98 protein-coding genes and 1 tRNA gene (1 of these 99 cut by a window edge) are annotated in these 113,623 nt (G+C 65.3%); 50 read left to right on the top strand and 49 right to left on the bottom strand.

The features are described from left to right. The 5 genes from ACF8C6_RS13130 to ACF8C6_RS13110 all read right to left on the bottom strand — a co-directional run. Positions 1–271: the 5' end (the start) of an HlyD family secretion protein gene (locus tag ACF8C6_RS13130; RefSeq protein ID WP_392499702.1), read on the bottom strand. The gene continues 764 nt to the left of window position 1, outside the view; the window shows 271 of its 1,035 coding nt (coding positions 1–271); the start codon lies at positions 269–271; the stop codon falls past the left edge of the window. A 7-nt stretch (positions 272–278) separates the two neighbouring features. Then, a complete protein-coding gene (locus tag ACF8C6_RS13125) occupies positions 279–2,339 on the bottom strand; it encodes a TolC family protein (RefSeq protein WP_392499701.1) in 2,061 nt (686 codons plus the stop codon). Beyond that, positions 2,340–3,668 (bottom strand): glycosyltransferase, encoded by a 1,329-nt coding sequence (locus ACF8C6_RS13120; protein ID WP_277689660.1) that lies wholly within the window; start codon positions 3,666–3,668, stop codon positions 2,340–2,342. A gap of 4 nt (positions 3,669–3,672) precedes the next feature. Next, positions 3,673–5,067 carry a diguanylate cyclase domain-containing protein gene (locus ACF8C6_RS13115; protein WP_392499700.1) on the bottom strand — a complete coding sequence of 465 codons (1,395 nt, stop codon included), beginning with the start codon at positions 5,065–5,067 and terminating at the stop codon, positions 3,673–3,675. Between the two features lie 107 nt (positions 5,068–5,174). Then, the gene (locus ACF8C6_RS13110) at positions 5,175–5,840 is read right to left on the bottom strand and encodes a TetR/AcrR family transcriptional regulator (protein WP_392499699.1); all 666 of its coding nucleotides are present in this window, start codon (positions 5,838–5,840) and stop codon (positions 5,175–5,177) included. A 143-nt stretch (positions 5,841–5,983) separates the two neighbouring features. On the opposite strand from ACF8C6_RS13110, the gene ACF8C6_RS13105 reads away from it, so the two are divergent. From ACF8C6_RS13105 to ggt, 7 genes are all read left to right on the top strand, one after another. Further along, on the top strand, positions 5,984–7,414 hold the full coding sequence (locus ACF8C6_RS13105) for a coniferyl aldehyde dehydrogenase (protein WP_392499698.1): 1,431 nt from the start codon (positions 5,984–5,986) through the stop codon (positions 7,412–7,414). 24 nt (positions 7,415–7,438) lie between these two features. After that, a complete protein-coding gene (locus ACF8C6_RS13100; protein ID WP_392499697.1) occupies positions 7,439–7,984 on the top strand; it encodes a twin-arginine translocation pathway signal protein in 546 nt (181 codons plus the stop codon). 40 nt (positions 7,985–8,024) lie between these two features. Continuing rightward, positions 8,025–9,617: a GMC family oxidoreductase N-terminal domain-containing protein gene (locus ACF8C6_RS13095; protein ID WP_392499696.1), complete on the top strand. Its 1,593-nt coding sequence runs from the start codon at positions 8,025–8,027 to the stop codon at positions 9,615–9,617. Continuing rightward, positions 9,614–9,985: a phosphopantetheine adenylyltransferase gene (locus ACF8C6_RS13090; protein ID WP_392499694.1), complete on the top strand. Its 372-nt coding sequence runs from the start codon at positions 9,614–9,616 to the stop codon at positions 9,983–9,985. The genes ACF8C6_RS13095 and ACF8C6_RS13090 overlap by 4 nt, the downstream gene beginning before the upstream one ends. A gap of 67 nt (positions 9,986–10,052) precedes the next feature. Next, the gene (gene coaD / locus ACF8C6_RS13085) at positions 10,053–10,532 is read left to right on the top strand and encodes a pantetheine-phosphate adenylyltransferase (protein ID WP_392499692.1); all 480 of its coding nucleotides are present in this window, start codon (positions 10,053–10,055) and stop codon (positions 10,530–10,532) included. A 93-nt stretch (positions 10,533–10,625) separates the two neighbouring features. Then, the gene (locus tag ACF8C6_RS13080; protein ID WP_068827545.1) at positions 10,626–10,877 is read left to right on the top strand and encodes a YfhL family 4Fe-4S dicluster ferredoxin; all 252 of its coding nucleotides are present in this window, start codon (positions 10,626–10,628) and stop codon (positions 10,875–10,877) included. Positions 10,878–10,940: 63 nt separating this feature from the next. Continuing rightward, complete coding sequence (gene ggt / locus ACF8C6_RS13075; RefSeq protein WP_392499691.1) at positions 10,941–12,635, top strand: gamma-glutamyltransferase; 1,695 nt, start codon at positions 10,941–10,943, stop codon at positions 12,633–12,635. Positions 12,636–12,666: 31 nt separating this feature from the next. On the opposite strand, the gene ACF8C6_RS13070 is transcribed toward ggt, so the two are convergent. From ACF8C6_RS13070 to ACF8C6_RS13055, 4 genes are all read right to left on the bottom strand, one after another. Further along, positions 12,667–13,005: a multidrug transporter gene (locus ACF8C6_RS13070; RefSeq protein ID WP_392499690.1), complete on the bottom strand. Its 339-nt coding sequence runs from the start codon at positions 13,003–13,005 to the stop codon at positions 12,667–12,669. An 84-nt stretch (positions 13,006–13,089) separates the two neighbouring features. After that, positions 13,090–13,668, bottom strand: coding sequence for a lysophospholipid acyltransferase family protein (locus ACF8C6_RS13065; RefSeq protein ID WP_392499689.1), 579 nt, complete (start codon positions 13,666–13,668; stop codon positions 13,090–13,092). A 44-nt stretch (positions 13,669–13,712) separates the two neighbouring features. Then, entirely contained in the window at positions 13,713–14,525 is an 813-nt protein-coding gene (mutM, locus tag ACF8C6_RS13060) for a bifunctional DNA-formamidopyrimidine glycosylase/DNA-(apurinic or apyrimidinic site) lyase (RefSeq protein ID WP_392499688.1), read from the bottom strand. A gap of 60 nt (positions 14,526–14,585) precedes the next feature. After that, positions 14,586–15,398 (bottom strand): HDOD domain-containing protein, encoded by an 813-nt coding sequence (locus tag ACF8C6_RS13055; RefSeq protein WP_277689759.1) that lies wholly within the window; start codon positions 15,396–15,398, stop codon positions 14,586–14,588. A gap of 190 nt (positions 15,399–15,588) precedes the next feature. Between ACF8C6_RS13055 and ACF8C6_RS13050 the strand changes: the two genes are divergently transcribed. Beyond that, complete coding sequence (locus ACF8C6_RS13050; RefSeq protein ID WP_277689672.1) at positions 15,589–16,785, top strand: class I SAM-dependent rRNA methyltransferase; 1,197 nt, start codon at positions 15,589–15,591, stop codon at positions 16,783–16,785. Between the two features lie 143 nt (positions 16,786–16,928). On the opposite strand, the gene ACF8C6_RS13045 is transcribed toward ACF8C6_RS13050, so the two are convergent. After that, the gene (locus ACF8C6_RS13045; RefSeq protein ID WP_277689673.1) at positions 16,929–17,765 is read right to left on the bottom strand and encodes an alpha/beta hydrolase; all 837 of its coding nucleotides are present in this window, start codon (positions 17,763–17,765) and stop codon (positions 16,929–16,931) included. 473 nt (positions 17,766–18,238) lie between these two features. Between ACF8C6_RS13045 and ilvD the strand changes: the two genes are divergently transcribed. Together ilvD and ACF8C6_RS13035 are read left to right on the top strand one after the other, a co-directional pair. Beyond that, positions 18,239–20,074, top strand: coding sequence for a dihydroxy-acid dehydratase (gene ilvD / locus ACF8C6_RS13040; protein WP_392499687.1), 1,836 nt, complete (start codon positions 18,239–18,241; stop codon positions 20,072–20,074). A gap of 61 nt (positions 20,075–20,135) precedes the next feature. Continuing rightward, a complete protein-coding gene (locus tag ACF8C6_RS13035) occupies positions 20,136–20,618 on the top strand; it encodes a metallophosphoesterase family protein (RefSeq protein WP_392499686.1) in 483 nt (160 codons plus the stop codon). Here ACF8C6_RS13035 and ACF8C6_RS13030 read toward each other — a convergent pair. The 3 genes from ACF8C6_RS13030 to ACF8C6_RS13020 form a co-directional block, all read right to left on the bottom strand. Continuing rightward, the gene (locus tag ACF8C6_RS13030; RefSeq protein WP_392499685.1) at positions 20,600–21,247 is read right to left on the bottom strand and encodes a YitT family protein; all 648 of its coding nucleotides are present in this window, start codon (positions 21,245–21,247) and stop codon (positions 20,600–20,602) included. The two genes, ACF8C6_RS13035 and ACF8C6_RS13030, sit on opposite strands and share 19 nt — an antisense overlap. Before the next feature lie 85 nt (positions 21,248–21,332). Further along, the gene (locus ACF8C6_RS13025; protein WP_277689677.1) at positions 21,333–21,845 is read right to left on the bottom strand and encodes a dihydrofolate reductase; all 513 of its coding nucleotides are present in this window, start codon (positions 21,843–21,845) and stop codon (positions 21,333–21,335) included. A 28-nt stretch (positions 21,846–21,873) separates the two neighbouring features. Next, positions 21,874–23,061, bottom strand: a complete 1,188-nt coding sequence (locus ACF8C6_RS13020; RefSeq protein ID WP_392499684.1) for a diguanylate cyclase domain-containing protein — start codon at positions 23,059–23,061, stop codon at positions 21,874–21,876. A 124-nt stretch (positions 23,062–23,185) separates the two neighbouring features. On the opposite strand from ACF8C6_RS13020, the gene ACF8C6_RS13015 reads away from it, so the two are divergent. After that, the gene (locus ACF8C6_RS13015; protein WP_392499683.1) at positions 23,186–24,580 is read left to right on the top strand and encodes a DUF2868 domain-containing protein; all 1,395 of its coding nucleotides are present in this window, start codon (positions 23,186–23,188) and stop codon (positions 24,578–24,580) included. 114 nt (positions 24,581–24,694) lie between these two features. Continuing rightward, positions 24,695–26,074 (top strand): GTPase/DUF3482 domain-containing protein, encoded by a 1,380-nt coding sequence (locus ACF8C6_RS13010; protein ID WP_392499682.1) that lies wholly within the window; start codon positions 24,695–24,697, stop codon positions 26,072–26,074. A 19-nt stretch (positions 26,075–26,093) separates the two neighbouring features. Here the strand turns inward: ACF8C6_RS13010 and ACF8C6_RS13005 are convergent, their stop codons facing one another. Both ACF8C6_RS13005 and ACF8C6_RS13000 read right to left on the bottom strand, forming a co-directional pair. Continuing rightward, positions 26,094–27,161: a transporter substrate-binding domain-containing protein gene (locus ACF8C6_RS13005; RefSeq protein ID WP_392499681.1), complete on the bottom strand. Its 1,068-nt coding sequence runs from the start codon at positions 27,159–27,161 to the stop codon at positions 26,094–26,096. A 70-nt stretch (positions 27,162–27,231) separates the two neighbouring features. Continuing rightward, a complete protein-coding gene (locus ACF8C6_RS13000) occupies positions 27,232–28,116 on the bottom strand; it encodes a DMT family transporter (RefSeq protein ID WP_392499679.1) in 885 nt (294 codons plus the stop codon). 89 nt (positions 28,117–28,205) lie between these two features. Between ACF8C6_RS13000 and ACF8C6_RS12995 the strand changes: the two genes are divergently transcribed. Next, the gene (locus ACF8C6_RS12995) at positions 28,206–29,108 is read left to right on the top strand and encodes a LysR family transcriptional regulator (RefSeq protein ID WP_392499678.1); all 903 of its coding nucleotides are present in this window, start codon (positions 28,206–28,208) and stop codon (positions 29,106–29,108) included. Between the two features lie 173 nt (positions 29,109–29,281). Here ACF8C6_RS12995 and ACF8C6_RS12990 read toward each other — a convergent pair whose 3' ends face one another. The 10 genes from ACF8C6_RS12990 to ACF8C6_RS12945 form a co-directional block, all read right to left on the bottom strand. Beyond that, complete coding sequence (locus ACF8C6_RS12990) at positions 29,282–29,839, bottom strand: HD domain-containing protein (RefSeq protein WP_392499677.1); 558 nt, start codon at positions 29,837–29,839, stop codon at positions 29,282–29,284. Further along, on the bottom strand, positions 29,836–30,993 hold the full coding sequence (locus ACF8C6_RS12985) for a TIGR03364 family FAD-dependent oxidoreductase (protein WP_392499676.1): 1,158 nt from the start codon (positions 30,991–30,993) through the stop codon (positions 29,836–29,838). Before ACF8C6_RS12985 ends, ACF8C6_RS12990 begins: the two co-directional genes overlap by 4 nt. A gap of 200 nt (positions 30,994–31,193) precedes the next feature. Then, positions 31,194–32,213 (bottom strand): putative 2-aminoethylphosphonate ABC transporter substrate-binding protein, encoded by a 1,020-nt coding sequence (locus tag ACF8C6_RS12980; protein ID WP_392499675.1) that lies wholly within the window; start codon positions 32,211–32,213, stop codon positions 31,194–31,196. 51 nt (positions 32,214–32,264) lie between these two features. Continuing rightward, a complete protein-coding gene (gene phnX / locus ACF8C6_RS12975; RefSeq protein ID WP_392499674.1) occupies positions 32,265–33,092 on the bottom strand; it encodes a phosphonoacetaldehyde hydrolase in 828 nt (275 codons plus the stop codon). A gap of 17 nt (positions 33,093–33,109) precedes the next feature. Continuing rightward, entirely contained in the window at positions 33,110–34,852 is a 1,743-nt protein-coding gene (locus tag ACF8C6_RS12970; protein ID WP_392499673.1) for a putative 2-aminoethylphosphonate ABC transporter permease subunit, read from the bottom strand. Beyond that, positions 34,852–35,892 carry a putative 2-aminoethylphosphonate ABC transporter ATP-binding protein gene (locus ACF8C6_RS12965; RefSeq protein WP_392499671.1) on the bottom strand — a complete coding sequence of 347 codons (1,041 nt, stop codon included), beginning with the start codon at positions 35,890–35,892 and terminating at the stop codon, positions 34,852–34,854. Before ACF8C6_RS12965 ends, ACF8C6_RS12970 begins: the two co-directional genes overlap by 1 nt. Positions 35,893–36,086: 194 nt before the next feature. After that, complete coding sequence (locus ACF8C6_RS12960) at positions 36,087–36,947, bottom strand: LysR family transcriptional regulator (protein ID WP_392499670.1); 861 nt, start codon at positions 36,945–36,947, stop codon at positions 36,087–36,089. 3 nt (positions 36,948–36,950) lie between these two features. Next, positions 36,951–37,745, bottom strand: coding sequence for a thymidylate synthase (locus ACF8C6_RS12955; RefSeq protein WP_392499669.1), 795 nt, complete (start codon positions 37,743–37,745; stop codon positions 36,951–36,953). A gap of 84 nt (positions 37,746–37,829) precedes the next feature. Next, the gene (lgt, locus tag ACF8C6_RS12950; protein WP_392499668.1) at positions 37,830–38,618 is read right to left on the bottom strand and encodes a prolipoprotein diacylglyceryl transferase; all 789 of its coding nucleotides are present in this window, start codon (positions 38,616–38,618) and stop codon (positions 37,830–37,832) included. Positions 38,619–38,628: 10 nt separating this feature from the next. Then, positions 38,629–39,411 carry a sulfite exporter TauE/SafE family protein gene (locus ACF8C6_RS12945; protein ID WP_392499667.1) on the bottom strand — a complete coding sequence of 261 codons (783 nt, stop codon included), beginning with the start codon at positions 39,409–39,411 and terminating at the stop codon, positions 38,629–38,631. Positions 39,412–39,529: 118 nt separating this feature from the next. Here ACF8C6_RS12945 and ACF8C6_RS12940 point away from each other — a divergent pair, with 118 nt between their 5' ends. Then, on the top strand, positions 39,530–40,291 hold the full coding sequence (locus ACF8C6_RS12940) for an NRDE family protein (protein ID WP_392499666.1): 762 nt from the start codon (positions 39,530–39,532) through the stop codon (positions 40,289–40,291). Here ACF8C6_RS12940 and ACF8C6_RS12935 read toward each other — a convergent pair. Beyond that, positions 40,288–41,784, bottom strand: a complete 1,497-nt coding sequence (locus tag ACF8C6_RS12935) for a methyl-accepting chemotaxis protein (RefSeq protein WP_392499665.1) — start codon at positions 41,782–41,784, stop codon at positions 40,288–40,290. The two genes, ACF8C6_RS12940 and ACF8C6_RS12935, sit on opposite strands and share 4 nt — an antisense overlap. Before the next feature lie 122 nt (positions 41,785–41,906). Continuing rightward, positions 41,907–42,764, bottom strand: a complete 858-nt coding sequence (locus ACF8C6_RS12930; protein WP_392499664.1) for an SDR family oxidoreductase — start codon at positions 42,762–42,764, stop codon at positions 41,907–41,909. Between the two features lie 141 nt (positions 42,765–42,905). Between ACF8C6_RS12930 and exbB the strand changes: the two genes are divergently transcribed. From exbB to ACF8C6_RS12900, 6 genes are all read left to right on the top strand, one after another. Beyond that, complete coding sequence (exbB, locus tag ACF8C6_RS12925; protein WP_392499663.1) at positions 42,906–44,009, top strand: tonB-system energizer ExbB; 1,104 nt, start codon at positions 42,906–42,908, stop codon at positions 44,007–44,009. A gap of 3 nt (positions 44,010–44,012) precedes the next feature. Further along, positions 44,013–44,438, top strand: a complete 426-nt coding sequence (exbD, locus tag ACF8C6_RS12920) for a TonB system transport protein ExbD (protein ID WP_392499662.1) — start codon at positions 44,013–44,015, stop codon at positions 44,436–44,438. Continuing rightward, positions 44,435–45,139: an energy transducer TonB gene (locus ACF8C6_RS12915; RefSeq protein ID WP_392499661.1), complete on the top strand. Its 705-nt coding sequence runs from the start codon at positions 44,435–44,437 to the stop codon at positions 45,137–45,139. The genes exbD and ACF8C6_RS12915 overlap by 4 nt, the downstream gene beginning before the upstream one ends. Positions 45,140–45,238: 99 nt before the next feature. Next, complete coding sequence (locus tag ACF8C6_RS12910) at positions 45,239–46,174, top strand: hydrogen peroxide-inducible genes activator (RefSeq protein WP_392499660.1); 936 nt, start codon at positions 45,239–45,241, stop codon at positions 46,172–46,174. Beyond that, on the top strand, positions 46,171–48,246 hold the full coding sequence (recG, locus tag ACF8C6_RS12905) for an ATP-dependent DNA helicase RecG (protein ID WP_392499659.1): 2,076 nt from the start codon (positions 46,171–46,173) through the stop codon (positions 48,244–48,246). The genes ACF8C6_RS12910 and recG overlap by 4 nt, the downstream gene beginning before the upstream one ends. A 102-nt stretch (positions 48,247–48,348) precedes the next feature. Then, entirely contained in the window at positions 48,349–49,758 is a 1,410-nt protein-coding gene (locus tag ACF8C6_RS12900) for an aminoacyl-tRNA deacylase and HDOD domain-containing protein (RefSeq protein WP_392499658.1), read from the top strand. 58 nt (positions 49,759–49,816) lie between these two features. Here the strand turns inward: ACF8C6_RS12900 and ACF8C6_RS12895 are convergent, their stop codons facing one another. The 4 genes from ACF8C6_RS12895 to ACF8C6_RS12880 form a co-directional block, all read right to left on the bottom strand. Continuing rightward, positions 49,817–50,542: a hypothetical protein gene (locus ACF8C6_RS12895; RefSeq protein ID WP_392499657.1), complete on the bottom strand. Its 726-nt coding sequence runs from the start codon at positions 50,540–50,542 to the stop codon at positions 49,817–49,819. A 58-nt stretch (positions 50,543–50,600) separates the two neighbouring features. Then, positions 50,601–50,999: an SCP2 sterol-binding domain-containing protein gene (locus tag ACF8C6_RS12890; protein ID WP_392499656.1), complete on the bottom strand. Its 399-nt coding sequence runs from the start codon at positions 50,997–50,999 to the stop codon at positions 50,601–50,603. Positions 51,000–51,122: 123 nt separating this feature from the next. Further along, the gene (locus ACF8C6_RS12885) at positions 51,123–51,395 is read right to left on the bottom strand and encodes an HU family DNA-binding protein (RefSeq protein WP_043307679.1); all 273 of its coding nucleotides are present in this window, start codon (positions 51,393–51,395) and stop codon (positions 51,123–51,125) included. 275 nt (positions 51,396–51,670) lie between these two features. After that, positions 51,671–51,838: a rubredoxin gene (locus ACF8C6_RS12880; RefSeq protein WP_277689697.1), complete on the bottom strand. Its 168-nt coding sequence runs from the start codon at positions 51,836–51,838 to the stop codon at positions 51,671–51,673. Positions 51,839–51,987: 149 nt separating this feature from the next. Here ACF8C6_RS12880 and ACF8C6_RS12875 point away from each other — a divergent pair, with 149 nt between their 5' ends. The 5 genes from ACF8C6_RS12875 to ACF8C6_RS12855 all read left to right on the top strand — a co-directional run bounded on the left by ACF8C6_RS12875 (position 51,988) and on the right by ACF8C6_RS12855 (position 57,040). Next, entirely contained in the window at positions 51,988–52,536 is a 549-nt protein-coding gene (locus ACF8C6_RS12875; RefSeq protein ID WP_392499655.1) for a chorismate--pyruvate lyase family protein, read from the top strand. A 109-nt stretch (positions 52,537–52,645) separates the two neighbouring features. After that, positions 52,646–53,539, top strand: a complete 894-nt coding sequence (gene ubiA, locus ACF8C6_RS12870) for a 4-hydroxybenzoate octaprenyltransferase (protein ID WP_392499654.1) — start codon at positions 52,646–52,648, stop codon at positions 53,537–53,539. A gap of 80 nt (positions 53,540–53,619) precedes the next feature. Next, positions 53,620–54,309: a phosphate regulon transcriptional regulator PhoB gene (phoB, locus tag ACF8C6_RS12865; RefSeq protein ID WP_068827619.1), complete on the top strand. Its 690-nt coding sequence runs from the start codon at positions 53,620–53,622 to the stop codon at positions 54,307–54,309. Positions 54,310–54,367: 58 nt separating this feature from the next. Next, entirely contained in the window at positions 54,368–55,645 is a 1,278-nt protein-coding gene (phoR, locus tag ACF8C6_RS12860) for a phosphate regulon sensor histidine kinase PhoR (RefSeq protein ID WP_392499759.1), read from the top strand. Positions 55,646–55,699: 54 nt separating this feature from the next. Next, a complete protein-coding gene (locus ACF8C6_RS12855; protein ID WP_277689700.1) occupies positions 55,700–57,040 on the top strand; it encodes a hemolysin family protein in 1,341 nt (446 codons plus the stop codon). A 19-nt stretch (positions 57,041–57,059) separates the two neighbouring features. Here ACF8C6_RS12855 and ACF8C6_RS12850 read toward each other — a convergent pair whose 3' ends face one another. The 4 genes from ACF8C6_RS12850 to gcvA all read right to left on the bottom strand — a co-directional run bounded on the left by ACF8C6_RS12850 (position 57,060) and on the right by gcvA (position 61,445). After that, positions 57,060–57,308 carry a hypothetical protein gene (locus ACF8C6_RS12850; protein ID WP_392499653.1) on the bottom strand — a complete coding sequence of 83 codons (249 nt, stop codon included), beginning with the start codon at positions 57,306–57,308 and terminating at the stop codon, positions 57,060–57,062. A gap of 89 nt (positions 57,309–57,397) precedes the next feature. Then, entirely contained in the window at positions 57,398–59,227 is a 1,830-nt protein-coding gene (locus tag ACF8C6_RS12845) for a diguanylate cyclase (RefSeq protein ID WP_392499652.1), read from the bottom strand. A gap of 73 nt (positions 59,228–59,300) precedes the next feature. Beyond that, entirely contained in the window at positions 59,301–60,197 is an 897-nt protein-coding gene (locus ACF8C6_RS12840; protein ID WP_392499651.1) for a peptidoglycan DD-metalloendopeptidase family protein, read from the bottom strand. 330 nt (positions 60,198–60,527) lie between these two features. Beyond that, the gene (gene gcvA, locus ACF8C6_RS12835; protein WP_392499650.1) at positions 60,528–61,445 is read right to left on the bottom strand and encodes a transcriptional regulator GcvA; all 918 of its coding nucleotides are present in this window, start codon (positions 61,443–61,445) and stop codon (positions 60,528–60,530) included. A gap of 180 nt (positions 61,446–61,625) precedes the next feature. Between gcvA and ACF8C6_RS12830 the strand changes: the two genes are divergently transcribed. The 9 genes from ACF8C6_RS12830 to ACF8C6_RS12790 all read left to right on the top strand — a co-directional run bounded on the left by ACF8C6_RS12830 (position 61,626) and on the right by ACF8C6_RS12790 (position 77,136). Further along, the gene (locus tag ACF8C6_RS12830; protein ID WP_392499649.1) at positions 61,626–62,807 is read left to right on the top strand and encodes an acyl-CoA dehydrogenase; all 1,182 of its coding nucleotides are present in this window, start codon (positions 61,626–61,628) and stop codon (positions 62,805–62,807) included. Positions 62,808–62,952: 145 nt separating this feature from the next. After that, positions 62,953–64,176: a CaiB/BaiF CoA transferase family protein gene (locus ACF8C6_RS12825; RefSeq protein ID WP_392499648.1), complete on the top strand. Its 1,224-nt coding sequence runs from the start codon at positions 62,953–62,955 to the stop codon at positions 64,174–64,176. 406 nt (positions 64,177–64,582) lie between these two features. Then, positions 64,583–65,644, top strand: coding sequence for a 3-deoxy-7-phosphoheptulonate synthase (locus ACF8C6_RS12820; RefSeq protein WP_392499647.1), 1,062 nt, complete (start codon positions 64,583–64,585; stop codon positions 65,642–65,644). 127 nt (positions 65,645–65,771) lie between these two features. Continuing rightward, the gene (locus ACF8C6_RS12815; protein WP_277689707.1) at positions 65,772–67,103 is read left to right on the top strand and encodes an MFS transporter; all 1,332 of its coding nucleotides are present in this window, start codon (positions 65,772–65,774) and stop codon (positions 67,101–67,103) included. Between the two features lie 260 nt (positions 67,104–67,363). After that, a complete protein-coding gene (locus tag ACF8C6_RS12810) occupies positions 67,364–69,172 on the top strand; it encodes a DUF1302 domain-containing protein (protein ID WP_392499646.1) in 1,809 nt (602 codons plus the stop codon). A 14-nt stretch (positions 69,173–69,186) separates the two neighbouring features. Further along, positions 69,187–70,554, top strand: a complete 1,368-nt coding sequence (locus tag ACF8C6_RS12805) for a DUF1329 domain-containing protein (RefSeq protein WP_392499645.1) — start codon at positions 69,187–69,189, stop codon at positions 70,552–70,554. Positions 70,555–70,690: 136 nt separating this feature from the next. Next, positions 70,691–73,291 (top strand): LuxR C-terminal-related transcriptional regulator, encoded by a 2,601-nt coding sequence (locus ACF8C6_RS12800; RefSeq protein ID WP_392499644.1) that lies wholly within the window; start codon positions 70,691–70,693, stop codon positions 73,289–73,291. Positions 73,292–73,459: 168 nt separating this feature from the next. Next, positions 73,460–74,428 (top strand): TAXI family TRAP transporter solute-binding subunit, encoded by a 969-nt coding sequence (locus tag ACF8C6_RS12795; RefSeq protein ID WP_392499643.1) that lies wholly within the window; start codon positions 73,460–73,462, stop codon positions 74,426–74,428. A 161-nt stretch (positions 74,429–74,589) separates the two neighbouring features. Then, a complete protein-coding gene (locus ACF8C6_RS12790; RefSeq protein WP_392499642.1) occupies positions 74,590–77,136 on the top strand; it encodes a TRAP transporter permease in 2,547 nt (848 codons plus the stop codon). Positions 77,137–77,190: 54 nt separating this feature from the next. On the opposite strand, the gene ACF8C6_RS12785 is transcribed toward ACF8C6_RS12790, so the two are convergent. Then, a complete protein-coding gene (locus ACF8C6_RS12785) occupies positions 77,191–77,730 on the bottom strand; it encodes a carboxymuconolactone decarboxylase family protein (protein ID WP_392499641.1) in 540 nt (179 codons plus the stop codon). 100 nt (positions 77,731–77,830) lie between these two features. On the opposite strand from ACF8C6_RS12785, the gene ACF8C6_RS12780 reads away from it, so the two are divergent. From ACF8C6_RS12780 to ACF8C6_RS12760, 5 genes are all read left to right on the top strand, one after another. Continuing rightward, a complete protein-coding gene (locus ACF8C6_RS12780; protein WP_392499640.1) occupies positions 77,831–78,652 on the top strand; it encodes a cupin domain-containing protein in 822 nt (273 codons plus the stop codon). Between the two features lie 349 nt (positions 78,653–79,001). Continuing rightward, a complete protein-coding gene (locus ACF8C6_RS12775) occupies positions 79,002–80,984 on the top strand; it encodes an N-6 DNA methylase (RefSeq protein ID WP_392499638.1) in 1,983 nt (660 codons plus the stop codon). Further along, positions 80,981–82,360 carry a restriction endonuclease subunit S gene (locus tag ACF8C6_RS12770; RefSeq protein WP_392499637.1) on the top strand — a complete coding sequence of 460 codons (1,380 nt, stop codon included), beginning with the start codon at positions 80,981–80,983 and terminating at the stop codon, positions 82,358–82,360. The genes ACF8C6_RS12775 and ACF8C6_RS12770 overlap by 4 nt, the downstream gene beginning before the upstream one ends. Then, positions 82,360–85,545, top strand: a complete 3,186-nt coding sequence (locus tag ACF8C6_RS12765) for a type I restriction endonuclease subunit R (protein WP_392499636.1) — start codon at positions 82,360–82,362, stop codon at positions 85,543–85,545. The genes ACF8C6_RS12770 and ACF8C6_RS12765 overlap by 1 nt, the downstream gene beginning before the upstream one ends. Positions 85,546–85,573: 28 nt before the next feature. Continuing rightward, a complete protein-coding gene (locus tag ACF8C6_RS12760) occupies positions 85,574–86,485 on the top strand; it encodes a restriction endonuclease (RefSeq protein ID WP_392499635.1) in 912 nt (303 codons plus the stop codon). A gap of 433 nt (positions 86,486–86,918) precedes the next feature. Here the strand turns inward: ACF8C6_RS12760 and ACF8C6_RS12755 are convergent. The 4 genes from ACF8C6_RS12755 to ACF8C6_RS12740 form a co-directional block, all read right to left on the bottom strand. Next, positions 86,919–86,995: transfer RNA gene (locus ACF8C6_RS12755), tRNA-Arg, on the bottom strand. A 55-nt stretch (positions 86,996–87,050) separates the two neighbouring features. After that, positions 87,051–87,215: a rubredoxin gene (locus ACF8C6_RS12750; protein ID WP_392499634.1), complete on the bottom strand. Its 165-nt coding sequence runs from the start codon at positions 87,213–87,215 to the stop codon at positions 87,051–87,053. Continuing rightward, a complete protein-coding gene (locus tag ACF8C6_RS12745; protein ID WP_392499633.1) occupies positions 87,212–87,931 on the bottom strand; it encodes an NAD(P)H-dependent oxidoreductase in 720 nt (239 codons plus the stop codon). The genes ACF8C6_RS12750 and ACF8C6_RS12745 overlap by 4 nt, the downstream gene beginning before the upstream one ends. A gap of 69 nt (positions 87,932–88,000) precedes the next feature. Continuing rightward, on the bottom strand, positions 88,001–89,056 hold the full coding sequence (locus ACF8C6_RS12740; RefSeq protein ID WP_392499632.1) for a fatty acid desaturase: 1,056 nt from the start codon (positions 89,054–89,056) through the stop codon (positions 88,001–88,003). Positions 89,057–89,191: 135 nt separating this feature from the next. On the opposite strand from ACF8C6_RS12740, the gene ACF8C6_RS12735 reads away from it, so the two are divergent. The 3 genes from ACF8C6_RS12735 to gabT all read left to right on the top strand — a co-directional run bounded on the left by ACF8C6_RS12735 (position 89,192) and on the right by gabT (position 93,519). Next, positions 89,192–90,202: an AraC family transcriptional regulator gene (locus tag ACF8C6_RS12735; protein WP_392499631.1), complete on the top strand. Its 1,011-nt coding sequence runs from the start codon at positions 89,192–89,194 to the stop codon at positions 90,200–90,202. A gap of 334 nt (positions 90,203–90,536) precedes the next feature. After that, positions 90,537–91,988: an NADP-dependent succinate-semialdehyde dehydrogenase gene (gene gabD, locus ACF8C6_RS12730; RefSeq protein ID WP_392499630.1), complete on the top strand. Its 1,452-nt coding sequence runs from the start codon at positions 90,537–90,539 to the stop codon at positions 91,986–91,988. A gap of 250 nt (positions 91,989–92,238) precedes the next feature. Continuing rightward, positions 92,239–93,519 (top strand): 4-aminobutyrate--2-oxoglutarate transaminase, encoded by a 1,281-nt coding sequence (gabT, locus tag ACF8C6_RS12725; RefSeq protein WP_277689736.1) that lies wholly within the window; start codon positions 92,239–92,241, stop codon positions 93,517–93,519. Between the two features lie 345 nt (positions 93,520–93,864). On the opposite strand, the gene ACF8C6_RS12720 is transcribed toward gabT, so the two are convergent. Continuing rightward, positions 93,865–94,686 (bottom strand): helix-turn-helix domain-containing protein, encoded by an 822-nt coding sequence (locus ACF8C6_RS12720; RefSeq protein WP_392499628.1) that lies wholly within the window; start codon positions 94,684–94,686, stop codon positions 93,865–93,867. Between the two features lie 169 nt (positions 94,687–94,855). On the opposite strand from ACF8C6_RS12720, the gene ACF8C6_RS12715 reads away from it, so the two are divergent. Continuing rightward, positions 94,856–96,301: an alanine/glycine:cation symporter family protein gene (locus ACF8C6_RS12715; RefSeq protein ID WP_392499627.1), complete on the top strand. Its 1,446-nt coding sequence runs from the start codon at positions 94,856–94,858 to the stop codon at positions 96,299–96,301. A 126-nt stretch (positions 96,302–96,427) separates the two neighbouring features. Further along, on the top strand, positions 96,428–97,420 hold the full coding sequence (locus tag ACF8C6_RS12710) for an asparaginase (RefSeq protein WP_392499626.1): 993 nt from the start codon (positions 96,428–96,430) through the stop codon (positions 97,418–97,420). 204 nt (positions 97,421–97,624) lie between these two features. On the opposite strand, the gene glsB is transcribed toward ACF8C6_RS12710, so the two are convergent. Next, entirely contained in the window at positions 97,625–98,548 is a 924-nt protein-coding gene (gene glsB / locus ACF8C6_RS12705) for a glutaminase B (RefSeq protein WP_392499625.1), read from the bottom strand. A 133-nt stretch (positions 98,549–98,681) separates the two neighbouring features. Between glsB and ACF8C6_RS12700 the strand changes: the two genes are divergently transcribed. The 3 genes from ACF8C6_RS12700 to ACF8C6_RS12690 all read left to right on the top strand — a co-directional run bounded on the left by ACF8C6_RS12700 (position 98,682) and on the right by ACF8C6_RS12690 (position 101,934). Next, positions 98,682–99,677, top strand: a complete 996-nt coding sequence (locus ACF8C6_RS12700) for an AraC family transcriptional regulator ligand-binding domain-containing protein (RefSeq protein WP_392499624.1) — start codon at positions 98,682–98,684, stop codon at positions 99,675–99,677. 108 nt (positions 99,678–99,785) lie between these two features. After that, the gene (locus ACF8C6_RS12695; RefSeq protein ID WP_392499623.1) at positions 99,786–100,814 is read left to right on the top strand and encodes a histone deacetylase family protein; all 1,029 of its coding nucleotides are present in this window, start codon (positions 99,786–99,788) and stop codon (positions 100,812–100,814) included. 31 nt (positions 100,815–100,845) lie between these two features. After that, complete coding sequence (locus ACF8C6_RS12690; protein WP_392499622.1) at positions 100,846–101,934, top strand: polyamine ABC transporter substrate-binding protein; 1,089 nt, start codon at positions 100,846–100,848, stop codon at positions 101,932–101,934. A gap of 371 nt (positions 101,935–102,305) precedes the next feature. Here ACF8C6_RS12690 and ACF8C6_RS12685 read toward each other — a convergent pair whose 3' ends face one another. Beyond that, a complete protein-coding gene (locus ACF8C6_RS12685) occupies positions 102,306–103,349 on the bottom strand; it encodes a low specificity L-threonine aldolase (protein ID WP_277689744.1) in 1,044 nt (347 codons plus the stop codon). 354 nt (positions 103,350–103,703) lie between these two features. On the opposite strand from ACF8C6_RS12685, the gene ACF8C6_RS12680 reads away from it, so the two are divergent. Beyond that, complete coding sequence (locus ACF8C6_RS12680) at positions 103,704–103,919, top strand: DUF1127 domain-containing protein (RefSeq protein WP_277689745.1); 216 nt, start codon at positions 103,704–103,706, stop codon at positions 103,917–103,919. 93 nt (positions 103,920–104,012) lie between these two features. Here ACF8C6_RS12680 and ACF8C6_RS12675 read toward each other — a convergent pair whose 3' ends face one another. The 6 genes from ACF8C6_RS12675 to ACF8C6_RS12650 form a co-directional block, all read right to left on the bottom strand. Next, the gene (locus tag ACF8C6_RS12675; protein ID WP_392499621.1) at positions 104,013–104,912 is read right to left on the bottom strand and encodes a response regulator; all 900 of its coding nucleotides are present in this window, start codon (positions 104,910–104,912) and stop codon (positions 104,013–104,015) included. An 85-nt stretch (positions 104,913–104,997) separates the two neighbouring features. Next, positions 104,998–105,723: a phosphate signaling complex protein PhoU gene (gene phoU / locus ACF8C6_RS12670; RefSeq protein ID WP_277689747.1), complete on the bottom strand. Its 726-nt coding sequence runs from the start codon at positions 105,721–105,723 to the stop codon at positions 104,998–105,000. 202 nt (positions 105,724–105,925) lie between these two features. Continuing rightward, complete coding sequence (gene pstB / locus ACF8C6_RS12665) at positions 105,926–106,759, bottom strand: phosphate ABC transporter ATP-binding protein PstB (protein ID WP_277689748.1); 834 nt, start codon at positions 106,757–106,759, stop codon at positions 105,926–105,928. A gap of 53 nt (positions 106,760–106,812) precedes the next feature. Next, complete coding sequence (gene pstA, locus ACF8C6_RS12660; protein WP_392499758.1) at positions 106,813–108,429, bottom strand: phosphate ABC transporter permease PstA; 1,617 nt, start codon at positions 108,427–108,429, stop codon at positions 106,813–106,815. An 82-nt stretch (positions 108,430–108,511) separates the two neighbouring features. Next, on the bottom strand, positions 108,512–110,794 hold the full coding sequence (locus ACF8C6_RS12655; RefSeq protein WP_392499620.1) for an ABC transporter permease subunit: 2,283 nt from the start codon (positions 110,792–110,794) through the stop codon (positions 108,512–108,514). Positions 110,795–110,969: 175 nt separating this feature from the next. Continuing rightward, positions 110,970–111,938, bottom strand: a complete 969-nt coding sequence (locus ACF8C6_RS12650) for a PstS family phosphate ABC transporter substrate-binding protein (protein ID WP_392499619.1) — start codon at positions 111,936–111,938, stop codon at positions 110,970–110,972. A 209-nt stretch (positions 111,939–112,147) separates the two neighbouring features. Between ACF8C6_RS12650 and ACF8C6_RS12645 the strand changes: the two genes are divergently transcribed. Continuing rightward, positions 112,148–112,552, top strand: coding sequence for an acyl-CoA thioesterase (locus ACF8C6_RS12645; protein WP_277689752.1), 405 nt, complete (start codon positions 112,148–112,150; stop codon positions 112,550–112,552). 104 nt (positions 112,553–112,656) lie between these two features. After that, complete coding sequence (locus tag ACF8C6_RS12640) at positions 112,657–113,556, top strand: D-hexose-6-phosphate mutarotase (protein WP_392499618.1); 900 nt, start codon at positions 112,657–112,659, stop codon at positions 113,554–113,556. Positions 113,557–113,623 lie beyond the last annotated feature (67 nt).

The following is a 113,623-nucleotide window of genomic DNA, read 5'->3' as shown; positions in this document are numbered from 1 at the left end:
GCTCCCCGGGTTTGACCAGGATTTGCTGCACCTGGCCCGGCTCACGCGCGCGCAACTCACTGCCGGGCAGCAGCAGCTGGGCTGGCGCCTCAATCAACCAGATGCTGAGCAGCGCTCGGCCAGCCAACCACAGCAAGGGGCTGGTCACCGCGAGCAGGATCAGATACCAGCGCAGCTTGAAAGCCAGCCGCTTGCCTGGCGCATACAGCACTTGCAGGCCCTGGTCCTGGGTGGGTTTTTCTTCCTTGGAACTGCTGAAACGGATCTTCATGAAAGACTCAATGTGGGTAATGGGTCCAATCCTGCCAATCGATGCCGGTCACCCTCAGCGGCTGCAGGCGCACACGCCAGCGCTCCACCTGTTGCTGCAACTGCCCAGGAGCCACACCGGCCCAGGTTTCCTCAGCCGCCAGCTGTGGCTCGACACTCTGGGCCAGACGAAAGCGCAACGCGGGCCAGCGCTGGGCGATCTGCTCGGTCAACTCGGCACTGCGCTGGGCGTTGCGCGTGTAGATCATCAGGCTGACCTGCTGCACGCCACGCTGCGGCAAGGCACAAGGCACGCAGGTCTGCCCGGGCTGCGGTTCGGCGAACCAACGGTGGTGGCTGGACAGCTCCAGCGGCCAGGGATTGAGGCTGGCCACTGCCGTCAGGGTGTCGAGCCAATCGCGCAGGCGGCTATCCGGCACCGGCCAACCCAACTGCTCAACCTCCAGATCCAGGTGCAGGGCGTCGAACGGCAAGCCCTGCAACTCACCAAGCAGATCGAGCAGGCCTTGCCGCCCAGTCGGCTGTATCCAGGCCGGATCGCCCAATAGCAAACCGACCTGCAGACCCTGGGCATGGGCTTCCTCAAGGGTCGTCTGCAGGCGCTGACGCAGAACAGGCATCTCTTTCACTTGGGCGGCAGACAGGCCGATATAGAGGCGCTGCATACCGGCGCGGCGCAGTTCACGCAGCTCCGCGCGCCGGCTGGACGCGCGCAGCAGGCGACGGCTGTCCCACACATAAACGCCCTGACGCCATTCGCCCTCGCTGGCCATGGCTGTGTCCCAGCGCTCGCGGTACTCACCCAGCAACCCGGCCAGAGCGGCATCATCCTCGGCAAACAGGCGCAGTGCCGCCTCGCGCAACCAGGCGGCGTGCCAGGCGGCAATCAATCTCAGCCCAGCGCCATACTGCCCCAGCGCAGCAGCCAGCTCATTCTGCACGCCCCGTTCAAGCTCGGCATCACGCCGCAGACGTTGCTCGCGGTATGCCTGTTTCGCCGCTGCCAGCTCCTCACGGGCACCAGCCAGCTCGTCCATCGCCGTACGCTGGGCACGCAGGGCCTGGCTCAGCCCCAGCACCAGCTGTTCACGCTCAGCCTCCAGCCGCGCCAACGCAGCCCGATGACGAGCCTCGGCCTCACGATCACCGGCCGCGCCGTATCCCAGCAGATCGAGAGGTGCGGACAGCGTGATACTGGCAACCAGGCCGTCGCCATGCTTGGCCGCCCCGCTACGATCTTCGTAGCTCTGCGCCAGAGTGAAACTGGAATCCAGCCCGGCATACCAGGGGGAGTGGCGATCACGCTCGGCCTGACGCAGCTCGCCGCGCCGTTCACGAAGGCGTGGATGACGCTCCAATGCCTGCTGCCAGGCCACAAGAGGCCGGACATCGGCGGCCAATGGCTCGGCCTCGGCCTGTTGCCGGGCGCCGATGGACTGGCCGGCGATACCGGCCACGGCAGCACGCGTCTCTTCGACCAGCTCGGTCACTCGCCGACAACGACGCTCCAGCGTTTGCCACTGTCCTTGCTGCAGGCGCGCTTCGGAGGCCAGCAACCACCCCTCGCTGCGACGCTTTTCAAGGCGCAGCCGGGCATCATGCGCGGCGGGCAACAGCTCAGCGCACCAGCGCTGCTCCTGCTCTGCACGCCACCAATCGGCATAGGCGCTGCGCAGGGCCAGACGCTGCTCAGCCCTGCGCAGGAGGTGGCGGGCTTGCTGGCGCTGCTGCTCAAGTTCGACGGCCTCGACCGCCTGTACCTGCCGGCGCAGGCTGCCCAACAACGGGTGGCGCAGCCCCAGTGCCAGGTCACGCCCATAGTAGTCATCACGTACGCTGTCGGTGACCAACTCGCGATAGCGGCCTGTACCCGCCGTGGTGTACCACTGCCAACCGGCCTCGGCCTCACGCTGCTCGCGCTGGGCCAGCAGAGCATCCTGCTCGGCCCGACCAGCCCGGCCCACCGCACCATCATCCAACCCGGCCAGCAACGCCTGAAGCGGTAGCGGCTCAGCCTGCACCAGGCCTGCGGCCAGCATCAGGCCGACCAGGGATAGGGAGCGCAACATCTAGAACCTCTTCGCCTTCTTGAGAACCCACCAAGGGGCCATGCTGGTTTCCTCGTGGCCGCGCCGCAGCGCCTCGTTGAGCATTGCCACCGCACTCCAGCAACGCATCACCAGCATGAACAGCGGGAACAGGAACACCACAGGCAGCAACCTGACATCCTGGCGTGGGCGCTCGGACACCATGGCCAGCATGGCCAGATACATCAGCAAGGTCACGCCCAGGTAGATCAGGTAGATGACCCCGCTCAAAGCCAGGTAGTGGGTCAGTGGCAGAACGAACAGGCCCGCCACCAGATAACCGAAAATGATGAAGGGCAGTACCAACTGGAAGAAGAAGCCGCTGACCAGGGTCATCAGAAAATTGGGCCAGCCAAGCAGGCGTGGATTGAAGCTGTGCCGGTGCTTGCGGATGTACAGAAAGTACAGGTCGCCATCCCAGCGCAGGCGCTGCATGAGGAACTGCTTGAAAGTAGTCGGCGCGTCGGTGTGGCCAATGGCGCGCGGCTCGAAAGGGATGCGCAGCGGCTGGCGCCCGAAGTAGTTCTTGATCCGCAAGGTAATGTCGAGATCCTCGGCGGTATGGGTATCCCAGCCACCGATCTTGTCGAGAAAGCTGCGCCGGAAAGCACCGAAGGCCCCGGAAACGTTGTTCACCAGGTTCCACTCGCTGAGGCCGATCTTCGCCATGTGGATCGACAGCAGGTACTCCAGCGCCTGCATGGCAGTGGTCAGTGAGGACGTCCAGTTACGTACGCGCAGGCTGCCGGCCACGGCCGGCACTCGCGGGTCGGCGAAATGGCGAACGATGTGGGTGACCATGTCGTTGTCGAACGAGGTATCGCCGTCCAGCGCCATGATGATCTCCCCGGTGCAGTGGGCCAGGCCGGAGTTCAATGATGAGACGCGACCGCCGCGTTGCCACTTGGCAATCGGCCGCAGCAGACGGCGCGGGTAAAGCACGCGGTCAACCTGAAAATCACGTACCGCCTGCATGGTCGGCTGGTTCACGGCGGCGCCATCGACCACCGGAATCATCTCGATGTCGCCCTCGTAGGTCTGCTCGCACAGGCTGCGCAGGGTGCTCTGCACATCCAGCCCTTCGCTGTAGCAGGTGATGATGCAGGACACCCGAGGTCGATAGGTATTGTCCTGCGGCAGTTCAAAGGGCTTGCGCACAAACCAGCGCAGTACCCCCAGCAGCACCAGCATGTTGAGGGGGACCTCCAGCAGCAGGAAGGCGGGCATCAGGCTGACCAACATGCGCACCAGGCCGTCGCCCTTGTCGAGCTCGGCGGCCAGTAGCATCCATTGCTGAAGGATGGCTTCCATGGCCTCAGATCAGCATGCCGCCCAGGCGGGCCAGAAGCAGGGCGGCGTCTTCCTGATCCAGCAAGTCGTCCGGCGCAGAGAAACCGACCTGCTGCACCTCGATACGTGCTTCGGTTTCGCTCGAGACACGCTCGGCCCCTTTGGCCAAGCGACTCTTGACCACCGCCAAACCGGCTGCATCGGTATGCGGCATCAGCAGCCACAGCGTCTCCTCGCTCAAGCGACAGCAGCGATCCGTCTCCCGTACCGCTTCATGCAGTCGCTCGACCAGGCCATCGATCAAGGCATGGCCGCGCATCTCGCCAAGACGCTCAAGGGTCTCCAGCAGATTGACGAAGCGCAACCCCAGCAGGGAGAACGGCGGCTTCTTGTGCCGGCGAACCAGTTGCAGCTGCCACTCCAGCAACTCGTGGAAGCTACGCCGCGAAAGCAGATCGAGGCTGCCAAACTGCTCCCGGCTCTCCGCGCCGCCGTCGAACCCCTGCCGACACCTCAGGCGCCCGGCTTCGGCCAGGCGGAAATGGCGCACTTCGCGCACGCGCAGCTTGTCCGGCTCATGGTGCTCACCGCAATCCAGGCAACGTGCCTCTACCGCGGCATCGACGAAGAATGCCTGGCAGCTGCGGCAACGATAGTTCTCCAAGGGCCGATCGTAGTCACTGCCGATATGGCGCAGACGGCTCAGGCAGTTGGGGCACAGCAACAGGCCATCTTTGAGGAAGTGCTCCTGGGCCCCGACATGGCCACAGGTAAAGCAGTGCAACGAGGGTTGCCGGGAAATATCCAAAGCCTGGCACTCGGGGCACACGTCGACATAGTTCAAACGCCCCGAGCCACATGCGGTACACAGCCGCAAACGATCAATCAGCGCCCCCTCTTCCAGCCAGCCCTGCTGCAGCATCAACTGCAGCCAGGAAAAGTCATTGATCGCCTCGCCATCGGCCAGCGCCTCCAGCAGCGGGTAGCGATAGTGTTGGGCGATGCCGGCATCCCGAACCGCATGAACGTCACCGCGCGAGCGCAGCCACAGCCAGGCCAGAACGCGCGCTTCAAAGCGCTCGGGCGCGGCGCCCCTATTGAACAGGTGAAAGCGCTCGCGCCAGAGGCGCCATAGTGGCGTGATTGCCCCCAGGTCCGCCGGTGGCGGCCCGTCCCCGAGCGCCTCACACCAGGCATCCTGGTCCTGGCAGCAGTAGATGGGCACAAAACGATATGCCCTTTCCATGCGCAAGCTGCGCAACTGCTGACCTGCCATGACACCAGGCAGATCGATCAACAGGATGTCGTATGAAGAAGCCGCCAGAAGACTGGGCAGATCGATATAGCGCTCTGCGTCCAGGCCGGGGAACTGAGAAAAAGCAGTGCCCAGCACGGCCACTCGGGGCGAAGAAGTCTGCATGGTTACAACTCAAACGTGGCGAGGCAGACGGTGCCTCCATGCCGGTATAAAACTAGCATACCCCGATTGCCCACCAGGACGCCTGAGTCAATAGACCGCCATTTTCATCAACCGCGCAGCATGGTTTCTATCGGCACATGCAAACGCTGCAACAGGCCCTCTACTTCAACCCGCGCCGACTCCCCGACATAGCCACTCTCCAGCGCCAGCACCTGGAAAATGCCACGCCGCATCATCTCCTCTGTGAGATCCGTGGAATCACTGCGCATGGTGCAGAGAAAACGTACCCAGGAGGTCAGGATGATCCAGCTGTTGAGCGTCAGCGCTTCGATCTGCTGATCGTTCATGATCAGGATGCCGACCTCGGCAAATCCTTGATAGATACCTCTCGCCCCCTGCAGGCAACGGCGGGCGAAGGCGCGGTAGCGCTCGGCCAGCTCGGCATCGGTTTCCAGCAGATGTTCCAGGTCGCGATGCAGGAAGCGGTAATGCCACATGGCCGCCAGCAGTGCCTGCAAATAGAAGGTCTTGTCCTCCACCGTCAGCGCGCGCCCCTCGGGACGCCGCAGGAAGGCGTCGACGCGGCTTTCATACTGGGCGAACAACTCGGCGATGATCGCCTGCTTGTTGCGGAAGTGGTAGTACAGGTTGCCCGGCGACATGCCCAGGTGGGCGGCGATATGGTTGGTGGTGACAGTGCGCTCACCCTGGGCATTGAACAGCTCCAGGCTGGCGTCGACGATGCGGTCACGGGTCTTGTTCTTCGGGGCCATGGTTCGGCTCGGTTAAGCGTTTCGGCAAAAGTACAGGGCTGAGGCGCGGCTGACGACCGGCACAACAGCGAATTGACAGTTTAGAGTATTTACTCTAAAAATCATGCTACCTATTCGCTGACGCGCCCCGAGAGGATGCCGCCATGGTTGCCGACGTCGCCTACCTGCAACAAAACCAACAACAGATCGATGCCCTGGAACCACTGCTGGCCGCGCAGCGCGCCGCCTTCCGCGCCAACCCCATGCCCAGTGCCGAGCAGCGCCTGGCCTGGCTGAAGACCCTGCGCGAGCTGATCCACCAGGAAAAGGACGCGCTGATCGCCGCGCTGCACGCCGACTTCAGCAACCGCGCCGAAAGCGAGACCATGCTGGCCGAGATCATGGCCAGCCTCAACGGCATCCACTACGCCCGCAAGAACCTGAAGAAGTGGATGAAGCCGTCGAAGCGCTCGGTGGACATGTCCTTCCAGCCGGCCAAGGCCAAGGTGATCTACCAGCCGCTGGGTGTGATCGGCGTGATCTCGCCGTGGAACTACCCGCTATTCCTCGCCTTCGGCCCGCTGATCGGCGCCTTGTCCGCCGGCAACCGGGTGATGATCAAGATGAGCGAGGCCACCCCGGTGACCTCGCAGCTGGTCAAGGACATCCTGGCCAAGGCCTTCCCCGAGGACCTGGTCGCCGTGGTGCTGGGCGAGGCCGAAGTCGGCCAGGCCTTCTCCCGCCTGCCCTTCGATCACCTGCTGTTCACCGGCGCCACCAGCATCGGCAAGCACGTAATGCGCGCCGCCGCCGAGAACCTGGTGCCGGTGACCCTGGAACTGGGTGGCAAGTCGCCGGCGATCATTTCCGCCGACGTGCCCATGGCCGACGCCGCCGAGCGCATCGCCTTCGGCAAGACCATGAACGCCGGGCAGACCTGCGTGGCCCCGGACTACGTGCTGGTGCCGGAAGGTCGCGTGGAGGAGTTCGTCGACACCTACCGCCAGGTGGTGCAGCGCTTCTATCCCACGCTAGCAAACAACCCGGACTACACCGCCGTGATCAACGAGCGTCAGCTGAACCGCCTCAAGGGCTATATCAGCGACGCCGAGAGCAAGGGCGCGCAGGTCATCCGCCTGTTCGACAAGGATCAGGATCGGCGCATGGCCCAGTGCCTGCTGCTGAACACCACGGACGAGATGAAGGTAATGCAGGACGAGATCTTCGGCCCGCTGCTGCCGGTGGTGCCCTATCGCGGCATCGAGCAGGCCTTCAGCTACGTCAACGACAGGCCGCGCCCGCTGGCGCTGTACTACTTCGGCTACGACAAGGCCGAGCAGGAGCGCGTACTGGTCGAGACCCACTCGGGCGGCGTGTGCATCAACGACACCATGCTGCACGTGGCCCAGGACGACATGCCGTTCGGCGGCGTCGGCCCCTCCGGCATGGGCCATTACCATGGCCACGAGGGCTTCCTCACCTTCAGCAAAGCCAAGGCGGTGCTGATCAAGCAGCGCTTCAACGGCGCGCGTTTGATCTACCCTCCTTACGGCAAGCCGCTGCAGAAGTTGATCCAGAAACTCTTCCTTCGCTGATTAGCTCACGGGGCCATAACAACAATGACCGATACCCCCACCAACACCGTGTCGCTGTCGCGACGCGGCCTGCTCAAGGTCGGTCTGCTGGGCGGCGCCCTGCTCGGCACCGCCGGCCTGGCTGCCAGCCTCAGCGGCTGCTCGTCACCGGCGGCCGCCAGCGGCTTCGCCATCCTGCGCGAGAGCGACCTGGTTTTTCTGCGCGCACTGATTCCGGTGCTGCTCGACGGCGCCGTGGCCAGCGGCAATATGCCGGCGGCGGTGGATGCCACCCTGCTGGGCATCGACCAGAGCCTCGACCATGTCTCGCCGGAGCTGCTCAAGCTCACCCAGCAACTGTTCGACGTGCTGGCCATGGGCGCCACCCGTGGCCCGCTGACGGGCATCTGGCGCAACTGGGACAACGCCAGCGCCGCCGAGATACGCCAGTTCCTCGACCGCTGGGAACACAGTTCGCTGGAACTGCTGCGCATGGGCCACGAATCGCTGGTCAAGATGGTGCTGATGTCCTGGTACGCCCGGCCGCAATCCTGGGCTCACTGCGGTTACCCCGGCCCACCCACGGTCTGACTGCCGCCATACCTACAAGAACTAGAAAGAGAGACCGAAGATGCCTGTACCCGACAGTTTCCGCGAAGGCCTGGCCCGAGGCTGGATCACCTATGACGGCTCCAGTCTGGAGCAGGACCTGCTACTGGAAGCCGATGTCGCCATCATCGGTAGCGGCGCTGGCGGCGGCACCACCGCGGAGATCCTCAGCGCTGCCGGCTACAAGGTGCTGCTGATCGAAGAAGGCCCGCTGAAGACCAGCAGCGACTTCAAGATGCAGGAAGCCGACGCCTATCCGCAGCTGTACCAGGAAGGCGTCGGGCGCATGAGCAAGGATGGCGCCATCATCATCCTGCAGGGCCGTGCCGTCGGCGGCACCACCCTGGTCAACTGGACCTCCAGCTTCCGCACCCCGGAGCCGACCCTGCAGCACTGGGCCGAGGCCCATAACGTCAAAGGCCACAGCCCGGCCGAAATGGCCCCCTGGTTCGAGCAGATGGAGCAGCGCCTGGGCGTCACGCCCTGGGCCATTCCACCCAACCCCAACAATCAGGTGATCAAGGACGGCTGCGAAAAGCTCGGCTACGCCTGGCACATCATCCCGCGCAACGTGCGCGGCTGCTGGAACCTGGGCTACTGCGGCATGGGCTGCCCGACCAACGCCAAGCAGTCGATGCTGGTCACCACCATTCCCGCCACCCTGGACAAGGGCGGCGCCCTGCTCTATCTGGCCCGCGCCGAACGTCTGATCCACGACGGCGAGCGCATCAGCGGCCTGGAATGCGTAGGCATGGACGCGCGCTGCGTAGCGCCCAACGGCCGGCGCATCATGGTCAAGGCACGACACTACGTACTGGCCGGCGGCGGCATCAACAGCCCAGCGCTACTGATGCGCTCCGAGGCGCCTGACCCACACCAGCGGGCCGGCAAGCGCACCTTCCTGCATGTGGTGAACTTCTCCGCGGCGCAGTTCGAGCAGGTCATCAACCCGTTCTACGGCGCCCCGCAGTCGGTGTATTCCGACCAGTTCCAGTGGGACGACGGCACCACCGGGCGCATGTCCTACAAGCTGGAAGTGCCGCCGCTGCAGCCGGCACTGACCTCCACCCTGCTCGGCGGCATCGGTCAGGACAATGCCCAACGCATGGCCCAGCTGCCGCACACCAACGTACTGCTGGCACTGATGCGCGATGGCTTCCACCCAGAAAGCGCCGAAGGCACGGTTGAGCTACGTGGCGACGGCACGCCGGTGCTCGACTACCGCATGACCGACTACAGCTGGGACGGCATCCGCCGCGCCTTCCACAGCATGGCCGAGATCCAGTTCGCCGCCGGGGCCAAGGCCGTCATGCCACTGCATGCAGCCGCTGGCTACGTGAAGAACCTGGGTGAAGCCAAGACGCTGATCGACAATCTCGATCTGCGCCTGTTCCAGACCCGCCTGGGCAGTGCCCACGTGATGGGCGGCTGCGCCATGGGCGAAGACCCGAAAATGGCAGTCACCGACAGCCTGGGTCGCCACCACCAGCTGGAGAACCTCTCGATCCATGACGGCTCGCTGTTCCCCACCAGCATCGGCGCCAACCCGCAGCTGTCGATCTACGGCCTGACCGCGAAGCTCGCCACGCTGCTGGCCGAGCGCCTCAAGGCATGAGCAAGCTGATCGGCGCCCTGCTGCTGGTGGCCGGCATCATTCACCTGCTGCCGCTGATCGGCGTGCTTGGCGGCGATCGGCTCAACGCCCTCTACGGCCTGGCGCTCGATGAGCCCAACCTGCAGATCCTCATGCGCCACCGTGCGGTGCTCTTCGGCCTGCTCGGCGCGCTGCTGGTGGCGGCCGCCTTCGTTCCCGGCCTGCGCGGCCTGGCCCTGCTTGGCGGCCTGATCAGCGTTGTCAGCTTCCTCCTGCTGGCCTGGAGCGCACCGCTCTACAACGAGGCTTTACGCCGAGTGGTGGTGGCCGACTGGGTGGCCCTGGCCTGCCTGCTACTGGCCCTACCCCTGCACCTGCGCACGGCCTGAGGCTTTTCCCTGAGCAAAGCGCTGCGCTACCATCCGCGACTCTTACCGCTCCGAGCAGGACGAGACGATGAATCGAGTGTTGTACCCGGGCACCTTCGACCCGATCACCAAAGGTCACGGCGACCTGATCGAGCGCGCCTCGCGCCTGTTCGACACCGTGATCATCGCGGTCGCCGCCAGCCCGAAGAAAAACCCGCTGTTCCCCCTGGAACAACGCGTCGAGCTCGTGCGCGAAGTCACCAAACACCTGCCCAACGTCGAGATCGTCGGCTTCTCCACCCTGCTCGCGCACTTCGTCAAGGAACAGAACGCCAACATTCTCCTGCGCGGCCTGCGCGCGGTATCGGACTTCGAGTACGAGTTCCAGCTGGCCAATATGAATCGCCAGCTGGCGCCGGACGTTGAGAGCATGTTCCTCACCCCGTCGGAGAAGTACTCCTTCATCTCCTCGACCCTGGTGCGCGAGATCGCCGCCCTCGGTGGCGACATCACCAAATTCGTTCATCCGGCCGTGGCCCAGGCACTGTCCGAGCGGTTCCAGCGCTGATCTGCGCATGACACCGGGCTCGCCAATCCGGCACAATTCGCCCCACTGAATGCCTGAAAACGCCATGCCCAAACGCATGGCTGGAGTTGCCCGATGTCCCTGAAAATCACCGACGACTGCATCAACTGCGACGTCTGCGAGCCCGAGTGCCCCAACGGCGCCATTTCCCAGGGTGAGGAGATCTACGTGATCGACCCCAACCTGTGTACCGAATGCGTCGGCCACTACGACGAACCGCAATGCCAGCAGGTCTGTCCGGTGGACTGCATCCCCCTCGACGAGGCCAACGTCGAGAGCAAGGACGAGCTGATGCAGAAGTACCTGATCATCACCGGCAAAGCCTGATCGCCCCACTCTCGCACGATCTCCGCTAGGCTGTTGTTCCCAGCCCGCGGATTGGTCGAACGCATGCTCAGAACCGCCCTTCTCTTCTGCCTGCTGCTCTGCACGAGCCTGGTGCAGGCAACCGACGGCAAGCCCAACCGGGCCGCCGTTGCCAGCGCACATCCGGCTGCCACCGTTGCCGGTCTGGAAACCCTGGCCCAGGGCGGCAACGCCTTCGATGCCGCTGTCGCCATTGCCGCGGCCCTCGCCGTCGCCGAACCCTATGGCTCTGGACTGGGTGGTGGAGGCTTTTTCCTGCTGCGCCAGGCGGGTGAGAAACCCGTCTATCGCTTCCTCGACGCCCGCGAGCGGGCGCCGCTCAGTGCCGACCCGGACCTGTATCGGCGTAACGGCCAGGTGCAACGCGAGCTGTCGCTGAACGGCCCACTGGCAGCGGCCATACCCGGCCTGCCCGCCGCCCTGGCCCTGCTCGCCGAGCGCTACGGCCAATTGCCCCTGGCCTACTCACTGACCCCGGCGATGCGCCTGGCCCGCGACGGCGTGGGCATCGACCCGATCTATCGCGAACGAGCCGAATGGCGCCTCGAAGCCATGCAGAAGGATGGTGAAACCGCGCGCATCTTTCTCGACCAAGGCCGCCTGCCGCCGTTGCACGGCCTGCTCCGCCAGCCCGAACTGGAACGTACCCTGCAACGTCTGGCGGACAACGGCCATAGCGGTTTCTATGGCGGCGAAACGGCACGTCGGCTGCTGGCAGGCGTGCGTGCTGCCGGCGGCATCTGGAGCGAGCGCGACTTGCGTGAATACCGCGTGGTCGAGCGCCAACCGCTGCGCTTTTCACTCGCCGACGGTCGCGAGCTGATCAGCGCGCCACCGCCCTCGGCCGGCGGCGTGACCATCGCCCAAAGCCTGGCCATGCTGCAACAACTGCCCTGGCAGAAGGCCGGCGACGTGCAACGCAGCCACTACGTGAGCGAAGTGCTGCGCCGCGCCTACCGCGATCGCGGCCTGCTAGGCGATCCCGACCAGGTGCGCAACCCGCTGGCTCAGCTGCTCGACAGCCATTACCTGCGCGACCTTGCCAAGGGCATTGAACTGCAATCCGCCACCCCCAGCAGCAGCCTGCCGCCGGCCCCTGCCTGGCGTGAGGGGGACCACACCACCCACTTCACCGTGATCGATACCCAGGGCAACGCCGTGACCGCCACCCTGTCGATCAACCTGCCCTTCGGCGCCGCCTTCACTGTGCCGGGCACCGGCGTCCTGCTCAACAACGAGATGGACGACTTCGCTGCCGACCCGAATGGCAGCAACGTCTACGGCCTGACTGGCAGCCAGGCCAATGCCATCGCCGGCGGAAAACGCCCGCTGTCGAGCATGAGCCCGACCTTCATCGAAAGCGACGCGGAACTGGCCTCCTTTGGCACCCCCGGCGGCAGCCGCATCCCCAGCATGGTGCTGCTGGCCGTGCTCGATTACCTGGACGGCAAGCCGGTACAACAGTGGCCGGCTACACCGCGTTACCACCACCAGTACCTGCCGGATGTCATCGAGTACGAGCCCGGCGCCTTCAGCGCTGGCCAACGCGCCAGCCTGGAGATGCGCGGGCACACGCTAAGCCAGGTCAACCGCCGCTATGGCAACCAGCAGGTACTGCTATGGCGCAAGCAGAACGGCCAGGTCGAAGCCGCCAGCGATCCACGAGGCGTTGGCCGCGCCGATTCCTGGCCGACCGAAAACCAAGAAGCCGGTCACTAGGCCGGCTTCTTGGTTACATGCGGGGGAAGAATCAGTCCTTCTTGTAGCCGCTCTCGGTGCAGCCCAGGCAACGCACGAAAGCAGCCATGCCCGGCTCAACCACCAGCGCTTCGCCGGCTTCCTTGACGTTGCCACCCAATGCAGTGAACGGCAGGCTGACCAGGAATACACCGGCGCCGATGATGGTGCCGGCGATCAGCAGCGGGCGGGCAATGACCAGGTCACCGACCATGGCATAGGCCGGTGGCGTTTGAATGGTGTAGGTCGGGTCGCCACTGGCGTTCTGCTGAGCCATTTCCGCCTGCGCCGGCAGTGCCAGCAGGCCAGTGGTCAGAGCCAAGACAGCGGCGGTGGTGCGAAACAGGTTCATGGCGCAGTCCTTCATTATGTGTAGTTATGGCAGAGCGTACGGCTAACTATAACAGCGCCTACGCAATTGTCAGCGTGAACGCCGTCAATCGCCGTGGAATGCGAACTGCGGCTTCTTCGGAACAAAGGGCCGGAAAAATGCCAACAGGGCACGCAGATCTGCTTCCGCATCCCCGCTGGGATAAAACGGAGAACCAATGACCACCCGCCGATTGGCAAAGTCCAGCGCCCCCGGCACGATGGGTACACCGGCCCCCACGGCGATGTGATAGAAGCCCATCTTCCAACGTTCCACTTTCTTGCGCGTGCCCTCCGGCGACAGCACCAGAATGAATTCAGGGTTGTCGCGAAAGCCCTGAATCGCCTGCTCCACCATGTTCAGACTCAGATGACGCTGGATAGGGATGCCGCCCCAGCTGCGCATCAGTCCGGCGAACGGCCAGCGGAAGATGCTGTGCTTGCCGAACCAGCGCGCATTCAGGCGCAGCACGAACTTCAGGGCGATGAAGATCACGAAGTCCCAGTTGGAGGTGTGGTGGGCACCGATGGCAACGAACTTGTCGAGCCTGGGCAGTTCGCCTTCGATGCGCCACCCCAGAAGGCGCAGTACGGTTCGCCCCAACCACTCGGCGAACGGGTTGGGCGGCAGGTAGTTGCCGGACATCTATTACCTCTTGTTATTGTTCTCGGCCGTTATTCTGACTGCGTTCAACGCTGGCATTTCGGGCAGTACACGCTGGCGCGCTGGCCCAGCTTCACCTCGCGCAGCGTGCTGCCGCACACCTTGCAGAACTGGCCGCCACGACCGTAGGCGAACAGCTCCTGCTGGAAATAACCGGGTTGGCCGTCGCCGCCGATGAAATCGCGCAGGGTCGTACCGCCACGCTCGATGGCATGGGCCAGGATGCGCTTGATCTCCAGCGCCAGCGCCATATAACGCGCACGGGAAATGGAGCCGGCGGCGCGGCGCGGGTCGATACCGGCGGCGAACAGGGCTTCCGTGGCGTAGATGTTGCCCACACCCACGACCACCGCGTTATCCATGATGAACGGCTTGACCGCCATGCTGCGACCGCGTGACAGCTGGTACAGGCGCTCGCCATCGAACAGGTCGGTGAGTGGCTCCGGGCCCAGCTTGAGCAGCAGTTCATGGTTGAGCGGATCATCGCTCCACAACAGCGCACCGAAGCGCCGCGGGTCGGTGTAGCGCAGCGCCAGCCCCGACTCCAGTTCGATATCGACATGCTCATGCTTGGCCGCGGGTGTACCCACCGGCACCAGGCGCAGGTTGCCGGACATGCCGAGGTGGCCGATCAGCGTGCCGCTTTCGGCCTTGATCAGCAGGTACTTGGCGCGCCGCTCGACACACTCGATGCGCTGGCCGGACAGGCGCACGTCGAGGTCTTCGGGAATCGGCCAGCGCAGGCGGCGCTCGCGCACCAGCACACGGCTGACGCGCTGGCCTTCAAGATGAGGGGCGATGCCACGACGGGTGGTTTCGACTTCGGGTAGTTCGGGCATGGAAAACTCGGGGTACTACGGAGCAGCCGCCACCCTAGCAGGAAGCTGGCGGGCAGGAAATCAGGCCACGCCCAGCTCGCGAATGCTTTCGCGCAGGTTCTCGAAGTCGTACTCGGACAGCCCCACGTACTCCAGCACCAGCTGCTGGATGCTGGCCCACTCGTGATCGTCTTCCTGGTTGCCCAGCACTTTGTAGCTGGAGCAGATGTGCTCAGCCATCTTGAGGATGGCCATCAGCGTCTTCAGCTGGGCGTCGCGGCCGCCCTCTTCCTCGAAGAAGGACAACGCGTTGTGGTGGTTGGCAATCGCCTCGCACAGGTGCAGCGGCAGGTTCCACGACTTGGCGGTGAAGTAGCCGACCACCGCGTGGTTGGTGTTGAGCAGGCGGTTCTCGGTGTCTACCACGCGGCGCTCGCTGCCGGCGTTGTAGTAGGCCTCTTCCAGCACCGTCATGTAGTTGGGGAAGCGCTTGAGCATCAGCGGGATGCCGCAGTTGTGGAACAGGCCCAGGGTGTAGGCCTCGTCCGGCGACTGGTAGCCGATGCGCTTGGCCAGGGTCAGGCAGGTGTTGGCCACGTCCTGGGCGGTATCCCAGAAGCGGTTGAGGGTGACGATGGCTTCGTCGGTCAGCTCACCCTTGATCGACTGGGCATTGATCAGGTTGATCACCGTGTCGCAGCCGAGCAGGTTGACCGCCTGCTGGATCGAGGCGATGCGGTTGGCCAGGCCGAAGTGCGGCGAGTTGACGATCTTCAGCAACGCGCCGGACAGACCGGGGTCCTGGCTGATCAGCTTGGCGATGGTCTTCAGGTCCGGGTTGGGCAGGAACTGCTCCATCTGCAGGTCGACCATGATCTGCGGTTGAGGCGGCACGCTGATGCCCTGCAGCACCTGGCGGATCTGTTCGGCGGAGAGTTCTTGAGCCATGACTGCGGCAACGAGAGAGGAATAGGAGATGGGTCACAGTTTAGCCAAAGCAATCTCGACTCTGCAGCCAACTTTTGTAAACGCCGCGCCCTCTCGTGAACGGCTATAATTCCGATCTTTTTGCCGGAGTAGCCCCATGTCCCTGCCCAGCCTGCGCCTCAAAGCCAACGCCGATCGCCGCCTGCGCGCGGGTCACCTGTGGGTCTACAGCAACGAGATCGATGTCGCCGCCACCCCGCTGAACCTGTTCCAGCCGGGCGACCAGGCCATTCTCGAAGCCGCTGGCGGCAAGTCGCTGGGCATCGTGGCGATGAGCCCGAACAACCTGATCTGCGCCCGCCTGCTGTCGCGCGACACCAAGCACGTGCTGGACAAGTCCCTGCTGGTACACCGCCTCAACGTCGCCCTGAGCCTGCGCGAACGCCTGTTCGACAAGCCCTTCTACCGCCTGGTGTACGGCGATTCCGACCTGCTGCCGGGCCTGGTGGTCGACCGCTTCGGCGATCACCTGGTGGTGCAACTGGCTTCCGCTGCCATGGAGCGCGCCAAGGACGCCGTGATCGAGGCCCTGGTGCAGGTGCTCAAGCCACGCGGCATCCTGTTCAAGAACGACTCCAGCGCCCGTGACGCCGAAGGCCTGGAGCGCTACGTCGATACCGCCTTCGGCGTGGTGCCGGAGTGGGTGGACCTGGAAGAGAATGGCGTGCAATTCCAGGCCCCGGTACTGGAAGGCCAGAAGACCGGCTGGTTCTACGATCACCGCATGAACCGCGCGCGCCTGGCGCCCTATGTGAAGGGCAAGCGCGTGCTCGACCTGTTCAGCTACATCGGCGGCTGGGGCGTACAGGCCGCGGCCTTTGGCGCCAGCGAAGTGTTCTGCGTGGATGCCTCCGGCTTCGCCCTCGATGGTGTCGAGCGCAACGCCACCCTTAACGGTGTTGCCGAGAAAGTCACCTGTGTGGAAGGCGACGTATTCGCCGCGCTGAGAGAACTGAAAGGCGCCGAGGAGCGCTTCGACGTGATCGTGGCTGACCCGCCCGCCTTCATCAAACGCAAGAAGGACATCAAGAACGGCGAGGCCGCCTACCGCCGCCTCAACGAAACCGCCATGCGCATGCTCAACAAGGACGGCATCCTGGTCAGTGCCAGCTGCTCCATGCACCTGGAAGAAGACCACCTGCAGAACATTCTGCTGACCAGCGCCCGACACCTCGACCGCAATATCCAGCTGCTCGAGCGTGGCGCCCAGGGCCCGGACCACCCGGTGCACCCAGCCATCGCCGAGACCCGCTACATCAAGAGCCTGACTGTGCGCCTGCTGCCCAACAGCTGAGTCCAGGCACTGATCCGTGGGAGCGGCTTTAGCCGCGATGCTTTTGCAATGCCCCATCGCGGCTAAAGCCGCGCCTACATGATCTCCCGATGATAATGAAAAGCCCCGCCCGCACCAGCGGATGGGGCCCAGGCATAACCCCGTCAGAAGCCCTTGCGCTTCACGGACCAGAGCGTGCTGGTACACAGGCGACAGAAAGTGCCGTTGAAGGTGCTGCTGGCGTTCGCGTCATTCATCAGCTGGTAGCGGAACCAGGCCGTGGAAGGCCCACGGTAGGCGCCACCGTCACCCACCGGCTCGAAGTGGCTGACGTAGCGGCGCTCACCCCAGAAGATCGGCTGATTGATGCGGTTGTATACCGGCTGGGCATTCAGGTAGGGAATGGCCAGCGTATCGCCACCTCCCGACATAAGGAACATCGGCCCTTTCTGCCTGCTCTGCGAGGCACTGTTGTGGCCCAGACCCAAGGTGTAGGGCTGAATCGGTGCCGTGGTACGCACGCGGTCGTCCTGGCCCGCCATGATCGAACCGCCGCCACCTTGGGAGTGACCCGAAGTACCGACACGACCGGCGTTGAGCTTGCCGGCATAGGTGCCGTAGCTGCTGCTGTTGGCCTGCACCAGGTAGGTCAGGCAGGCGAGCATTTCCTGGCCGGTACCGGCATCGGAAGTATCTGCAGCCGCCACCACAAAACCATGGCTGGCCCAGTGCGTCAGCAAAGCCCCGTAGGTCGCAGGCGTGGCGCCGGTGCCGTTACCCCACAGGATGATCGGATGGCGCACACCATTCTGCCCCAGGTTGCTGGGACGATAGATGCGACAGCCGGGGCCTTCGCTCTGGTTGGTCGTGGCATAGGGGCCACTGTTGTCGAAGCTGGAAACCGCCGGGAACGGCGTACCGGGCGTATCCGGCAGCGCTGCGATAGCAGAGCTGGACGCGAAGGCAAGGGCGGCCGCGAGGCCAAATTTGCGGTTGAGCATTGCAGGGTGTCCTCATTGTTCTTGTTGTTGATCAGGAGTCGCCACGGCCCTCCCGACCCACGTCATCGGACTAGGCTGCACTGCACTCATCCCTGAAACACGCTGGCGTTCGGCGCGCCCACCCTGGCACGCCGGCATGCACCCTACGTGACCATCCAGTCACCCCAACAATCGCCCGAATGGTGAAAGCCGACCGGCGGTACCGCACCAAAGCACGAGCCCTGGAGGCTGACTGAAGGCATACCACCTGACCGCCCGCGCAGCGCCAGCCTTTCCCAGACAGCGGCGGGCGGCGTAGAATCGAGCCATTCCTCGCCAACCATCCCCCGGCGGGCCCGTGAGCCCGGGCCGAACGAGCGGCGACCCCGTTTCGTCCTGCGGCCCCATCCGAACGTACGGCCATCTGCCGTTTGCATCCGGTCCAGTCGACGCTCACCATACGCACATCACCTGATTCAGCCGCAGGAACCGTCATGCCTGACTATCGCTCGAAGACCTCCACTCACGGCCGCAACATGGCCGGCGCCCGCGCCCTGTGGCGCGCCACCGGGATGAAGGACGAAGACTTCAAGAAACCGATCATCGCCATCGCCAACTCCTTCACCCAGTTCGTGCCCGGCCACGTGCACCTGAAGGACCTCGGCCAGCTGGTCGCCCGCGAGATCGAGAAGCACGGCGGCGTGGCCAAGGAGTTCAACACCATCGCCGTCGACGACGGCATCGCCATGGGCCACGACGGCATGCTCTATTCGCTGCCGAGCCGCGAGATCATCGCCGACTCCGTGGAGTACATGGTCAACGCCCACTGCGCCGACGCCATCGTCTGCATCTCCAACTGCGACAAAATCACCCCCGGCATGCTGATGGCCGCCCTGCGCCTGAACATCCCAGTGGTGTTCGTCTCCGGCGGGCCGATGGAAGCCGGCAAGACCAAGCTGGCCAACCACGGCCTGGACCTGGTCGACGCCATGGTCGTCGCCGCCGACGACTCCTGCTCCGACGAGAAAGTCGCCGAGTACGAGCGCAGCGCCTGCCCGACCTGCGGCAGCTGCTCCGGCATGTTCACCGCCAACTCGATGAACTGCCTGACCGAAGCCCTCGGCCTGTCCCTGCCGGGCAACGGTTCGACCCTGGCCACCCACAGCGACCGCGAGCAGCTGTTCCTGCGCGCCGGCCGCCTGGCCGTCGAGCTGTGCCAGCGCTACTACGGCGAGGGCGACGAGTCGGTACTGCCGCGCAATGTCGCCAGCTTCAAGGCGTTCGAGAACGCCATGACCCTGGACATAGCCATGGGCGGCTCGACCAACACCATCCTGCACCTGCTGGCCGCCGCCCAGGAGGCCGAGCTGGCCTTCGACCTGCGCGACATCGACCGCCTGTCGCGCAAGGTGCCGCAGCTGTGCAAGGTCGCGCCGAACATCCAGAAGTACCACATGGAAGACGTGCACCGCGCCGGCGGCATCTTCTCCATCCTCGGCGAGCTGGCCCGTGGCGGCCTGCTGCACACCGACGTGCCGACCGTGCACAGCCCGAGCATGGCCGACGCCATCGCCGAGTGGGACATCACCCAGACCAAAGACGAGAAGGTCCACACCTTCTTCAAGGCCGGCCCGGCCGGCATCCCGACCCAGACCGCCTTCAGCCAGAGCACCCGCTGGGACACCCTGGACGACGACCGTGAAAACGGCTGCATTCGCTCGGTCGAGCACGCCTACTCGCAGGAGGGCGGCCTGGCCGTGCTGTACGGCAACATCGCCCTCGACGGCTGCGTGGTGAAGACCGCTGGCGTGGATGAGTCGATCCACGTATTCGAAGGCAACGCCAAGATCTTCGAAAGCCAGGACAGCGCCGTGAAGGGCATCCTCGCCGACGAAGTGAAGCCGGGCGATATCGTCATCATCCGCTACGAAGGCCCGAAAGGCGGTCCGGGCATGCAGGAAATGCTCTACCCGACCAGTTACCTGAAGTCCAAGGGCCTGGGCAAGCAGTGCGCCCTGCTCACCGACGGCCGCTTCTCCGGCGGCACCTCGGGCCTGTCCATCGGCCACGCCTCGCCGGAAGCCGCCGCCGGCGGCGCCATCGGCCTGGTACGCGACGGCGACAAGGTGCTGATCGACATCCCCAACCGCAGCATCAACCTGCTGGTGAGCGATGAAGAGCTGGCCGCCCGCCGCGCCGAACAGGACAAGAAAGGCTGGAAGCCGGTCGCCCCGCGTGCGCGCAAGGTGACCACCGCCCTCAAGGCCTACGCCCTGCTGGCCACCAGCGCCGACAAGGGTGCGGTGCGCGACAAGTCGCTGCTCGGCTGAGCCCTGCGTTAGCCTAGAAAGCCCGGCCCAGTGCCGGGCTTTCTCATTTGTGGGGGACGCTATGCGCATCGGCCTGATCAGCGATACCCACGGTCTGCTGCGCCCCGAAGCGTTGGCGGCGCTGGCCGGTTGCGCGCACATCCTGCATGCCGGTGATATCGGCAAGCCGGGGATTCTCGACGCATTGCGCCAGATCGCCCCGCTAAGCGTGGTGCGCGGCAACAACGACGAGGGGCTGGATTGGGCCGCCGAACTGCCGCAGCAGGTAGAGCTACAGCTGGGTGGTGTCGGGCTGTATCTGGTGCATGAGCTGGCGCATGTACCGGCGCAGCTACCAGAGAGCGTGCGGGTGGTGATCACCGGGCATTCGCACAAGCCGCTGATCGAGCAGCGCGACGGGCGCCTGTGGGTCAACCCTGGCAGCGCCGGGCCGCGGCGCTTCAAGTTGCCGATCTGCGTCGGCCTGCTGCATATCGAGGACGGCGAGCCGCGCGCCGAGCTGGTCGAGCTGCAGCCCCAGCCGGGTCAGCTCACCCCGACGTAGCGATCACTGCGGTGATTGAGCGCCAGCACCAGGTTGAGCACCACCGCACCGAGCACCGACAGGGCAACTTTGTCCGGCGTGACCACGAAGATCGCGCCGAGGACGATGACGGCATCGATGCCCATCTGCACTGCGCCAGCACGCAAGCCGAAGCGCTCCTGGAGGAACAGGGCGAGGATGTTCACCCCGCCCAGGCTGGCCTTGTGGCGGAACAGCATGAGCAGCCCGAGGCCCATGGCCGCGCCGCCGAAGAGCGCGGCGTAGAGCACGTTGAGGTGGGTGAAGGCCACCCAGCCCGGCGTTAGTTCGGCCAGCAGCGACACCAGCAGCACCGCGCAGCCGGTGCGCAGGGTGAAGCCCCAGCCCAGGCGCCAGATACCGAGCAGGTAGAACGGCAGGTTGACCAGGCAGAACACCAGGCCGAAGGACCAACCGGCCAGGTACTTGGCCAGAAAGGCGATGCCCACGGTGCCGCCGGTGAGCAGCCCGGCGTGGCTGTAGAAGGCGATCCCGAGAGCCACCAACGCAGTGCCGAACAGCAGCGCCAGGGCATCCTCCCACAGCGGGTGGCGAACGAAGATGGCGGCGACCGTTTCCGTCTGCGCGGGCTCGGCGGTGTTGTCAGTCATGGGCGAAACCTGTCGGGAGAAGACGCAAGCATAGAGCGTCGCCTTCGAACGAAGGCGACCTCGATCAATAACGCTGGAGAAAGCCCTAGCGACGCTGCCAGGTCTCGAAGCAATAGGCGGGGCTGTTCTCGACGGCGGCGTGCTCTTCACGCTCGCTGCGCAGCCAGTCGTCCTCGGCGAAGGCCGGGAACCAGGCATCGCCTTCCGGCTGCAGCGCCACGCGGGTCAGGTACAGGCGTTTCGCCTGAGCCAGGCCTTGCTGGTAGAGCTGGGCGCCGCCGATCAGCATTAGCTCGTCGACACCCTCTGCCCGCGCCCACTCATCGGCGCGGGCGATGGCGGCATCCAGGCTCGGGAAGACCTCGGCGCCTTCCAGTTGCAACCCGGCCTGGCGGCTGACAACCAGGTTGAGCCGGCCCGGCAGAGGCCGGCCGAGCGAGTCCCAGGTCTTGCGGCCCATGATGATCGGCTTGCCGAGGGTCTTGGCCTTGAAGTGCTTGAGATCCGCCGGCAGGTGCCAGGGCAGTTGGTTGTCGCGGCCAATCACGCGGTTTTCGGCGAGGGCGGCGATCAGGCAGAGGGGCAGTGTCGTTTCCATGGCAGCGAGGATACCGGCTGGCCAGCCTTCAGGCCACTTGGCTACTGCCCGGCCGCTTGCCGACCAGCCGGTTGCGCCCCTGCTCCTTGGCCAGGTACAGCGCCACATCCGCCAGGCGCAGGGCGTCGGCCAGGCTCTGGTGCGCCTGCGGTAGCTGCCAGGCCAGGCCGATGCTGAGGGTCAGAACCTGCGCCACGTCAGACCGGGCATGAGCCACGCCGAGCCGCTCCACCTCGCCACGCGCCTCCTCCAGGATCTGCTGGATGTCGGCCTCGCCCAGCCCATACCAGAAGCCGACGAACTCTTCGCCGCCGTAGCGTGCCACCACGTCCAGCGGGCGACGGGCATAGCGGCCGAGCACCTGCGCCACCGCGCGCAACGCCTCGTCGCCGGCAGCATGGCCGTAGAGGTCGTTGAAGCGTTTGAAGAAATCCACATCGAGCATCGCCACCGCCACCGGTTGTTGATCGCGCTGGGCCTGGCGCCAGGCCGCCTCGGCCCGTTCGGCAAACGCCCGGCGATTGAACAGGCCCGTCAACGCGTCCTTCTCTGCCACCTCCTGCAGCAAGCCCTGAGCCAGGAAGTTCTGCCGCGCGGCGTATTCGAGGAAGTAGCCGCCGACCGAACCGATCACGTTCGCCGTCGCCAGAAAGAACAGGTTGTACAGCAGCACAGCGCCGGGCAAACCGGTGCTCACTTCGACCAGCAGATAACCGAGGAAGGTCAGCCAGCCGCACAGCGCAGCCGCCAGCAGGCGCAAACCGGTGAGAAAGTAGAAGAACACCGTGGCCAGGATGATGCCCTCATAGGGCAATGGGAACTCATGCACCCGCGCCACCCAGATGATGCCGACGATACCCAGGCCGCAGGACAGCGAGCAGGCCCCACTGATCAGTTGCAGCGAGCCGCGCAACCGCCGGCTGAAGGTTGCCAGCCAGGCCAGTAGCAGCATCGGCACGATCAGCCCGAGGCGGATGAACAGGGTTTGCCGGCGTACCGACTCCGGCAGGCTGAGCGCGTCCAGGCCGGCAAACAGCAGGAATAGCAGCGCTGCGATCAGCAGCCCCCAGCGCATGCGCCCCAGGAACACCTCGCCGTGATAGCGGCGAAAACTCGGCTCCAGGCCATCGCTGAAACGCAACAGGCGAAAACCGTCGCGGTACTGCAGCAGATACGGCGAATCCTGATTGGCCCAGACAATGGAGGGCAGCTTCATGGCAACACTCTTGTTATTGCTTTGCTGCAGCCTAGCCGCAGCCAATACCCGCTCACAACCGGGATTTTTCCGATGCTTGAGGGAGCGGTTATGCTTGTCCTTCAGCCCGCAAACGGAATGCCGCGTGACCGACCGACCTGAGCATCCCCGCACGCACCTGCAACGGCTCTGGCTGTGCGAAGCCATCCGCCTGCGCGAAGAGCACGCCGGCCCCCTGGAAGACGCCGAGGCCAACCGCCTGGCACGCCAGGCCGACCGCGACCTGGGCAAGCGTATCGAAGCCCGCGCCCTGTTCCTCGCCGAGCGCGACGGTCAGCACCAGGCCCTGCAGCACTGGCTGCAGGGCGCGCGCCTGGCACTGCTCGCGCTGCTGGCGGCGGCCCTGCTCGGCGGCGCCGGCCTGGCCCTGACGGCGCTGGGCGACGGCAGCCGTCCGGTGAACCTGTACTGGGCCCTGGGCAGCCTGCTCGGCCTGCACCTGCTGACGCTCGGCGCCTGGCTGCTCGGCCTGGCGTTCAGCGGCGAACACCAGGCCGCGCTCGGTCGCCTGTGGCTGTGGCTCAGCGAGAAGCTGGCGCGCGATGCCGCGGCCGCCCAGCTCGGGCCGGCATTGATCCTGCTGCTGCAGCGGCGGCGCCTCAACCGCTGGCTGTTCGGTGCCCTGGTCCACGGCCTGTGGCTGGTCATCCTGTTCGCCGCCCTGCTGATGCTGATCCTGCTGCTCAGTACTCAGCGCTATGGCTTCGTCTGGGAAACCACCCTGCTCTCGGCCGACGCCTTCGTCGCCCTCACCCACCTGCTTGGCACGCTGCCCAGCCTGCTCGGTTTTCCCCTGCCGGATGTCGAGACTATCCGCGCCAGCGGTGCGGCAGCGCTGACCGACGAGGCCGCCCGCCACGCCTGGGCCGGCTGGCTGCTCGGTGTGCTGCTGGTATTCGGCCTGCTGCCGCGCGCCCTGCTCCTGCTGCTGTGCCTGGCCTGCTGGCGCCACGGCGCGGCGCGCCTGCAGCTGGACCTGGCCCAGCCGAGCTACCTGTTGCTGCGTGAACGCCTGCAACCTCCCAGCGAATACCTTGGCGTGCTCGATGCCGCCCCCGCGCAATTGCCGGCGGTCGATGCCGGGCCAGGCCGCCTGGCCAATAGCGGCGCACTGATGGTCGCCGTGGAACTGGACGACAGCCGCCCCTGGCCGCCCGCGCTGCCCAAGACGGTGGCCGATGCCGGCGTGCTGGACAGTCGTGAACAGCGTCGTCACCTGCTCGAACAACTCACCCGCTTCCCGCCGGCGCGCCTGGCCGTGGCGGTGGACCCCCGCCGTTCGGCGGACCGCGGCACCCTGGCGCTGCTTGGTGAGCTATCGCGCTGCGCCGGTGCCACACGCATCTGGCTGTTGCCGCCGCCACTGGGCGAGGCGCTGGACAGCGCGCGCCTAAGCGACTGGCACGAGGCACTGCAGGGCCTCGGCCTGATCTGCAGCGACAGCTCCCCACTGGGCTGGCTGGAGAGCGGCCATGATTGAGCACGCACGCGCCCATCACTGGAAACCCGTAACCCGGATGGCATCCGGGCTACGCGTTATGGCCAGCCTGAGTCACCCCTCGCCCGCACGCGGGAGAGGGGCAGAGGGTCGCACATGACTAAGCCACTCAAGCTGGCCGTGGTCGGCCACACCAATGTCGGCAAAACCTCGCTGCTGCGCACCCTGCTGCGCGACATCGGCTTCGGTGAGGTATCGCACCGGCCCAGCACCACCCGGCATGTCGAGGGCGCCCGCCTGATGGTGGCAGGCGAACCGCTACTGGAGCTGTACGACACCCCCGGCCTGGAGGACGCCATCGCCCTGCTCGACCATCTGGAGCAGCTGGAGCGCCCCGGCGAGCGCCTCGACGGTCCTGCGCGCACCACACGCTTCCTCGACGGCGCCGAAGCGCGCCAGCGTTTCGAGCAGGAAGCCAAGGTGCTGCGCCAGCTGCTGGCCAGCGATGCCGGCCTCTACGTGATCGACGCCCGCGAACCGGTGCTGGCCAAGTACAAGGACGAACTGGCAGTACTCGCCGGCTGCGGCAAGCCGCTACTCCCGGTGCTCAACTTCAGCGCCAGCGAACAGCGCCGCGAGGCCGAGTGGCGTGACGCCCTGGCGCGCCTCGGCCTGCACGCGCGGGTCGCCTTCGACACGGTCGCGCCGCCGCTGGACGGCGAGCGGCGCCTGTACGAGAGCCTGGCCCTGCTGATCGAGTCCGCCCGGCCGGCGCTGGAGCGCCTGATCGCCGATCACGAGGCCCAGGCTGCCGCACGCCGCCAGGCCGGAGCGCGGCTGATCGCCGAACTGCTGATCGACTGCGCCGCCTGCCGCCGCAGCGTCGCCGCCCAGCCGCAGATCGAGCAGGGCGAGATCGCCGCCCTGCACCAGGCCGTGCGCCAGCGCGAACAACAGTGCGTCGAGGCGCTGCTGCGCCTGTATGCCTTTCGCCCGAACGATGCCCGCGCCGCCGACCTGCCGCTGGCCGACGGCCGCTGGGGCGACGACCTGTTCAACCCGGAAACCCTGCGCCAGCTGGGCGTCAAGGTCGGCAGCGGCATGGCCGCGGGCGCGGCCACCGGAGTGGGCATCGATCTGCTGGTCGGTGGCGTAACCCTCGGCGCCGCCGCGCTGCTCGGCGCGCTGGCCGGCGGCGGCCTGCAGACCGCGCGCAGCTATGGCGGGCGGCTGCTCGGCAAGCTCAAGGGCCAGCGCGAGCTGACCGTGGACGACAACGTGCTGCGCCTGCTCGCGCTACGACAGCGGCAACTGCTGCACGCCCTCAACGCCCGCGGCCATGCCGCGACCCATGCCATCCAGCTGGACAGCCCCAGGGATGCGCAATGGCAGCAAGCCGCGCTGCCGCCACCGCTGCACAGGGCCCGCGCCCATCCGCAATGGTCGGCCCTCGACGCCCCGCGCTGGCGGGATACGCCCCCGCGTCACCAGGCGGTCAACGAGCTGACCGAGGTGCTGCTGGCCCCGGGCGACTGAGTATGGTGGCGCACTCAGCTCAGGGCCGCCCCAGGTAGATGTGCTGCAGTCGGCGCCAGCCCTCGCTGTCGAGAAAGCGCAGGATTTCCTGGCTGAGCGCCTCGCGATAGGGACTGCCGCTGGCCACCGCGAAGGCGTAGGACTGGTTCTCGAAGGTGCCGGGCAGGATGCGCAGACCACCCCGGTCCAGCTCGCCATTGCGGTATTGCAGAATCGGCAGGTCATACACCACCGCCTCCACCTCGCCCGCCTGCACCGCGCGCATGGCGCTGAGCAGATCGGGGTAGGCGCTGTGGCGGATGCGCTCGCCGTCCAGGTAGCGCTCGCTGACGGTGTTGGCCACCGTGGCCACATGGGAACGACGCAGGTCATCCACACTCTGGATGCCGCCCTGCAGGTTGCCGACGGTCAGGGTGCTGGTCACCGCGGCAGTGAAGGTCGACACCATGATCAGCCCGGCGAACATCCACACCAGCGCGATCAGGCGGCCACCCAGGGTCACCGGCGCCTTGTCGCCATAGCCCACGGTGGTCATGGTCACCGCCGCCCACCAGAAGCTCGCGCCCAGGCCCTCCACCGGCGTGCCGCCGAACTGCTCGCGGTTCCTGCGCCGCTCGAACACCCAGAGCAGCGCACCGACCGCCAGCAGCAGCGCCGCCAGGCCCAGCAGCAGGCTGACGAACTGCCAGGAGAACAGGCCCTTGAGCGCGTGCCAGCCGGTGTCACCGCCGCCCGGTGGGACGGCAATGGCCATGCCCGACTGGAAGAAGGGATGGGTGAAGTCGAAGCGGGCCTCGCGTTCGGCGGTCATGGTCAGGGCGCCGACCACCACATCCAGCTCGCCGCGTTCCAGCGCCGGCAGCAGCTGCGCGAAGGGCAGCGCCTGGTATTCGAAGCGATAACCGGCCTGCTCGGCGATGCTGCGCCAGAGGTCGGCGCTGATACCGCGCCACTCGCCCTTGGCGTCCTGAATCGCAAACGGCGGCACCTCGCTGATGCCCACCCGCAGAATGGATTGTTCAGGCTCCTCGGCCCAGAGTGGCGAGACGAACAGGCAGAGCAACAGGATCAGCAAGGCACGGTGCATCAGGACGATTTCCCCTTGGCAAAAACCTCAGGGTAACAAATCAGCTGTAGGGCCCAGGCTCATCCGCGGATCAGGCCCGCCGCGCCAGGCTGGTCCACAGCGTCGCGGCGACGATCAGCAGGCCGCCGAGCCAGGCCTGCAGGCTCAGCGTCTCGCTCAGCCAGAGCACGGCGAACAGCGCGCCGAACAGCGGCTCGCTGCCCATCAGCAGACTGACCCGGGTCGGGCTACTGCGGCTCAGCGCCCAGTTCTGCACATAGAAGGCGAACAGGGTGGCGAACAGCACCAGGTACAGGCTGCCGAGCCAGAAGGCCGGCGCCGTCGGCAGCGGCGGCAGGCCGCCGGGCAACAGCAGCGCGCCGAGCAGCAGGCAGCCGAAGCCGATCACCGCGGACTGCACGGCGGTCAGCGCCAGCGGTGGCACCTCGCGGTCGGCGGTGAGACGACGGGTCAGGCACACCTGGAAGGCACGCAGCAGCGCGGCGGCCAGCATCAGGCCGTCGCCCAGGCCGAAGTCGAGGTCGACGCCGCCGCTGAGCAGCCAGGTGCCGAGCAGCGACAGCACCACCGCCGGCAGCAGGCGTGCATCCGGGCGCTGACCGAGCATCAGCCACTCGACGAAAGGCGTCAGCACCACGCACAGGCTGATCAGGAAGGCCGCGTTGCTCGCCGTGGTCAACTGCACGCCGTAGGTCTCGCAGAGGAAGATCGCCAGCAGCGCCAGGCCCAGTGGCAGGCCGGGCGCCCAGGCGCGGCGGCCTGCACCGCGCAGCTGCGGCGCCAGCAGCAGGAAGGTGATGCAGAAGCGCACGGCGAGGAAACCCAGCACCGGGTAGAACAGCAGCGCCTGCTTGGCAACGCCGTAGCTGGTGCCCCACACCAGCGCCACCAGCAGCAGGAGCAGGTCGCTGGTCTGGATCAGGCGTATGCGACTGGAGGCAGTCAGTGTGGTCATGGCGGGGCACTCGCAGAAGGGAACCCGGCGATTGTCCATTGACAACCGTATCGCGATAATCCAGCCATTCAACAGGAGACTCATTCCCTATGAGCATGAATCACCTGCTACCGCTGATGGCCAGCTTCGTCCGCGTGGTGGAGTGCGGCAGCTTCTCCGCCGCCGCGCGCCAGCTGCATACCAGCGGCTCGGCATTGAGTCGGCAACTGGCTCAACTGGAGGCGGCACTGGGCCTGCGCCTGCTGGAACGCACCACCCGCCGCCTGCGCCTGACCGAGGCCGGCAGCGAGGTGTTCGAGCGCTGCCGCGAGATGCTCGGCGCCGCCGAGGCCGCCGTGGCGGTGGGCGAGCGGCTGATGAGCCATGCCCGCGGGCAGATACGCCTGTCGGTGCCCAAAGCCTTCGGCAAATACCTGGTGGCGCCGCTGATGGCGGACTTCCTGGCCAGGTACCCGGAAGTGGATGTCAGCCTCAACCTCAGCGACCGCAGCCCCGACCCGATCGCCGAGGGCTTCGACCTGATCATCCGCATCACCGAGCAACCGCCGGAGCAGATGGCCGGCCGGCCCTTGTGCCAGGTCGAGCACCTGCTGTGCGCCACGCCGCGCTACCTGGCCGACCAGGGTACGCCGCAACACCCGCAGGAGCTGGTGCGGCATGCCTGCCTGTACCTGGACGAGCGTGCCGACGACCACCGCTGGCACTTCGCCAAGGACGGCGAGCAGTGCACGGTGGCCGTGCGCGGCCGTTTCGCCAGCAACCACAGCGAAGTGCGCCTCAACGGCGCGCTCAACCACCTGGGCATCGCCTGCCTGCCGAGCTTCACCGCCGCCGCGGCGCTGGCCGATGGCCGGCTGCAGCAGGTGCTCGGCGACTGGCGCTACACCGGCGCCTACCACGGCACGGCCTGGGCGCTATACCCGTCCAACCGCCATCTGCCACCGAAGCTGCGGGTGCTGATCGACCATCTGGCGGCGGGGTTGGCGGGTTGACTGGCGCCCGCCTGTCGCCGTTTTCCACCCTACGCAGGGCGGTCATGCGGTAGGTTGGGTTGAGGCCCCAAGGGCCGAAGCCCAACAGTGTAGGTGTGCCTGAAGGCACGTCTGTTGGGCTTCGCTGTGCTCAATCTACGCGGCCCGACCCAACCTACAGCCAGTCAAATAACCTACGTGGCGTGCACGCGTAGGGCCAGCGCCTCGATCCAGGCCAGGTCGAGCGGCCGACCCGGCACCTTGGCGGCTTCGTCCCAGCGGCGCAGGCGCAGGATGTCGGCGCACAGGGGATTGCTTTCGAACGCACTGGCCTCGGCTTCGCTCATCGGCCCGCCCTGCCAGTCCAGGGTCTGCCGGCTGGCCGGACTTAGCCCGGCCAGGTAACCCGGCTCGCGGGCACAGAGGTAGCGCTTGGCGTCGACATGTCCGGCCACCAGAGCGCACAGCCGTGCGGGAAAACCCAGGCCGCGCAGCCAGTGCGCACCGACCCGTTCGTGGCCCTGGCGGCCCAGTTCGCCCATGCGGTTGTCCGCCGTCAGCGGCGCGCAGAAGTGGCCAACGTCGTGACAGAAGGCAGCGAGGATCAGCTCATCGTCGGCGCCTTCATCACGCGCCAGTTCGGCGGCCTGGACCATATGCTCGAGCTGGCTGACCGCCTCGCCGATATAGTCGGCCTCGCCCTGAGCTCGGCACAGGGCGAGCAGCTCGGCCACCGCCTGGGTCGCGTTCATGCCGGATTGGCCTCGGGATATTCACCTTCACCCAGCAGCGCGGCGACGACCCGCTCGCCGAGGCCGAGGCCGACGCTCATACCCAGGCCGGTGTGCATCATCACCGCGGTCACGCCTTCGACCGGGCGCAGCACGCTGAACGGGCCGGGCCCACGGGAACCGTACACGCCCTGCCAGCGCTCCAGCACCTGCACACGGCCACCCAGGGTGTGCTCGGCCAGATCCAGCATCAGCTGGTCGACGGCCTCGGCGTTGAACGGCGACGCATCGCTGTCGTAGTCGTGGGAGTCGCCGATGATCAGTTCGCCATAGGGCGTCGGGCTGACCAGCAGGTGGATGCCGTGCTCCTCCAGCGCCGGATACTCGCGGCGGATCTCGGTGCGGATCGCCTCGGCTTCGGGCAGATCGGCGAAGGCGCCGTAGTGCACGCAGCTGAGGCCGGTGAGCACCGCGTGTTGTAGATCCAGGGGGCGCTCCAGGCGCGCGCGCAGCATCTGCAGGCGGCACACCGAGGGCTTCAGCGCGGCCATGGGTTCGGCCAGCAGGGTCTGGTAGTCGTGACCGGAGCAAACCAGGATGTGCCGCGCCGTGAAACGCCCGGCGGTGGTCAACGCACTGCCGGATTCGACATCACGCACCAGGGTGGAGAAGTGAAACTCGACGCCGAGGCCTCGCAGGTAATCGACGACCTGCGGCAGCGCCTCGCGCGAGTACAGCTGCTGGTCGTCCAGCCCGTGCAGGGCGGCGCGGTGGTGGGCGAAGCGGCCGGCGTACAGGTCATCCAGCGCGGCGCCGCGCAGCAGCTCGACGCGGTAGCCGAGCTCACGCGCACGACCGGCGCAGAAGGCTTCGAGCATGGCCTCTTCGGCCTCGGTACGGGCGAACAGCAGCGAGCCTTGCTGCTTCAGTGCCAGGCCGGCGGCCTTGCCCAGTTCGGCCCACAGGTCATGGGCCTGACGGGCCAGGTCGAGCATCGGCCCCGGTGCCTGGCCGGTGACCAGGGCCTGGCCGAAGTTGCGGATGGAGGCGCCGAGCGGCGTGGCGGTGCGCTCGAAGACCTTGACCTTGAGGCCGCGCTTGGCGCCGGCCCAGGCATGGGCGAGGCCGAGCATGCCGGCGCCGACGACCAGCAGGTCGCAGTCGTGCTGACTCATGGGGAAACTCCTGAAAATCTGTAGCCCGGATGCAATCCGGGGTGGGTGTTGCGGGTGTCCTGCGGGCTGCTTAACTCCCTCTCCCTCTGGGAGAGGGTTGGGGCGGGCCGCGGAGGCTGAGGGGCTGATAGGCGACTCGGTGCTGCCCGGAAATCCCTCACCCCCTGCCCCTCTCCCGGCGGGAGAGGGGTGACGCGGGCTTACTGAGCCACCGGCTCGGACTTGCCGTCGTAACGCTTGCGCCACTCGGCGAGGATCTTGTCGCGGTTTTCCGAGGCCCAGGCGAAGTCGTTCTTGATCAGGCGCTGCTCGTAGTCGGCCGGCAGTTCCTGAAAGCGCTCGGCAATGCCCGGCTGCGCCAGTACGGCGAAGTTGGCCTTGTACAGGTCCATGGCCTCGCGGCTGGCGGCGAAGTCGGCGAGCTTCTTGGCCGCGTCCAGCTGGTCGGTACCCTTGACGATGCCGGTGGCCTCGATCTCCCAGCCCAGGCCTTCCTTGGGCAGCACGATGTCCAGCGGCGCGCCCTTGCGCTTGAGCTGCACGGCCGGGTACTCGAAGGAGATGCCGATCGGGAACTCGCCGGCGGCGGCCAGCTTGCACGGCTTGGAGCCGGAGTGGGTGTACTGGCCGATGTTGGCGTGCAGCTTGTCCATGTAGGCCCAGCCGCCATCCTCGCCGAAGGTCTGCAGCCAGGCGCTGACGTCCAGGTAGCCGGTGCCGGAGGACGCCGGGTTGGGCATGACGATCTTGTCCTTGTACACCGGGTTGGTCAGGTCTTCCCACTTGGTCGGCTTGGGCAGGCCCTGCTTCTCGGCCTCGATGGTGTTGAAGCAGATGGTCGCGGCCCACACGTCCATGCCGACCCAGGCCGGCGGGTTGGCGGCATCGCGGTAGTTGGCGCCGATCTTGTCCAGGTTGGCCGGGGCGTAGGGCACCAGCATGCCCTGCTGCTTGAGGATGGCCAGGCTGGAGCCGGCCAGGCCCCAGACCACGTCGGCCTGCGGACGGTCCTTCTCGGCCAGCAGCTTGGCAGTGACGATGCCGGTGGAATCGCGCACCCACTTGATGCTGATGTCCGGGTTCTGCTTCTCGAACGCTTCCTGGTAGGGCTTGAGCTGCTCGACTTCCAGCGCGGTGTAGACGGTCAGCTCGGTGTTGGCCTGGGCCTGCAGGGCGCAGGCAGCGAGCAGGCCGGCGGCCATGGCGGTGCGTTTGAACATGGTGGAGCTCCTGATGGTGTTGGCGTTGGTTGTTAGGTTGGCGCGTGGTGCTCAGCAGGCCTGCGGGCTTTCGCCACGGGCCAGGCGTGCGTTGATGTGGTCGATCACCGCGGGCAGCTCGGCGATGGTGTCGATCAGGTAGTGCGGGCGGCTGCCGGCGAACAGGCCGTCGATGCGCGCGCGCTCGGCGGCGCGGCGCTCGGCCGGCAGCGCCTGGTAGTCGGCCCAGGAAAGGCCGAGGAAATTTCCGGAGAAGCGCAGCGCCACGGTCCACATGCCGGCGGCGCGGCCTTCGAGGATGCCCGGCTCGGTGTCGTCGACCTTGACGCAGGCGGCGACGTCGTCGAGGCCCAGGGCGATGACGTTGGCCAGCGCCTGTGCCGGACTCGGCCGGCCCTTGGGCACCTCGTCGGTGGCGACCACGTGATCCGGGCTGTAGCCCTTGGCGGCGGCCAGTTCGACCACCTTGCCCATCACCGCCAGCGGGTAGCCGGAGCAGCTGCCGATCTGCAGGCCGCGCTCGCGCAAGGCAGCGATGGCCTCCAGCGCACCGGGAATCAGCGCCGAGTGCTCAGCGACTTTCTCGATCTGCAGTGGCATGAAGCGTTCATAGATCGCCGTCACATCGGCGTCCGTCGGCAGGCGGCCGAAGCGGCGCTGGTAGCGCTCGGCCACGGCCGGCTGATCGCAGAGGGTGCGGATGTGATCCCACTTGCCCACGCCCATCGGCCCGCGCGCCTCGTCCAGGCTCAGCTCGATATCGAACTGGGCGAAGGCCTCGACGAAGATGCGGGTCGGCGCGAAGGAGCCGAAGTCGACCACGGTGCCGGCCCAGTCGAGGATGGCGGCTTGCAGGCGGGTGGGAGCTTGGTAGCGCATGAATATTCTCCGAACGGTTAGTGGCCGGGCGCCGCGCGCCAGGCCTGGGAGCGGCGCAGCAGGCCGCGCGAGGCCCCGGCCAGCAGCAGCGAGACGGCGGCGGACGTGAGCAGGATCAGGGTGGACATGGCGGCGGCGCCGCCGACGTTGCCGGCATCGTCCATGTTCAGCACGGCGATGGCGGCCAGCAGGCTGTCCGGGCTGTAGAGGAAGATCACCGCCGACACCGTGGTCATCGCCGAGACGAACAGGTAGCGCACGATGTCGAGCAACGCCGGCAGGCAGATCGGCAGGGTCACGCGGAAGAAGTGGCGCAGCAGCGGCACCTTCAGCGACAGCGCGGCGGCCTCGAACTCGCCGTCGAGCTGGCGCAACGCGGCGCTGGCGGTCATCTGCGCGGTGGTCAGGAAGTGCGCCACGGTGCAGATCACCAGCAGGGTCAGGCTGCCGTACAGGCCATGCAGCGGGTTGGCCGGCAGGTTGAAGAAGAACACGTAGCCGAGGCCGAGGACCAGGCCGGGCACCGCCATGGGAATGAAGCAGAGCAGGCGCAGCAACTGGGTCAGCGGGCTCTGCCGGGTCTTCTCCAGCAGGTAGCTGCCGAGGAAGATCAGCACGCCGCCGAACAGCGCGCAGCAGGTCGCCAGCAACAGGCTGTTGCGGTAGGCCAGCCAGCCGCCGGGCAGCTCGGAGAAGGCGTAGTTGTGCAGCGACAGCGACAGGTCATACGGCCAGAACTTGACCAGCGACGAGTACACCGCCATGCCGAACACACCGAGCAGGCAGGCGCTGACCAGCAGCACCAGCAGCAGGAAGGCGCCATCGCGGCCACGACTGGGCTGCGGATGGTAGACCTGGGCGCGGCCACCCATGGCGTCGCGCTGGCGGCGGCGCAGCCAGAGGTCGACGGCAAAGCTGAGCAGCGCCGGCAGCAGCAGGAACAGGCCGATCAGCGCGCCGCGGCCGAACTGCTGCTGACCGACCACCGCCTTGTAGGCCTCCAGCGCTAGTACCTGGTAGTCGCCACCGACCACCACCGGCACACCGAAGTCGGTGACGCACAGGGTGAACACCAGGCAAGCGGCGGCGAACACACCCTGGCGGCTGCCCGGCCAGGTGATGCTGCGGAACGCGCGCCAGGGTGAGGCGCCCATGCTCGAAGCGGCATCGAACAGCCGCGCGTCGGCCAGGGCCAGGGCGCTGAGCAGCACCATCAGCGCGTGCGGGAAGGTGTAGATGACCTGGCCGAGGACGATGCCCCAGAAGCCGTAGACGTTGTCCGTCAGCAAGTGGCGCAGCACACCCTGGTTGCCGAACAGGTAGATCAGCGCGATGCCCGGCAGCATCGACGGCGCCAGCAGCGGCAGTAGCGAGATGCCGCGCCACAGGCCCTTGCCCGGCACGCAGGTGCGCTGCAGGGCATAGGCAAAGGCGTAGGCCAGCGGCACGACTATCAGTACCACGGCCAGGGCGCTCTTCAGGCTGTTGCCGAGCAGCCAGCGGAAGTTGGCGCTGGCCACCAGCTCGCTTGCCGCGACCAGGCCACCGCCCTGCCCCGGATCGCCGGCCAGGCCGCGCCAGAGCATGGCCGCCAGCGGCAGCAGAACCGCCAGCAACAGCAGGGCCAGCAGCAGCCACTGGCCGCCACGAATAAATAGCCGGTCGGCCAGAGCAGGATCGAGGCTGAAGGCTCTCCCACCGCGCCCCGCCGCCCCCTGTGGGAACGGCTTCAGCCGCGATTGCGCGCACTCAAGAGTCATCAGGCGAACACCTGCAGGCTGCGCGGCGGCAGCGCCACCCAGATCTCGGCGCCGCTCAGGCGCGGCATGGATTCCGGCGCCAGTTCGGCGAGCAGGGCGTGGCCCGGCAGCGCGTCGAGCTCGAAGCTCAGGCGGCAGCGGTTGCCGAGGAAGGTGATCTCGCGCATCTGCGCCGGGAACAGGTTGTCCTCGTGCACCGGCGGGTTGATCACCACCGCCTCGGGGCGGCAGAACAGGCGACCGCGCTCGGCAGGATGCGAACGTTGCAGGCGCAGGCTGAGGTCGCCGACGCGGGCGTGCTCGCCATCACGCTCGAACGGCAGCCAGTTGCCCTGGCCGACGAACTCGGCGACGAAGGGCGTGGCCGGCGCGCGGTAGATATCCCGGGGCGAGGCGTACTGCTCGACGCGGCCGTGGTTCATCACGGCGATGCGGTCGGCCATCAGCATGGCCTCGTCCTGGTTGTGGGTAACCATCAGGGTGGTGATGCCGAGCTGGCGTTGCAAGGCGCGCAGCTCGCCGCACAGATGCTCGCGCACGCGGGCGTCGAGGGCCGACATCGGCTCGTCGAGCAGCAGCAGCGACGGGCTCGGCGCCAGGGCGCGGGCCAGGGCCACGCGCTGCTGCTGGCCGCCGGAGAGCTGCGCCGGGTACTTCTGCTGGCTGCCGCTCAGGCCGACCAGTTCGAGCATCTCGTCGACCCGCGCACGGCTCGCCTCGCGGCCCTGGCCAGCCAGGCCGTAGGCGACGTTCTGCGCCACCGTCAGGTTGGGGAACAGCGCGTAGGACTGGAACAGGATGCCGTAGTCACGCGCCTGCGGTGGCAGCGCGGAGACGTCGCGCCCGGCGAAGCGGATGGCGCCGCCGTCCTGGCGTTCCAGGCCGGCGATGCAGCGCAGCAGGGTGGTCTTGCCGCAGCCGGACGGGCCGAGCAGGCAGACCAACTCGCCGGCGGCGATGTCCAGCGACACGCCATCCAGCGCCTTGAAGGCGCCGAAGCCCTTGTGGATGTCGCGTAGCTGCAGGTCGACGGTGGCCATGGGGGAACCTCGTGAATTTCGGTACGAGGTTCATGCTGCGGGCGCCGTGCTAAGGCTTTATGGCAGTTGGGCAAAAGCTGCCGATAGTGGTATCGGCGGATTTGCGTAGCGAGGAAGAACGTAGGATGGGTTGAGGAGCAAAGCTCCGAAGCCCATGCGGGCGCGACGATGGGCTTCGCTGCGCTCAACCCATCCTACGGAGCGGTTTCCCGCGCCAGTGCCAGGAAGGCCGCCGGCAGGCGCGCGCTGCGGCGCTCCTTGAGGCAGTAGAGGTATTCCGGGATCAGCGGCGCGTCGTCCAGCTCGATCACCCGCAGCTCGGGGTTGTCCGGCACCTCATGACGGGCGATCACGCTGACGCCGATATTGCGCAGCACGCCCTCGCGGATCGACTCGCGGCTGCCGATCTCCAGCACCGCGCCGGGGCTGACGCCAGCTTCGCGCAGCATCTGCTCGGTCAGCACGCGGGTGGTCGAACCGGCTTCGCGCATCAGCACGCAGTACCCGGCCAGGGCGTTGGGCGACAGGCGCTTGTGCCCGGCCAACGGGTGATTGCGGTGCGCGGCCAGCACCAGCGGGTCCTGGCCCAGCACCAGGCGGGTGAAACGCGCGTCCTGCTCCAGCTGCGAGGAAGCGGCGAGGTCGACGCGGTATTCCTCCAGCGCCTCGATCACCTGCTGCGAGTTGCCGATCTCCAGGGTCACCTGCACCTGCGGCAGGCGCTCGCGGAAGCGCTTGATCAGGTCCAACACGTAGTAGGGCGCGGTGGCGGCAATGCGCAGGCTGCCCTGCACCTGGCCGCAGTTGCGCAGGAAGAACTCAATGTCGGCCTCCTGCTGCAGCAACTGCTGCACCATCGGCAGCAGGCGCGCGCCTTCGTCACTGAGGGTCAGGCGGCGGCCGCCGCGGTAAAACAGCTCGACGCCGTACTGCGCTTCCAGGTTGCGGATCTGCGTGGTGACCGTGGGCTGGCTGAGGCCGAGTTTCTTCGCCGCCTGAGTGATGCTGCCCAGGCGGGCGACCATGTGAAAGGCCTTGAGCTCGGCCGCCAGCATGGCTTACACCGCGACCGGCGCGGCGATATGCGGGTGGGCCTGGTAGTTCTGCAGCTCGAAGTCCTCGAACTTGAAGGCGAACAGATCCTTCACCTCGGGATTCAGCTTCATGGTCGGCAGCGGCAGCGGCTCGCGGGTCAGCTGCAGGTCGGTCTGCTCGATATGGTTGGCGTACAGGTGACAGTCGCCGCCGGTCCAGACGAAGTCGCCCGGCTGCAGGTCGCAGACCTGAGCGATCATCATCGTCAGCAGGGCGTAGCTGGCGATGTTGAACGGCACGCCGAGGAAGATGTCGGCCGAGCGCTGGTACAGCTGGCAGCTCAGGCGGCCTTCGGCGACGTAGAACTGGAACATGGTGTGGCACGGCGGCAGGGCCATCTCGTCGACCAGCGCCGGGTTCCAGGCGGAGACGATCAGGCGCCGCGAGTCCGGGTTGTTCTTGATCATCTCGATCAGTTTGCTGATCTGGTCGATCGACTCGCCATTCGGCGCCGGCCAGCTGCGCCACTGGTAGCCGTACACCGGGCCGAGGTCGCCGTTCTCGTCGGCCCACTCGTCCCAGATGCGCACGCCGTTGTCCTTCAGGTACTTGATATTGGTGTCGCCCTGGAGGAACCACAGCAGCTCATGGATGATCGACTTCAGGTGGCACTTCTTGGTGGTCACCAGCGGGAAGCCGTCGGCCAGGTTGAAGCGCATCTGGTGGCCGAACACCGAGTAGGTGCCGGTGCCGGTGCGGTCGCTCTTGAAGGTGCCGGTCTCGCGCACCAGGCGCATCAGGTCGAGGTACTGTTTCATCTCAGCTCCGCTCCGCTGGGAAGGTCACGGGTGCCTGCTCGGGCACCCGGAAAAAGCGCGCAGTTTAACCAAATCGCCGGCGATTCAGGCCCTGGCCCGACGATACGCCCAGACCATCAGGCCGATGCCGCCGAGGATCATCGGCACGCACAGCACCTGGCCCATGGTCAGCCAGCCCCAGGCCAGGTAACCGAGCTGGGCATCCGGCACGCGGACGAACTCGACGATGAAGCGGAACACCCCGTAGCAGGTGGCGAACAGGCCGGACACGGCCATGGTCGGGCGCGGCTTGCGCGAGTAGGCCCAGAGGATCAGGAACAGGGCCACGCCTTCGAGGGCGAACTGGTACAGCTGCGAGGGGTGACGAGCCAGCTGCTGCGGGTCGGTAGGAAAGATCATGGCCCAGGGCACATCGGTAGCCTTGCCCCACAGTTCGGCGTTGATGAAGTTGCCGATACGCCCGGCGCCCAGGCCGATCGGCACCAGCGGCGCGATAAAGTCCATCAGCTCGAAGAAACTCTTGCCGTTGCGCCGGCCGAACCACCAGGTGGCCAGCATCACGCCGATCAAACCGCCGTGGAAGGACATGCCGCCTTCCCAGACACGGAGGATCTTCAGCGGCTCGGCAATGTAAGCGGCCAGGTCGTAGAACAGCACGTAGCCCAGGCGACCGCCGAGGATCACCCCCATGGCCACCCAGAACACCAGGTCGGAGAGCTTCTCCTTGCTCCAGCTGGCATCGAACTGGGCCAGACGCCGCGAGGCCAGCCACCAGGCGCCACCGATTCCGACCAGGTACATCAGGCCGTACCAATGAATCTGGATCACGCCGAGGTCCAGCGCGACCGGGTTTATCTGCGGATAAGGCAGCATTCACAACTCCTTAGATCAGGAAATTCACGCCCACTACCAGCAGTAGCAGGGCAAACAGACGCTTGAGCAGGCGCGGCGACAGCTTGTGCGCCAGACGCGCGCCGAAACGGGCGAAGAACATACTGGTGATGGCAATGCCGGCCATGGCCGGCAGGTAGACGAAACCGACGCTCCACGGCGGCAGCCCAGGCTCCTGCCAGCCGATCAGCATGAAACCCAGGGCGCTGGCCACGGCGATGGGCAGGCCGCAGGCCGATGACGTGGCCACCGCCTGCTGCATCGACACGCTGCGCCAGGTGAGAAACGGCACGGTCAGCGAGCCGCCACCGATACCGAAGATCGCCGAAGCCCAGCCGATCACCCCGCCAGCGGCCGTCAGCCCCAGCCTGCCTGGGACAGCGCGGCTGGCCCTGGGTTTCAGCTCCAGGCCCATCTGCACGGCGATGACGATGGCGAACACGCCGATGATCTTCTGCAGCAGCGGGCCGTTGATCGCCGCCGCCGTCAGCGCGCCGAGGCCGGCGCCGAGCAGGATGCCCAGGGCCATCCAGGCGAAGATCGGCCACAGCACCGCGCCCTTGCGCTGGTGCTCCAGCACCGAATTGATCGAGGTGAAGACGATGGTGGCCAGCGAGGTACCCACGGCCAAGTGGGTCAGCACCGCCGGGTCGATCCCCTGGGCGGTGAAGCTCAGCACCAGCACCGGCACGATGATGATGCCACCGCCGACGCCGAACAGCCCGGCCAGCACGCCGGCGGCCGCGCCCAACAGCAAGTAGAGCAGGAATTCCATGCAGTCTCCCAATGCGAAGCGGCATGGTAGCGGATGCCCCGGCCGCCCTCCAGCCAGACGCGGGCTGTCGAAGCTTTGTTGCTAGACTGCGCTCACGCCCGCCGGATCTGGAGCCCCCATGTGCCTGATCGTCTTCGCCTGGCGCCCTGACCACGCCCTGCCGCTGGTACTGGCCGCCAACCGCGACGAATTCTATGCCCGCAGCAGCCTGCCACTCGGCGAATGGTCGGACATGCCCGGCCTGTTCGCCGGCCGCGACCTGCAGGCCGGCGGCACCTGGCTGGGGGTGAACCGCAAGGGCCGCTTCGCCGCCCTGACCAACATCCGCGACCCGCATCAGGCCAAGGGGCTTCACTCGCGGGGCGAACTGGCGGTCGAGTTCCTGCGTGGTGAGCGGGATGCCGAGACCTTTCTCGCCGAGCTGCACGCGCGCCTGGATCTGTACAGCGGCTTCAATCTGCTGCTGGGCGACCGCCAGGCGCTGTACTACTTCAACTCCAAGGAAGGCCAGGCCAGGCGCCTGCAAGCCGGCCTCTACGGCCTGTCCAACGCCGAGCTGGATACGCCCTGGCCCAAGGTGCTGCGCGCCAGCGAAAAACTCGCGGCAGCCCTGAACAATCCACAGCCGCAGCAGCTGCTGGCGCTGATGCGTGACCGCCAGCAACCGCCACGGTCGCTGCTGCCGGACACCGGTATCGGCCTCGACTGGGAACAGCTGCTGTCGAGCATGTTCATCGTTGGCCCCGGCTACGGTACCTGCTCCAGCAACGCACTGCTACTCGATAGCTGCGGCGGCGTGACGCTGGTCGAGCAGCGCTATGACACGCAGGGCCAGATAGCCGGCGAATCAGCCATCCAGCTACCGGCGCCAGCCACCTAAGCCACCACAAAGCGCCGGCTCAACTCGCCCAGCTTGCGCGCCAGTTCACGCAGTCGCTGGCTGTCGCCATCCAGCACCTCGGCATTCTCGGCATTGCGCTCGGCCACCTGCTGTACGCCAGCCAAGTAGCGGCTGACCTCGCCACTGGCACTGGCCTGCTCATGGGTCGCCGCGGCGATCAACCCACTCATCTGGCTGACGGCCTCGATCTCGGCGACGATGGCCAGCAGCAACTCGCCGGCCCGGTGGCTGTCGGCCACGCAACGCGTCACTGCCTGCTGGCTGTCCTGCATGGCACTGGCAGCCTGACGGCTGCTCTGTTGCAGACGGCCGATGATGTCCTGGATTTCCGCGGTGGACGCGGCGGTTTTCTGCGCCAGGTTACGCACCTCGTCGGCCACCACGGCGAACCCGCGACCCTGCTCGCCAGCCCGGGCCGCCTCGATGGCAGCATTGAGCGCCAGCAGGTTGGTCTGCTCGGCGATGGCGCGGATAACCTCCAGCACCCGGCCGATCTGCTGCGACTGTTCGGCCAGCGCCTGCACCTCCTGACCCGTGCCGTCGATCAGCTCGGCCAGGCTGGCGATTTCGCCGGCACTCTGGGTCACCGCTGCGCGGCCCTCCACAGCCTTGGCCGTGGCCTCCTGCGTCGCACCGGCAGCCTGTTGCGCGTGGCTGGCGACGGCATCGATGGCGGTGCTCATTTCCTGCATGGTGCCCGCCATGTGCGAGATCTCCTCCAGCTGGAGCGAGGAGCCCTGGCGCAGGTGCTGGGTCGCCTGCCTCAGACTGTCGCCGGTTGCGGCCAGCCCCTGTGTATCGGCCAGCACCTCGGCCACCAACTCTTCCAGTTGGGCGAGGAAGTGATCGAAACGCTCCACCACCGGCCCACTGGTCCGGGCCCGCAGGCGCAGGTCGATGCGTTCGTCCTGCGCAGTGATGCCCGCCACCACCTGCATCAGCGCCTCGCCCTCGCGTGCCTCGGCATAGGCCTGACGCGCCAGGTAGATGAGGATTGCGCTCTCCAGCACCACGTAGAAGGCATGCAGGAAGATGATCGGCCAACTGCCCTGCGGCACCACAAAAACGCCCACGCCTTGTTGCTGCAGGGCAAAGAAGCTCAGGTGATGCACGGCGATCACGCCCGCTGCTATCACGATGGGCAGCCAGTCGCGGTAATAGACCAGGAAGGCCAGCAGCACGAAGATGCCAAAGTGCATCTCCAGCACCCCGCCGCTCTGGTTGATGTGCAGCGCCGACATCACCATGAACGCCACCGCCACGCAGCAGCGCATCAGGCGGCTGCCCCCGACCAGCGCATTGAGCAGGGTCAGCACCAGCGCGGTCCCACCGCCGACCAGCAGTGCTTGCGCCCAGGTACCGTGCCAGGCGGCCAGGCCGAGCGAATAAAGGAACATCAGCCAGAGCACGCCAAGCATGATGCGGTCGGCTTTGCGGTAATGGGCAGCGAGATTGAAGGCGGACTGGCTCATGACGACATCTACCTGGCAGAAGCTCAGAAGCGAGCAAAGTTGTACAAGAACACATTTATGTACAACAAGTATAGGCCCAGTGACGCCCTTTGATCACCCACCGATGCAAGTGAGTGCTCCGCCTAGCTCTGCCCGGCCAGGATAGAGGCATAGCCCTCGCGATAACTCGGATACCGGGGCGCCCACCCCAGTTCACGGACACGCGCGTTGCGGCAGCGTTTGCTGCCGGCGCGGCGCACGCTCTGCTGCTCGGCCCAATGCGTGACCTCGAGTTGCTCGCGCAGCCAGCCAACCACCTCATGCAGCGGCGCGGGTTCGTCATCCACCCCGATATAACAGTCTTCCAACACATGCCCCGACACATCCGCCTGCAGCAAAAAGCCCAGCAGGCCGGCGGCATCGTCGGCATGGATGCGGTTGCCATACAAAGGTGGCTCGGTTGCCACGCGGAAGCCCTGGCGCACCTGGCCCAGCAGCCATTCGCGGCCCGGCCCGTAGATGCCGGCCAGGCGCACCCGCGTCGCCGGTATGGAACTGTCCAGCGCCACCTGCTCCGCTTCGCGCATGATCCGTCCGGAATAGCTCTCGGCTGTGGCAGGTGAGGTTTCGTCCACCCACTCGCCACCCTGCTGGGCATACACGCCCGTACTGGAGACGAACAACAGGCGCCGCGGCCGCTGCCCATGCTCGGTCAGCCAAGCCAGCGCATGACGCAAGCCGTCGACATAGGCACGGCGATAGCCTGCCTCGTCATGCTGGCTGGCTGCCGCGCAGTACACCAGATAATCCAGCGGCTCCTGCGGCCAGGCCGCCGGGCAGCTTGGCTGCTGCAGGTCGCCGGCCACCGGCACAATGGTGGCCGGCAGGCGGGATACATCACGGCGCAGGCCATAGACCTGCCAGCCCAGCGCGCTCATGCGCTCACCGAGCCGGCTGCCCACATCGCCACAACCGGCGATCAGCAAAGTGTGTTGAGTCATCGTTGTTCCTGTTCCGAGGGAGCTCTACCGGTGAAAATGTTACATCGTTACTTTCATAAACAAGAATTAATTGCAATAATGCCGCACCTTCAACCTGCCCCAGATCCGGGACAGGCCTCTCTACTACCAGGTCCGGCCAGCATGAACCCTAACGCCCTCCGCGCCCAGCCCACTCCCGCCCCTCGACTGACACTCGCCGCCATCCTGCTGGGCTTGCTGCTGCCGTTCGGCGCCTTCGCCGAGGAAGCTGCCCTGGCCACACCGGAAGCAGCAGCTGCTGTAGCCGCCAGCAGCGAGCAGACGCCACCCGCCACCGCGCAGTCGCAACAGGACGCCCTGCTGCAAAAACTGCAGGCCCTCGGCCCGCAGGCTACTGCCGAACAGCTGCGCGAAGCCGCCCGGGAGCACCTGACGGAAACCGGCGCCTCCGCGGAAGAAATCACCAAGACCCTGCAGGCCCTGAACAACGCCGCCACCCTGGAACAGGATCTGAACAGCCTGCTGGCAAACGAAGCCGTGCTGACAGAAGACGAGACCCTGCTGCACGACCTCTCGCCCATGGGCATGTACCGCAATGCCGATATCGTGGTGAAAAGCGTGATGATTGGCCTGGTACTGGCCTCGATCCTGACCTGGACTGTGGGGATCGCCAAGGGCCTGGAGCTGCTCATCGCCCGCCGCCGCCTGCGCCGCGAAGTGCCCGAACTGAAAGGCGCACGCAGCCTGGTCCAGGCCGCCGAGCAGGCACGCGCCAAGCACAGCTTCAGCAGCCTGCTGATCGAGGACGCCCGCGACGAGCTGCGCCTGTCCGCCAGCAGCAAGGACAAGGAAGGCATCAAGGAGCGCGTCAGCTTCCGCCTGGAACGCCTGGTCGCCGCCAGCGGCCGCAGCATGAGCCAGGGCACCGGCGTGCTCGCCACCATCGGTTCCACTGCACCCTTCGTCGGCCTGTTCGGCACCGTGTGGGGCATCATGAACAGCTTCATCGGCATCGCCACGTCGCAGACCACCAACCTCGCCGTGGTCGCCCCCGGTATCGCCGAAGCCCTGCTGGCCACGGCCCTGGGCCTGGTCGCGGCGATTCCGGCGGTGGTCATCTACAACATCTTCGCCCGCTCCATCACCGGCTACAAGGCCCAGGTCGCCGACGCCTCGGCTCAGGTGCTGCTGCTGGTCAGCCGCGACCTCGACCTGCCGAGCACCGCCGAACGCAGCCAGCCACCCCACGTGGCCAAGGTGGTCTGAGCCATGGGTCTGCATCTCAACGAGGGCGGCGACGATCTTCAGGAAAACCACGAGATCAACGTCACTCCCTTCATCGACGTGATGCTGGTGCTGCTGATCATCTTCATGGTCGCCGCGCCCCTGGCCACGGTGGATGTGAAGATCGACCTGCCGGCCTCCACCGCCAAGCCGGCGCCGCGCCCGGACAAGCCGATCTACCTGAGCATCAAGGAAGACAACAGCCTGTTCCTGGACAACGAGCAGGTCGACCCGGTGCTGCTCGGTAGCGTGCTGGACAAGCGCACGGCCGGCGACAAGGACAAGACCATCTTCGTCCGCGGCGACAAGGGCGTGGAATACGGCGACCTGATGCAGGTCATGGACAACCTGCGCGGCGCCGGCTACCTGAAGATCGGCCTGGTGGGCCTGGAAACGGTCGGCGCGCAATGACCCTCACACGCCGCCTGCCGTACTGGGCGCTCGCTCTGCTGGTGGTCATCGCCGCCCACGTCGGCCTGTACCTGATCACTCAGCTCAAGCCCAAGCTGACACCCATGGCACCACCACCGGCGGCCATGATGATCGAGCTGGAGCCGCTGCTGGCACCGGTCGAGCCGCCGCCACCGCCGCCGCAGCCGGTGGTCGAGCCGGACGTGCCGGAGCTGCCGAAAGTGGTCGAGGCGCCGAAACCGAAGATCGCCATCGTCAAGCCCAAGCCGCAGCCCAAGCCGAAACCGCCGCAACCCAAGCCGCCGGAGCCGGAGGTCAAGCCGCCGCAGGAGCCCGCCCCCGTGGCCGCCCGCGACGAGAAGGCCGCCGCACCGCAGAAGGCGCCGGTCAGCGCACCGACCAAGGCCCAGGTCAGCTGGCAGAGCAAGCTGCTCGGCCACCTGGCGAAGTACAAGCGCTACCCGGAAGATGCCCGCCGCCGTGGCTTCGAAGGGGTCAATCGCCTGCGCTTCGTGCTCGACGGCAACGGCAAGGTGCTGTCCTACGCGCTGGTCGGCAAATCCGGCAGCGCCTCGCTGGACCGCGCCACCCTGGAGATGATCCGCCGCGCCCAGCCGCTGCCGGCGCCGCCGGCGGACATGCTGCAGAACGGCCAGCTGGAGATCGTCGCCCCCTTCGTCTATTCCCTGGAGCGCCGCTAGCGCCCCAGGTCGACGAGTGCCCCGCGACTCGGCGCGCGGGGCAGTTGGTTCCATTGAAGACAGCGGCTATGCTTGAGCGCATCTCAATGGACTAAAACTATGACCCTCACCGAACTGCGCTACATCGTCACCCTCGCCCAGGAACAGCACTTCGGCCGCGCCGCCGAACGCTGCCACGTCAGCCAGCCGACCCTGTCGGTGGGCGTGAAGAAGCTGGAAGACGAGCTCGGCGTACTGATCTTCGAGCGCAGCAAGAGCGCGGTGCGCCTGACCCCGGTCGGCGAGGGCATCGTCACCCAGGCGCAAAAGGTACTGGAGCAAGCCCAGGGCATCCGCGAGCTGGCCCAGGCCGGCAAGAACCAGCTGGCCGCGCCGCTGAAGATTGGTGCCATCTACACCGTCGGTCCCTACCTGTTCCCGCACCTGATCCCGCAGCTGCACCGAGTCGCCCCGGACATGCCGCTGTATATCGAAGAGAACTTCACCCACGTGCTGCGCGACAAGCTGCGCACCGGCGAGCTGGACGCCATCATCATCGCCCTGCCGTTCCAGGAAGCCGACGTGCTGACCAAGCCGCTGTACGACGAGCCGTTCTTCGCCCTGCTGCCGGCCGGCCACCCCTGGGCCAAGCTGGACACCATCGACAAGGAAATGCTCAACGACAAGAGCCTGCTGCTGCTCGGCGAGGGTCACTGCTTCCGCGACCAGGTACTGGAAGCCTGCCCTTCGCTGCGCAAGGGCGGCGAAGACAGCGCCAAGCACACCACCGTGGAATCCAGCTCGCTGGAAACCATCCGCCACATGGTTGCCTCGGGCCTGGGCATCTCCATCCTGCCGTTCACCGCCGTGGACAGCCACCACTACGCCCCGGGCGTGATCGAGATCCGCCCGCTGACCGCGCCGGCGCCCTACCGCACCGTGGCCATCGCCTGGCGCGCCAGCTTCCCGCGGCCCAAGGCCATCGAGATCCTCGCCGACTCGATCCGCCTGTGCTCGGTGGCCGCCCGTCCCCAGGGTGAAGCCCTGCCGGCATGACCGAGCTGGCCCAGGTGCCAGTCACCGCGCTCAAGGGAGTCGGCGCGGCGCTGGCGGAAAAACTCGCCAAGGTCGGCCTGGAAACCCTGCAGGACGTACTGTTCCACCTGCCCCTGCGCTACCAGGACCGCACCCGCGTGGTGCCGATCGGCGCCCTGCGTCCGGGCCAGGACGCCGTGATCGAAGGCGTGGTCGCCGGTGCCGACGTGGTCATGGGCAAGCGCCGCAGCCTGCTGGTACGCCTGCAGGACGGCAGCGGCACCCTATCCTTGCGCTTCTACCATTTCAGCCAGACGCAGAAGGACGGTCTCAAGCGCGGCACCCACGTGCGCTGCTATGGCGAGGCCCGCCCCGGCGCCTCCGGCCTGGAGATCTACCACCCGGAGTACCGTGCCCTCGGCGCCGATGAAGTGGCGCCGGTGGAACAGACCCTGACGCCCATCTACCCGACCACCGAAGGCCTGACCCAGCAGCGCTTGCGCGCCCTCAGCCAGCAGGCCCTGGCCCGTCTCGGCCCGCACAGCCTGCCGGACTGGCTGCCCGAGGAGCTGGCCCGCGACTACCAGCTCGGCCCGCTGGACGAGGCCATTCGCTACCTGCACCGGCCACCGCCGGATGCCGACCTGGACGAGCTGGCCGAAGGGCGCCACTGGGCCCAGCACCGCCTGGCCTTCGAGGAACTGCTGACCCACCAGCTGTCGCTGCAACGCCTGCGTGAGCAGGTGCGCGCCCAGCAAGCCCCGCGCCTGCCACCGGCCAAACGCCTGCCACAGCAGTTCCTGCACAACCTGGGCTTCGCCCCCACTGGCGCGCAGCAGCGCGTCGGCGCCGAGATCGCCTATGACCTGGCCCAGGACGAGCCCATGCTGCGCCTGGTGCAGGGCGATGTCGGCGCCGGCAAGACGGTGGTCGCCGCGCTCGCCGCCCTGCAGGCGCTGGAGGCCGGCTACCAGGTGGCGCTGATGGCGCCCACCGAGATTCTCGCCGAGCAGCACTACCTCAACTTCACCCGCTGGCTGCAGCCGCTGGGCATCGACGTCGCCTGGCTGGCCGGCAAGCTCAAGGGCAAGGCTCGTGCCGCCGCCCTGGAGCAGATCGCCAGTGGCACGCCGATGGTGGTCGGCACCCACGCGCTGTTCCAGGACGAAGTGCAGTTCCGCAACCTGGCCCTGGCGATCATCGATGAGCAGCACCGTTTCGGCGTGCAGCAACGCCTGGCCCTGCGCCAGAAAGGCATCAACGGCCGCCTCTGCCCGCACCAGCTGATCATGACCGCCACGCCGATTCCACGGACCCTGGCGATGAGCGCCTACGCCGACCTGGACACCTCGATCCTCGACGAGCTGCCGCCCGGACGAACACCGGTGAACACCCTGGTGATCGCCGACAGCCGCCGTATCGAGGTGGTCGAGCGGGTCCGCGCCGCCTGCGCCGAAGGGCGCCAGGCGTACTGGGTGTGCACCCTGATCGAGGAATCCGAGGAGCTCACCTGCCAGGCCGCCGAGACCAGCTTTGAGGAGCTGTCCAGCGCCCTCGGCGAGCTGCGCGTCGGCCTGATCCACGGACGCATGAAGCCGGCCGAGAAGGCCGCGATCATGGATGAATTCAAGCGCGGCGAGCTGCAGCTGCTGGTCGCCACCACGGTGATCGAGGTCGGCGTCGACGTGCCCAACGCCAGCCTGATGATCATCGAGAACCCCGAGCGCCTGGGCCTGGCCCAGCTGCACCAGCTGCGGGGGCGAGTCGGCCGCGGCAGCGCCGCCAGCCACTGCGTGCTGCTCTACCACGCGCCGCTGTCGCAGCTGGGACGCGAGCGTCTGGGCATCATGCGCGAGACCTGCGACGGCTTCGTGATCGCCGAAAAGGACCTGGAACTACGCGGGCCTGGCGAAATGCTCGGCACCCGTCAGACCGGCCTGCTGCAGTTCAAGGTCGCCGACCTGATGCGCGACGCCGACCTGCTGCCGGCCGTGCGCGATGCCGCCCAGGCCCTGTTGGAGCGCTGGCCGCAACATGTCGCGCCACTGCTGGAGCGCTGGCTGCGCCACGGCCAGCAGTACGGTCAAGTGTGAGCCAGCGCACAGACTGCCGCCGGTCGCCCGTCCGGCGGCAAAGCGAAGCCCGCGCAGCGCTGGTTATACTCCCGTCAGTTGTTTCTCAGCCGGATATTGCCGATGACCGAAGTTGCTCTCGCCCCCGATTCCGCCCCGCGCCCTCCGATGGTGATCCTGCAACTGCTGGAAAAGCTTGGTGCTCCCTGCCATGTCCGCCCCGATCACCCGGCGCTGCCAGCGGCGCGGCGGGTGCAAGCCGTGCTGCTGGACGACGCCGTCGGCGCCCTGCTGGTGCTGTTCCCACAGAGCCAGCTACTCGACCTCAACCGTCTGGCCGAACTGACCGGACGCAAGCTCACCGCCGTCAAGCCCGAGCGCATGGAGCGCATGCTGGCCAAGCACAGCCTCGGCGTGTTGCCAGGTCTGCCGCCGCTGACCAGCTCGCCCTGCCTGTATGACGAGCGCCTGCTACAGGAATCCAGCCTGCTGGTAGAGTCCGGCCAACCCGGCGTGCTACTGGAAATCGGCAGCGAGCACTACAAGAGCATCCTGCTGGCCAAGGCCAGCGCCGCACGCTTCGGCGAGCCGGTCATCGATATCCGCCCCAACCTCGATCGCCCCGACGACGACCGTGCCGAGATCACCCAGGCCGTGCAGGCGTTCACCGCCCGCCGCATCCAGCAGCGCCTGGAAGAAACCATCGAGATCCCGCCGCTGCCGGAAACCGCCCAGCGCATCATCAAGCTGCGCGTCGATCCGGACGCCACCGTGGACGACATCACCGGCGTCGTGGAAACCGATCCGGCGCTGGCAGCCCAGGTGGTCAGCTGGGCCGCCTCGCCCTACTACGCCGCACCCGGCAAGATCCGTTCGGTGGAGGACGCCATCGTCCGCGTGCTGGGCTTCGACCTGGTGATCAACCTGGCCCTCGGCCTGGCCCTGGGCAAGACCCTGAGCCTGCCCAAGGACCAACCGCAGCAGACCACGCCCTACTGGCAGCAGGCGATCTACACCGCCGCGGTGATCGAGGGCCTGACCCGCGCCATGCCCCGCGCTCAGCGCCCGGAAGCCGGCCTGACCTACCTCGCCGGGCTGCTGCACAACTTCGGCTACCTGGTGCTGGCGCATGTCTTTCCGCCGCACTTCTCGCTGATCTGCCGGCATCTGGAGGTCAACCCGCACCTGTCCGCCGGCTATATCGAGCAACACCTGCTGGGCATCACCCGCGAGCAGATCGGTGCCTGGCTGATGCGCTTCTGGGACATGCCGGAAGAACTGGCCAGCGCCCTGCGCTTCCAGCACGACGCCAGCTACGAAGGCGCCCATGCCGCCTACCCGAACCTGGTGTGCCTGGCGGTCAACCTGCTGCGCAGCCGCGGTATCGGCAGCGGCCCGCAGAGCGAGTTGCCGGACGCGTTGTTCGAACGCCTGGGCATCACCCGCGACAAGGCCGACGAAGCGTTGAACAAGGTGCTGCAGGCCGAAGTGGCGCTACGTGAGCTGGCCTCGCAGTTCAACACCCCGCACTGATCCTCGAGCTTCGGCTAAACGCCACATAGGCAAAAGGGGCCATCCGGCCCCTTTTGCATTACTTGAGTTTGGCCCGCCGTGCCGCGAAGACCGCTGGCAGCGCCTGGGCACTGGCCTCCAGCACCGCACGTAGCGCCGGCTGCTCATAGAGCGCCGCGTACTCGCCAAGCTGGGCACTGGGCGTACTGCGGTAGGCGTACAGCATGAAGGCCTCAACCCCGCTGGCACTGGAGGCACGCAGGGGCTGTAGCTGAGCGGCAGTCTGCTCGGCGAGAATCTTTTCGTCGATGTCCTCACCCCGCGCACGCAGTGCCAGCAGCGCCTGGGTCTTGCCTACCTCGTAGCGCAGCAGGGTCGCCAGCTCGGTGGTGTGCGCCGCCTGGTCCAGGCGGCGCACCAGGTCGAGCCGTGCCTGCAGCGGGGGGCGCTCCTGCAATTGCAGGCGGTAGGCTGCCAACCCGCCGTCCTTGGCCACGGCGCGCTCGGCTTCGGTGAATTGCCTGGCCAGCGGACTGTCGAGCAGCTTCAGCGCGGCCTCCAGCTGTTGCGGCTGCAGCTTGGGCGCCACCTGCTTGGCCAGGTCCGCGCACAGCGGCTTGGCCTGAAACTGCTCAGCCAGGGCCTGCTGCTGCTCACCACTCATGCCACGCTGCAGCAGCGGCAGGGTCTGCTCGCAGAGCAACTGCACGCCGGCCAGTTCCAGCACCCGCTCCAGGGTGGCCGCAGCCGACTGCCCCGCAAAGCTCAGCGAAATCAACAGGGCAACAGCAGTCATCAAGCGCATGGGGTGACTTCCATTCAAAACAACAAGCTTAGCGATAGAGACTCCATCGGGCCGCGAATCAGGCCGCTTTCTTGTGCTCGCTGGGCTTTTTCTTCTTCGGCACCACGTGCTTGAGCAGGCCCTGGAACCAGATCACCAGTGCCGGGTTGCCCTGGATCTGGATGTCCTTGTTCTGGATACCCTGCATGAAGGCCAGCTGCTTGTTCTTGGCGTTCATGGTGGCGAAGCCGTAGGCGGCATCCTTGAAGCCGATGGCGAAAGCCGGTTCCTTGGCGGCACCAGCGTGGCTGCTGACACGCTGATCCTTGATCCGGAAATGACGCGCAACCTTGCCATCTAGGGTATGCAGCTGGAAGACCAGCTCCTTGCCCTCCAGCTGCTGCTGAAAGTCGGCATTAGTGCGGCTTGCCTTGGCCATCAGACGGCCCAGCATCCAGAGAAGAAAACGGAATTTCATGGCGCGCGGCCTCATGGGTGGGGAATCGGCGGCGCATTGTAGCGGTTTGCGCGAACGACTACATCGTGCAGCCTGGCGCGGGTGGAGCAGCCCGGAGCCCTGGGGCTCCGGACCGGAGCTGGCTCAGTTGACGGCGTCTTTCAGCGATTTACCCGGCTTGAAGGCCACGGTGTTGCTGGCCTTGATCTTCACCGGAGCACCTGTTTGCGGGTTCTTGCCGGTGCGGGCACCACGGTGGCGCTGCAGGAAGGTACCAAAGCCGACCAGGGTGACACTGTCCTTGCGGTTCAGCGCGCTGGTGATTTCTTCGAGCACGGCGTTGAGTACGCGGTTGGCCTGGTCTTTGGTCAGATCAGCCTTTTCGGCAATGGCCGCGGCGAGTTCAGGTTTGCGCATAGATGCCTCTTTGACGGTTTGTTGTTGTTGTGTCCGTGCTGTCCGTCCAGAACAGCGCCAAAGGCGCCGCAACGGCTCTGCGCTGCGGCAGACCAAGGGAGAATGGCACGCCATCCGAGACTGCGCCAGTGCTGGCGGGCGGTTTGCCGGGACAAAAACAAGGCGTTCCAGACAGAACAACCGCCATATCCGCCAAATCTGGAAAAACCCGGTACGCTAGTACTGCAAACGCAAACGGCGACCTTAGGCCGCCGTTTGTCGTTAAACGCTCTGGATCAACCGATTTCGATCATCTCGAAGTCGGCCTTGCCGACACCGCAGTCCGGGCACAACCAGTCGGCCGGCACATCCTCCCAGCGGGTGCCGGGGGCGATGCCATCGTCGGGCCAACCCAGGCTTTCGTCATAGATCAGGCCACAGACCACACACTGCCACTTCTTCATGCTCTACCTCATCACACAACGCCACTGCGGGCGTTATCTGGCTAAAAAATCAGCAGGCTTTGTACTGGCATGTGGCGCGTGACGCAAGTGCAGACCGGCATCGGTAGCATGCTAAGCTCGCCGCCTTTCGATCAGTGAAGCGCCCTGTCGTGCCCTCCTCCGCCCTTGCCCATCCGCCGCGCTGGCTGAACGCCGCGCAACTGCACCCCGCCCCTGCGCACCTGCAGCGTGACTGGCTGTTCGGCCAGGACTCGCTGACCCGTCGGCTGACCGCCCTCAGTGCCGGGCGCTTCAGCGTGCAACCGCTGGTCCAGGGCTGGCAGAGCCTGCGCCAGGACGAATGCCTGGCCCTGCAAGTGCCGAGCGGCAGCCAGGGCTGGGTGCGTGAAGTGTTTTTGCAGGGCGGCGGCAACAACTGGGTGTTCGCCCGCAGCGTGGCGGCGCGCGCGGCGCTGGAGGGCTCCGGCCTCGACCTGGGCAAGCTGGGCAGCCGCTCGCTCGGCGAGTTGCTGTTCAGCGACCGCGCCTTTGCTCGCGGTGAGTTGCAGGTCTGTCGCTACCCTGCCGCCTGGCTGCCGGCCGAGGTGCGTACCGAACAGCTGTGGGGACGACGCTCGTGCTTTCGCCGCGACGGCCTCGGCGTGCTGGTGGCCGAAGTCTTCCTGCCGGCCTTCTGGGAGCGCGCCGCCCAGGTCTAGGACAGAAACGGCGCTGCGTTTTGTGCAGGCTGGCCCGCTTCGCGCGCAGAGCCCACTCCTGCGGCAAGCCCTGGCCCTATAATCGGCGCACTTCACCCGGAGGCCGCCGATGTACCAATCCTTCCTGCTCTCCCTCAACCGCCTGTATCCACGCAGCTGGGACTTCATCCAGCTGATGCGCCTGGAAAAACCCATCGGCATCTATCTGCTGCTGTGGCCGACCCTCTGGGCCTTGTGGGTCGCCAGCAAGGGCCTGCCGGACTTCGGGCTGTTGTTCATCTTCGTCGCCGGCGTGATGCTGATGCGCGCTGCCGGCTGTGTGATCAACGACTACGCCGACCGCCACTTCGACGGCCATGTGGCACGCACCAAGGCCCGCCCGCTGGCCGACGGCCGGGTGCAGCCGCGTGAGGCGCTGATCCTGTTCGCCGTGCTGGTGGCCATCAGCTTCGTGCTGGTGCTGTTCACCAACCTGACCACCATCCTGCTGTCCTTCGGCGGCCTGGCCCTGGCCGCCTGCTACCCCTTCATGAAGCGTTACACCTACTACCCGCAGGTGGTGCTGGGTGCGGCCTTCAGCTGGGGCATGCCAATGGCCTTCAGCGCGGTGACCGGCGAGCTGCCCCCGCCCGAGGCCTGGCTGCTGTATATCGCCAACCTGCTGTGGACGGTGGCCTACGACACCTACTACGCCATGACCGACCGCGAGGACGACCTGAAGATCGGCGTGAAATCCACCGCCATCCTGTTCGGCGATGCCGACCGCATCGTCATCCTTACCCTGCAGGGTCTGGCCCTGCTCTGCCTGGCCATGGCCGGCACGCGCTTCGGTCTCGGTATCTGGTTCCTGTTCGGCCTGTTCGTCGCTGCCGCCTGCTTCGCCTGGGAGTTCTGGAGCACCCGCGAACGTGCCCCGCAGGCATGTTTCGCCGCCTTCCTGCATAACCACTGGGCCGGGCTGGCGATCTTCCTTGGCATCGTCGTGGACTACGCACTGCGCTAGAACTGCCGCACCGCTGTCACATCGCTGCAATAATTCCGTTATCTAATGCGGCGCAGACAGAACGACCCGAGGCTCGACCCATGGTTGGCAAGAACATCCTGATCGTTGACGACGAAGCCCCCATCCGCGAGATGATCGCAGTGGCCCTGGAGATGGCCGGCTACGATTGCCTGGAGGCGGAGAACACCCAGCAGGCGCATGCCCTGATCGTGGACCGCAAGCCGGACCTGATCCTGCTCGACTGGATGCTACCGGGCACCAGCGGTATCGAACTGGCACGCCGCCTCAAGCGTGACGAGCTGACCGACGACATCCCGATCATCATGCTCACGGCCAAGGGCGAAGAAGACAACAAGATCCAGGGCCTGGAAGTCGGCGCCGACGACTACATCACCAAGCCCTTCTCGCCGCGTGAGCTGGTGGCCCGCCTCAAGGCGGTGCTGCGCCGCACCGGCCCCAGCGACAGCGAGGCGCCGATCGAAGTCGGCGGTCTGCTGCTCGACCCGATCAGCCACCGCGTCACCATCGACGGCAAGCCGGCCGAGATGGGCCCCACCGAATACCGCCTGCTGCAGTTCTTCATGACCCACCAGGAGCGCGCCTATACCCGTGGCCAGCTGCTCGACCAGGTGTGGGGCGGCAACGTCTATGTCGAGGAGCGCACCGTCGACGTGCATATCCGCCGCCTGCGCAAGGCGCTCGGCGAGGCCTACGAGAATCTGGTGCAAACGGTGCGCGGCACCGGGTATCGTTTCTCCACCAAAAGCTAAGCCCGGCGTAGCCAGAGTAAGGACGCGATAGGTGAATTCGAACTGGCGGGGCGCGGTCATGCGCCACCTGCTGCTTATCCTGCTGGCCTGCGGCCTGCTCGGCCTGATCAGCGGCCAGTACGCCTGGGCCCTGGTGCTGGGCCTCGGTGCCTATCTGCTCTGGCATATCAAGCAACTGCTGCGTCTGCACCAGTGGCTGCGCACCCGCCAGCCCGACGAGGCGCCGCCCGAAGGCTATGGCCTGTGGGGCGAGGTGTTCGACAACATCTACCACCTGCAACGCCGCGACCAGCGCGTACGCGGCCGTCTGCAGGCGGTGATCGATCGGGTGCAGGAGTCCACCGCCGCGCTGCGCGATGCGGTGATCATGCTCGACAACGAAGGCAACCTGGAGTGGTGGAACCGCGCCGCCGAGCAATTGCTGGGCCTGAAAACCCCACAGGACAGCGGCCAGTCGATCACCAACCTGGTGCGCCACCCGCGCTTCAAGGAGTACTTCGAGGCCGGCCACTTCCAGGAAGACCTCGAGCTACCCTCGCCGGTCGACGACCGCCAGCGCCTGCAGATGCAGATCACCCGCTACGGCAACAACGAACACCTGATGTTCGTCCGCGACGTTACCCGCCTGCACCAGCTGGAGCAGATGCGCAAAGACTTCATCGCCAACGTCTCCCACGAGCTGCGCACACCGCTGACAGTGATCGCCGGTTACCTGGAAACCCTGCTCGATAACGTTGAAGAGGTGAACCCCCGCTGGCTGCGCGCCCTGCAACAAATGCAGCAGCAAGGCGCGCGCATGCAGAACCTGCTCAATGACCTGCTGCTGCTGGCGAAGCTGGAGGCCACCGACTACCCCTCGGACAACCAGCCAGTGGCGGTCGACCTGCTGCTGCTGTCGATCAAGAACGACGCCCAGGCACTCTCCGGCAATCGCAACCACCGTATCAGCCTGGAGGTCGACGCCAAACTACGCCTCAAGGGCAGCGAGGCCGAACTGCGCAGCGCCTTCTCCAACCTGGTGTTCAATGCCGTGAAGTACAGCCCGAACGACAGCGAGATCCGCATCCGCTGGTGGGGCGACGAGCAGGGCGGGCATTTCAGCGTGGCCGACAGCGGTATCGGCATCGAGGCCAAGCACCTGCCGCGCCTCACCGAGCGCTTCTATCGGGTCGACTCCAGCCGCGCCAGCAGTACCGGTGGTACCGGCCTCGGCCTGGCCATCGTCAAGCACGTCCTGCTGCGTCATCGCGCCCGCCTGGACATCACCAGTGTGCCGGGCAAGGGCAGCACCTTCACCTGCCAGTTCCCGGCGCAACAGCTCAATCGTCGCAATTGACGGCGGCGGCGAGAGCCGCCACCCTTGTGCGACCTTTAGCCACCTAGCCCCTCCATGGACCCTTCCACGAGTCTCCCCGCCCCCAATCTGTTCGCTGACCTCGGTCTCGTACTGTTCGCCCTGTTCCTAGTCCTTCTCAACGGTTTCTTCGTGGCGGCCGAGTTCGCCATGGTCAAGTTGCGCGCCACCAAGGTCGAAACCATCGCCGAACAACACGGCTGGCGCGGGGCCATCCTGCGCAAGGTGCACGGCCAGCTGGATGCCTACCTCTCGGCCTGTCAGCTAGGTATCACCCTGGCCTCGCTCGGCCTTGGCTGGGTCGGCGAGCCGGCCTTCGCCGAACTCTTGACCCCGCTGCTCAGTGCCCTCGGCATCGAGTCGCAGAAGCTGGTGCACGGCATCTCTTTCTTCGTGGCCTTCTTCATCATTTCCTACCTGCATATCGTGGTCGGCGAACTGGCACCCAAGTCCTGGGCGATCCGCAAGCCCGAACTGCTGTCGCTGTGGACCGCCGCACCGCTGTACGCCTTCTACTGGCTGATGTACCCGGCCATCTACCTGCTCAACGCCAGCGCCAACGCCATCCTGCGCTACGCCGGGCAGGGCGAGCCGGGGCCGCACCACGAGCACCACTACAGCCGCGATGAGCTCAAGCTGATCCTGCATTCCAGCCGCGCCCGCGACCCCAGCGACCAGGACATGCGCGTGCTGGCCTCGGCCGTGGAGCTGGGTGAGCTGGAAGTGGTGGACTGGGCCAACTCGCGCGAGGATCTGGTCTACGTCGATGTCGGCGCCAAGCTCGACGAGCTGTTCAATCTGTTCCGCCGCCACAAGTTCAGCCGCTTCCCGGTCTATGACGAGAACGAAGGCAACTTCGTCGGCGTACTGCACATCAAGGACCTGTTACTGCAGCTGAGCCTGCTGGAAATGCTGCCGTCGAAATTCAATATCGCCGAGCTGATGCGTCCGATCGAGCGGGTCAGCAAGCACCTGCCGCTGTCCTCGCTGCTGGAGCAGTTCCGCCAGGGCGGTGCGCATTTCGCCCTGGTCGAGGAGGCCGACGGCAAGGTGGTCGGCTTCCTGACCATGGAAGACGTGCTGGAAGTGCTGGTCGGCGATATCCAGGACGAGCACCACAAGGCCGAACGCGGCGTACTGGCCTACCAGCCGGGGCGCCTGCTGGTGAGGGGCGACACCCCGCTGTTCAAGATCGAACGCCTGCTCGGCATCGACCTCGACCACCTCGAAGCGGAAACCCTCGCCGGACTGATCTACGAAGCCCTGAACCGGGTGCCCGACGAGGACGAGGTGCTGGAGACTGAAGGCCTGCGCATCATCGTCAAAAAGATGAAAGGCCCGAAGATCGTCCTCGCCAAGGTGCTCAAGCTGGACTGAGCTGGATGCTGCGTGAGCGTCAGCTGAGTGCCCGACCGCTATCCAGATGCTGATCCACCAGCCATTTACCATGGGCCAGCGCAGCGTGCTGGGCGCTCTCCAGGTCGGCGAGGAAGGCGCTCTTCATCGGCAGGGGAATACGCCGGGTAGCCTGCCCGTCCGGCAGGGTGATCTGGCAGCCAGCAGCCCAGGGCGTGGGGATACCGGGGTGCTCGATAATGGATGCGCTGATGGCGTGGTCGCGATAGGTGCAGTGCAGGTTGTTCATGGTCTTGGCCTCGCTCAAGCGGCGGGTGGGCGTTCTTTCACCTTAACGCGCTGACACCACCTGTCCCTGATTACCGACCAAGGGTCGTACTACTCTGCGCGGCAAACCCGGTTACGCCCGGCGCCCTTGGCCGCGTAGAGCGCCTTGTCGGCGGCATCGATCAGCGCCTGCATGTGCAACTCGCCCGAGGCGTCGTGGCAAGCCAGGCCGATGCTGATGGTCAGCGGCACCGGAATGCCGCGGTACTGCAGGGTCAGTGCCTCAACCTCGGCTCTAATCTGCTCGGCGCGCGCCATACCGGCCTCGCAGGAGGCGCCGCTGAGCAGCAGGAAAAACTCTTCGCCACCGTAGCGCGCGGCCAGATCGCCACTGCGCCGGGCGCTATGGCGCAGCACTTCGGCCACAGCACTGATGCACCGGTCGCCGAAGGGATGGCCATAGGTGTCGTTGATGCGCTTGAAGTGGTCGATGTCGATCACCATCACCGCCAGCGGCTCATTGGCCTGCTGCGCCAATTGCTGGTCGCAGTGGCGGCGATTGGCCAGTTGGGTCAGGGCATCGGTATTGCTCAGGCGGGTCAGCTCAGCATTGGCCTGGGCCAGTTCGCGGGTGGACTGCTGCAACTCGGCGGTTCGCGCCAGTACCCGGCGCTCCAGTTCCTCGTTGGCCCGTGCCTGTTCTTCCAATAGCTGTTGCTGGCTGGCCAGACGCGCTTCGCGCTCGCTGATCAGGTCGCCCTGGGCGAGGATGCGTGCCTTGCGCTCGCTGTTGATACGCTCGGCCAGTGCCACCGACAGCAGGATGAATTCGGCGAAGAAACCCAGGGTCTGAATCCGCAGCGTCAGCGGGTTGACTGGCAGTGCACCCTGCAGCGCCGCTACATGCACCAGGGTGCAGAAAATCAGAAAACCCCAGGCCACGGCGAACAGAGGCGCGGAGCGGTTACCCCGTCGCCACAGACTGATCGCAGTGGCCACGGCGACCACACAACTCAGCAGCGCAACCAGGTTTACACCAAAGCCATGCAGCCATTGCGGGCGCAGCACCAGCAGCAGCATCGCCAGCAACCAGTAGCCGAGCAGCAGGTTGTTGGCCCACAGCACCCAGCCACCGTAGTGGGGAATGCGCAGAAAACTGCGCACGAATATGGTCGCGGCGAGAAAACTCCAGATCGCCGAAAAGCCATAGATCATGGCGGCCGGCCGGCCCAGTTCGGGCCACAAATAGACAATGCCAAAACCACTCAGGGCCAGTTCGTAGACCACCACTGCCAGCAGATAGAAGGTGTACCAGACATAGCTCTGGCTGCCGGTAAACAGAAACAGGCTGGCGTTGTACAGCAGCACCGCGAGCATGGCGCCGAAGAACAGGCCGAGCAGCATGCGCTGGGTTAGCTCCTGCTGGTCAAAGGCGTCCTTGGTCAGCAGCTGCATGGGCGCTACCAGGTTCTCCTCGCTGTGCAGACGCAGATAGATCCAGCGGCTTTCGCCGGCCGGCAGGAGCAGTGGAAAGGTCGGCTGACGGGTGGCCTGCGGCCAGGCACTGAGCGGCAGGTGATCCCCCGCCTGCTGCAGCGGGCTCCACAGCCCCGTGGCAGACTCCAGGGTACGCAACTCGATCAGATCGAGGATCGGCCACTCCACCAGCAGACGCCAATCACTCTGCGCAGAAGCGTTATGGACCTGCAGGCGCACCCACACCGCCCCCGCCTGACGACCCAGACTCAACGACGAGCCTTTGACCGTCTGCCAGCCTTGTGCCTGGCTGGCGCCGGCGAAATCCAGCTCTTGCTCAGGCAACAGGTATTCCAATTGGGAAGCCAGACGCAGCGCCGTGCTCTGCTCATTCAGCTCCAATGCGGCGGCACTGCCGAGACTCGGCAGTAGGCAGAACAGCAGGAAAAGCAGGCGGATTGGCAACTACGCTTCCCTCGACTGGACAGTGCGCTAACCATCGCCGTTAAAGAGCCCGCGCGCAAGCCGAACGTAATGGCTATTCGCCACCCAAGGCAAAATTGGGCAGGCTGTCTACCGGCTGGGCAAAGTTGAAGGGGATGGATTCAAGGGCCAGACCGACATTGCGCTGCACCACGAAATGCAGGTGCGGCCCGGTGCTGTTGCCGGTGTTGCCGGAACGGGCAATTGGCGTACCGGAAGTGACACGCTGTCCTTCACGCACGCTGACCGAACCGCGCATCAGGTGCAGATAGACGCCCATGGTGCCGTCGTCATGCAGGATGCGCACAAAGTTGCCGGAAGGGTTGTTGCCCCGGCCACTCTGATGATTTTCGGTCTTCACCACCATGCCGCCGCGCGCGGCGAGGATAGGCGTGCCCTCAGGCATGGCGATGTCCATGGCGTAACGCCCTTTGGGGGTGTAGTGGCTGTAGCGGCCGTTGGCCCCCTGGGTCAGTTTGAACGGACCTCCGCGCCAGGGCAGCGGGTAGCGATAGACCTGCGGCTGCAGACGTGGGTCACCCATGGCGTAACGCAGGCGCGGCTTGTAGCGCAGTGGCTTGCCGGCATCCTGCGGAGCCAGGGTGAGCAGGCGAATCTTGCTACGCGGCGGCAGTACCCAACGAATGGGCGCATCCGGCGCACCGACCGCGTTGCTGACCTTGTCCAGGCGCAGCTCGATTTCTACCGGCGCGTACAGGTCGTTACGCACCAACAGCGTCTCGCCGGCAGCGTGCTTCTTGGTTTCCAGCTTCACCAGATTGTCGAGCTTCTCCACCATACGGTCGCGGAACACGAACACCTGGGCACCGGGCACGGCCTTGTCGCTATAAGTGACCGTCCCGTGCTTGTCGACATATTTGTAGATAGTCAGCGCACTGGCCTGGGCTGCTGCCAACAACAATGCGCAGAAAAGGAATGAACGCCCTAGCATAAGCTCTCGGATTTAATGGTTATTGGTATCCGGAACTGGCAAGACTAGCAGCGTCGAAATCGCCTCGCGAGTATCGCTACCCCAAGCTGTGCGGCAATCGGCAGGGTAATCCGGCCAACAGCTTCCATATCCGACGAAAGGTTCATCGCAGCGTATTCATTCCAAACTCGCCACGGCTGACCTTGGCTGCGTGATTGAACGTAGTGAAGCCCTACGGCAGGCGGAATAGTCGGCCTCGCTGGCCTTCGGTGCTGCACGTCCGGCCGCAGAGATGCGGCTCTTCCTGGAAGTGGCTTTAGCCACGATGCTTTTCAGGCGACCTCTGCGCAGCTAAACCGCACTACCCGCCCGCGCTTCCCGATAGGCCTGCGCCGCTGCCAGTAGCCAGTCACGAAAAGCCCCCAGCGCGGCCGACTCCAACTTGCGCTCGGGAATCATCAGCCGATAGGCCTTGTCACTGCTGTGCAGCGCCGTCGGATGCGCCGCAACCAGCCTCCCCTCGGCCAGTTCACTCTCGATCAGAAAAGGCGGAATCAGCGCCACGCCCATGCCGTGCGCGGCGGCCTGGGCCAGCATGGAGAAGAGCTCGTAGCGCGGCCCGGAAAGGTCGCGCGGTACGTTGAGCCCCTGGGCGTTGAACCACTGCCGCCAGGCATAGGGTCGGGTGCTTTGTTGCAGCAACGGCAGTGCGGCCAGCTCAGCGGCGCTGAACGGCTCACGACCCGCCAGCAGCGCAGGGCTGCATACCGGCAGCGGCTCCTCAGGCATCAGGTAGTGGCTCTCGGTGCCGGACCAGTCGCCGTCGCCGAAGTAGATGGCGGCATCGAAGGCGGTGTCGGCGAACAGGAACGGCCGGGTACGGTTGGTCAGGTGCACAGTGACTTCCGGATGCAACCGCTGGAAATCCTTCAGCCGCGGCACCAGCCACTGGGTGGCGAACGTCGGCACCACCGCCAGCTCCAGGCTCTGCGCACCCTGCTGGCCCATGGCGGCGAGAGTGTCGCGCTCCACGGCGTCGAGTTGCGCGGCCACTTTGCGGCTGTAGGTGAGGCCGGCCTCGGTCAGCTTGACCCCGCGCCGCGAGCGGCGGAACAGCTCGACGCCGAGGAATTCCTCCAGCCCGGCGATCTGCCGGCAGATGGCGCTCTGGGTCAGCGCCAGCTCCTCGGCGGCCTGGGTGAAGCTCTGATGGCGGGCGGCCGACTCGAAGGCCACCAGGGCCGCGGTGCTGGGAATCTTGCGACGCATATAAATGCCAAGACCTCACTCTGAATCGCTGAAAATGCCTCAAAAGGCTATCTCGGAGTGAGCAATACGCACAACAGCGTGCAAATTACTCGTTTGCCGCACCCGCCCCATGGGCCTAGGCTTTCCTCACTGCCCGGCCAGCGCGCCGGCCCTTCACTGCCACCTTTCGAGGATTCGCCCATGGCCGCCAAGGCAAGCTTCAACTGGATCGACCCGCTGCTGCTGGATCAACAGCTGACCGAAGAAGAACGCATGGTGCAGGGCAGCGCCCAGCAGTTCGCCGCCGACAAGCTGGCCCCGCGCGTGCTGGAGGCCTTCCGCCATGAGCAGACCGATCCGAAGATCTTCCGCGAGATGGGCGAGACCGGCCTGCTCGGCGCCACCATCCCGGAAACCTACGGCGGCAGCGGCCTCAACTACGTGTGCTACGGCCTGATCGCCCGCGAAGTGGAACGCATCGACTCCGGCTACCGCTCGATGATGAGCGTGCAGTCGTCGCTGGTGATGGTGCCGATCTTCGAGTTCGGCAACGAAGCGACCAAGCAAAAATACCTGCCCAAGCTGGCCAGCGGCGAATATATCGGCTGCTTCGGCCTGACCGAGCCGAACCACGGCTCCGACCCGGGCTCGATGATCACCCGCGCCAAGAAGGTCGACGGCGGCTACCGCCTGACCGGCAGCAAGATGTGGATCACCAACAGCCCGATTGCCGACGTCTTCGTGGTCTGGGCCAAGGACGATGCCGGCGAGATCCGCGGCTTCGTGCTGGAGAAAGGCTGGGAGGGCCTGAGCGCCCCGGCGATCCACGGCAAGGTCGGCCTGCGCGCCTCGATCACCGGCGAAATCGTCATGGACAACGTGTTCTGCCCGGAAGAGAACGCCTTCCCTGACGTGCGCGGCCTGAAAGGCCCGTTCACCTGCCTCAACTCCGCGCGCTACGGCATCAGCTGGGGCGCGCTGGGCGCCGCCGAGTTCTGCTGGCACACCGCACGTCAGTACACCCTGGACCGCACCCAGTTCGGCCGCCCGCTGGCACAGACCCAGCTGATCCAGAAGAAGCTGGCCGACATGCAGACCGAAATTACGCTTGCACTGCAGGGCTGCCTGCGCCTGGGCCGGATGAAGGACGAGGGCACCGCCGCGGTGGAAATCACCTCGATCATGAAGCGCAACAGCTGCGGCAAGGCGCTGGATATCGCCCGCATGGCCCGCGACATGATGGGCGGCAACGGCATCAGCGACGAATTCGGCGTGGCCCGCCACCTGGTCAACCTCGAAGTGGTCAACACCTACGAGGGCACCCATGATGTGCACGCGCTGATCCTCGGCCGCGCGCAGACCGGCCTGCAGGCGTTTTTCTGAGTCACCTTGGCTGCGCGCACGCTTTCTCCCCTCGCCCATTCATGGGAGAGGGGCCGGGGGAGAGGGCGGAGTTCAGGCGCAACAACCTTCCCTCTCCCTAACGCTCTCCCGCCAGCGGGAGAGGGGATTCCTCCGAGAGATTCTTATGCCCGGCGCCCTGTCGAAAATCCGTGTCCTCGACCTGTCCCGCGTGCTCGCCGGTCCCTGGGCCGGGCAGATCCTCGCCGACCTCGGCGCCGAGGTGATCAAGGTCGAGCGCCCCGGCTCGGGTGACGACACCCGCCACTGGGGCCCGCCCTATATCAAGGATGCCGAGGGCAACGACAGCCGCGAGGCCGCCTACTTCCAGTGCGCCAACCGCAACAAGCAGTCGCTGACCCTGGACTTCACCCAGCCCGAGGGTCAGCGCCTGGTGCGCGAGCTGGCGGCGCAGTGCGATGTGCTGCTGGAGAACTTCAAGGTCGGCGGCCTCAAGGCCTACGGCCTCGACTACGAATCGCTGAAAGCGGTCAACCCGCGACTGATCTACTGCTCCATCACCGGCTTCGGGCAGGACGGGCCCTACGCCAAGCGGGCAGGTTATGACTTCATGATCCAGGGCCTCGGCGGGCTGATGAGCCTGACCGGCAAACCCGATGGCGAGGACGGCGCCGGCCCCATGAAGGTCGGCGTCGCCCTCACCGACATTCTTACCGGCCTGTACGCCACCATCGGTGTGCTGGCCGCGCTCAACGCCCGCGAACAAACCGGGCAGGGCCAATACATCGATGTAGCGCTGCTCGACGTACAGGTGGCCTGCCTGGCCAACCAGGCGATGAACTACCTGGCCACCGGCAACGCCCCCAAGCGCCTCGGTAACGCCCACCCGAACATCGTGCCCTACCAGGATTTCCCCAGCGCCGACGGCGACTTCATCCTGGCGGTGGGCAATGACGGGCAGTTCCGCAAGTTTTGCGAGGTCGCCGGCCTACCGGCTTTGGCCGACGACCCGCGCTTTTCCAGCAACAAGGCCCGGGTCGCCCACCGCGCCGAGCTGATCCCGCTGCTGCGCCAGGCCACGGTGTTCAAAACCACCGCCGAATGGATCACCCTGCTGGAGGCGGCCGGCGTGCCTTGTGGTCCGATCAATGACCTGGCCCAGGTGTTCGCCGACCCGCAGGTGCAGGCCCGCGGCCTGCGTCTGGACCTGGCCAATGGCCTTGGCAGCAGCACACCACAGGTGGCCAGCCCGTTGCGCCTGTCGGATACACCGGTGGAATACCGCTCGGCGCCACCGCTGCTGGGCGAGCACTCGGCCGCCATCCTGCAGCGCCTGCTGAATCTGGATGAAGCCACTATCGCCCGTCTGCGCGAACAGGGCGTGGTGTAACCGGCGCTTGCGCTGCCCGCCTCAGCCGGGTAGCGTTGAGCCCAGCTTTCAGGAGAAACCGATTCCATGAACCTTCGCCCACACCTTGCCCTCGTCTGCCCCGCTCCGCGTGCCGCAGCGCTGTCGGCCGTGCGCGCGTATTTCTATGGGTACTGGTTTAGCCACGGGCGCGCCTGATACCCCACAGGCGCCCCGCACACCCGGGTCGCCACCAGAGAGTTTCCCCAAAACCCCCGGTCGGCCACCCGACCGGGGGTTTTGTTTTCACCGAGGAAACCGACATGACCGCATACCGTTACCGCAGCTCCGCCTGGCGATTTAGCCGCTTCGCCCACCCGCTCCGAACCGACTGCCGAACACCTCGCTAGCGCCGCGCGGCACTGCCGCCGGCCAAGGACTGCCGAACATGAATGCTCCGCTGAATCTCGTCGCCACTGCCAAACCCCGCGCCGAAGCCCTGCCCACTCCCGCCCAGCTGCGCCAGCAGCTACCCCTCGACCCGCTGCTCGCCGAGCGCGTGCACCAGCAACGCGCGGCCATCCGCGCCATCCTCGCCGGCCGCGACCCACGCCTACTGGTGGTGATCGGCCCCTGCTCACTGCACGACCCCGCATCCGCCCTCGACTACGGCCAGCGCCTGGCCTCCCTGCAGGAAGAAGTCGGCGACCAGCTGCTGCTGGTGATGCGCGCCTACCTGGAAAAGCCACGCACGACGGTGGGCTGGAAGGGTCTGCTGTTCGACCCGTACCTGGATGGCAGCGGCAGCGCCGACGAAGGCCTGCGCCTGTCGCGCGGCCTGCTGCTCGACCTGCTGCGCCTGGGCCTGCCGCTGGCCAGCGAACTGCTACAACCACTGGCCGCCGCCTATATCGACGATCTGCTCGGCTGGGCGGCGATTGGCGCACGCACCAGCGAGTCGCAGATCCATCGCGAAATGGTCAGCGGCCTCGACCTGCCGGTGGGTTTCAAGAACGGCACCGACGGTGATCTGGCCATCGCCTGCGACGCCATGCAGGCCGCCGCTCAGGGCCATCGTCATTTCGGTCTGGATGAGCAGGGCCGACCGGCGCTGCTGCACAGCCAGGGCAACCCGCACACTCACCTGGTGCTGCGCGGAGGACATCAGGGGCCGAACTACAGGGCCGAGCAGGTCGCTGTCGCCCGCAACACCCTGGGCAAGCGTGGCCTGCTACCAAGCATCATGGTCGATTGCAGCCACGCCAACAGCGGCAAGGACCCGGCGCGCCAACCCGAGGTGCTACACGAAGTGCTACGCCAGCGCCTGGCGGGTGAACTGTCACTACGAGGCGTGATGCTGGAAAGCCACCTCATCGATGGCTGCCAGCCCCTGCAACCGGCATTGCGCTACGGCCAGTCGATCACCGACGCCTGCCTGGGCTGGAGTGCCAGCGAAGCGCTGCTGCTTGAGGCAGCCAGGCGTCTACGGCAGGGCTTTGAGACATCTTGAAATCATCAATGGAGGGTTATCACCCTGATTCAGCAGGGTGATAACACTTACGAGCGATACTAAACCCGCAAACCGCAGGTCTACTCTGACCATCCCCCTTTTGCCTGATGGTCGAGGAGCCCTGCCAGTGTCCAATAACAACAACGGCTACCCCTCCAGTCTTTCTGCCTGGATCACCGTGACCATTTTGATGGTCGCCTACGTACTGTCCTTTATCGACCGACAGATCCTCAATCTGCTGGTCGGCCCCATCCGCCGCGATCTGGCCATCAGCGATACCGAGATGAGCCTGCTGATGGGCCTGTCCTTCGCGCTGTTCTACACCATCTGCGGCATTCCACTCGGACGTCTGGCGGATACCAAGAGCCGCCGTGGCCTGATCGCCTTCGGCATCATCTTCTGGAGCGCGGCCACTGCCGCCTGCGGCTTGGCCAAACAGTATTGGCAGTTCCTGTTCTGCCGCATCGGCGTCGGTGTCGGCGAAGCGGCACTGTCGCCCGCCGCCTACTCGCTGATCGCCGACAGCTTCCCGCCCAACCGCCGCGCCACGGCCATGGCGGTCTACGGTATGGGGGTCTACCTCGGCTCAGGGATCGCCTTCCTGCTTGGCGGCCTGGTGATCCAGTTCGCCTCGGCCCAAGGCGATGTCGTGCTACCCGTGTTCGGAGAAGTACGCCCCTGGCAACTGATATTCCTCATCCTCGGCGCCGCCGGAATCCTGTTCACCTTGTTGATGCTGGCCGTGAAAGAACCCGCGCGGCGCGGTGCCGGAGCCGGCGTATCCGTGCCCCTGGCAGAAGTAGGCCGCTACATCCGCAGCAACCGCCGCACCGTGCTGTGCCACAACTTCGGCTTCGCCGGGCTGTCCTTCGCCGGCTACGGCAGTGCCGCCTGGATTCCGACTTTCTACATTCGTACTTACGGATGGGATGCCGGGCAGGTCGGCATCATCTACGGCAGCCTGGTGGCCGTGTTCGGCTGCATCGGCATCGTCTTTGGCGGCCGACTGGCCGACTGGCTGGCCAAGCGCGGGCGCACTGACGCCAACATGCGGGTGGGACTTTACGCCGCAATGGGAGCGCTACCGCTGGTACTTATCTTCCCACTGATGCCCAACGCACTCTGGGCCACCGTACTGCTGGCGCCTACCATTTTCTGTCTGAGCATGCCCTTTGGCGTAGCGCCGGCCGCCATTCAGGAAATCATGCCCAACTCGATGCGCGGCCAGGCCTCGGCCATCTACCTGTTTGTCATCACGCTGTTCGGCCTGGGCCTGGGCCCTACCGCCGTGGCACTGGTTACCGATTATGTGTTCGCCGACGACAACGCCCTGCGTTACTCGTTGCTGATCGTCACCACTCTGGCCGTGTTTGGCTCGGTACTGCTGCTCTGGCGCGGCCTGAGCCCCTACCGCGACAGCCTGGTGCGTCTGCAGCAATGGTCGACACAGCCCGCCTGATCCAGTTCACACACAATAAAAAACCCCGCAGATGCGGGGTTTTTTATTGCCTCTTTGCCGACTCGCACCTGTACATCGGCAGCCATACCCATACCTCTGATAGCCAAGCATTCACCGAACTTTTGGCAGAGCAAAAGCCCCATCAATCAAGGCCATTAGTACTTTGGAGCTACACCAAAAATACTCCCTTGGTGCGCTTATGAGGCTGTCATCCGCTGGGTAGGGTGCACAGCAGTTCCACCCAACACTTGGAGAGCCTCATGACAAGAATAAAAAGGCCCGGAATCTTCCAGCCGCACACCCTCGCCCTTGCAGTCGCCCTGGGCACTGCCGCTCCGGCCCACGCCATCAACTTCAACATCGGGGAAATCGAAGGCCAACTCGACTCATCGCTGTCGGTTGGCGCCAGCTGGTCCACTGCCAGCCCGGACAAGGACCTGATCGGTACCGCCAACGGCGGCACCGGCTTCACCCAAACCGGTGATGACGGTCGCCTCAACTTCAAGAAGGGCGAAACCTTCTCGAAAATCTTCAAAGGTATTCACGACCTCGAGCTGAAATACGGCGACACCGGCGTATTCGTGCGCGGCAAGTACTGGTACGACTTCGAGCTGAAGGACGAGAGCCGTCTGTTCAAGGACATCGACGACCACAACCGTAAGGAAGCCGCGCAGGCCTCCGGTGCGGAAATCCTCGACGCCTTCGTCTACCACAACTACGCCATTGGCGACATGCCGGGCACCGTACGCCTCGGCAAGCAGGTGGTCAGCTGGGGTGAGAGCACCTTCATCGGCAACAGCATCAACTCGATCAACCCGGTCGATGCCGCCGCTTTCCGCCGCCCAGGCGCTGAAATCAAGGAAGGTCTGATTCCGGTCAACATGTTCTACATGTCGCAGACCATCACCGACCAGCTCTCGGCTGAAGCCTTCTACCAGCTGGAATGGGACCAGACCGTCATCGACAATTGCGGCACCTTCTTCGCTTCGAGCGATGTGGTCGCCGACGGCTGCGATACCAATTACACCATTCTCGACGCGAACACGGTCGCCACTCTTAACGGACTCAGCGGTCTGCTGGCATCACAAGGCGTGACCGTTAATCCTGAGGGTCTGGTAGTACCTCGCGGCGGTGACCGCGATGCGCGCGACGACGGCCAGTGGGGTGCGGCCCTGCGCTGGCTCGGTGACGACACCGAATACGGCGCTTACTTCATGAACTATCACAGCCGTACGCCCAATGCGATGTTCCAGAACGCCAGCGCGGCCGACATCACCACGGCGTTCACCCTGGCAGGCGGTGCTCTCGCCCAGCCGATTCTCTTGGGGCGTGGGCAGTACTACCTCGAATACCCCGAGGACATCCGCCTGTATGGCCTGAGCTTCTCCACCACCCTGCCTACCGGCACCGCCTGGACCGGTGAAGTCAGCTACCGTCCGAACATGCCGCTGGGCATCAACGGTACCGACATGACCGCCAAGCTGGCCACCACAGTCGCCGGCGGCCTGGCCACCGGTGGTTTTGCCGGCGCCCTGGCCCAGGCCGGCGTCGTCAGCAAAGGCTACAACCGCAAGGAAGTGACCCAGGCACAAACCACCATGACTCACTTCTTCGACCAGGTACTGGGCGCCTCGCGTCTGACCCTGGTAGGTGAAGTCGGCATGACCAGCATCGGTGGCCTGGAAAGCCGTGACGACGTCGCCTACGGCCGCGACTCCATCTACGGCTCACCACATGGCACCGCTGCCTCCAACATCGCTGCACGCGAGGAATACGGCACCCACGGTTTCTTCACCAATACGTCCTGGGGCTACCGCGCTCGCGGCATCCTCGAGTACAGCAACGTTTTCGCCGGGATCAACCTCAAGCCCAACGTGGCCTGGGCGCATGACGTCGACGGTTACGGCCCGGTGTTCAACGAAGGCTCCAAGGCCATCAGCGTCGGCGTCGATGCCGACTACCTGAATACCTACACCGCCAGCCTGAGCTACACCGACTTCTTCGATGGCGACTACAACACCCAGACTGACCGCGACTTCATCGCGCTCAGCTTCGGCGTGAACTTCTAAGGGATCCGATCACCATGAGAAAAACAAGACAACTGATCACCGCCCTCACCCTGTCCCTGCTGGCCAGCAGCGTGCTCGCCGCAGTGTCGCCCGAGGAAGCGGCCAAACTGGGCACCAGCCTGACCCCGACCGGCGCTGAGAAATCCGGGAACGCCGACGGTAGCATCCCGGCCTGGACCGGCGGTCTGGCCAAGGACGCCGCGGCAGTACTATCCGGTGGTTTCGTGGAAAACCCCTACGCGGGTGACCAGCCGCTGTTCACCATCACTGCGCAGAATGTCGACCAGTACAAGGACAAGCTGAACGAAGGCCAGCTGGCCATGTTCAAGCGCTATCCCGAAACCTTCAAGATGCCGGTCTACACCAGCCGCCGCAGCGCTGCGCTGCCGCCGGAAATCTATGAAGCGGCCAAGAAAAGCGCGCTCAACACTTCGCTGATCGATGGCGGCAACGGCCTGAAAGGCTTCGCCGACAGCCGTTACTATGCCTTCCCGATTCCGCAAAACGGCCTGGAAGTAATCTGGAACCACATCACCCGTTATCGCGGCGGCAACCTCAAGCGCAACATCGTGCAGGCAGCCCCGCAAACCAACGGCAGCTACAGCCTGGTCAACTTCGAGGACGAAATTGCCTTCCCGACCGGCATGAAGGGCCTGGACGAGAAGAAAGCAGCCAACGCTCTGCTGTTCTTCAAGCAGCGTGTAACCGCGCCGGCGCGCCTGGCCGGTAACGTACTGCTGGTACACGACTCGCTGGACCAGATCGCCGAGCCGCGCATGGCCTGGATCTACAACGCTGGCCAGCGCCGCGTGCGCCGCGCCCCGCAGGTGGCCTACGACGGCCCGGGTACTGCCGCCGACGGCATGCGTACCTCGGACAACTTCGACATGTTCAACGGTGCGCCGGATCGTTACGACTGGAAGCTGGTGGGCAAGCGCGAGATGTACATCCCGTACAACAACTTCGAGCTGACCTCGCCGAAAGTGAAGTACGCCGACATCCTCAAGCCCGGCCACACCAACCAGGACCTGGCCCGCTACGAGCTGCACCGCGTATGGGAAGTCGTTGCCACCCTCAAGGCCGGCGAGCGCAACATCTACGCCAAACGCCGCTTCTTCGTCGACGAAGACACCTGGCAGATCGCCTCGTCCGAGCTGTATGACGGCCGTGGCCAACTGTGGCGCATCGGCCAGGCCATGCTGACTCAGCAGTTCGACCAGCAGGTGCCGGTATACGCCTTCGAGGCGCTGTACGACATCATTGCCGGCCGCTACATCGCCATCGGCATGGCCAACGAAGAAAAGACCGCAGTGCAATACGGCATTTCCGCCAGCGCCGCGGACTTCACTCCGGCCGCGCTGCGTAACGCCGGCGTACGCTGAGACTCACACGCAACGTTGCTCCAGACTTTAGGCGACCCTCGTGGTCGCCTTTTTTATCCGTGCTGCCCAATTGAGTTGGCGAGCGGATAAGATCGACCTCTCGCTACAACTAAAATAAACAGCCGAGGCCTCGACCATGCAGAACAAGGTTCGCGCCTTGCATCCCGTTGCTGGCAAACAGCACGCGGAACACCATTTGCCGCGCCTACCGGCCGCGCATATCGCCCGCCCGCGCCTGACCCAGGCACTGCTGGCTGGCGACTATCGCCTGAGCCTGGTATGCGCCCCCGCCGGTTTCGGCAAGAGCGTCCTGCTCAACGAATGTGCCCGTCAGGCCCCCGCCGATACCCGCGTGGTCTGGCTGGATCTACTCGGCCACCCCATCAGCCCCGCAGACTTGCTCGGTCGCCTGGCCGCAGCCTTGCAGCTCAGCCATGACGACGGCGATCCCTGCGCCGAACTGAGCCAGTTGCTCGGCCGGGTCGAACAGCCGCTGTGGATCATTCTCGATGACTACCCGCGGCAGCCGTGCGCCGAGCTGGACGCCTGCCTCGACCACCTGCTCGAACGTGGCCCGCACACCCTGCGCTGGTGGATCGGAGGGCGTCGACGGCCAGCCTGGAACCTGCCCCGCCTGCTGCTGCAGGGTGACCTGCAGGAGCTCGATGCTGACGCCCTGACTCTGAACCAGGATGAACTCGGCCACTTACTCGAACGCCGCCAACTGCAACTCTCGCCCGAACAGCAGGAACAGCTGCTGCAACACAGCGAAGGCTGGCTGGCCGGCGTTTGCCTGCTGTTGCTCGGCGGCAATGCCGACCAGCTCGGCGAACGCCTGGCTGCCGGCACACCGCTGCTGCAGGAGTATGTCGAGCGAGAAGTACTGGCCGCACTGCCCGACACCCTGCGCCAGGCCCTGCTGATCCTGGCGCGCATCCCGCGCTTCTCCGAAGCCCTGTGCCAGCATCTATTGGAAGAGTTGGACGGCGAGCACATTCTCGAACAGCTGCGCCAACGCCAGCTGTTCCTGCGCAGCCTCGACGGCACCGGCACCTGGTTCCGCCTGTGGCGCCCTCTGGCCAGCCTGCTCAAGCGCCTGCCTGCCACCCAGGGCGCGCAGCATGTACATGTACTGGCCTGCCAGTGGTTCGCCGGCCAGGGCGATGTGCGCGAGGCCGTGGAGCACGCTCTGCTGGCGGGCCAGCCGGAAGTCGCTGCCAGCTACCTGCAACGCTATGGCCAGGACCAGTTGCTGATCGGCCAGAGCGTCGCGCAGTTCCTCCACTGGCGTGACGAACTGCCGGCCGAAGTATTTTCCAGCGCACCGCGCCTGATCCTGCTGCAGGCCTGGGCGTTGATCATCTGTACGCGCCTGGACGAGGTAGACGAGTGCCTGGTCGATGTCGGGCGCTTTCTGCCGCAACGCAGCCCCCGCCGCCAGCAGCAGCTGATCGCCGAATACCAGGCGGTGCTTGGCGTGCTGCATCGCCAGCGCGGCCTGGCCAGCGCCGCCCAGCATTGCCGCGAGGCCCTGGCCGTGCTGGACGAAGAGTCCTGGTCGCTGCACATCCTCTGCCACCAGGCCCTGGCACAGCAGGCCTGTGCCGAACAGAACCTGACACTGGCCCAGCAACACAGCGAGGAAGGCCTGCGCCTGGCCCGTCTGCGCGGCAACGTGCTGTTCGAGGCCCTGCTCGGGGTCGACCACGTCCACTTGCTGAACATGACCGGCGAGCCCGGACGCGCCCTGGAGCAGACCGAACAGTACCTGCAACTGCTGCAGGAGCATGGCCTGCGCGGCCCGGTTCTGGCGCGCCTGCTGCTGCTGCGCGGCACCCTGCTGAACAAGCGCGGCGAGCGCGAGGCGGCGCGCGCCAGCCTGCGCAAAGGGCTGCAGGAAGCGGAGGCCTGCGAGGATGCCTACATGCTGTTCGGCTACCTGAGCCTGTCCGAACTGGCCGGGTACGAGGGCGACAGCGAACTGGCGCAGCAACTGCTGCGGCGCGCCGAGCGGCAGATGCAGTGGCTGCACGTGCCCGAGGTGCGCTACCGCGAAGTCATCCTGCTGGCCCAGGGGCGTATGCTGCTGCATCAGGGCCAGGCCGAGCGTGCCCGCCAGGTGTTCCAGCGTGTGCTACAGCGCTTCGAACGTGATCACCTGCAGGCCCCCTCGGGCTTCTACGACCTGCTGCCGCGTACCCAGCTGTACCTGGCACGCAGCAACATGGCTCTGGGCGACCAAGCCACTGCGCTGCTCGCCCTGCGCCAGTTGCTGGACGAGTGCCTGCGCAGCGGCCATGCCAGCCTGGCCACCCAGACCCGCCTGTGCCTGGCCGAAGCCCTGTATCTGCTCGACCAGACGGATGAGGCCGAGCAACAGCTGCGGCAGGGCCTGCAGGAGGCCGAGCAACAACAACAGCTACTGCCGGTGCAATCGCTGCTGAACCGTCAGCCGCAATGGCTGGAGCAGCAGGCGCCCGGCTGGTTGCAGCGCCTGAGCCGCAAAACCACGGGGCAGAACGAGGTGATCAACGCCAGCGAGTCGCTGCTCAGCAAGCGCGAACTGGCCGTGCTCAGCCTGATCGCCCAGGGCCACTCCAACCAGCAGATCGCCGAAAGCCTGTATATCTCCCTGCACACGGTGAAAACCCATGCCCGACGTATCAACGTCAAGCTGGGTGTACAGCGGCGCACCCAGGCGGTGGCCCGGGCCAAGGCCGAGGGCTGGTTGAGCTGAAGATAACGGCCCCACCGGGGCCGTTTTTCTTTCACCCCGCAGGTACATTGCCCGATTCGTAAGCAAAAGCTCCCATGGCTTTTATCAGAGGGGTCTAGGCTGTATGGTTCATGCCCCGCACCCACAAGGTCGCGGCACTTAAAACCGAACAACAAATGGAGATCATCCATGAAAGGAAAATCCCTGGCCTGGGCCCTATCCGCCGCTCTTGCCGCCTCTCTGCCTGGTATGGTCCAGGCGCAGGACAAGTTCGTCACCATCGGTACCGGCGGCCAGACCGGCGTGTACTACGTGGCGGGCCAGTCCATCTGCCGCTTCCTCAACCGTGACACTGCCAACCACGGCATCAAGTGCAACGCCCCGGCCAGCGGCGGTGGCGTGGCCAACGTCAACGGCATCCGCAGTGGCGAATTCAACTTCGGCATCATGCAGTCGGACCACCAGTTCAAGGCCATGAATGGCGTTGCGCCGTTCGAAAAGGAAGGTGCCATGGAGGACATCCGCGCGGTGTTCTCGCTGCAGAGCGAAGTGTTCACCATCCTCGCCCGCCGTGACGCCAAGATCGCCAGCTTCGACGATCTCAAGGGCAAGCGCGTGAATATCGGCAACCCGGGTTCCGGTCAGCGCGACACCCTGGAAGAAATCATGCGCGTGAAGGGCTGGGACAAATCCGCCTTCGCCCTGGCCGCCGAGCTCAAGCCGGCTGAACAGGCCAGCGCCCTGGGCGACAACAACATCGACGCCATGACCTATTTCGTCGGTCATCCCAACGGCGCCATCCAGGAAGCCACCACCACCGTCGACGCCGTGCTGGTGCCAGTGACTGGCGCCGACATCGACAAACTGCTGGCGGACAAGTCCTACTACAGCAAGACCGAGATTCCCGGCGGGCTGTACAAGGGCAATGACACCGCCACCCCGTCGATCGGCGGCAAGGCCGTGCTGTCCACCTCGGCCAAGGCCGACCCGGAAGTGGTCTACCAGCTGGTCAAGTCGGTGTTCGACAACCTCGACCGCTTCAAGCGCCTGCACCCGGCGTTCAAGGACCTGAAGGCCGAGGACATGATCAAGGTCGGCCTGACCGCGCCGCTGCACGAAGGTGCCGAGCGCTACTACAAGGAACGCGGCTGGCTGTAAGAGCCCGTCCACGATCGGCTACACGATCGTGAACCGGTTCCAGCCGCAGCCGCCCCGCCAACCGGGGCGGCCCTGTTTGAACTAGCCTTCCTTCAGAGCCCGCGTGTCGCCACGGCCGCGGGTTCTGCCGTTTATTCGTACTTCATGTTCAGGTCCAACCCATGCATGACGAGAAACTCTCCACCGAGGAACTGATCGCCCAGGACGTCGGCGCACGCCTGCCGGTAGGCGCCATGGCCCAGGTGATCGCCGGCCTGGCCCTGCTGTGGTCGCTGTTCCAGCTGTGGATCGCCTCGCCGCTGCCGTTCGTGTTCGGCGTCGGCGTGTTCAACGACACCGAAACCCGCTCCATCCACCTGGCCTTTGCCCTGCTGCTGACCTTCCTCGCCTACCCGGCGTTCAAGCGCTCGCCACGCGACCGGGTACCGTTACTGGACATCGCCCTCGGGCTGGTCGCTGCCGCCAGCGCGGCCTACCTGTTCATCTTCTATCAGCAGCTGGCGCAGCGCCCGGGCAACCTGACCAGCGCCGACCTGGTGACCGCCTGCATCGGCATCCCGCTGCTGCTCGAAGCAACCCGCCGCGCGCTTGGCCCGCCCCTGGCGATCATCGCCCTGGTGTTCCTAATCTACAGCCTGGCTGGCCCCTACATGCCCGGCCTGCTGGCCCACCGCGGGGTGAGCTTCACCGCCCTGGCCAACCACCAGTGGATCACCACCGAAGGCGTGTTCGGCATTGCCCTCGGCGTGTCGACCAGCTTCGTCTTCCTCTTCGTCCTGTTCGGCGCACTGCTCGAACGCGCCGGCGCCGGCCACTACTTCATCCAGCTCGCCTTCAGCCTGCTCGGCCACCTGCGCGGCGGCCCGGCCAAGGCGGCGGTGCTGTCCTCGGGGCTGACCGGGATGATCTCCGGCTCGTCGATCGCCAACGTGGTCACCACCGGCACCTTCACCATCCCGATGATGAAGCGCACCGGCTTCTCCGCAGAGAAGGCCGGCGCGGTGGAAGTGGCCTCCTCGGTCAACGGCCAGATCATGCCGCCGGTGATGGGCGCCGCGGCCTTCCTGATGGTCGAGTACATCGGCCTGCCCTATGTGGAGATCATCAAGCACGCCTTCCTGCCGGCCGCCATCTCCTACATCGCACTGCTCTACATCGTCCACCTGGAAGCCCTCAAGCTCGGCCTGCAGCCCATCGGCGGACACCAGCCCAAGCCCTGGCTGCGCCGCCTGACCGGCTTCGCCTTCGGCGCGGCGCTGATCAGCGGCCTGTCGCTGGCGGTCTACTACGGCCTCGGCTGGCTCAAGCCGGCGCTGGGCGAGCACGCCCTGAGCGGCATCGGCGTACTGCTGGCCATCGTCTACCTCGGCCTGCTGAAAATCGCCGCCAGCGTGCCGGTACTGCCTGCCGAAGACCCGGACGCGCCTATCGAGGCGCTGCCCAAGACCCGCGCCGTGCTGCTGTCCGGCCTGCACTTCCTGCTGCCGGTGGTGGTGCTGGTCTGGTGCCTGATGATCGAGCGCCTCTCGCCCGGTCTGTCGGCCTTCTGGGGCAGCGTCATGCTGGTGATCATCCTGCTCACCCAGCGGCCGCTACTGAGCTGGATGCGCCACGACGGCAGCCATGACCACGGCACCTTCATGGACGGCGTGATCGACCTGCGTGAAGGCCTGATCGCCGGCGCGCGCAACATGATCGGCATCGGCATCGCCACCGCGGCGGCCGGCATCATCGTCGGCGCCGTGTCGCAGACCGGCGTCGGCCTGGTCCTGGCCGACCTGGTCGAGCTGCTGTCGATGGGCAACCTGCTGCTGATGCTGATGCTCACCGCCGTGTTCAGCCTGATCCTCGGCATGGGCCTGCCGACCACCGCCAACTACATCGTGGTCTCCAGCCTGCTGGCGCCGGTGGTGGTGGCGCTGGGTCAGCAGAATGGCCTGATCGTGCCGCTGATCGCAGTGCACCTGTTCGTCTTCTACTTCGGCATCATGGCCGACGTCACCCCGCCGGTAGGGCTGGCATCGTTCGCCGCCGCCGCGGTGTCCAAGGGCGACCCGATCAAGACCGGTATCACCGCCTTCTACTACAGCCTGCGTACGGCAGCGCTGCCCTTCCTGTTCATCTTCAACACCGACCTGCTGCTGATCGACGTGGATTTCTGGCACGGCGTGCTGATCTTCATCGTCGCCACGGTGGCCATGCTGATCTTCGCCGCCGGCACCCAGGGCTACTTCCTGGTCAGGAGCCGCTGGTACGAGAGCGTGCTGTTGCTGCTGGTCGCCTTTACCCTGTTCCGCCCCGGTTTCTGGATGGACATGGTGCATGACCCCTACCGCGACGTGCCGCCGAGCCAACTGGCCCAGACCCTCGGTGAGATCGAAGGCGACAGCCAGCTGCGCCTGCGCATTCGCGGCGAGGATGCGGTCGGCGACGAGCGCGTGTTCAGCGTGCTGCTGCCGGTACCGGACGGCGCCACCGGTGAGGAGCGCCTGGAGAAGCTCGGCCTGGTCACCTACGAGCAGGACGGCAAGGTGCTGATCGACAGCGTCGGTTTCAGCAGCCCGGCGGCCGAAGCCGGCCTGGAGTTCGACCAGGAGATCGTCACCGTGCGCGCACCCACCGCACGCTGGCCGAAGGAACTGATGTGGCTGCCGGGCTTGCTGCTGTTTGCCCTGGTGGTCTGGCTGCAGCGCCGCCGGCGAACCTGACGGCGGTAGGGCGACAACTGAAAACGGCCCCATTCGGGGCCGTTTTTGTATGCCTCACAGCTGCAAGGCAACCTCGGGAAAGTCGATCTCCGTCTGCGCCAGGTTGTTGCCGAAGTTGGTCAGCGTATTCAGCGCGACATGCCCCAGCACTTCGAGCACCAGCCCATCATCCAGCCCGGCGGCACGGGCACGGTCGAGCTGCTCGTCGCGTAGACGGCCACGCTGCTCAAGCAGCCCTAGCGCCAGGCTAAGCACCGCCTGCTCCTGGGCATCGAGCGCCTGCCCGCGGCGCGCGGCATGCAGCTCGTCAGGGCTCAGACCCGCACCTTTGCCCAATAGACTGTGGGCGCTCAGGCAGTAACGGCAGCCATTGGCCTGCGCCATGGCCAGGGCCACGATCTCGCGCTGACGGGCCGTCAGACGCCCTTGGCTGAGAGCTTCGGTGTAACCCAGGTACGCCTGCAGAAGGGCGGGAGACAGAGCCAGGGTCGCGTGCAGGTTGGGCAGCATGCCCAGTTTGCGGCGCACGGCCGTAAGGCTGTCAGCGGTTTGCGTATCGATCTGCGCGAGATCGACGGGATTGATGCGCGGCATGGTGTTCTCCTGAAAGGTTGTTGAACCACGTCGCCACTTTGCGGCAATCTCCGATACCCATGATGATTGAAAATCTCGAATAGCTTGCAGGTCGTCTCGAATGGATCGCCTTTCTCCGCTGCTCAGCCGCTTCCCGTTACACGCCAAGGTGTTTCACAGTGGCCCGCTGTGTGGTTCATCCGGCTTGTACGAAGGCGACAACATCGGCCATTTGCACCTGCTGCGTCGCGGCCGCATGCGGGTCTCGGGTCCGCGGCTACGTGAGCAATTGATCGAAGAGCCGGTGCTGCTGCTATTTCCTCGCGCCTGTGCCCACCACCTGCATGCCGAAGAAGCGGACGGCGCCGAGTTGCTGTGTGCCGCCTTCGACTTCAGCGCCGGGCTGGGCAACCCGCTGCTGCGCAGCCTGCCCGATCAGATCGTGCTGCCGTTGCAGCGCATACCCGGCCTGGGACCGACGTTGGAACTGCTGTTCGCCGAAGCCTTCGCCGAACATTGCGGGCGCCAGGCCGCAGTCAACCGCTTGGTGGAATATGTGCTGATCCTGCTGCTGCGAGAAGTGATGGACAGCCAGCTACTGCAAGCCGGCCTGCTGGTCGGCCTGGCTGAACCACGTCTGGCCAAGGCACTCGATGCCCTGCACCAGCGCCCGCAGGAAAACTGGAACCTGCAGGACCTGGCCAGCCAGGCAGGCATGTCCCGAGCACGCTTCGCCGAACAGTTCCGCCGCCTGGTCGGCCAGACGCCAATGGACTACCTCACCGATTGGCGCCTGAGCCTGGCTCGCCAGCTGTTGAAAAGCGGCCGACCACTGGCACTGGTCGCGCCCGCCGTGGGCTACACCAGCCCGGAAGCCCTGTCACGGGTGTTCAGCCAACGCCTCGGCCAGTCGCCACGTGCCTGGCTGAAACATCAGGCCTAGCGCGGCAAAGCCAAGCAAAAGGCAAGCGCCTGCAGCTGTGAAAAAGCCCATGTTGTCTACCATGCTTCCGTGCATAGAGGTTCGGAAGCCTCAATTGGCCGATGCTCGCAACATCTGAGCCTGCCGGGAGCACGCTAAAATGCCCATGCTTCCGCCATCGCCTTGGGCGTTGGGATCGAGGGCTGACGCCTGCCGTCAGCATTCATCGTGGCGGTAGCCCTCGCGCGCCAAACGCCCCGATGCCCCCTCCCTTGCAACTGATGATTGGACAAGAGCCCGCATTGCTCTGACCTGGCGACTCCCAGCGGGTTAAAGTAGCCGCTTTGACCGATCACCCAGGAGCAGTTGCGTGAACACGGAAAACCATTCCCAGACAGCCGCCTTTCTCTGGTCGATTGCCGACCTGCTGCGCGGTGACTTCAAGCAGTCGCAGTACGGCCGCATCATCCTGCCGTTCACCCTGCTGCGGCGTATGGAATGTGTGCTGGAGCCGACCAAGGAAGCAGTGATCCGTGAGTCCTATGCGCAGGAGGGCCGGCCTGATCTGGTGCGTGAGCGGCTGTTGCTGCGTGCGGCCGGGCAGCAGTTCTTCAATGCCTCCAAGCTGACCCTGGGTACGCTGTCCGACACCCAGACCGCCGCCGACCTGATGAGCTATGTGCAGTCCTTCAGCAAGGACGCCCGCGAGATCTTCGAGCACTTCCACTTTGAAGACTTCGTGCAGCAGCTCTCGGCCGCCAACCTGCTGTATCAGGTGGTGCAGCGCTTCGCCGCCACCGACCTGAGCCCCGAGCGCATCAGCAACTTCGGCATGGGCATCATCTTCGAAGAGCTGATCCGCAAGTTCGCGGAAAGCTCCAACGAAACCGCCGGGGAGCACTTCACCCCGCGCGATATCGTGCACCTGACCACCTCGCTGGTGATCACCGGGCAGGACGACAAGCTCAAGCCCAACAGCATCGTCACCATCTACGACCCGACTGCCGGCACCGGCGGCTTCCTCTCCGAGGGCGACGAGTACATCCAGTCCATCAGCCAGCAAGTCACCGTGTCGCTGCACGGCCAGGAGCTGAACCCCGAGTCCTACGCCATCTGCAAGGCGGACATGCTGATCAAGGGCCAGAAAGTCGAGAACATCAAACTCGGCAACACCCTTTCCAACGACCAACTGGCCGGCCCCGAGCACCGCTTCGACTTCATGCTCAGCAACCCGCCGTTCGGCGTGGAGTGGAAGAAGGTGCAGAAGCAGATCACCGACGAGCACAGCGAAAAAGGCTTCAACGGCCGTTTCGGCCCCGGCCTGCCGCGCGTGTCCGATGGCTCGCTGCTGTTCCTCCTGCATCTGGTCAGCAAAATGCGTGACCCGCGTGAAGGCGGCTCGCGCATCGGCATCATCCTCAACGGCTCGCCGCTGTTTACTGGTGGCGCCGGTTCGGGTGAGTCGGAGATTCGCCGCTACCTACTGCAGAACGATCTGGTCGAAGCCATCATCGCCCTGCCCACCGATATGTTCTACAACACCGGCATCGCCACCTATGTGTGGGTGTTGAGCAACCACAAAGCCGCCGAACGTAAAGGCAAGGTGCAACTGATCGATGGCAGCCAGCACTTTGCCAAAATGCGCAAATCCCTGGGCAGCAAGCGCCAGTACATTACCGAGGAACAGATCAGTGATTTGGTGCGGCTGTATGGCAGCTTTGAGCAAACCGCGCAGAGCAAGATCTTCCCCGTCGAAGCCTTTGGCTACCGGCGTATCACCGTCGAACGTCCGCTGCGCCTGAACTTTCAGGCTAACGCCGAGCGTATTGAAAAGGTGCTGGAAGAAAAGGCCATTCAGAAGATGGACGCGGCGGCACAGCAGCAACTGGTCGCAGCCCTGCAAGCGCTGGACGCCAGCCAGCTGCACCGCAACCGCGAGCAGTTCAGCAAACTGCTGAAAAAGACCCTCAGCGCCCACGGTGTATCGCCCAGCGCGCCCGAGCTGAAGGCCATCTTGAATGCCCTGAGCGAGCGTGACCCGGAGGCCGATATCTGTACAGTGAAAGGCAAGCCGGAAGCCGATGCCGGCCTGCGCGACAACGAGAACGTGCCACTGGGTGAGTCGGTGTACGACTACTTCGAGCGTGAAGTAAAACCCCATGTACCGGATGCCTGGATCGACGAAAGCAAGACGGATGCGCAGGACGGCGAAGTCGGTGTGGTCGGCTTCGAGATTCCCTTCAATCGCCACTTCTATGTGTTCCAGCCGCCGCGTCCGCTGGAAGAGATCGACCGTGACCTGAAAGCCTGCACCGACCGCATCAAACAGATGATTGAGGGGCTGTCGGCATGACTTTTCCCGCGTATTCGGCCTACAGGGATTCAGGTGTGGATTGGCTAGGAGAGGTGCCGCTGGGTTGGAGGGTTGGCAACCTGAAGCATGCTCTGATTGAGCTTGTGTCTGGTGGCACGCCTGAAAGTAACAATTCTGCTTACTGGTCTGATGGGGATGGTATTCCTTGGGTGGCAATTTCAGATATGACCAGAGGGCCGATAGTTGATTGCACAGCTAAGTCTCTGACTGCTGCGGGACTCAAAAGCAAGGGATTAAGAGTCATTCCAGCTGGCGGGTTGCTTTATTCAATTTATGCATCAATTGGTAAGGTGGCTGTCCTCGGGCTAAATGCTGCAACTAATCAAGCCATCCTCGGTTTGTTGTTAGACGGTAAGGTAGCGGAGCAAAGTTTTGTTAAGTGGTGGCTGGTGTCTCTTGAAAGCTGGGTGAAAACCATGGCTTCAAGCAACACTCAAGACAACCTTAATGCGGAGAAAGTAAGAAACCTCCCTTTGGTGTTTCCGACGCTGTTGGAGCAAACCCAAATCGCCCACTTCCTCGACCACGAAACCGCCCGCATCGACGCGCTGATCGAAGAGCAGCAGCGCCTGATCGAACTGCTCAAGGAAAAGCGCCAGGCCGTGATCTCCCACGCCATTACCAAAGGCCTCAATCCTGCGGTGCCCATGAAAGACTCCGGCGTAGAGTGGCTGGGGGAGGTGCCGGCGCATTGGGACGTGGTGGCGTTAAAGAGAATCGTCGAGGTGAAAGACGGGACGCATGCCACACCTAGCTACGTCGATCCAAGTCCAGATGCGTTTCCGTTGATCACTTCAAAGGACTTTATCGGTACCAATATTGATTTTGACAACTGCAAGTATATTTCGAGTGAAGACCACTCAGAGGTAATGCGGCGTTCTGACACGCAAAACGGTGACGTTCTCATGTCAATGATTGGTGGCAATATAGGAAAAGCATTGATTGTGGAGACCTCTCGGGAGTTTTCCATTAAGAACGTGGCTCTCTTCAAGTCGGCGGGAAGTAGTAAGAAGGCTAAGCAGATTTTGTACTTTCTTGAGAGCAGGCTTTTCGAGCAGCAAACCGAGCTCATTAGCCGAGGAGGCGCTCAAGGGTTTCTTGGGTTGGGCGATATTCGTTCGCTGGTTATTCCAAAGCCGCCGGAAGGCGAGTTGAGTGAGATATTGCGTTTCCTTGCTGTACAAGTTCCCAAACTTGATTCCTTAATTGAAGTGGCCGGGGAAGCAATCCGGTTCATGAACGAACGCCGCTCCGCCCTTATCTCCGCCGCCGTTACCGGCAAAATCGACGTGCGCGGCTGGCAACCTCCGGCCAGTACGCAAGCCCCCGAACCAGCAGTAGCAGAGGCCGTGTAATGGCAGACAGCAAGGAAGCGCAATTCCAGCAAGACATCATCACCGCCATGGTCGCCCAGGGCTGGCTGACCGGCCCGGCCAGCGGCTATGACCGGCGCACGGCGCTGTATACCGTGGATTTTCTCGGCTACTTCAAGGACGCCTGGCCGGAGCGTTGGGACAAGTTCGCCAAGGCCAACCCGAACAACCCGGAAACCGTGCTGGTACAGAAACTTGTGCGCGAGCTGGAGCAGGACGGCACCCTGGACGTGCTGCGCCATGGCTTCAAGCTGCCGGGGGTGAAGATCGAGGCATGTAGCTTCAAGCCCGACCACGGCATGAACCCGGACACCCTCAAGCGCTACCAGTGCAACCGTCTGCGCGTGGTGCCGGAGGTGTCCTATTCGCCTCACTACCGCGAGGGTGAGTACAACCCCCGTCTGGATCTGGTGCTATTCGTCAACGGCATCCCCGTCGCCACGCTGGAGCTGAAAAGCGAGTTCAAGCAGAGCGTGGAAAACGCCAAGCGCCAGTACCGCTACGACCGCCCGGTAAAAGACCCGCTGACGCGCAAACCCGAGCCGCTGCTGACCTTCAAGCGTGGCGCGTTGGTGCACTTTGCCGTGAGCCAGGATGAGGTGGCGATGACCACCCAGCTGGCCGGCAAGGACACCTTCTTCCTGCCGTTCAACCTCGGCAGCCTCGACGGCGGCGCCGGCAACCCGCCTGCGCCGGATGACAGCCAGTACGCCACCGGCTACCTATGGCAGCGCCTTTTCCAGCCGGATGCCTGGCTCAAGGTGCTGGGCCGCTTCCTGCACCTGCAGAAGAGCGTGAAGGAAGATGCCGACGGCAACCGCGTCACCAAAGAAACCCTGATCTTCCCGCGCTACCACCAGTGGGAAGTAGTCAACACACTGATTGAAACCACCCGCGCAGAAGGGCCGGGCAAGCGTTACCTGATCCAGCACAGCGCCGGCTCGGGTAAGTCCAACTCCATTGCCTGGACGGCGCATCAGTTGGCCTCGCTCTACGACGCCGAGGGCCAGCGCCTGTTCAACTCGGTGATCGTGATTACCGACCGCACCGTGCTGGACAAGCAACTGCAGGACACCATCTACCAGTTCGAGCACGCCCAGGGCGTGGTCAAGTGCATCACCCGCGATATCGGCAACCAGAGCAAGTCAGAGCAACTGGCCGAGGCGCTGGCCGAGCAGACGCGCATCATCATTGTCACCATCCAGACCTTCCCGGCGCTGTTCGATGCCCTGGACAAGTACCCCAAGCTGGCCAGCGGTCGCTATGCAGTGATCGCCGACGAGGCGCATTCCTCGCAGACTGGCTCATCGGCCAGCAAGCTCAAGCAGATACTCGGCAGTGATGCGCCTGAGGCTGAAGAGATCAGCGCCGAAGAGCTGCTGGACGCCGCCGTGGCCGCCCGCGCTCCCAACGAGCGCATCAGCTACTACGCCTTTACCGCCACGCCCAAGGCCAAGACCCTGGAGCTGTTCGGTCGCCCGGCCAACCCGGCGCTGCCGGCGAGCGCCGACAACAAGCCCGAGGCGTTCCACCTGTATTCCATGCGCCAGGCCATCGAGGAAGGCTTCATCCTCGATGTGCTGCAGAACTACACCACCTACAGCACCGCCTGGAAGATCGCCCACCCGGACGGCGACGACGAGGAAGTGGACTCGAAAAAGGCGCGCATGAAGCTGGCGCGCTGGGTACGCCTGCATCCGTACAACATCAGCCAGAAGGTGGAGGTGATCGTCGAGCACTTCCGCGCCAATATCCGCCACCTGCTGGGCGGCCAGGCCAAGGCCATGGTGGTCACCAGCAGTCGGCAGGAAGCGGTGCGCTATCAGTTGGCGATGCAGGCCTATGTGAAGCAGATGGGCTACGCCGATGTGCATCCGCTGGTGGCCTTCTCCGGCAGCGTAATGCCGGACGGGGTGATTCCCGAAGAGGTGACGGAAAGCAGCAGCCTGCTCAACCCCGGCCTGAACGGGCGCGACCTGGCGGAAGCCTTCGACACCCAGGACTTCAACGTGATGATCGCCGCCAACAAGTACCAGACCGGCTTCGATCAGCCCAAGCTGTGCGCCATGTACGTGGACAAGAAGCTGCAGGGCGTGGACTGCGTGCAAACCCTGTCGCGCCTGAACCGCACCTTCGGCGACAGCAAACCGACCTTCATCCTCGACTTCTTCAATGACGCCCAGGACATTCTCGACGCCTTCCTGCCGTATTACACCAAGGCCGAGCTGACCGACGTGACCGACCCGCAGCTCATCTATGACCTGCAGAAGAAACTGGATGCCGAGGGCATCTACCACTGGGAAGAAGTAACCGCGTTTGCGCTGGCCTTCTTCGACCCTAAGGCCGCCGCCAGCAAACTCAGCTATTACTGCGCGCCGGCCAAGGAGCGCTTTGCCAAGCGCTACAAGCTGGCCCAGGAATCACGCCAGCACGCGCTGGACTTCAAGCGTACCGCCGAGCAGAACGGCGACAGCGCCGGCCTGAAAAAGGCCGAGGCGGCCGTGAAGGAAGCTGGCGAGCAGGTCGATCAGCTCGACCTGTTCAAGAAGAACCTGCAGAGCTTTGTGCGTCTGTACGAGTTCCTCTCGCAGATCATTCCCTATGAGGATCGCGAGCTGGAGCAGCTGTGTGTGTACGCCAAGCACCTGCACCCGCTGCTGCGCGTGGATCGCCTCGATCAGGAAGACGTGGACGTGGGCGAACTGCAACTGACCCACTACCGCCTGACCAAGCGCGCCGAGCACCAGCTGCGCCTGAGCGAGGAGCAAGGCGACTACGGCCTCGATCCGGCCACGGGACTGGGCAGCGGCAAACCCCATGACCCAGAGAAGAAACGGCTATCGGAAATCATCGAGGCGCTGAACGATATCTTCGGTGCCGAAGTGAGCGATGACAACCAGCTCCACTATGCCAACGGTATTGTCAGTCGCCTGAGCAAGGACGAGGCAGTGATGGCCCAAATCAGCAACCACTCGATCGAACAGGTCATGCATGGCCTGTTCCCCAAGCGGGTCGAGGATATGGTGCTGGACGCCATGACCGACAACGAAAAAATGTCGCTGGATGTGCTGGATAACGAGATCAAGAGCCGGGCATTTGCACTGGCAATTTTGAAGATGCTGAAGACGGCGGCCGGCTTCGATGAGAGTGGTATGCGCGGCATCTGACTGCCACGAACAGGGAAAGGACGTAGAGATGGCAATTCCGGATTTCCAAAGCGTGATGCGCCCGGTGCTGGCAACTGTGCAGGATGGCGTGCCACTGGCACTCAACGAGCTGCGCGAGCGCGTTGCCGATCAGTTCCAGCTGACCGAGGACGAGCGCAAAGAGCGATTACCTTCGGGTAATCAGACGGTGATCAACAACCGTGTGGGCTGGGCGCGCACCTACCTGAACAAGGCCGGCCTGCTGTGCATTCCGGCCAAGGGCATGGTGCAGATCACCCCGCGCGGCCGGGACGCGCTGGCCAGCGGCCCGCAACGCATCACCGTGAGCTGGTTGAAGCAGTTCCCCGAGTTTGCCGACTTCCATACCGCCAAACCGCAGGCGGCTGATGCGCCGGCCGTGGTAGCGCTGGATGCCGCCGAAACGACGCCGGACGAACAACTGGCAGAGGCGCACCAGGCGCTTGTGCAGTCGCTGGCGGATGAGCTGCTGGCGCAGGTACGAGCGGCCACGCCGAGCTTCTTCGAGCAACTGGTGGTCGATCTGATGCTCGCCATGGGCTACGGCGGCTCGCGCAAAGAGGCCGGCAAGGCGACCCAGGCCACCAACGACGATGGTATCGACGGCATCATCAAGGAGGACAAACTCGGCCTGGACGTGATCTACCTGCAGGCCAAGCGCTGGAGCAACACCGTGCACCGCCCGGAGATCGACAAGTTCATCGGCGCACTGACCCGCCAGCGCGCGCGCAAGGGCGTGTTCATCACCACCTCAGACTTCTCCGCAGGCGCACGCGAGGCGGCGCTGGGGCTGGATATCAAAGTGGTGCTGATCGACGGCGTGGAGCTGGCGCGGTTGATGGTGGAAAACAACCTGGGGGTGAGCGTTAAGCAGGTGTACGAGGTAAAGCAGCTGGACAGTGACTACTTTGCGGAGGAGTAGCGTTTCCCGTTCTGCGTCTAACTTTGGGTAGCAGGATGGACTTAAAGCAACGATGGTGGACTTGCAGCGTGCCAGTAGATCGTTGTGGCGGTGACAGCTTCCCCTCAGTGGTGCCAAATCCACCCCATAGACTCAGCCCCACCCTGAACAGGTAACTGTGACTGATGACACCAACTGAACAGCGAGTCCACGACGATGCCATTGCCTTCGCAAGGGCCAACAAGAAGACAATCGCTAAACGATTGACCGACAAGACCATCCACCCACCGGAAGACGAACCCGTATCTGCCTTGCGGGCCTGCTTGCTCACGATGGGGTTCTTGCCGTCCGCCAGATCGGCGCGCAGCTCGACAGCCAAAAACACGAAAGCCCGCACAGGGCGGGCTTTTCGGGGGATTCCGTAGACTGCTAGAGACAACGGTAAACAGCTATCTGGCGCATCCGGCGGGATTCGAACCCACGACCCCTGCCTTCGGAGGGCAGTACTCTATCCAGCTGAGCTACGGATGCGTTGCGGGGCGCAATCATACGCATCCGCCTCGCGGGCGTCCATGCGGGCGGTCGATTACAGCTCCTGCATGTCGAAGTCGGCCTTGCTCACACCGCAGTCGGGGCATAGCCAGTCATCCGGCACCTCGGCCCAGGGCGTGCCGGCCGGGATGCCGTCGTCGGGCCAGCCCTGGCGCTCGTCGTAGATCAGGCCGCAAACCACGCAGATCCAGGTTTTCATGCCGGAACCTCCTGCTTGAGCGGGCGCAGACCTTTGTCGAAATCGGCCAGCGTAGGGAAGGTCAGCGGTTCGGCGAATTCCAATTGCAGCAGGTAGTCGCCGTAGCGGCGCAGGATGTCTTCGCGCGCCTCCTGGCTGATGTAGGGCACGTGATAGGCAGCGAAAGGCGGCAGCACGCTCATGCCGACATAGGCCAGGGTGCCGCGCTGCAGGGGACGCAGCATGGGTTCCCAGTCACCGTGTACAGCGTCTTCGCCGGCGAACATGTGCTGTTGACCGCCGAGGGTGAAGCTGAGCAGCGCGCGCTTGCCGGCCAGGCCGCCGCGGTCATAGAAGCGCAGGCCGCCATAGCAGGTGCCAGACACCAGTACGCGGTCGATCCAGCCTTTGAGGATGGCCGGCACCGAGCACCAGAACAGCGGAAAGTTGAAGATCACCAGGTCGGCCCACAGCAGCTTTTCCAGCTCGTCGGCAATGTCCGCGGCAATGTCACCACGCTTGACCGCCTCACGCTGCTCCAGGGCGTAGACCAGGTAGTCCGGGTTGCTGCGCTGGGCAAAGTCGGCGGCCGAAGCCACCGGGTTCCACTGCATGGCATACAGGTCGGAAACCTGTAGCTGATGGCCGAGACCTTCCAGGGTGACGACGGCCAGATCCTTCATGGCGGTGCAGAAGGATTGCGGCTCGGGATGAGCATGAACGATCAGGATATTCATCGAAACTTCCATAAAACGCGGGGCCCACAGGCCCCGGAGACGCCCCGGTAACGGGGCGGATGAAGCGCATCAAGCGGTTTGCTGCACGGGCGCGGCGGCCGGCTTGTCCTGCTCGTCCCAGCGGTTGGCGCGGGCGAAGGTGCCGAAGTCGTTGAAGCGCACGCCCATCTCGCGCATCACCTTGTGCGCCACCGGCGCGGTCATCTGGCGCAGGTAGAAGGGCTCCTTCACCACAAAGTGGTGGATGCCGTGGGTGCTGCCGAAGTTGAAGCAGAAGGCCTGCAGTGGCCACAGCCACCAGGGGTTGAGCACCTGGGTCTGCTGGATCACGTTGCCCAGCTCGACGTCGCCGTAGTAGTGCATGTTGGAGCTGATGAAGTGCAGGCAGAAGGTGCGCAGCACATTGGGGCCAACCAACACCACCACGGCAAAGGTGATGACATCCATGACGGCCAGCGTGGTGGCCGACCAGGCGATCGGCGCGCCGGCAGCGGTCGCGACGAAGTCGATCAGGTGGAAACCGAGGAACAGGTACCAGACGCTCCAGTTGATCAGGCCCAGCGGCGCATAGCCCACCAGCGTGCGGGTGACGATCATCTTGCGCCGCTCCCAGGTCGGCGCCCGCAGCAGGCGGATGAACGAAGACATCATGTTGTCGCCGACCATCAGCAGCCGGGCGAAACCCCAGGGTTCGCCGTTGGTGATGGCGCGTTCTTCGAGATCGGTCTCGGTGCCGGACACCTTGTGATGGTTGAGGTGCAGATTACGGCGAATCCACGGATTGATGGTGCTCGGGCGCGCCAGCCACACCAGGCCCATCATCAGGTTGTGCGGCACACGCTGCTTGCGGAAGTACATGGAGTGGATCAGGTCGTGCTCCAGCTCGTGGGTCAGCGAGGCGAAGAAGGCGTTGAGCAGTAGGCAGGCCCACCAGGCAATCGTGCCCTCGGCGTAGAGCCAGGCGCTGCCGAGCATACCGGCCAGGGCGAAGGCCAGGATGCCGGCGCCGATGGCGTCCTGGTGCTGCAGGATCGGGTAGCGCTCGCGCAGCTCGTTGCCGCGGGCCATCACCACGGCGCGGATATGCGCCGAACGTTCTTGGTGGGTTGCAGGAGTCGGGGTCATGCACGCATCCTCTTGGCTCAGGCGCATCACGCAGCGCCACGAATTTCGAATTTGTTGTGCGGTGCAGCGTGCGCTCATGCGCCACCGGCCGCCTGACCCATGGCGCCAACCTGTTGACCGAGAATGCCAAGCTGCATGACTGAACCCACCACCCTGGCCAGCTGGACCCGCGCCCTACGCCGCCAGCTCGATGCCCTTGGCCTGGACAGCGCCGCCCTGTGCGTCGAGGCGGGCCTCGACCCCAGCCAGCTGGATGACCCCAATGCGCGCTACCCGCTGCGTGCCACCACCCGCCTGTGGCAACTGGCCGTGGCCGCCAGTGGCGATCCGGCACTGGGCCTGGGCACCTCGCGCCATGTCGCGCCGACCACTTTCCACGCCCTCGGCATGGCGGTGATGGCCAGCGGCAGCCTGCGTGAAGTGTTCGAGCGCATCGTGCGTTATCACCAAGTGGTCAGCGATGTACTGGTGCTGGAATTGCGCGACGTCGGCAGCACCTGTGAATTCCACTTCCGCCTGCCGCCCGGCAGCACGCCGCCAGCGCCCGAAGCCATCGATGCCTTCGCCGCCATCTATGTGCGTACCTGCCGCAATCGCCTGGGTCGCGACTACGCGCCACTGGCCGTGCACCTGCGCCGCCCGGCACCGGCCGACCCGCAACCCTGGCTGGACGTGTTCCGCGCCCCCGTGCACTTTGCCGCCGCCGAAGACATGCTGTGCTTCGCCCGCGACGACCTCGACAAGTCGCTGGACGATGGCAACCCGGAGCTGGCCGCGCACAACGAGGCCGTACTGCAGAAGCGCCTCGCAGCCCTGCAGCCGGATACCGTAGCCCGCCGCCTGCGTCGCGCCCTGGAGCAGTGCCTGCCGAACGGCGAGCCGTCCGCCGAGGTCCTGGCCCATGGCCTGCACCTGAGCCTGCGCAGCCTGCAGCGCCACCTCAGCGAGGAAGGCAGCAGCTACGAGCAGGTACTGGCCGAGACCCGTCACGCTCTGGCTCTGCAGCATCTGCAGGCACTGGACTGCTCGATCAGCGAAGTCGCCTACCTGCTCGGTTTCGCCGACAGCAGCAGCTTCAGCCGCGCCTTCAAGCGCTGGAGCGGGCAGAGCCCGAGCCAGTATCGCGACAACCTGCGCACGAACTGAACGGCTGTAGCGCAGGTCGAACTCCACTACGCAGCATGCCTCGGCATAACCGTTCTGAATATCGAACGCAGCTAATGCCGGCGCCTGCCGCGTGAACAAGCAGGAGAGCCAGGCAACCACTGGCGCCGCACTGCTTAGAAGGAAAGCTCAGGTGTAGAGCGACCTGATCAGTCTTTTTGATTATTTTGTTGATTTTATCGAACGTCACTCTTGCCCTTTGCCGACGCTGGCCCTAGCATTCGTTTGACATTTCAAACGCCGGGCTGAACAACCCACACAGCCCACCCTTTGCCAGACCGTCCAACCTGTCGGCGCCGTGCACCAGGAGAACAATATGCAACTGAAAGACGCCAAGCTGTTCCGCCAGCAAGCCTATATCAACGGTTCCTGGCAGGACGCCGACAACGGTCAGACCCTGGAAGTGAACAATCCCGCCACCGGCGAAATCCTCGGCAGCGTGCCGAAGATGGGTGCCGCCGAAACTCGCCGCGCCATCGAAGCGGCCGAGAAGGCCCTGCCGGCCTGGCGTGCGCTGACCGCCAAGGAGCGCGCCGGCAAGCTGCGTCGCTGGTTCGAGCTGATGATGGAAAACCAGGACGACCTGGCCCGTCTGATGACCCTGGAACAAGGCAAGCCGCTGGCCGAAGCCAAGGGCGAAATCGCCTACGCAGCCTCCTTCCTCGAGTGGTTCGCCGAAGAAGCCAAGCGCGTCTACGGTGACGTGATTCCGGGCCACCAGCCGGACAAGCGCCTGATCGTGATCAAGCAGCCCATCGGCGTGACCGCGGCCATCACCCCGTGGAACTTCCCGGCGGCGATGATCACCCGTAAAGCCGGCCCGGCCCTGGCCGCCGGCTGCACCATGGTGCTCAAGCCCGCGTCGCAGACTCCCTACTCGGCACTGGCCCTGGCCGAGCTGGCCGAGCGCGCCGGCATCCCGGCGGGCGTGTTCAGCGTGATCACCGGCAGTGCCGGCGCCGTGGGTAACGAGCTGACCAGCAACCCGATCGTGCGCAAGCTGTCCTTCACCGGCTCCACCGAAATCGGCCGCCAGCTGATGGCCGAATGCGCCAAGGACATCAAGAAGGTGTCCCTGGAACTGGGTGGCAACGCGCCGTTCATCGTCTTCGACGACGCCGACCTGGATGCCGCCGTCGATGGCGCACTGATCTCCAAGTTCCGCAACAACGGCCAGACCTGCGTGTGCGCCAACCGCCTGTACGTGCAGGACGGCGTGTACGATGCCTTCGTCGACAAGCTGAAGGCCGCCGTGGCCAAGCTGAACATCGGCAACGGCCTGGAAGATGGCACTACCACCGGCCCGCTGATCGACAACAAGGCCGTGGCCAAGGTCCAGGAGCACATCGAAGACGCCGTCGGCAAGGGCGCGACCCTGGCCATGGGCGGCAAGCCGCACGCCCTGGGCGGCAGCTTCTTCGAGCCGACCATCCTGACCAACGTGCCGAACAACGCCGCCGTGGCCAAGGAAGAAACCTTCGGCCCGCTGGCGCCGGTGTTCCGTTTCAAGGACGAGGCCGAAGTGATCGCCATGTCCAACGACACCGAGTTCGGTCTGGCTTCCTACTTCTATGCCCGCGACCTGGGTCGCGTGTTCCGCGTGGCCGAGGCCCTGGAATACGGCATGGTCGGCATCAACACCGGCCTGATCTCCAACGAAGTCGCGCCGTTCGGCGGCATGAAAGCCTCTGGTCTGGGCCGCGAAGGCTCCAAGTACGGTATCGAGGACTACCTCGAGATCAAGTACATGTGCCTGGGCGGTATCTGAACCAGCGCCCGGCCCCACCCCTGGCCAAGGGCCACAGGTGGGGCTGAGCCATTGGCGTGACAAGATTTCCGTGGGTGTCGACTGACAGGCAAGAGCTGCGTCAGTCGGCGTCGGCGTTTCCGGTGGTGGCACCGGCGAACCCTGCAGACGGTTCGGTAGTACGGCTCCAGTTCGATCATCGTTAGCTGGCGCGTGTTGCCCCCGTCATCATCCTTGGACCGAGTCGCCACGAGCGACTTATGAGGAAACCATGAGCAAGACCAACGAATCCCTGCTGCAACGCCGTGCCGCCGCTGTTCCGCGCGGTGTGGGCCAGATCCACCCGATCGTCGCCGAGCGCGCCGAAAACGCCACCGTATGGGACGTCGAAGGCCGCGAGTACATCGACTTCGCCGGCGGTATCGCCGTACTCAACACCGGTCACCTGCACCCGAAAGTGGTTGCCGCCGTGCAAGAGCAGCTGACCAAGCTGAGCCACACCTGCTTCCAGGTACTGGCCTACGAACCCTACATCGAGCTGTGCGAAGAAATCGCCAAGCGCGTACCGGGTGACTTCGCCAAGAAGACCCTGCTGGTCACCTCCGGCTCCGAAGCCGTCGAGAACGCCGTGAAGATCGCCCGTGCCGCCACCGGCCGCGCCGGCGTGATCGCCTTCACCGGCGCCTACCACGGCCGCACCATGATGACCCTGAGCCTGACCGGCAAAGTGGTGCCCTACTCCGCCGGCATGGGCCTGATGCCCGCTGGCGTGTACCGCGCCCAGGCCCCGTGCGAGCTGCACGGTGTGAGCGAAGACGAGTCCATCGCCAGCATCGAGCGCATCTTCAAGAACGACGCGCAGCCGCAGGACATCGCCGCCATTATCATCGAACCGGTACAGGGTGAAGGCGGTTTCTACGTCAACTCCCCGGCCTTCATGAAGCGCCTGCGCGCCCTGTGCGACCAGCACGGCATTCTGCTGATCGCCGACGAAGTACAGACCGGCGCCGGCCGTACCGGCACCTTCTTCGCCACCGAGCAGCTGGGTGTGGTGCCTGACCTGACCACCTTCGCCAAGTCCGTTGGCGGCGGCTTCCCGATCTCCGGCGTGTGCGGCAAGGCCGAGATCATGGACAAGATCGCCCCCGGCGGCCTGGGCGGCACCTATGCCGGCAGCCCGATCGCCTGCGCCGCGGCCCTGGCCGTGCTGAAAGTGTTCGACGAAGAGAACCTGCTGCAGCGCAGCCAGGCGGTGGGCGAGAAGCTCAAGGCCGGTCTGCGCGACATCGCCGCCAAGCACAAGGTCATCGGTGACGTGCGCGGCCTGGGCTCCATGGTGGCCATCGAGCTGTTCGAGAACGGCGACCACAGCAAGCCGGCTGCCGAGCTGACCGGCAAGATCGTCGCCAAGGCGCGCGAGAAGGGCCTGATCCTGCTGTCCTGCGGCACCTACTACAACGTGGTGCGCTTCCTGATGCCGGTGACCATCCCGGACGCCCAGCTGGAAAAAGGCCTGGCCATCGTCGCCGAGTGCTTCGACGAGCTGGCGTGACCCTTTCGCGCCGGCCCCGACTCTCCTGCCGGGGCTGGCCGAACATTACGCCTGTGGCTCACCAGGCCAGGCGAATGCCTTCAGACCCGCGCTTGCGCGGGTCTTTTTTTGCCTGGAATTTGGTGAAAGCCGTGGTTGTTCCGGGTGGACAGTGTCCGTGGGAGCGGCTTTAGCCGCGATAAGGCCACCGAGAATCGCCCCCGATCGCGACTGAAGTCGCTCCCACAGCGCCTGCAGGAGTGGCCTTGACCGAGGCATTGTCCACGCGGGCTTGCAGTCGCGGCCAAGGCCCCTCCCACACAGCATTCTCACAACCCACCCCAACCAACCAGCCGCATTAACGACTTACTCGATCTCGAACAGCCCCTGGCGGATCTGTGCGCCGCCCAGGCGCTGGCGGATGTCGGCATCGATGCGCGGGTCATCCGGGCTGTACAGGCCGATCTGGCGGAAGGCGTTGACCCGGTTGATCTCCGTGCCGAGGAACTCCCACACCACGCGGGTGCAGGCCGGCGTGCGCAGGTCGCCGCTGGAGACCCCGGTCTTCAGGCCATTGAGGCGGGTGATGCGGCTCTTGAAGCTGGGGATGAGGATGGTCTGGGTCATCTCGTTGCCGGTCAGCGACTCGTAGTCGATGAGGAACAGGCGATCCTGCAGGTAGAACGCCGCCCCCAGGTAGCGGCAACGCACCCAGTCCTCGCTTTCGCCGCCACGCGCCGCGTCCTGCCGCCCCTGGCGCTCCTGGCGCTCGAACAGAAAGTCGCCGCGCTCCTCGCGCAGCTGCACCAGCGAGAGCAGGATGCTGCCCGGCACCGACATGCAGTTGGAGTATTCGAAGTAGTAGCCACAGTAGCGCCGCAGGTCGTTGCCCTGCTCGCGCAGCGGCTGCAGCAACTCCAGCAGCGGGTCGGCCTGTGCCTGGCGCCCGCTGGCGCCGACCCGGGCGCCGATCAGGCGGGCGAACTGCTCGGGCGGCAACAGCAGTTCATAGTCCTCGACGCCAAAAAAGTCGCAAATGCGCTTGAGGTTGAATGCAGTCGGCCGGCTCTGCCCGGCCAGGTAGCGGTTGAACTGCGCACGGTTGATCTCCAGGCGCCGACACACCTCGGCGATGGAACGGTAGTGGCTGCATAACAGCTTGAGGTTGCTACCGAGCGGGTCGGCCATGAGGAGCGTCCGAATCTGATGCGAGTGACGCGATTCTAGCATCAACTCGCATCAGATCGCCGCGACCCGCGAAATTGCCCGAAACGCGTCGCTGGCCAACCATGCGCGGGCCATACCGCATCGCCGCTGCGCCGGCACGCGCTCACTACAACAAGAGAGACATTCCGCCATGCTTGATCTTCTCAACGACTTGCTCTGGAGCAAGGTCCTCATCGTCGCCCTGGTGGGCCTCGGTCTGTACTTCACCCTCGCCTCGCGTTTCGTCCAGCTGCGTTACTTCGGCAGCATGTTCAGCATCTTCGCCCAGGCCTTCAAACGTCAGCCGGGCCAGCTCAGCTCGTTCCAGGCGCTGATGCTCTCCGTCGCCGGCCGTGTCGGTGCCGGCAACATCGCCGGCGTGGCCGTGGCCATCACCCTCGGCGGGCCGGGTGCGGTGTTCTGGATGTGGCTGGTCGCCCTGCTCGGCATGTCCACCAGCTTCTTCGAATGCTCGCTGGCGCAGCTGTTCAAGCGCCGCACCGAGGACGGCGGCTACCGCGGCGGCCCGGCCTTCTATATCCAGCACGGCCTCGGTCTGCGCTGGCTGGCGATCATCTTCTCGATCCTGCTGCTGGTGACCTTTGGCTTCGGCTTCAACGCCCTGCAGGCCTACACCGTGGCCAGCTCGCTGCATGACACCTTCGGCCTGCCCACCCACTTCAGCGGCATCGCCCTGGTGGTGGTCATCGGCCTGATCATCTTCGGCGGCATCAAGCGCATCGCCAGCACCGCCGATGTGCTTGTGCCAGTCATGGCCATGTCCTACATCGTCATGGCCCTGGTGGTCATCGGCATGAACATCGAGGCCGTGCCGGCCACCCTGGCGCTGATCGTCAAGAGCGCCTTCGGCCTGGAGCCGGCCTTTGCCGGCGGCATCGGCGCGGCCATCGTGATGGGCGTCAAGCGCGGCCTGTTCTCCAACGAAGCGGGCCTGGGCAGCGCACCGAACGTCGCCGCCGTGGCCGAGGTCAAGCATCCGGCCGCGCAGGGCATCGTGCAGTCGCTCAGCGTGTTCATCGACACCCTGCTGATCTGCACCAGCACCGCGCTGATCATCCTGCTCTCCGGCGTCTATCAGCCGGGCGCCGAAGTCGGCGGCGTGATCCTCACCCAGAGCGCCATGGCCGCCGTGGTCGGCGAGTGGGGCCGGGTATTCGTCAGCCTGGCGCTGCTGCTCTTCGTCTTCACCACCCTGGTGTACAACTACTACCTGGGCGAGAACGCGCTGGGCTTTTTCAGCAGCAAGAAGCCGCTGCTGATCGGCTACCGCGCCCTGGTCATCGCCCTGGTGCTGTGGGGTTCGATGCAGGACCTGTCCACCGTGTTCGCCTTCGCCGACGTGACCATGGGCCTGCTGGCGCTGGTCAACCTGATCGCCCTGGCCCTGTTGTTCAAGGTCGGCCTGCGTCTGATGCGCGACTACGACAGCCAGATCAAGGCCGGCGTGGAAACCCCGGTACTGGACGCCAAGCAGTTCGCCGACCTGGACCTCGACCCCAGCGTGTGGGCCGCCCAGCAGGCGCCGCACAGCAGCAGCCAAACCGCTGAGATCGCTCATCAGCTGCACCAGCGCTAAACCGCTGTCAGACCAGGGAAGGGGGCGACAGCCCCCTTTTCTTTGCCCAGATGCCGGTAATTCGCCGCTAAACTGCGGCGAACAAGCCTCCCTGGCACTTCATTACTGCCCGTTGTTGGAATGCCCATGACTCCTTCGCAGAACCTGCTGGTGCTCTACACCGGCGGCACCATTGGCATGCAGATGACCGAGGCCGGCCTGGCCCCGGCCTCCGGTTTCGAAGCGCGCCTGCGCGCCGAACAGGCCCTCCATCCCGAACGCCCGGCGCCGGCCTGGCGCTTCCAGGAACTGTCGCCCCCGATCGACAGCGCCAACATGCGCCAGAGTCACTGGCTGGCCATGCGCGACGCCATCGTCGAGGCCATCGATGAGCAGGGCTGCGACGCCGTGCTGCTGCTGCATGGCACCGACACCCTGGCCTACAGCGCCGCGGCGCTGAGCTTCCTGCTGCTGGGCATCGACGTGCCCGTCGTGCTGACCGGCTCCATGCTGCCGGCCGGCAGCCCCGGCAGCGATGCCTGGCCTAATCTATTCGGCGCCCTGGCCGCACTGGCCGAAGGCTGCCTGCCCGGTGTGCACCTGTATTTCGCCGGCCAGCTGCTGCACGGCGCCCGCGCCAGCAAGCTGAAAAGCGAGGCCTTCGACGCCTTTGCCAACACCACCCGGCCGCGCCAGGGCCGGCACCTCGATGCGCTGCCAGCCGCCCTGCACTACCGTCAGCCCCGCCAACCCGTACGCCTGGCCGTGCAGCCGCTGTTCCCCGGTCTCGACGCCGCCCAGTTGCGTGGCGTGCTGGCCGGCGCACCGCAAGCCCTGCTGCTGGAGTGCTACGGCAGCGGCACCGGCCCGGCCGACGACGTCGAACTGCTCGACGTGCTGCGCGAAGCCCGCGCGCGCGGCGTGGTGCTGGCAGCCATCAGCCAGTGCCCGCAGGGACATGTGGAGTTCGGTGTGTACGCCGCCGGCAGCGCGCTGGCTGGCGTCGGTCTGGTCAGCGGCGGCGGCATGACCCGCGAAGCGGCCCTGGGCAAGCTGTTCGGCCTGCTCGGCGCCGGCCTGGCGCAGGCCGAGGTCGAGCGCCTGTTCGCCCTCGACCTGTGTGGTGAGCTGGCGGAATAGTTCATCCGCAGCAGGAGCAGTCAGGGGCCTTTGTGGGAGTGGCTGGGCCGATGCTTCTGTGCGGCCCGAGTCGCGGCCAAGGCCCCTCCTACGTGCATTTGCAGAAGGTTTTGTGTGGGAGTGGCTTTAGCCACGATTGCGGGCTTGCAGAAAGCATCGCGGCGAAAGCGGAGTACCGCCCAGCCGCTCCCACGCTGTGTCCAATCAGCCCTGCATGGGGGCGAACACCGACCAGCCGATGCGCTCGCTGAGCAGTTCCAGGGCGGCCATGCCGGCCAGCGAATTGCCGGCGGCGTTCAGTTCAGGCGACCACACGCAGACGCTGAAGCGCCCCGGTACCACGGCGACAATGCCGCCGCCAACGCCGCTCTTGCCCGGCAGGCCGACGCGGTAGGCGAAATTGCCGGCCTCGTCGTAGAGGCCGCTGGTGGCCATGATGGCGTTGACCTGCTGGGTCTGCCGTGCGCTCAGCACCTGCTCGCCGCTGTGCGGACAGCAGCCCTGGTTGGCCAGGAAGGCAAAGGCGCGGGCCAGGTCGACGCAGCTCATCGCCAGGGCACAGTGGTGGAAGTAGCTGCGCAGCACCGTCTCCACTTCGTTGTGGAAATTGCCGAACGACTGCATCAGGTAGGCCGCCGCCGCGTTGCGCGCACGGTGCTGGTATTCCGACTCGGCCACCTTCATGTCCGCCACCACGTGGCCATTGCCCGACAGGCGCCGGGCGAAATCGCGCATCGACAGCGCCGGCACGGCGAAGCGCGACTCGTTGATATCGCAAATCACCAGCGCCCCGGCATTGATGAAGGGGTTGCGCGGGCGGCCGCGCTCGAATTCCAGCTGCACCAGCGAATTGAACGGCTGCCCGGACGGCTCGTGGCCCAGACGCTGCCAGATGGCCTCTCCGGAATGCTGGATGGCCTGCACCAGGCTGAACACCTTGGAAATGCTCTGGATGGAAAACGCCCGGTCGGCATCGCCCGCCGTATGCAGGCTGCCGTCCACACCGAACACGGCGATGCCCAGCTGATCGGCCGGCACTTCGGCCAGCGCGGGGATGTAATCGGCGACCTTGCCCTGACCGAGCAGCGGGCGGACCTGCTCGATGATTTCCTGCAACAGCGCTTGCATGCACAAACTCCACAACGCGCCGAACCCGCTTCGGCGTTCAGCACTAGACGCCAGCCGCGTGCCTGCCATCACCTACCGATACAGGGGCATAGTTCTTGCTGCAGCAAAGGCTCCATCGGCCCGTTGTATCGCCATGCTGCATTCGCAACTCACCACCCTGCATACCGTCTCGCTGATCCTGCAATTGCTCGCCGAGCGCCCCGGGCTCAGCGCCGAAAGCCTGCTGGAGGGCAGCGGCATTCGCCTCGCCGACCTGCAGCACCCGGATTTCCGCATCAGCACCAACCAGGAGATGCGCGTCTGCGCCAATGCCCGCGAGCACTGCCAGAGCCTCGGCCTGGAGCTGGGCCGACGCATGCATGTGTCGTCCTACGGCGCGCTGGGTTACACCCTGATCTCCAGCGCTACCTTGGGTGACGCCTTGCAGCGCGCCCTGGAGTTTCCCGCCCTGCTCGGCACCTACTTCGAGCTGAGCCTGGTACGCGAAGGCGAGCGGGTCTGGCTGCAGGCCGCCGGCTACCGCGACCAGGCCGAGCTGGAAACCTTCAACACCGAGTTCTGCCTGGCCTCGATGAAGCTGATCTGCGACGACCTGCTGGGGCGCTCTTTGCCCTTGATCGGTGCACAGTTCACCCATGCCGCGCCGGCATACGAGGCTCAGTACCGGCACAGTTTCCCCTGCCCCCGGCAGTTCGAGGCACCGCGCAACGCCTTCGCCTTCGCCGCTGAATGGCTGGAACAGCGCCTGCCGCTGGCCGACCCGGTCACCCATTGCGACATGCTCGCCCGCTGCCGGCAGCTCAACCAGGAGTTCACCAGCCGTCAGTCGCTGGTGATGCGCTGCCGGCAGCTCCTGGCCGCCCAGCTCGAAACGCCGCCCGGCCTGGACGGCCTGGCCAGCCAACTGCACTGCTCCTCACGCAGCCTGCGCCGCCACTTGCACGATGCCGGCAGCAGCTACCAGAGCCTGCTCGACGAGCTGCGCTATGCGCGTGCGCGGCACCTGCTGGAACAGGGCGAGCTGCCCATCTACCGTATCGCCGAGGCCATGGGCTATAGCGAAACCGCCAGTTTCCGCCATGCTTTCCAGCGCTGGAGCGGACAACCTCCCAGCCGCTTTCGCGCCTGAGGCCAGGCAAAAAGTGGCCACATCTATCCCCTTGTGGCCACTCTTGCCGTTCCCCAGCCGCCGCCAGCCGCCAAGAATGACGGCAGATGCCCTGTGGAGAACAACAAGATGCTGACCATCTACAGCGACGATCACCGCCTGCACCACGGCCGCTGCGAACTGATCGACGGTGAACTCAAGCCCTGCTTCGAAATGCCGGCACGCGCCGACTACGTGCTGGCCCGGGTGCGCGAGCGCGCCCTCGGCGAGGTGCGCGAGCCGCATGATTTCGGCCGCGCGCCAATCGAACGGGTGCATGCGCTGGACTACCTGGAATTCCTCGAAGGCGCCTGGGCGCGCTGGGCCCTGGAAGGTGTCGATGGCGACCTGATGCCCTACATCTTCCCGACCCGCGGCCTGCGCGCCGTGCGCCCCGACCACCTGCACGGCCAGCTGGGCTACTACAGTTTCGACGGCGGTGCGCCGATCACCGCCGGCACCTGGCAGGCCATCTACAGCTCGGCGCAGGTTGCCCTGACCGGCCAGCAGGCCATCGCCGACGGCGCCCACGGCGCCTTCGCCCTGTGCCGCCCACCGGGCCACCATGCCGCCGCCGACCTGATGGGCGGCTACTGCTACCTGAACAACGTCGCCATCGCCGCCCAGGCCTGTCTCGACCAGGGCGCCCGTCGCGTGGCCATCCTCGATGTCGACTACCACCACGGCAACGGCACCCAGTCGATCTTCTACGCCCGCAACGACGTGCTGGTGACCTCGATCCACGGCGACCCACGCGCCGAATTCCCGTTCTTCCTCGGCTATGCCGACGAAGCGGGCGAAGGCGCCGGGCGTGGCTTCAACTACAACCTGCCGCTCGCTGCCGGCAGCGACTGGTCGCTGTACAGCCAGGCGCTGGACAGCGCCTGCCAGCGCATCGCCGCCTATGCGCCGGACGTGGTGCTGGTGTCGCTGGGCGTCGATACCTTCAAGGAAGACCCGATCTCGCAGTTCAAGCTCGACAGCCCGGATTACCTGCGCATGGGCGCACGCATCGCCGCGCTGGGCACGCCGACCCTGTTCGTCATGGAAGGCGGCTACGCGGTGGAAGAGATCGGCATCAACGCCGTCAACGTACTCGAAGGTTTCCAGGGCGCCTGAGCCCGTTTTTCAACCAGGGGAGCAATCCACGATGAAAAAAGCCATCCCGCTGCTGCTCGGCGCCACACTCTGTGCCGGCGCACTGCAGGCCAGTGCCGCCGAGCTGCACGTGTACAACTGGGCCGACTACATGCTGCCCGAAGTGCCCAAGGCCTTCGCCGAGAAAACCGGCATCAAGCTGACCTGGGACACCTATGAGTCCAACGAGGCCCTGGAGGCCAAGCTGCTGGCCGGCAACTCCGGCTACGACCTGGTGGTGCCGACCAACACCTTTCTGGAAAACCAGCTCAAGGCCGGCGTGTACCAGAAGCTGGACAAGTCCAAGCTGCCCAACTGGCAGCACCTGGACGCCAACCTGCTGCAGCTGATGAGCGCCAACGACCCCGGCAACGAACACGCCGTGCCCTACATGTATGGCACCGTGCTGATCGGCTACAACCCGGACAAGGTCAAGGCTGCCCTCGGCGACGACGCGCCGGTGAACAGCTGGGACCTGGTATTCAAGCCGGAAAACATGGAGAAGCTGAAGAGCTGCGGCGTGGCCATGCTCGACTCGCCGGCGGAAATCCTGCCGATCGCCCTCGACTACCTCGGCCTCGACCCGAACAGCACCAACTCGGCCGACTACGACAAGGCCACCGAGCTGTTGCTGAAGATCCGTCCGTACATGGCCTACTTCCACTCGGCCAAGTACATGACCGACATCGCCAACGGCGACATCTGCGTGGCCGTCGGCTACTCCGGCAGCTTCTTCCAGTTCGCCAACCGCGCCAAGGAAGCGGGCAACGGCGTGGTGGTGCAGTGGAAGCTGCCGAAGGAAGGCGCACCGCTGTGGTACGACTCCTTCGCCATCCCGGCCGATGCCAAGAACGTCGACGAGGCCCACGCCTTCCTCAACAACCTGCTCGACCCGAAAGTGGTGGCGCCGATCAGCGACTTCCTCGGCTACCCCAACCCGAACAAGGACGGCATGGCCCTGGTCAGCGCCGCGATCCGCGACGACGCCGACCTGTCACCCTCGGCCGAAGCGCAGAAGAACCTCTACGTGCTCAAGCCGCTGCCGCAGAAGATCGAGCGCGTGCGCACGCGCGCCTGGAGCAAGATCAAGACCGGCACCTGAGCCGGACGTGTCCGGGCCGGCAGGATGCCGGCTCGGCGCACCCTTGTGCCCATCCGCCATCGCCGGCGGGTGGCGCAAATGGCCGGCACTCAGCCGCCACACAGCCCGCAATGCGCACAGGCGGCTGCACAAAAAACACTCGCAAGCCGAGAGCCCACGGCAGCACTGGCGAGCGAACAGCTATCCACAGCCTGCGCACATAAGCTTGCACACTCTCTGTGATTAACTGGCGTGCCAGCATGAAACGGCTGCCCAGAAATCACCCAACCACCGGCAGAGCGCGCCAAGCCTGGCGTAGCACACTTGACCTACAGCTTATCCACAAGGTGATCCACCCAGGCTGGGGGTAACTGCCCGGCTGGAGTGGCGAACTAGGCTGCGCCCATGGCCTTGCGGATATCTGCCGCCAACTCGCGTACCCGCGCTTCCTCGGTATCCCAGCTGCACATGAAGCGTGCGCCGCCGGCGCCGATGAAGGTGTAGAAGCGCCAGCCCCAGTCGCGCAAGCGCTGCAAGGCGGGCTCGGACAGCTGCAGGAACACCCCGTTGGCCTGCACCGGGAACATCAGACTCACGCCTGGCACATCCGCCACCAGTTCGGCCAGCAGGCGCGCACAGCGATTGGCGTGGCCGGCGTAGCGCAGCCAAGCGTCGTCCTGCAGCAGGCCGACCCAGGGCGCCGACAGGTAACGCATTTTCGAGGCCAGCTGGCCGGCCTGCTTGCAGCGGTAGTCGAAGTCCTCGGCCAGGGCCTTGTTGAAGAACAGGATGGCCTCGCCCACGGCCATGCCGTTCTTGGTGCCGCCGAAGCACAGCACGTCGACGCCGGCCTTCCAGGTCAGTTCGGCCGGGCTGCAACCCAGGGATGCGCAGGCGTTGGAGAAGCGCGCGCCGTCCATGTGCAGGTTGAGGTTCAGTTCTTCGCACACCTGGCTGATCGCCCGGACTTCGTCCGGGGTGTAGACGGTGCCGACCTCGGTGGCCTGGGTCAGGGTCACCACGCGCGGCTTGGGGTAGTGGATGTCCTGCCGCTTGAGGGCGACCTCGCGGATCGAGGCTGGGGTCAGCTTGCCCTGCTCGGTGCGCGCGGTCAGCAGCTTGGAGCCGTTGGAAAAGAACTCCGGCGCGCCGCACTCGTCGGTCTCGACGTGCGCCGTTTCCGAGCAGATCACACTGTGGTAGCTCTGGCACAGCGAGGCCAGCGCCAGGGAGTTGGCGGCCGTGCCGTTGAAGGCGAAGAACACCTCGCAATCGGTCTCGAACAACTGGCGAAACTGGTCGGCGGCACGTGCCGTCCACTGATCGTCGCCGTAGGCACGCTGGTGGCCGAGATTGGCCTCGGCCATGGCGGCCCAGGCCTCCGGGCAGATACCGGAATAGTTGTCGCTGGCAAATTGCTGACTCTGGTCGGTCATAGAGGTGTCCTCGTGGGCTTACCGAAACTCTAGAGGCTGCAGACAGGCTTCGTGGGCCCGTTTACAGCAATAACAGATGCAGTTCTTGCTGGATCAGCTTCGCATCTGTACCGGTGGCAAGTCGCTATTTTCTCGACCTTGCCCAGTTAAAAATCACGCTCTTTCCTCAATTGCATGATTTTCCACGGATGACCAGTACAGTTGCCGCCATAGAAGCAGAACAGTTAGGAAGCTGGCTAATAAACAGCCCGACAATTTAGCCCAGCTGTGCCTACAAAATCGACCATGCAGTCAGGAAAATAGCCTTCCAGTAGAACACTCTCTAGCCCGCCACAAGCGGAAGGAAGCACCACCATGGAACGTACCCTCGGTTCCGCCTCGATGTTCAAGCAACACACCTCCGACGCCACCGGCCTGCTGCCGCTGCGCGCCCTGGCTACTCTGCTGCTGTGGCAGCGCCGCGTGAGCAGCCGCCGCGAGCTGGCCCGTCTCGACGAGCGCCTGCTGGCCGATGCCGGCATCAGCCTGAACGAACGCGCCGAAGAGATCAGCAAGCCGTTCTGGCGCTGAGCCTCGCACGCAACAGTCAAAAGGGAAGCCAGAGGCTTCCCTTTTTTGTTGCACAAGGAACGAAACACCCTGCCAGCAGGCTCCGGAGCCGGACTAGGCACCCGGGACGAAATGTCTCTGCGCCGTGCCACGGGCAATCAGCCGTGACAGGTAGTCGAGCTTCTGCGGGTCCTTGTCGACAAACTTGAAGGTCAGCTGCAGCCACTCGCTGTCCGGCTTGGGCTCCAGCGCCGCCACCGCGTGCAGGTAGCCATTGAGGCGCGCCGTTTCGGCGGCCTCGCCCTGCTCGAGGTCGAGGACTGCACTCTCCAGCACCTGCGGCAGCAAATCCCCCCGCTTGACCACCAGCAGCGCCTCCTTGAGGCTCAGCGCCTTGATCACGCAGGACATGCTGCCATTCGGCAAACGCAGCTGACCCTGGCCGCGTCCGGCAGGCGGGCCGGACGGCTTGGAGGGTTTGGCCGGGGCCTCGGCCTTGGGCTGCGCCGCCGCCTTGGCTGCGGGCTTGACCACTTCGGCATTGCCGCCGGTCAGTGCGGCCAGGGAATCATTGGCGAAGGCACCAGTGCTGAGCATCTTCGGCGGCGCACTGGCCGCCAGGGCCTGCAGCTTGCCGGCACGGTGCAGCGCCTTCTTCACCTTGGTGACCAGCTGCTCGTTGGAAAAGGGCTTGCCGATATAGTCGGAGACGCCGGCCTGGATGGCCTGCACCACGTTCTCCTTGTCACCACGGCTGGTCACCATGATGAAGGGCGTGATCTTGTGTGCCTCTTCGCCACGGCACCAGGTGAGCAGTTCGAGGCCGGACATTTCCGGCATTTCCCAGTCACAGAGGATCAGGTCGACTGCCTGCCGGCCCAGCAATTGCTGAGCCTTGCGCCCATTCACCGCTTCCTCGATCTGGATGCCGGGGAAGTTGTCGCGCAGACCCTTCTTCACCAGATCACGGATAAAGGTGGCGTCATCCACCACCAGCACACTGACTTTGCTCATCGACCACTCCCGGCAACAATGCCGACAAGCATAGTCCGGGGTGATGGCCCAAGGCCAACAGCATGCAGCGCGGCGATGGGCAAGCTTAGTCAGCCTTGCCCTGCACCTCTTCCTGCATGCGCGCCAGGCCCATGTGGCGCACGTCGGTGCCGCGTACCAGGTAGATCACCAGCTCGGCAATGTTGCGTGCATGGTCGCCAATACGCTCCAGCGAGCGCAGCACCCAGATGATCGAGAGCACGCGGCTGATGGCGCGCGGATCTTCCATCATGTAGGTGACCAGCTCGCGCAGGGCGGTCTTGTACTCGCGGTCGACGGTCTTGTCGTACTGGGCCACGGACAAGGCCAGGTCGGCATCGAAGCGGGCAAAGGCGTCGAGCGACTGCTGCACCATCTTGCGCACCTGATCTCCGATGTGGCGCACCTCGACATAGCCGCGCGGCGCTTCGCCGGTTTCGCACAGCTCGATGGCGCGCTTGGCGATCTTCGACGCCTCGTCACCGATGCGCTCGAGGTCGATCACCGACTTGGAGATGCTGATGATCAGGCGCAGGTCGGAGGCGGCCGGCTGGCGACGGGCGAGGATGCGCACGCACTCCTCGTCGATGTTGGTTTCCATCTGGTTGATCTGGTCATCGATCTCGCGCACCTGCTGGGCCAGGCCGGAGTCGGCCTCGATCAGCGCGGTGACCGCGTCGTTGACCTGCTTCTCGACCAGGCCGCCCATGGCCAGCAGGTGGCTGCGCACCTCCTCCAGCTCGGCGTTGAACTGCTGGGAGATGTGATGGGTGAGGCTGTCTTTGTTGATCATGGTCGAGCCCTTGCGAATCGAATGTGGTTCTTAAATGTGTACCCGGCCTGGCCTTTGCGAAATTGTGCCGGGCTAGGAGGCGCCGCCAGCGCCTTCCGCGATCCCGTCGCTTCAGGCATTTCCCGCATCCCTGCGGGTCACTGTACAACTCGTACGGCAAGCGGCGCCGACAACGCCCGGCGCGGTTTCGCATAGCCAGGGGTTAGCCGTAGCGGCCGGTGATGTAGTCTTCGGTCTGTTTCTTGGCCGGGTTGGTGAACAGGGTATCGGTGTCGCCGAACTCGATCAGCTTGCCCATGTACATGAACGCCGTGTAGTCGGACACCCGCGCCGCCTGCTGCATGTTGTGGGTGACGATGACGATGGTGTACTTGCTCTTGAGCTCGTAGATCAGTTCCTCGACCTTGAGCGTGGAGATCGGGTCGAGGGCCGAGCAGGGTTCGTCGAGCAGCAACACTTCCGGCTGCACCGCCACGGTCCGGGCGATCACCAGACGCTGCTGCTGGCCACCGGACAGACCCAGGGCCGACTCGTGCAGACGGTCTTTCACTTCATCCCACAGCGCCGCGCTCTTCAGCGCCCACTCGACGGTCTCGTCGAGCACGCGCTTCTGGTTCACGCCCTGGATGCGCAGGCCGTACACCACGTTCTCGTAGATGCTCTTGGGGAAGGGGTTGGGCTTCTGGAACACCATGCCGACGCGGCGGCGCAGTTCGGCGACATCCACGCCCTTCTTGTAGATGTCCTGGCCGTCGAGGAGGATCTGGCCGTCCACGCGGCAGCCGTCGACCAGGTCGTTCATGCGGTTGAAAGTGCGCAGCAGGGTCGACTTACCGCAGCCGGACGGGCCGATGAAGGCGGTCACGCGCTGTTTGGGGATGTTCAGGCTGACATCGAACAGCGCCTGCTTCTCGCCGTAATACAGGTTGAGCTTGGGCACCTCGAGGGCGACCGTCTCTTCGGCCAGGTTGAGGCCCTGCTTCTGGCGGCCGAGGGCGGCCATGTCGATACCGTGGGTGTGTACTTCGTGCTGCATGGGAGGCTCCCTACGCTAACAATTCGTTCGTGCCGCCGCGGCGACACCGTTAATCAATGATCCAGTGCCTTGTACTTCTCGCGCAGGTGGTTGCGGATGAACACCGCGCTCAGGTTGAGCAGGGCGATCACCAGCACCAGCAGCAGCGCGGTGGCGTACACCAGCGGACGGGCGGCCTCGACGTTGGGGCTCTGGAAGCCGACGTCGTAGATGTGGAAGCCCAGGTGCATGATCTTCTGGTCCAGGTGCAGGTAGGGGTAGTTGCCGTCTACCGGCAGGCTCGGTGCGAGCTTGACCACGCCGACCAGCATCAGTGGCGCCACTTCACCGGCGGCGCGCGCCACGGCGAGGATCAGGCCGGTCATCATGGCCGGGCTGGCCATCGGCAATACCACTTTCCACAGGGTCTCGGCCTTGGTCGCGCCGAGGGCCAGGGAGCCTTCGCGCAGGGCTCGCGGGATGCGCGCCAGGCCTTCTTCGGTGGCGACGATGACCACCGGCACGGCGAGAATCGCCAGGGTCAGCGAGGCCCACAGCAGGCCCGGAGTACCGAAGGTCGGCGCCGGCGCGGACTCGGGGAAGAACAGCCGGTCCAGCGAGCCGCCCAGCACGTAGACGAAGAAGCCCAGGCCGAACACGCCGTAGACGATGGCCGGCACGCCGGCCAGGTTGTTCACGGCGATGCGGATGATCCGGGTCAGGGTGCCCTGGCTGGCGTACTCGCGCAGGTAGATGGCCGCCAGCACACCGAACGGGGTGACGATCACGGCCATGATCAGGGTCATCATCACGGTGCCGAAGATGGCCGGGAAGATGCCGCCCTCGGTGTTGGCTTCGCGCGGGTCATCGCTGAGGAATTCCCAGATCTTGGCGAAATAGAAGCCGAGCTTTTCCAGGGTGCCCATGGCGTTCGGCTGGTAGGCACGCACCACCTTGCCCAGGCTGATCTCCTGCTCACGACCGTCGGCCGTGCGCACCACCACGCTGTCGCGGTTGAACTGGCCATTGAGCTCGATCAGCTCGGCCTCCAGCACCTTGTACTGGGCATCCCACTCGGCACGCTGGGCATCCAGGTCGGCCTGGGCAGCGGCGTCCAGCTGGCCCTTGAGCTCCAGCCCGCGGCTCTCCAGGCGGATACGCTCCAGCCCGGCGTTGATGCGGCCGATGTCCTTCTTCTCCAGCCGAACCAGCTGCTGATGCAGCTCGCCGACACGCTCGATGCGTGCCTGCAGCTCGGGCCAGGCAGCGTCACCCTCGGCCACCACCTGACCGGACTCCTTGACGCTGACCAGGTAGCCATAGAAATTGCCCCACTCACGGCGTTCCATCACCAGCAGGTTCTCCGGCGTCTGCAGATCGCTCAGCCACTCGGCTACGATCCAGCTGAAATCGGCGCCGTAGACTTCGCGGTTACCGACCTTGAGCAGTTCACGGGTCATGAACTCGCCGCCGTTGACGTCCACCGGCAGACCAGCGGCGGCCAGGCGCGCGCGCGGCACTTCCTCGACCTGCACCTGCTCGCCGGCGAGCAGGCGCGGGGCCTCGCCCGGCACCTGATAGCTGGCTTGCACCACGTCGGCCGGCCAGAAGTGGCCGAGGCCACGCACAGCGATCACCGACAGCAGGCCGATGGTCATGATCACGGCGATGGACACGCCGCTGGCAGTCATCCAGACCCAGGGCGAACCGCTCTTGAACCAGGACTTGAGGTTTTGCTCTTTGCTTTTCACGGACGTCTACCTTCCCCAGTTCTCAGAGCGACGCATATTTCTTGCGCAGGCGGGTACGGATCAGCTCCGCCAGGGTGTTCATCACGAAGGTGAAGGTCAGCAGCACCAGCGCGGAGAGGAACAGCACGCGGTAGTGGGTACTGCCCACTTCGGATTCCGGCATCTCCACCGCCACGTTGGCGGCCAGGGTACGCAGGCCCTGGAAGATGTTCATGTCCATGATCGGCGTGTTGCCGGTGGCCATCAGCACGATCATGGTTTCACCCACCGCACGACCCATGCCGATCATCAGCGCCGAGAAGATGCCCGGACTGGCGGTGAGGATCACCACGCGGGTCAGGGTCTGCCAGGGCGTGGCGCCCAGGGCCAGGGAGCCGAAAGTCAGGCTCTTCGGCACGCTGAACACGGCGTCTTCGGCGATCGAGTAGATGTTCGGGATCACCGCGAAGCCCATGGCCAGGCCGACCACCAGGGCGTTGCGCTGGTCGAAGGTGATGCCCAGGTCATTGCTGATCCACAGACGCATGTCGCCGCCGAAGAACCAGTTCTCCAGGTGACCGCTCATGCCCAGGGCGCCGGCACCGATCAGCAGGATCACCGGGATCAGCAGGGCCGCTTCCCAGCCATCCGGGATCACCAGACGGATACGCTCCGGCAGGCGACTCCAGGCATAGGCAGCCAGCAGCACGCCGACCGGGGTGAGCAGCAGCAGACTGAAGATGCCCGGCAGGTGACCCTCGACATAGGGCGCCAGGAACAGGCCGGCGAAGAAGCCGAGGATCACGGTCGGCAGCGCCTCCATCAGCTCGATCACCGGCTTGACCTTGCGGCGCATGGCCGGGGCCATGAAGTAGGCGGTGTAGATAGCCGCGCAGATGGCCAGCGGGGCGGCCAGCAGCATGGCGTAGAAGGCCGCCTTGAGGGTGCCGAAAGTCAGCGGCGCCAGGCTCATCTTGGGTTCGAAGTCGCTGTTGGCCGAGGTCGACTGCCAGACCTGCTTGGGCTCGTCATAGCTCTCGTACCAGACCTTGCCCCACAGCGCGCTCCAGGAGATCTCCGGGTGCGGGTTGTCGATGTAGAAGCGCTGCAGCTGGCCGCCGCTCTCCACCAGCACGCGGTTGGCGCGCGGCGACAGGGCGGCAATGGCGGCGCCCTCGGCGACCGGCTCGATCAGCAGGGTGCGGTGCGCGGTGCTATGGAAGATACCCAGGCGGCCTTCGGCATCCAGCGCCAGGAAGCCCTTGCGGCGCTCTTCCGGAAGAATCTGGGTGATCGCCGCATCGCCCAGCTGGAAGCTGCGGATGCGGGTCAACGCGGCCTTGCCGTCAGCGTCACGCACCATGAACCACTGACTGATGCCACCCTGGCTGTCGCCGACCATCAGCGAGATGCCACCCAGCAGCGGCGTGACGTTGCTCACCTCGGCCTCGCCAGTAAGCAGCTTGTAGCGCCCGTTGAGGCTCTTGTTGCGCAGGTCGAAGACATCGGCAGTGGCCTTGCCGTTGATCACGAACAACCACTGCTGTCGCGGGTCGATGATCATCGACTTGATCGGCTCGGCGATCTGCGGCAGGGCGATGCGCTCTTCGCTCAGGCTCACCTCGCCGGTCATCAGGTTCTCTTCACGACTGATGGTCAGCAACTGCAGCTCGGCGCCAACCGAGGCGCTGAGCATCAGGCTGTCACCGTTCTGGCTGATCGCCACGTGCTCAAGAGCACGCCCCTGGGGGTCGAGCGCAATGGCTGCCTCGCCGAAGGGGAAGTCCAGGGTCGGGGTGATGGTCTTGACGTTGTTCGGGTAACTGACCTTGTAGGCGTGCTCGAACACCAGTACCTGGCCGTTGGACAGGCCGAGCACCACGCGGCGGCTGCCTGGCTGATCCTGCGCCACCGAGACGATCCGGCTGCCCTGCGGCAGTGGCAGGGTAATGCTGTTCAGCTCGGCGCTGTCCTTCAGCGTAAAGAACTGCACGCGGCCAGCGGCGTCCAGGCGCATGGCCACCTTGTTCTGCTCTTCTACGGCCATCAGCAGGGCCGGCTCCTGTTGCGCCAACCAGGCGGGCTGCTGCGCGTCACGCGACTCCAGCTCGGCGCCGGCGAACATCGGCAGTACCACGTAGGCCAGGTAGAAGAAAATCAGGGTGATCGCGCCCAGCACGGCCAGGCCGCCGATGGACACGTACCAGCGCGCCATCTTGTCCTTGAGGGCGCGAATGCGGCGCTTGCGCTGCAAGGCTGGGGTATCGAAGTCGATCCGGTGGTTGTTCGCGGAAGCGCTCATGCTGTTATGGGCCAGGTCGTTCATAAGGAGTTCTCGGGCGCTGCGGACACAGCCCGCTCAATGTGAGGTACGTCAATCTATCCGGCTTGTGTGACAGAAAGATTACAGCCCGGTGACGTGACAACGCCCGCGACTCCAGGAGAGTAGCGGGCGCATCGAACAACGGGCCGGCACGAGGGCCGGCCCGCTGGCTGACCTGTTACAGGCCCAGTTCCTTCATGGCCTTCTCAACCACTTTGGACGGCAGCGGGATGTAACCATCCTTGACCACCACTTCCTGGCCCTGCTTGGACAGCACGAGCTTGAGGAACTCGGCCTCCAGCGGCGACAGCGCCTTGTTCGGGGCCTTGTTCACGTAGACGTAGAAGAAGCGTGCCAGCGGGAACTTGCCGGCCAGGGCATTGGCTTCGGAAGCCTCGAAGGCCTCGCCGCCTTTCTTCGACAGCGGTACGGTACGGACGCTGGAGGTCTTGTAGCCGATGCCCGAGTAACCGATGGCGTTCAGGGTGCTGGAGATCGACTGCACCACGGAGGCCGAACCCGGCTGCTCGTTGACGTTGGCCTTGAAGTCGCCCTTACACAGCGCTTCTTCCTTGAAGTAGCCATAGGTGCCGGACACCGAGTTACGACCGAACAACTGGATCGGCTTGGCCGCCCACTCGCCGGTCAGACCCAGGTCGCCCCAGGTGGTGATGTCCTTGGCGCCACCGCACAGGCGGGTGCTGGAGAAAATCGCGTCGACCTGGGCAATGTCCAGAGACTTGATCGGGTTGTCCTTGTGCACGAACACGGCCAGGGCGTCGATGGCCACCGGCACAGCGATCGGCTTATAGCCGAACTTCTCTTCGAAGGCCTGCAGCTCGTTGTCCTTCATGGCACGCGACATCGGGCCGAGGTTGGCAGTGCCTTCGGTCAGCGCGGGCGGCGCAGTGGAGGAGCCGGCAGCCTGAATCTGGATGTTCACGTTCGGGTACTGCTTCTTGTATTCCTCGGCCCACAGGGTCATCAGGTTGGCCAGGGAATCGGAGCCGACGCTGGACAGGTTGCCCGATACACCGGAAGTCTTTTCATAGGTCGGCAGAGCCGGGTCGATAGCGGCAACAGCGCTGGCAGCGCTTACGCCAGCGGCGGCGAAGGTCAGGGCCGCCATCAAACGCTTGAGTTTCATGCCTTGCTCCTAGCAGGAAGGGGTTGGATGGAACGGGCCCAAGTATCGACAGGCCGCATGAACACTCTATGAACGGATTGTTACAGTTCGATGAAGGCGCGAAATAGCCGCGCAAAAGCCAGACCGGGCGGTCGTGCTGCGCTGCGCCGCCCTATATACTGCGCGCCATGCGCCGCAACCAAACATAAGAATCGGGGGCCGTACCAGCCATGATCGAACTCGAACAGGATGATCCCATCCCGCAGGGCGACCTTGCCCTGCAGATCACCGCCCTACCGCGCGAGACCAATGGTTTCGGCGACATTTATGGCGGCTGGCTGGTGTCGCAGATGGATCTGGCCGGTACGGCGATGGCCAGCAAGGTGGCCGGCGGCCGCGTCGCTACCGTGGCCATCGACCGCATGGCTTTCCTGGTACCCGTAGCCGTCGGCGCGCAGCTGTCCTTCTATACCCAGGCCCTGGAAATCGGTCGCAGCTCGATCCAGATGCTGGTCGAGGTGTGGAGCGACGACCCGCTGTCCAGCGAGTGGCGCAAGGTCACCGAGGCGGTCTTCGTCTTCGTCGCCATCGACGGCAGCGGCCGCACCCGCCCGGTTCCGCCTCGGCGCAGCTAAACAGCACCGAAACAGACAGCGCCGACTCCGTGTCGGCGTTTTTCATGGCGCTTGGCCTTTGCCCCGCGCTGCGGTCAAATGACTGCACGACACGGAGAAAGCCCATGAGCCAAGCGCAAATCGAACGCCTCGACCTGGACCAACTGACCTGCTGGCGTGTGCACCTGGGCGATAGCGAGCTGCTGGTGGCCCAGCAAGGCGCGCAGATCCTGCATTACCAGCACGGCGAACAACCTCCGATCATCTGGTGCAGCGAGCAGGCCGGCTATAACCGTGGCCAGTCTGTAAGGGGCGGTATCCCGGTATGCTGGCCCTGGTTCGGCGACCTGCAGCGCAACCCGCAAGCGTTGCAACACCAGCATGCCGCCCCCTCCAGCGCGCCGGCCCATGGCGGCGTGCGCGGGCTGGACTGGCAGTTGCTAGGTGTCGAGCAGCAGGGCGAGTCGGTAACCCTGCAATTTCTCTACGACAGCCGCCAGCAACCGCTGCCGCACTGGCCGTATGACGCCGAGCTGCGCCTGGACATTCGCCTCGACCAGCGCCTGCACCTGAGCCTGACCAGCCGCAACCTGGGCAAGCAGCCTCTGCACCTGAGCCAGGCCCTGCACAGCTACTTTGCCGTCAGCGATATCCGCCAGGCCAGCGTGCTGGGCCTGGACGGCTGCCGCTACATCGAGACCCTGGACGACTGGCGGGAATGCCGCCAAAGAGGTGCCGTGCAGTTTGCCGGCGAAACCGATCGCATCTATCTGGACGTACCGCCGCGCCTGGCCCTGGTCGACAACGGCTGGAAGCGCCGCATCCTCATTGAAACCAGCGGTTCGCACTCGGCTGTGGTGTGGAACCCCTGGATCGACAAGGCCCAGCGTCTGTCGCAGTTCGCCGATGACGCCTGGCAGCGCATGCTGTGCATCGAAACCGCCAACGTCTGGGACGACTGCATCGAACTGGCCGCAGGTGCCAGCCACAGCCTGAATGTCAGCCTATGGAGCGAGGCGCTCTAAGGGAGGAATACTCCGAGCATCTGCGGGAGCGGCTTCAGCCGCGATTGCTTCACCGCCCCGCGCAAGC

The organism is Pseudomonas sp. zbq_18 (assembly GCF_043102245.1).
Taxonomy (GTDB): Bacteria; Pseudomonadota; Gammaproteobacteria; order Pseudomonadales; family Pseudomonadaceae; genus Aquipseudomonas.
This window is presented reverse-complemented; position numbering and strand designations above follow the sequence as displayed.

What these genes read in the sequence shown, in the direction of transcription:
- ACF8C6_RS12895 (WP_392499657.1), bottom strand. Translation starts at nt 50,542, where the DNA reads ATGCGCTTGATGACTGCTGTTGCCCTGTTGATTTCGCTGAGCTTTGCG.
- ACF8C6_RS12765 (WP_392499636.1), top strand. Translation starts at nt 82,360, where the DNA reads ATGGCAGACAGCAAGGAAGCGCAATTCCAGCAAGACATCATCACCGCC.
- ACF8C6_RS13090 (WP_392499694.1), top strand. Translation starts at nt 9,614, where the DNA reads ATGAGCAAGCTGATCGGCGCCCTGCTGCTGGTGGCCGGCATCATTCAC.
- ACF8C6_RS12760 (WP_392499635.1), top strand. Translation starts at nt 85,574, where the DNA reads ATGGCAATTCCGGATTTCCAAAGCGTGATGCGCCCGGTGCTGGCAACT.
- ACF8C6_RS12930 (WP_392499664.1), bottom strand. Translation starts at nt 42,764, where the DNA reads ATGACTCAACACACTTTGCTGATCGCCGGTTGTGGCGATGTGGGCAGC.
- ACF8C6_RS12720 (WP_392499628.1), bottom strand. Translation starts at nt 94,686, where the DNA reads ATGGCCGACCCGCTCGGTAGCAACCTCAAGCTGTTATGCAGCCACTAC.
- ACF8C6_RS12680 (WP_277689745.1), top strand. Translation starts at nt 103,704, where the DNA reads ATGGAACGTACCCTCGGTTCCGCCTCGATGTTCAAGCAACACACCTCC.
- ACF8C6_RS12735 (WP_392499631.1), top strand. Translation starts at nt 89,192, where the DNA reads ATGACTGAACCCACCACCCTGGCCAGCTGGACCCGCGCCCTACGCCGC.
- ACF8C6_RS12825 (WP_392499648.1), top strand. Translation starts at nt 62,953, where the DNA reads ATGCCCGGCGCCCTGTCGAAAATCCGTGTCCTCGACCTGTCCCGCGTG.
- ACF8C6_RS12970 (WP_392499673.1), bottom strand. Translation starts at nt 34,852, where the DNA reads ATGACTCTTGAGTGCGCGCAATCGCGGCTGAAGCCGTTCCCACAGGGG.
- ACF8C6_RS13115 (WP_392499700.1), bottom strand. Translation starts at nt 5,067, where the DNA reads ATGCAGACTTCTTCGCCCCGAGTGGCCGTGCTGGGCACTGCTTTTTCT.
- ACF8C6_RS12740 (WP_392499632.1), bottom strand. Translation starts at nt 89,056, where the DNA reads ATGACCCCGACTCCTGCAACCCACCAAGAACGTTCGGCGCATATCCGC.
- ACF8C6_RS13050 (WP_277689672.1), top strand. Translation starts at nt 15,589, where the DNA reads ATGTCCCTGCCCAGCCTGCGCCTCAAAGCCAACGCCGATCGCCGCCTG.
- ACF8C6_RS13045 (WP_277689673.1), bottom strand. Translation starts at nt 17,765, where the DNA reads ATGCTCAACCGCAAATTTGGCCTCGCGGCCGCCCTTGCCTTCGCGTCC.
- exbB (WP_392499663.1), top strand. Translation starts at nt 42,906, where the DNA reads ATGAACCCTAACGCCCTCCGCGCCCAGCCCACTCCCGCCCCTCGACTG.
- ACF8C6_RS12915 (WP_392499661.1), top strand. Translation starts at nt 44,435, where the DNA reads ATGACCCTCACACGCCGCCTGCCGTACTGGGCGCTCGCTCTGCTGGTG.
- ACF8C6_RS12685 (WP_277689744.1), bottom strand. Translation starts at nt 103,349, where the DNA reads ATGACCGACCAGAGTCAGCAATTTGCCAGCGACAACTATTCCGGTATC.
- ACF8C6_RS12995 (WP_392499678.1), top strand. Translation starts at nt 28,206, where the DNA reads ATGAGCATGAATCACCTGCTACCGCTGATGGCCAGCTTCGTCCGCGTG.
- ACF8C6_RS12960 (WP_392499670.1), bottom strand. Translation starts at nt 36,947, where the DNA reads ATGCTGGCGGCCGAGCTCAAGGCCTTTCACATGGTCGCCCGCCTGGGC.
- ACF8C6_RS12980 (WP_392499675.1), bottom strand. Translation starts at nt 32,213, where the DNA reads ATGTTCAAACGCACCGCCATGGCCGCCGGCCTGCTCGCTGCCTGCGCC.
- ACF8C6_RS13030 (WP_392499685.1), bottom strand. Translation starts at nt 21,247, where the DNA reads ATGACTGACAACACCGCCGAGCCCGCGCAGACGGAAACGGTCGCCGCC.
- coaD (WP_392499692.1), top strand. Translation starts at nt 10,053, where the DNA reads ATGAATCGAGTGTTGTACCCGGGCACCTTCGACCCGATCACCAAAGGT.
- phnX (WP_392499674.1), bottom strand. Translation starts at nt 33,092, where the DNA reads ATGCGCTACCAAGCTCCCACCCGCCTGCAAGCCGCCATCCTCGACTGG.
- phoB (WP_068827619.1), top strand. Translation starts at nt 53,620, where the DNA reads ATGGTTGGCAAGAACATCCTGATCGTTGACGACGAAGCCCCCATCCGC.
- ACF8C6_RS13070 (WP_392499690.1), bottom strand. Translation starts at nt 13,005, where the DNA reads ATGAACCTGTTTCGCACCACCGCCGCTGTCTTGGCTCTGACCACTGGC.
- ACF8C6_RS12645 (WP_277689752.1), top strand. Translation starts at nt 112,148, where the DNA reads ATGATCGAACTCGAACAGGATGATCCCATCCCGCAGGGCGACCTTGCC.
- ACF8C6_RS12985 (WP_392499676.1), bottom strand. Translation starts at nt 30,993, where the DNA reads ATGAGTCAGCACGACTGCGACCTGCTGGTCGTCGGCGCCGGCATGCTC.
- phoU (WP_277689747.1), bottom strand. Translation starts at nt 105,723, where the DNA reads ATGATCAACAAAGACAGCCTCACCCATCACATCTCCCAGCAGTTCAAC.
- ACF8C6_RS12820 (WP_392499647.1), top strand. Translation starts at nt 64,583, where the DNA reads ATGAATGCTCCGCTGAATCTCGTCGCCACTGCCAAACCCCGCGCCGAA.
- ACF8C6_RS12885 (WP_043307679.1), bottom strand. Translation starts at nt 51,395, where the DNA reads ATGCGCAAACCTGAACTCGCCGCGGCCATTGCCGAAAAGGCTGATCTG.
- ggt (WP_392499691.1), top strand. Translation starts at nt 10,941, where the DNA reads ATGCTCAGAACCGCCCTTCTCTTCTGCCTGCTGCTCTGCACGAGCCTG.
- ACF8C6_RS13110 (WP_392499699.1), bottom strand. Translation starts at nt 5,840, where the DNA reads ATGGCCCCGAAGAACAAGACCCGTGACCGCATCGTCGACGCCAGCCTG.
- ACF8C6_RS13065 (WP_392499689.1), bottom strand. Translation starts at nt 13,668, where the DNA reads ATGTCCGGCAACTACCTGCCGCCCAACCCGTTCGCCGAGTGGTTGGGG.
- ACF8C6_RS12695 (WP_392499623.1), top strand. Translation starts at nt 99,786, where the DNA reads ATGCTGACCATCTACAGCGACGATCACCGCCTGCACCACGGCCGCTGC.
- ACF8C6_RS13020 (WP_392499684.1), bottom strand. Translation starts at nt 23,061, where the DNA reads ATGAAGCTGCCCTCCATTGTCTGGGCCAATCAGGATTCGCCGTATCTG.
- ACF8C6_RS12935 (WP_392499665.1), bottom strand. Translation starts at nt 41,784, where the DNA reads ATGAGCCAGTCCGCCTTCAATCTCGCTGCCCATTACCGCAAAGCCGAC.
- ACF8C6_RS12890 (WP_392499656.1), bottom strand. Translation starts at nt 50,999, where the DNA reads ATGAAATTCCGTTTTCTTCTCTGGATGCTGGGCCGTCTGATGGCCAAG.
- ACF8C6_RS13035 (WP_392499686.1), top strand. Translation starts at nt 20,136, where the DNA reads ATGCGCATCGGCCTGATCAGCGATACCCACGGTCTGCTGCGCCCCGAA.
- ACF8C6_RS12955 (WP_392499669.1), bottom strand. Translation starts at nt 37,745, where the DNA reads ATGAAACAGTACCTCGACCTGATGCGCCTGGTGCGCGAGACCGGCACC.
- ACF8C6_RS12770 (WP_392499637.1), top strand. Translation starts at nt 80,981, where the DNA reads ATGACTTTTCCCGCGTATTCGGCCTACAGGGATTCAGGTGTGGATTGG.
- pstA (WP_392499758.1), bottom strand. Translation starts at nt 108,429, where the DNA reads ATGACTGCCAGCGGCGTGTCCATCGCCGTGATCATGACCATCGGCCTG.
- gabD (WP_392499630.1), top strand. Translation starts at nt 90,537, where the DNA reads ATGCAACTGAAAGACGCCAAGCTGTTCCGCCAGCAAGCCTATATCAAC.
- mutM (WP_392499688.1), bottom strand. Translation starts at nt 14,525, where the DNA reads ATGCCCGAACTACCCGAAGTCGAAACCACCCGTCGTGGCATCGCCCCT.
- ACF8C6_RS12810 (WP_392499646.1), top strand. Translation starts at nt 67,364, where the DNA reads ATGACAAGAATAAAAAGGCCCGGAATCTTCCAGCCGCACACCCTCGCC.
- ilvD (WP_392499687.1), top strand. Translation starts at nt 18,239, where the DNA reads ATGCCTGACTATCGCTCGAAGACCTCCACTCACGGCCGCAACATGGCC.
- ACF8C6_RS12650 (WP_392499619.1), bottom strand. Translation starts at nt 111,938, where the DNA reads ATGAAACTCAAGCGTTTGATGGCGGCCCTGACCTTCGCCGCCGCTGGC.
- ACF8C6_RS13125 (WP_392499701.1), bottom strand. Translation starts at nt 2,339, where the DNA reads ATGTTGCGCTCCCTATCCCTGGTCGGCCTGATGCTGGCCGCAGGCCTG.
- ACF8C6_RS12690 (WP_392499622.1), top strand. Translation starts at nt 100,846, where the DNA reads ATGAAAAAAGCCATCCCGCTGCTGCTCGGCGCCACACTCTGTGCCGGC.
- ACF8C6_RS12710 (WP_392499626.1), top strand. Translation starts at nt 96,428, where the DNA reads ATGACTCCTTCGCAGAACCTGCTGGTGCTCTACACCGGCGGCACCATT.
- ACF8C6_RS13025 (WP_277689677.1), bottom strand. Translation starts at nt 21,845, where the DNA reads ATGGAAACGACACTGCCCCTCTGCCTGATCGCCGCCCTCGCCGAAAAC.
- ACF8C6_RS12840 (WP_392499651.1), bottom strand. Translation starts at nt 60,197, where the DNA reads ATGCTAGGGCGTTCATTCCTTTTCTGCGCATTGTTGTTGGCAGCAGCC.
- ACF8C6_RS12945 (WP_392499667.1), bottom strand. Translation starts at nt 39,411, where the DNA reads ATGGAATTCCTGCTCTACTTGCTGTTGGGCGCGGCCGCCGGCGTGCTG.
- ACF8C6_RS12850 (WP_392499653.1), bottom strand. Translation starts at nt 57,308, where the DNA reads ATGAACAACCTGCACTGCACCTATCGCGACCACGCCATCAGCGCATCC.
- ACF8C6_RS13095 (WP_392499696.1), top strand. Translation starts at nt 8,025, where the DNA reads ATGCCTGTACCCGACAGTTTCCGCGAAGGCCTGGCCCGAGGCTGGATC.
- ACF8C6_RS12965 (WP_392499671.1), bottom strand. Translation starts at nt 35,892, where the DNA reads ATGGCCACCGTCGACCTGCAGCTACGCGACATCCACAAGGGCTTCGGC.
- ACF8C6_RS13080 (WP_068827545.1), top strand. Translation starts at nt 10,626, where the DNA reads ATGTCCCTGAAAATCACCGACGACTGCATCAACTGCGACGTCTGCGAG.
- ACF8C6_RS12780 (WP_392499640.1), top strand. Translation starts at nt 77,831, where the DNA reads ATGGATCGCCTTTCTCCGCTGCTCAGCCGCTTCCCGTTACACGCCAAG.
- ACF8C6_RS12675 (WP_392499621.1), bottom strand. Translation starts at nt 104,912, where the DNA reads ATGAGCAAAGTCAGTGTGCTGGTGGTGGATGACGCCACCTTTATCCGT.
- ACF8C6_RS12880 (WP_277689697.1), bottom strand. Translation starts at nt 51,838, where the DNA reads ATGAAGAAGTGGCAGTGTGTGGTCTGTGGCCTGATCTATGACGAAAGC.
- ACF8C6_RS13105 (WP_392499698.1), top strand. Translation starts at nt 5,984, where the DNA reads ATGGTTGCCGACGTCGCCTACCTGCAACAAAACCAACAACAGATCGAT.
- ACF8C6_RS12855 (WP_277689700.1), top strand. Translation starts at nt 55,700, where the DNA reads ATGGACCCTTCCACGAGTCTCCCCGCCCCCAATCTGTTCGCTGACCTC.
- ACF8C6_RS12940 (WP_392499666.1), top strand. Translation starts at nt 39,530, where the DNA reads ATGTGCCTGATCGTCTTCGCCTGGCGCCCTGACCACGCCCTGCCGCTG.
- ACF8C6_RS12655 (WP_392499620.1), bottom strand. Translation starts at nt 110,794, where the DNA reads ATGAACGACCTGGCCCATAACAGCATGAGCGCTTCCGCGAACAACCAC.
- ACF8C6_RS12745 (WP_392499633.1), bottom strand. Translation starts at nt 87,931, where the DNA reads ATGAATATCCTGATCGTTCATGCTCATCCCGAGCCGCAATCCTTCTGC.
- ACF8C6_RS12700 (WP_392499624.1), top strand. Translation starts at nt 98,682, where the DNA reads ATGCTGCATTCGCAACTCACCACCCTGCATACCGTCTCGCTGATCCTG.
- ACF8C6_RS13000 (WP_392499679.1), bottom strand. Translation starts at nt 28,116, where the DNA reads ATGACCACACTGACTGCCTCCAGTCGCATACGCCTGATCCAGACCAGC.
- ACF8C6_RS12790 (WP_392499642.1), top strand. Translation starts at nt 74,590, where the DNA reads ATGCATGACGAGAAACTCTCCACCGAGGAACTGATCGCCCAGGACGTC.
- ubiA (WP_392499654.1), top strand. Translation starts at nt 52,646, where the DNA reads ATGTACCAATCCTTCCTGCTCTCCCTCAACCGCCTGTATCCACGCAGC.
- ACF8C6_RS13100 (WP_392499697.1), top strand. Translation starts at nt 7,439, where the DNA reads ATGACCGATACCCCCACCAACACCGTGTCGCTGTCGCGACGCGGCCTG.
- recG (WP_392499659.1), top strand. Translation starts at nt 46,171, where the DNA reads ATGACCGAGCTGGCCCAGGTGCCAGTCACCGCGCTCAAGGGAGTCGGC.
- ACF8C6_RS12990 (WP_392499677.1), bottom strand. Translation starts at nt 29,839, where the DNA reads ATGAACGCGACCCAGGCGGTGGCCGAGCTGCTCGCCCTGTGCCGAGCT.
- ACF8C6_RS12830 (WP_392499649.1), top strand. Translation starts at nt 61,626, where the DNA reads ATGGCCGCCAAGGCAAGCTTCAACTGGATCGACCCGCTGCTGCTGGAT.
- ACF8C6_RS12910 (WP_392499660.1), top strand. Translation starts at nt 45,239, where the DNA reads ATGACCCTCACCGAACTGCGCTACATCGTCACCCTCGCCCAGGAACAG.
- gcvA (WP_392499650.1), bottom strand. Translation starts at nt 61,445, where the DNA reads ATGCGTCGCAAGATTCCCAGCACCGCGGCCCTGGTGGCCTTCGAGTCG.
- ACF8C6_RS12795 (WP_392499643.1), top strand. Translation starts at nt 73,460, where the DNA reads ATGAAAGGAAAATCCCTGGCCTGGGCCCTATCCGCCGCTCTTGCCGCC.
- ACF8C6_RS13005 (WP_392499681.1), bottom strand. Translation starts at nt 27,161, where the DNA reads ATGCACCGTGCCTTGCTGATCCTGTTGCTCTGCCTGTTCGTCTCGCCA.
- ACF8C6_RS12715 (WP_392499627.1), top strand. Translation starts at nt 94,856, where the DNA reads ATGCTTGATCTTCTCAACGACTTGCTCTGGAGCAAGGTCCTCATCGTC.
- glsB (WP_392499625.1), bottom strand. Translation starts at nt 98,548, where the DNA reads ATGCAAGCGCTGTTGCAGGAAATCATCGAGCAGGTCCGCCCGCTGCTC.
- ACF8C6_RS12900 (WP_392499658.1), top strand. Translation starts at nt 48,349, where the DNA reads ATGACCGAAGTTGCTCTCGCCCCCGATTCCGCCCCGCGCCCTCCGATG.
- ACF8C6_RS13010 (WP_392499682.1), top strand. Translation starts at nt 24,695, where the DNA reads ATGACTAAGCCACTCAAGCTGGCCGTGGTCGGCCACACCAATGTCGGC.
- gabT (WP_277689736.1), top strand. Translation starts at nt 92,239, where the DNA reads ATGAGCAAGACCAACGAATCCCTGCTGCAACGCCGTGCCGCCGCTGTT.
- ACF8C6_RS13120 (WP_277689660.1), bottom strand. Translation starts at nt 3,668, where the DNA reads ATGGAAGCCATCCTTCAGCAATGGATGCTACTGGCCGCCGAGCTCGAC.
- ACF8C6_RS12785 (WP_392499641.1), bottom strand. Translation starts at nt 77,730, where the DNA reads ATGCCGCGCATCAATCCCGTCGATCTCGCGCAGATCGATACGCAAACC.
- lgt (WP_392499668.1), bottom strand. Translation starts at nt 38,618, where the DNA reads ATGCTGCCTTATCCGCAGATAAACCCGGTCGCGCTGGACCTCGGCGTG.
- ACF8C6_RS12640 (WP_392499618.1), top strand. Translation starts at nt 112,657, where the DNA reads ATGAGCCAAGCGCAAATCGAACGCCTCGACCTGGACCAACTGACCTGC.
- phoR (WP_392499759.1), top strand. Translation starts at nt 54,368, where the DNA reads ATGCGCCACCTGCTGCTTATCCTGCTGGCCTGCGGCCTGCTCGGCCTG.
- ACF8C6_RS12750 (WP_392499634.1), bottom strand. Translation starts at nt 87,215, where the DNA reads ATGAAAACCTGGATCTGCGTGGTTTGCGGCCTGATCTACGACGAGCGC.
- pstB (WP_277689748.1), bottom strand. Translation starts at nt 106,759, where the DNA reads ATGCAGCACGAAGTACACACCCACGGTATCGACATGGCCGCCCTCGGC.
- exbD (WP_392499662.1), top strand. Translation starts at nt 44,013, where the DNA reads ATGGGTCTGCATCTCAACGAGGGCGGCGACGATCTTCAGGAAAACCAC.
- ACF8C6_RS12800 (WP_392499644.1), top strand. Translation starts at nt 70,691, where the DNA reads ATGCAGAACAAGGTTCGCGCCTTGCATCCCGTTGCTGGCAAACAGCAC.
- ACF8C6_RS12805 (WP_392499645.1), top strand. Translation starts at nt 69,187, where the DNA reads ATGAGAAAAACAAGACAACTGATCACCGCCCTCACCCTGTCCCTGCTG.